Below are 83,138 nucleotides of genomic sequence, written 5' to 3'. Positions count from 1 at the left end.
TCCGGTTGCCCAGCGCCTCGCCTCCGGCGGGCGCTGACGGTGGTTCATACCACCGAAAGCCGTTGCTACGCAACGTCTTTCGGTTCGCGGTAACGTCCATTTGGGATAGTCGTTGTAGACAGTGCGCCGAAACACGTTGCTACGCAACGAGTTTCTTCACAGTAGCGACTGTCTAAAAAGGAACCCTTGCTACGCAAGGGAAACAGGCTAAGCGCTCCGCGCTTATATCATACCCCGGAAACATACCTGCACCGGGTCACCTGGTCGCTCCGCTCCCCAACACCCAAACTACCGAACCACCAGACACACAAACAACCAACACCCCAACTCGCCAACTCCGAAACCACGGGCCCGCGCAGACACCCCACGCCTCCGGCGTGGGACGGATCCCCCGCGAGAAACAACCCCCCGCCGGAGAACCGACACCCCAGACGCGATCACGCCAGCTGGACCGCGGGCAGCGCGCGCTGCCCGGCGGTGCGGTCAGCTGACCAAGACCGCGCCGAGGTCGCCGACACCTGCTAGCCCCCAAACCGCTCGCCGGCCGCCAGCTCGGCGGCACGGGGGTCACGGGCGTGCGGGGCCCGTGTGCCCGGCTACGTCCTCGCTTGCCGCACGGCGACCCAGATGGAACGACCACAGCGGACGAGCCAGAAGCGCGGGCGTTCACGACGCCCGCACTCCCCACCCACAACAGCAGTCAGCTTCATACAACGCCCCTACTCGTCCACCAGCGCGGCAGGAAGCCATCCCAACGTCAACCTGCCCGAGCGGCTCGGAGAGGTCCCTGGGATCGTCGCTCCTCGGGACCTCACGTCCTACCTGCGCGCCGGGGTCCGGCCAACCTCCGGTCAGGCCGTAAGGCTGGCTTCGGAGTCCCAGACCGCATCCCCTGCGGCGACACTGCGCAGGATCTTTTCGGCCGTCGCCAGCCCCCGCAGATCCAGGTCAGGGTCGGTTTCCGCCTGCCGTCGCGCCGCCTCCACCGCAGCTAGGGCTGCAGCCACCTCATCGGGCTGCACGAAAGCCACGGCTAGAGTCTCCTCACCAGGGAGCACGAACTGTCGACGCCGGCGCGGCTTCAGAAGCCGCGCGCGCTGATACCGCTTTTCGACGAGCGCTTTCGCCACGTCGGCGTAAGCAGCCGGCAGACCACCGGGATAGTCGTAGTCGAACTCGCCGAGGCGCTTGAAGATCACGGTCAGCAACGCCTTCAGGAAGACGGTGTTGTCCGGAATCGAGGTCCCTTCAAACAGTGCGTGAAGTGCGCTTCGCCCACGGGCTTCCCGCGGCGCCTCGCTGCGGAGTTCCTGTTCCAGCCGGCGCAGCGATAGGCCGGACCTCGCTTTCAGCGCCCGCAGCTGGTCCATGAACTGCGCCTCCGACGAGATGGCACAAACCTGTGGCGGAAGCACCGCTTCGTCCTGTTTCGGCTTAGTCGTCGTCACGGCCACCTCGGCGCGCTGCCCGCTGGTGACGGCAGCGCGGTCCGCTTCTTCCTTCTGGGCGGCCAGGTACATCGCGTGAATCCGCTGCCGCTGGTTCGACGAACAGTCCAGCGCATCCACGATCCCCTCGTAGACCTGCCAGGCCAGGAGCTTGGGGGTGCGGACGTCGCGCGCAGCCGTGAAGAATCGCCAGTCCGGATCGACCTTCGGTTCGCCATTCGCCTCGCGGGCCGGCTCGCCTTCATTCCGGATCCCGGCAGTGTCCAGCCACCACTCGGGCTTTTCCTTGATCAGCATGTCGATGGCGCTGTGCAGCCGGGGCAGCCACCTGCCCGAGACCGTCGACGTCATACCTCGATCACCTGCCCGGCGAGGCCGCCTGTTTTCCCGCTCGCCGGCGGAATCAGGCCCAGGACGACGACACTGAACAGTGCGATCGCCGCGAACATCGCGGCCTGCAATGCAGTGCCGAGCAGGACCAGCGTGATGATGAACGTGCCCAGCTCGGCCAGCGTGAGGACGTGCAGATACGTGATCGTCACGCACCTTCGCCTCGGCAGCACGAGCACACGGGTGTTGCCCATGAGAACTCCAAGAGGTAGCGAGGGGCGCCAGCAGCGTCGCTGACGCCCCCATTTCGAGCCCGGGTGGCGGATGCGCATCCGGTGGAGCGAGTCATGCGACCGTCCGCAGCTTGCGGTGGTTGCAGCCACCACCACGGCCAGGTCACGATTTGTCCCGTCCACACAAAGAGCACCACAAAACGGTAGGTTCACAAAGGAGTTCCAGCGTCCAGCTTTGTCCGTCCGCGGAAAAGCCCAGTTCAGCGTCTCAAGAAACTGCCATCAGTGTGACTTGAACCACACGCCCGCGTGGGAGACCGCTCGCGGTTTGAACACCATTCAACAAGGTAGTAGGCGAATCTGGTTGAGCCGACTCGGGAAGCTGGAACCGTCCGGAGTTGTCCGGCGGGGGTTGTGTTTCCCCCGCCGGAAGGGGGTAATGCTTGTAGCGCAGCTCGGCGGGCCCTCCAGGGTCAGCCCGAGGCTGCGGACGTGGAGGAGAGCGAAACCCAACTCGAGCCCGGGTGGCGTCGATCCCCATGTAGAGGCCCGGAGGAGCTTCCGTTGCAGCGGAAGCCCTACTCCGGGCCTCGTCATTTCCGCTCCACCTCTCTGCGGTCGAGGCCAATCCCGGTCACGTGTGGCGGGCTTGCTCCAACTGGTCGCGGGTGAGGATGGTGCCCGGAGCCCACTTCTGCGTGAACAACGCCACCAGCCCTCGGGGAGCGTCGTCGCTGATACTCGCGGCCTGGGCGTTGATGTCCTCGAGCAGCACGTTGACGACGGCCGCAAGGGTGCTGGGGCCGTTGCCGTTATAGCCCCAGCTCAGGCCGGCGTAGTGGTCGTTGGGCGCTGGGAAAAGGGTGCCGTCCGCGGTGCGGATCCACACCATCTGATTTTCGTCCGTGTCCTCGTCGAGGATGAGCGTCGACAGTGGACTGGCCGCTGGCAGACGCTGCGGCGCGAGGCCGATGATGTCCGCGCTCTCGTCGGCGGGAAGCGCCACGGGCATGTCGGTGACCGGGTCGACCATGGCGGTGGCGGCGCGGCCGCGGTCGATCGCGTGGTAGATCGCGGTGCGATCGGCCGGCTGCAGCCGGGAGAGGAACTCCATCCCGGTTGCGGTGCGAGGAATGACCAACGGGTAGGACCAGGGAAAGATCGACGCGCCGTCCCACAGCACGATGGTGCGCACGCACTCTTCGGCGAGCCGGTCACGGCGGTGCAGGACCTCGCGCCACCCGGCGCGGGCGAGCGTCTGGTCCAGCTCCCACGGCAGGCTGTCCTCGTCACCGGGCACGGCGTCGGCGGCGAGCACGATGTCGTGGCTGGTGAGCCTGCCGTCCTCGAGTCGCTCGGCGAGGATGCTGAGGTCGGCGCAGCGGTGCGCGGCGCAGCGGTGGGTGATGACCTGCGCAGTGTGGATCAGCGCGCGGTGGGTGACGTGCTCGGGCGGGTAGAGCAGGGCCATCCGGACCAGTGGCTGGATGTCCAGGGGCAGCACGCCGACGTGCTGGACGAGTGGGTCGCCGGGGCGCCAGGCGAGGATGAGGTCCGGGTGGCGCAGGCGGCCGGGCCAGAAGGGCGCCGGGCGTCCTAGGACGCGCGCAAGATCAACCCAGTTGACCAGGACGCTGTGTGCGTTCAGCTGTGTGGGCGGCCAGGTGCGCAGGTCGGGGCCGCCACGCCCCCAGGCCCCGTCAACGACGAGCCGGGCGTCGGCGTGGGGTGCCCACTCGTTGAAGTCGTTGCGCTTGATCGTGCCGCGTCGGGTGTTCCACGCCACAACCACGTCTCCGGACATGGTGCGCCAGTGCTGCAGCACAGCCGTCGGCTCCTCGTCGGCGCGGCGGCGGATCAGTTCGGCGCCGAGGAATCGGGCAGGCTCGGCGCCGTCGACCCACCAGTCCAAGGTGAGATCCCGCGGCGCCCGGTAGCCGGTCTCGGCGATCCAGGCGCGGATCGCGGGGATGGACCACCAGGTGCCATCCTCGTCGGCTTCGTACCAGTCCGGCAGCGCGCGGCGCCGCGCCAGCTTCTGCAAGCCCCGCTCATCCACCTCAAGGAGAGCACAGAGCTCTTCCTGGCTGATCTTGTGCACGTACTGAGTGGTCCCCACAGCGCTGGCTCCCTCGGCGTCGGCCGGTACGACAACACCATGCATACGCGAAGGCACTGACAGTTTCGGCAGCAGGGTTCGTGCGCTCGCAGGCGACGGGTTAACGCTGGCTGGTCAGCGGATGAGCCAGTGGAAGAACTTGATCGCGGCGGCGAGCACACCCAGCCCGATCAGGACAGCCTCCGCGCCCCGGTGGCCGGCCAGGCAGGTGAGGACGGCCGCGCCGGTTCCGGCGAGGACCGACAGCAGGAACACGAGAGCGGTGCGCACGGTCAGCAGGGCGGCGGCCTGGTCGTCGTCGCGGTCGGGCATGGTGTTCTCCTGAACAAGGTCGTGCCGGGTTCAGCCCCGGACTCTGTCCGGGCTGTAGGCACAAACCTGCAGCTCAGGTAACGAAAATCTGAAGACCGAGCAGGTTTAAAAGATCTTGAAATAGCCCGTTACCTCGGCGCCCACCTGCTGCATACGAGGGGTCGTGTACGTGCGTTCCTCAGCGGACACGGCGCGGAGCGACGGAGGAGCGGAGGCCGTGGCCGAGGAGGGGCGCACGTGGACGAGCCCTGGGGACCAGGGGGCGTCCTACAGTTCAGGCGAAGGTGGAGGAGAGCGTGGTGGGTGACCCGGCCGGTGAGCAGCCGCCGCGTCCGGCTGCGCCCCTACAACCGGACGACCAGGTTTCGTTCGAGCCCATCGAGCACGCGCTGCTCGCTACGACGGCGCTGACCGGCACGACGGACGAGGACCGGGAGGAATCCGAGGCGGCCAGCAACCTCGCCCGGCTGACCGCCGAGCGGCACCGCATCAACAAGCTCCGGGCGGAGGGGTTCCAGGGATCGGACTTCGAGGTGTTCCAGGCGGATTTGGTCAGCTACGGCTACCCGGTGATCCGGTCCTGGATCCGCCGCCGCCTGATCTACGCCCTGTGCGCCGACAAGAACCGCCCAGTCACCTGCCCGGAAGACGTCCGCGACTTCCTCGCTGGTCCAGCGGGCGCCGAGGACCGTCAGGAACTGGCCTTGGAGACGGTGGCGCGAGCGCTGCGGCTGTTCCGTGAGCGAGCCCTGATTGGCGGCGAATGGGACCCGGATCGCGGAGCCTCGCTGTCCACCTACTTCGTCGGCGCCTGCCTACTGGTGTTCTCCGGCGTCTTTCGCCCCTGGCTCGCCCAGCACCAGCACTGGCACCAGGCCGGGCCGCACGGGCTCGACCCCACTCAGCAGCAGGACACGTCGCCCCGGCCGATCGACCTCCGCTTCGACGACGATCCGGCCGACATCGCGGTCGACTGGGAACAGTTCCGCACCGAGCTCGCTCCCCTGCCCGCGCGCCTCGCGTACGCCGTCGCCGCCGTGGCGATCTACAGCAAGCCCCATGCTGAGGTCGCAGCCGAGCTCGGCACCACCGAGGACGCGGTGAAACAGATGCTCTACCGGTACCGGAGGCAAGCACGCCGTCGCCAGACATCACGGGAGCGCACATGACCGCCGATACTCCCGACCGCCACGACTTGCTGGCCCGCCTCCGGCGCGCCAAGGCCGTGCTTGACGAGTTGCAGCGTCTGCACGCCGACGATGTCCGTCGGCGAGATCTGTTCGAACTCGGCACCTATATCCACGACTTGGCCAGCACGGGCGCCTCCGTCAATCCCAGCGCAAACCTGCAGGCCATCCTTGGCCACTTGGAGGAGATCGAACGCACGTCACTCGGGACATCCGAGGCGCAGAAGTTGCGTCGGGAGACTCCACCGGAGATCGCAGCGGACGCCATACGCCGCAGCCAGAATCCGCCATCGTCTGTTCAGGCCAACGAACGTCGCCAGCAATGGGTGGCCCGCTGGTTGCCTGATACGGACGAAGGCACCTCGGTGGCAGACCTTCCAGGCCTGGTGCAAATCCCAGGACAACAGATCGCCTCCGCTGACGACGGAACTGCGGTCAGATTTCCGGTTCTGACCGGGCGTGAGCAGCAGGTGTTCATCTTGGCAAGGGAAGGGTTGACGAACCGCGAGATTGGTGAACGGCTGACGCTGGAGGAGAGGACGGTCGAGAGCTACCTGTCGGGACTGCTCCGTAAGCTCGCCGCTGGGCCGGCGAGGCAAAGCCCGGCACAGGGACGCACTCTGCGCGGCGTCGTGGCGATCGATGGCGTGGCGATCGATGGTCCTGCTAGCAGCGAGAAGTTGTCGATCGCGAGCCGAGTCGCAACCAAAGTGAACGCCTGGTTTCTGGACTCTCACCTGTTGTATCGGATGGCGACCTTTGCTGTATTGCAGGCTGGCATCGACATCAACGATGAGCAGCAAATCTTTGAGATTGCGCATCGCGGCCGCCTATTTGCCGACGCTATTCGCGCAGTGCCTCCTGGCGGGTTTCCGGCGCACGAAGCCCTACTCGCATTGATCAACAGTCCTACCGTCTCTAAAGCGATGCCGACCGTCGCTGCTGAACCAGAAATCCGTCAGGTGTGTGTCCACAGACTGCGCCAGCTCATCGAAGAACGAACCACCGCTGGCGATGGGATCGTGGTTGCCGGACGCGACATCGGAACGGTCGTCGCACCCGAGTCTCCGCTCAAGATCAGGCTTGTAGGGAACAGTCTGCCGACTACCAGACGTCGCGACGTTAGGGATGCCGTCGATTTGGACATCGCTGAGCACTCGCTTGATGCCGCGGTCAGCCTTGTCGTAAGCCTCGCCGAACAACGAGGTCTACTCGGCGACGAGTTCGCACATTTGGCCATCGGCCAACCGCCGAACCGGTAAGAGCACGCAGCGCCGTCCGCAAGCCGCCTTTGCAGGCGCACCGTAGAGGCTCACTACTAGGTTCGGAGGTTCTACAGGGGCCGAAGGGGGGCCCAGTCCGACCAACACCCCAACTCCTAAACCCACGCTCTCGTCGGCAGACACCCGCCTCCTGTGGAGGGCACCCAGGACCCAGCACCGGCGCGCACCAGATCAGATGCGAGGCGCGGGACTCACCTCGGAGGTGCAGCGGCTTCGCCGGAGCCACCCCTAGCCGGATGAGGGGAGCTGAGCTGCCAGAACCTTCGGCAAACAAGTGCGGAGGGACGTTGCCGCCGTTCATCATGAACGGATGCGACGACCGTCGGTGAAGCGCCTGTTGGCTGATCCCACCAAGATCCAGGTCCGTATCCCCTACCGCGAACCAAGACACCTGAATCGCGACCTGCTGAAGGACGCAGCGGGCGCTCGAGTCCGCATCGAGTACGACGCAGGGGTGTTCCGGCTGGCGCGTGTCCACCTCAAGGACGTCATTGTCGCGTTGGCGCGCGAGTTCGGGGCGGTAGACGTCCTCTTGGAGTTCAACGAGACCGAGAAGTGCGACACCCGATGCCAGCAAGCCAACCCGGCCACGTTCTACGACTGCACCTGCTCATGCTTGGCTCGTAACCACGGTGGCGTCGGCGTCGGACCCCAGTGGATGCAGGTCGGCGACACTACCTTGATCAACCAGCAACTACGTCAGCACCAGTTCACAGTGACCCGGCAACAGGTAACCGCCACCTGACGACGGAGACACGAGTTGTCGCGGCGGTTGCCCAGCCAGACAGCTCACCTGCGCCGCTCACGCATGGACTGCGCCGAGCTGCTGATATCGCTGCTGGCAGGTTGGGCAAGAGGGCATGTCGACGTGGTCCTGCATGGGGACGAAGACAACTCCGCAGAGTGCGCGCACTGCGCTTCCGTTGTAGGTGCTTTCGGTCAAGCCACGGCGGTGCGTGTAATGGGCGTGCTGCCCGGGCTGTGATTGGGCAAGTTCTTGCTGCGCATTGAGCTGGTCGAGTTCTCGAACCCGGTGGACGTAGTCGCCCGGCTCTGCGATGGTGCTGAAGGTATTGCCGACCCGATCCCAGCTCTGTTCGGGTGGGTTCAGCACGCTCAGTGCCCTCAGGATGAATTGCCATTCGAGTCCACTGCCCGCCCAGCGGCTCGAGGTAAGGATCTCGAGGTCGATCTCATCGGCTTCGTAGTCATCGTCCCTAACGGGCGTCATGGTCAGCCGAACCTCAGCGAATGTTTGTTCACTGGGGGGAAGTCTGTCGGCGAGAGGATGCCGGATAACAGCGCGTGTGGTCCCACCATCTTGGACACTGTGAAGTTGCTCAGTGAGTGTGACCTGCGTGTCGAGGTCCCACTGCTGCATCGCAGCCGAGACTGCTTCGCGTTTGTGCAGACGGATGTCCTCGTCAGTCGGACGCAGGGCCGCGATGCCAGGTCCGTCGGCTTCAATCCGGGCGATTCGTTCGTAAAAGTCGTCATGGTCTTCGTGATCACCTTTTGCCAAGCCCGCGATGAGAAGCCAACACGTGCCGGCGTCGTCGATCCACACTCCGCCGCGCCATTGGCCGGCCTTGACTTCAAGCAGGGTGAGGCTGGAGCACGACTGGATCCGGCCGACGTAGTTGTCGTCAGCAGCCTCCTCGGGGAACGACGCCGCGGCCTTGGTGATAATCGGGTGCGGCAAGTCAGCGAGAGGGTGCAGTTCCTCATAGTTGCCGATCGAGAGCTGGCGCGGCGGGTACGGACTCTCCCAGCCGTTCGTCAGATCTTCTCGAAGCGTGCGCAAGGTGGGGCGGGCACGGCGGCTGAGCATTCGTCAATCATGCCGTGCCCACCACACGCACGGCTGCGCTGGTCAGAGCAAGTCGGCGAGCTCGTCAATCGCTGCAGCGCGTGTCTTGTCTCGCGCGGCGAAGCGCTCGGCGAGCTCACGGCGGTCCCGGTCGCGTGCTTGCTCGAACCGGGCGACGTCAGCGAGGTAGATACGGCGATCGCGGCCAACACGGTGGGAGGGAATGACGCCCGCATCGAGGAGCTTGCATAGGTGCGTGCGGCTCATACCGAGCTCTTTCGCAGCTTGATTGGGTGTCAGCGTGGCAGTCGGCGAGTGCGCAATGATGTCCTCGCCGGCGCGGAGGCAGTTGGCGAGGGTCTGCAGCAGCTCTTGCAGCTCGGGTCCGGGGGCTTGCTGGGCATAGGACTCGAGTGCGTCGAGCTGCTCGGCAGGCAGGGACTGGCTGGTCAGCTTCTGCATAATTTCATGGTACTCGGCGCATGACACAGATGCCACAGATGTCGCAGATGACACCTCGTCTCCTAATGCCCGCGCAATACATTGCACTGCGTGAATCTGGTTGCGAACTTCGCAATCAATGGCGCATACTGAATTACATGACGAAGCGTGACATGATCGATGACCTGGTCGACATCGTGTACCCGTGGCCGGACCCGCTGCCTGATGACGCGGACGAGGAGGCGCGGTGCGGGCTCGACGCGTGGCGCGACGAGGTGGCGGAGCAGCGGCGCGAGTTCGAGCAGAACCTGCGGCTCACCGCAGAGCACGCCGAGGAGTACTTCGACCCGCTGCTGGCCGAGATCGGCACGGCTCGACAGGAGATGCGTGAGGCCGAGGCGCGGATGCGGCTGCTGGTGGCCTACGCCCGCGAATTCGTGCGGCCCCAGCCTTACCAGCTCAAGGACCTGGCCGCCGCGACCGGGATGTCGATCTCCGGGACCCGTACCGCCTACGACGACGACGAGATCGAGGACGTCGCCCGGCGCCTGGGCCGCCCACCGCGCCGCAAGAACCCGACCAGCGCGGTGACCGCGACCGAACACGACACCACCGAAGCGGAGAACTGAGCATGGGCAAGGGGAACCGCTCCCGTACCGGCCGCGCCGACAAGCTCCGCCGCCGCGCGGCCCGCGCGGCCAAGCGCCAGCACGATCGTGGCGGCCACCGTCACGTCGACCTCGACCTCGTCAGCGTCTCGCCGGTCCCGGCCGGGCTCGACCTCGCCGGCTGGCACTACCTCGGCCCCGGAGACGACTTCGACGACGTCGAGGATCTGGACTTCACCGGGCCGGACGAAGCGCTGCTCGACACGAGCGGATGCCCGGTGGCCGAGACGTGCGCGGGCTGCGGTGACGTCTCCGGTCTGCGCCCGGTGGTCGCCGCGTTCAGCCGGCCCGGCGGCTACGACGTCGCGTGCACGACGCTGTGCCACGACTGCGATGGCCGCTCGTTCCTGCAACTACTCGGCCCGGCCGCGCTCGAGGCCGCGTTCCACCGACACGCCAGCCAAGCTCGGTCGGCATCCCCCGCCACGGCCGAGCACGCCTAGCTCCGGGTTCGCACTTCCCGGGCGAGCGCGGGACGATCGGGGACTACAGCTGTCGTACGGGCTGCCGTGCAGGTCGGAAGGGTAGGCGCGCTCATGGGCATCACCGCCGCAGGGCTCGCGGTGCGGCCGCTGGAGGCCGCTGACCATCACGCTGTGCTCGAGCTGGTCAACGCGGACAGGCTTCCCGGCCAGCCGGTCGCCACAGCCGAGATGCTCGGCGAGGCTATCGCCGGCCGCTCGCCGGTCGACTCGTCGTGGTGGGAGGAGCTGGCCGCGCCGCGCACGGCTGTGGCCACGACCAGCGACGGCGAGGTCGTGGGGGTGGTGTCGTTCTCCACGCGGTCCCGGGATGGCGCGGGGGTGCTGCTGTGGCTGCACGCGCGGGAAGACCGCACCACGATCGACGTTCTGCTGCAGCACGTCCTGGCTGAGCTACGTGAGCACCGGGTGGTGGAAGCGTTCAGCTTTGCCACCGCCCTCGGGCTCGGTCTGGAGGCGCTGCCCGTGCGGCACCGGCCGGTGACCGCGGCGGCCCTGGTCGAGGCCGGATTCGTCGGCACCAACCTGTGGCGGTACATGGGCCGCCGGCTGCCCGCCGACGACTTGTCACGGCTTCCCGAGGTGCGGATCGAGGCCCCAGAGCCGGACGTCCGCGAGCTGACCGTGGTCGAACGAGACCAGGCGCTCGCGCAGGCCACCGTCGGGGTGCCGGTGTTCGGGATCGGCGTGCTGTGGTGGATCAGCAGCGAGCCCGAGGCCCGCGGGCGTGGGTACGGGCGGGCGCTGCTCGGCTCGGCGCTGCAGCTGCTGACCGAGCTCGGCGCCTCCGAAGTGATCTTGTTCGTCGACGATGACGAGCCTGGCGGTGAGCGGGATCGGACGGCGGCCAACCGGCTCTACGACGCCAGCGGGTTCATCGAGTACGACCGGCTGCACTCCTACCGGCTGGAGCGCTGAGCTTCGGTACCCGGAATCTCGGCCCCGGCCTGGAGCGCACCGGCCAGCCACGACTCGACCGCGAGCACGTTCATCCGCACTGCGGTGTCCAGCTCGCCGGCGAGTGCTGCGGGATCCAGCAGACCGGCGGCGACCGCGAACGGCGCCTGCACAGGTCCGGACACCGCCGCGGTGAGCGCGTGACGGTAGTACTGCTTGCGCGGCGGGAGCACCGCCCGCGCCGCCGGCGGGAGCAAGCCGACAACTGCGGCTTTGCAACGCTGATAGGCCGTGGGCAGACGCGGGTCGTAGCGGTCGGTCAGCGGCGTCGCCAGCGCGGCCGCCACGAGGGCCGGGTGCAGAAACGGGGAGGCCTCGGGCACCGAGCCGTTGGGCGGTAGGTAGCTGCGCGGCCAGAACGCGTCGTGCGCGTCGGCCGCCGCCCAGCTGCGGCGCGTGCGGGCGTGCTCGGCGAGGGTGCCGGTGATCCATTCCTGGGCGCGGGTCAGCGCCGGCGCTCTCCACAATTCAGCGACCACCGGAGAGATGGCCGGTTGGCACCATTCGGGCCAGTTCGCCGCCCAGTACCAGCGGGCCCGCCGCTCGGCGGGCAAGAGGCCGGCTGCGGTGGCGAGCAGTTCACCGGTCCAGCCCGGACCGGAACGCCGGGAGTCGCCCAGATAGCGGCAGGCGGCCAGCAGCCGCCCCGAACGCAGCAGCAGCGGGGTGAGATAGCGCGGCACGGCGAGCAATTCATCGGCCCCGTTGCCCGACAGCACCACACCCGCGCCACGCTCAGCAGCGAGATGGGCGATCGTGGCGTTGGCGCCCGGTAAGGCATCCAGCCGCGGCCCGTGCGGCGACCAGGCCGGTTCCGCGCCGCAGTCGGTGGGGTCGAGCACCACGAGCTCGACCCCGAGCGCCAGATCCCGGATCAGACGCGCGACCACGTCGGCGGCCGCCAGGCCGTGGTCGTCGACGAGGTCGGTGCAGTAGGCGAGCACCCGGCGCCGGGGCCGCAGCGCCGCGACCTGCAGCAGCACCGCAAGCGAGTCCAGGCCGCCCGACACGGTGACCGCCACCGTGTCCACGCCCTCACACAACTCGGCGACCACCTCGCCGAACACCTCACGCAGAGGGCGCGGCCGGTGAACAGGCGCGGGTGCCGGCCACACCGTCTCCACCCCGTGCCACGGCGCCACGCTGAACTCGCCCTGCAAGCCAGGGCCGGTGAACAGGAACGCCAGCGCTGCGAGGTCGACCCGCGGTCGCGAGCCAGCGGCATCCCACGGCGACGTGTGGAGGCACCCTGGCGCGCCACTGGAGCGGTATGCAGGGCGCAGGGTCACGGCACCCGCGCGGTGCTCACCGATGGCGCAGCGCGCGCAGCCCACGCACCAGGCTGCGCAAGACATCCCAAGACCTGTGGTGGTCCGATTCCGCCAGGCGCCCCTTCACACCACGACCATGGGACCCATCCCCCGGATGCGATTTCGCCGACATCCAACCCCCTCAAGATCAGCAAAACTGCCCACCCGATGATCACCGACCTCATGGCGCAGCACCATCCGCCGTGCTAGTGATGCTGTGTGCCTGCCTGGTGATCTATCTGCGATGCCGGCGTCCACCAGCGGCCTCCGGAGAGGTCACCTCCTAGGGCTCCGCGGTCCGTACGACCTCCCGGTGCCCCTTCGGGGAGCTCCGCTTCGCGACGGTCCACCCAGCCGGCCACACCGACGGCTTCACTGCGCCCTCCGCGACAGCGGCGCCGTCGAAGCTGGCCTCGCCGGCGAAGGTCGCGCCCCCGAACCAGGCATCACCGGTGAAGGCCGCGCCCTGGAACACGGCCTTGCCAGTGAAGGTCGCGCCCCCGAAGCGGGCCTCGCCGGTGAAGGCCGCGCCCTGGAACACGGCCTTGCCAGTGAAGGTCGCGCCTGCGAACCAGGCATCGCCGGTGAAGGTCGCGCCGCCGAACAAGGCATCGCCGGTGAAGGTCGCGCCTGCGAACCAGGCATCGCCGGTGAAGGTCGCGCGGTCGAACAAGGATGGGCCCGTAAAGGTCGCGCCCCAGAATGAAGCGGCGTTGCTGAAGATCGCCTTCCCGAACCAGGTATGGCCGGTGAAGGTCGCATCGTCGAACAAGGCATCACCAGTGAAGGTCGCGCCCTCGAACAAGGTAGGACCGGTGACGTGCGCGTACGCGAATCGGGCGCTTCGAACGCGGCATTGGCTTAGGTCGAGGTTGGTGAGGTGTGCGCCGGTGAGATCCAGGTCGATGTTGGGCCAGTACGTCAACGGCGGGGACTGGGGGTCTGGGCAGCGTAGGTGGTCCTGCAGGATTCGCTGGGCAGTGAGGCGGACCTCGTGTTCCTGCCGACGCTGCTCGTTGCCGTCAGGGCGCTGGGCTGCCGCGGCGCCAGCGATCCGGCGCGTGCGACGGGCCTGTCCACGCCCGTGGCCGGGGTGCGGCGGTGGGGTGTGGGGCATGCGCAGGTAGGCACACAGCACGTTGCTGATGGTTTGCCGCTGGCTGGGGTTGTCCTGCGCGAGGCGCTCGAGGGCGTAGAGCCCGCCGAGCCGCACCGCGGCCTTGTCAGAGCCCAGTTGGTCGACCGCACGCCCGTAGAGTTCGGTAACGCGCCGCTCAGTGGCGTCACGGATGGTGTGCGCCCCGGTGATCTCGCTGGTGTGTTGGCGGCGAAACGCCAGGAGCAGCGCGATCGCGCCACCGGTGCCTGCCGCGGTTGTCAACGCGGTCTTGACGATGTCGATCCGTGCGCTCGCCCCAGCATCCGGGCCGGCAACGCGGGTGGTGAGGACGTACACCAACCACGTCGCGGCCGTTACTAGCACCACGGCCGGCAGCAGCAGCCACCCCGAGATCGGCTTCAGCTCCTGCGGTCGATCTCGACCACGACGCCGCCACCGCGACAGTCCAGCTCTCACATCCCGCATATCGTTTCCCGGACGTGCCACGTCACAGCCAGGCGGATGGCGCCCGCCGCGGCGGACCCGGTGGCGTGATGCTCGCCACTGTCCGGTTGCGGATGCGTCCTGGGTGGCGCAGCTGCCGGTGTTCGTCGGGTGGTAGCGCCGATGCTCTGACCAGCACCGTTCCCTATCCGTCTAGTCCTATCCGTCTAGGCAATTTTGTCGAGTCCGTACGTAGGGCTATTCGATAACTTTATTAGTAGCGCGAGAAAGCCATTCATGGCGCCCTGCGGAAATGGTAGGCTTGTGAGCGCAAGAAGGCCCCCACTCGTGGCGTCCGAGTGGGGGCTCCGTCGTACCCGTCGCGTCACCGACGAGTACTCCGACGCCAGGAAGGAGGAAGGAAGTTGCCTAGACGCGTCTCCAAGCTGCCGGAATGGCTCACGCAGCTGCTGTGCCGCTTCGGTGCCCAGCTGCTCGTCGAGTTCTTCCGCGAGCACTTCCCTTCGTGGTTTCCCTGGCTGCATCTCTGATGCTACCAAGTTACTGCGGGTTTTAAAACCAGAAAAAACTAATCGGCAATCGTCAATCAGGAGGTGGTAGTTTCCGTGAGTCAGCGCGGAGCACGCGCGGGAGTTGCACGGAAGGTTAATCAACAGAGTTTCACGTCACCAGAAAACCCCTTCGCGGCATGCCGTGAAGGGGTTTTCTGCATCGTCGGAAACCTCGAAACTCGACCGGAAACCCGATGCCGGAAACCCTGCAGTCAGCTGCCGGAAGTTCCGCCCGCCGGACAGCTGGTCGTGAGCGGGCCTGCTGCGGCTCCAACCCTCGGACCAGCCTGTTTCCTGTTTTCCTGGTTGCCGGCGTGGACTGGCAACGCGAAACGTCTATCTGCCACGGCCCGGTGAGCGACAGCATGAGCCCATGACCAACAGCGACCTGATGGACCTGGACCGGTTCCTGCTGCCGGACGAGGAATCGTGGGGGCAGGGTTACGGCGACCGCGGCTACACGCCCGGCGAGCTGGACGAGATCGCGCGCAACGTCGCTGGAACCGTCCAGCCCGGCTACGGGTCGCGCCTCCACGCTTCCAGCCCCGGCTACCGTCCTGGCACACCAGACAGCCGGGCGACCATCCCGCCCGGGTTCGACGTCGACGGCCACCCCAACCGCGCGGCCGTCTACCCCGGGACCGTCGACCCGGACATCGCGACCGCCACGACCCTGCCGCAGCAGATCGACCCGGGGCTGCAGGACTACTGCCGAGCCCGCGGGTGGGTGCTGGACCAGCACGGACGTCCTCTGCACCCGCACCACGAGCAACTGCTCGCCGACGCCCGCATCGGGCTGTGCACGGGATTGGGCTACGGCTGGTGGTACGGCGAGACCGTCGTCGCCGACGCCGTGGTCACCACCCCCGCGGGGCGGGTCCTGATCGTGCCGAGGTCCACCGACGCCGGGACGATCCCCAGCTTGCCCGGCGGTTATGCCATTCCCGCCGACGTCGGCCGCACCGCGGCGCAGTGGCGGGTCGGCTACCGTCCGGTCACGCTCGACGGCATCGTCACCACGGCCGCCCGCAAGGCCGAGGCCGAGACGGGCCTGGTCATCCCGCGCGAGGTGGCCGCTCGGCTGGTCCGCGGCATCCGGCCAGTCAGCTCGCCCCACACCCTGCACGCCTGGACGGTCACCTACACCGTGCGCGTCCAGCTCCCCGCCCAAGGCCTGCCCGCGCTGGACGAGACGACCCAGGCACGGTGGGTTGACGTCGATGAGCTCTACGACGCGGTGCTCGAGCGGATGTGGCCCGACCACCAGCGCGCCGTCGCCGCCGCGATCGAGTAGCCGCCGGAGCTCCGCTTCACGGAGCAGTCGTGCCGTCGCCGGGATCGCGCTGCTCGCGATAGGAGCGGGCGCGTTCGTTGTGCCAGGCGATTCCGGCGTGGATCTGCTCGATGGTGAGCCCAGTCAGCTCGACCAGAACGGCATCGTCGACCCGCCGGCCGAGCGCGCCAGCCGCCGCCCGGAGAACCTTCCCGGCCCACAGCTACGGCGTCGACGAACGGTCGCCGCCGAAGCTGTTCGGTGAGTTCGTGCAAGTGCTCCGTGGTGCAGGCGCTGACCAGCCGTTGGCCCTCGAACGTCGGATCGTGGGCGTGGATGGCTGAGGAGTCCGGCACGAGCGCCTACAGCTCGGTCTCGTCGCTGACGACCGCGCCGCACAGGTCGCAGAGTTCGGGCTCGCCCTGTTCGGGCGTGCCGTGCTGCTCGCCCACGACCTTCGGTGTACGCCGACCACAGGCGGGACACAAGCACCGAAACCCCAGGACGGGCAGCGTGAGCTGTCGTCGACTACTTCACCAGGGCGGCCCGGCGCGCTGGCGGGCAATCAGCGCGTCACCTTGTCGAGCCGCACCTGGACGCCGTCCAGCACCCGGTCCACGGCGTAGTCGAACAGCTCGCCGAAGTAGTCGCGGTTCTTCTCCGGATCGGCGAGGCGCTCGTGGACCGATTCGCTGAGCGTGGCCAGGCCGGACAGGTCCGGATCCGCCGTCGGCTCGCCCCACCCGCTGGAGATCTGCGTCTTGGCCTTGTTGGCTGTGCGCTGGTCGTCCTCCAGCGAGATGAACAGGCAGGCCTGGCTGACCAGCAGGCGGCACACCATGGCGGCCTCGTCCTGCTCGAACCCAGCGCGCAAGAGCGTTCTCATCGCGCAGTCCACGGTGGGCCCGCCCGTCTCGATCGAGGGGCCGTTGAGCGCGACCCGCCGGGCTACGCCGGGGTAGCGGGTGAACACAACCCGGAGGTTGGTGAGGAACTGGCGCCACCAGGCTCGCCACTCCAGCTCGGCGGGCGGCAGCTCGTACATGGCGATGACGCGGTCGACGACCGCCATCACGATCGTGTCCCGGTCGCCGACGTGGTGGTAGATCACTGCCGGGTAGGCGTCGATGGCGCCGGCGAGCTGGCGCAGCGTCCACGATTCGGCTCCGTACCTGGCGGTCAACTCCAGGGCGGCGTCGATGATGCGTTCCGGGGTGACCGCGGGCAGCCCCGCCGTGTCACGGGACCGCGTGCGGCCGCCTCGCATGGGACTCTGCCGTTGTGCCATCGCGGACCTGGCCGACCGTTTGCGGGTCCTGCCGTCGTCACCAGCCACGTAGACCTCCTTCCTCCGGCCCGCCTTCGAGCGGAACGTACGGGCCGCCGGGTGCTGGACGCGGATGGGGCGGCCGCCAGGTCGCCCAACGCAGCAGCGCGGGGTCCGGCAACCGATCCTGGGCCATCCGGATCAGGCACGGCTCGCACGGCTGCCCGCGGGGCCCGTCCAGCAGTTCGGCGTGGTCTCGCCGGAACGCCACACCGCAGTAGGTGACCAGCTGATGCGGCACGCCGTACCAGAGGGGCACCCAGTGAGCGGTCAGCCCGGTGTGGCCCACGATCCGATCGCCGACGAAGACACCGAGCCGCAAACGCACGATCATGGCGCTGGACGGCGGCCCCGCGGGCAGTTGAATCGCGGGTTTGCTCAACGGCATGGCGGCCCCCGCGCTACTGCCCGGCCGCGGGGCCGAGAAGCTGGACGTGCGGCGGCGTGTTCGGCTGGATCAGGTGGATCAGGGTGTCCTCGCCGTCGCTCTCCACGATGACACGCCACTCGTGCTTCTCCTGCACGTCAAAGGCGGCGAGCACGAAGCGGCTGAGGACGCACTCCAGCCGGCCGCCGCGCAAGCCGAGCACGGCGCGGACGATGGCGATGTGGCGGTCGATCTCAGCGTCACCGCTGATGCCGCCTCGTGCTCGCGGCGGTTCGATTGCTGTCCCGGTCACCGCGCCGTCGGCCTGCACGCGGATGTCGAGGATCTGCACGCGCGGCCGCTCGTGCAGCTGAAACAGCAGCCAGTCCTTCTCCTTCAGCCAATCCGAGGCGAGACCGAACGGCGCCGCGGACTCCACGGCATCGCGCGCCCGGTTCCACACGCTGCTCGGCATGCGCAGAACCCCACCGGCGTCGCGCAGCAGGAGCAGCGCGATCGCCGAGGCCAGCTGGTAGTGGTCGATGGCGATCCACTGGCCATCGACTTCGGTGGCGAACGCCGCCTGCGGCTGCTGCCGCACGTGCTCGAAGCTCATGCCCGGCTGGTCCTCGTCGTCCCCGCCTGTCATCGCCAGCACCGCCGGTTCGCGAGCATGTCCAGGGCCATAGCTCCTCCTCATCGACCGCCTCGGCCAGGAGCCCCAGCAGGCCAGCGACCTCGTCGACGTCCTCGGCAAGGCAGTTCCCGCAATGCGGTCGGCCGGCCCAGGTGTTACGCCAGACCCCACTGCCCGGCGTCCACCGCGGCACTCCGCAGTTGCAGCAGTGCACGTCGGCGTCGGCCGCCACCTCTCGGCCGACGCCCGCCCGGCGCACATAGGTGATCGCGCACTCGTCCACTGCGCTGGGCTGCACGCAGTCGCGGATGAGGGCGCACAGCGACGCCGGGCAGGGCGTCGCACCGGTGCAGCAACGCACCGTCTGGACGTTGGGGTGCAGCTCAGTCGTCACGGCCTCTCCAGCGGCTCTGGTGGAGATCTCGCCACCAGGTCCGGGGCTCTGTCGGACAGTTGTTGACATTCGTTCAACTTTTCTACCTGCGTCTTTGCCCGACAGTCTAAGACCATAGTCTCTTAGAGACTTTTCTCCTAGTGAAGATCGTCTCTGGTTTGATGATCTTTAAGGCGATAGTCATTGCGGCCTATGCCCGATGATCAGCCAGACGACCACCCGTCCGACTTCACGCGCAAACTGGCTGACAACCTGCGTGCTGCTCGGGAAGCGAAGAACTGGAGCCAGGAACGCCTCGCCCGCAAGGCGCTGGTCCACTGGACCTACGTCTCTCAGATCGAACGAGGCCTGCGAAACCCGACGCTGCTCATCCTGGCGCGGCTCGCGAAAGCCCTTGAGGTGCCGCTGGCCAGCCTGATTCAGGACTTGCCGGACCCGCCGCCCGCCAAGGACCCCTACGCCGACGAGTAACCGCGTCGATGACTGGCCAACCCCCGGCAGCGAAGGCACCGGGGCACAGCCCGGCTCAGACACCCGCTTCCCCAGCCCGCCCTGCCCGCTGCCTGCGTGCGCGCAGCCTCCCTGTCACTGTGGAGGCAGCCGTGATCCGTGATCGGCACGGAGGAAGGACCAGGAGCGATCACGTCGAAGTCGTGGCGCATCCGCAAGAAGCCCACCGCGCCCGAGCGGGGCAAATTCTGGTGTCACTTCTGCGGAAAGAGCCGGGACCAGGTCAACAGGCTTGTCGCCGCCGACAGCGGTGTCTGCATCTGCGACGAGTGCGTCATGCTGTCCCTGGAGATCATCCTCGAAGGCGAACCCGGCGACGTACCCGGCATCGAGAACATCACCGGTGGGGGCTCGATCGGAACCGCCTGCGCAGCAAGCTCGACGAGCTCGAAACCCTCGTGCGGGACCTCCGCCGCGACCTGGGGTAGAAGAAGAGCAGCCCGCGGGACACCTCAGTAGGCTGTCGCCCGTGGCGCCGCGGTCGGAGGACCTGGAAGCGCTTCGCCATGCCACCATTTCCAGCGTCAACGCGATGTGCGAGGCCCTCACCGACCTGCGCGAGCGCCTCGAGACCGGGTTTTCCGAGATTCGTGGCAAGCTCGATGCCGCCGTGGCCGACCAGGAGCGGATCGTCGGCCTGCTGGACCAGCTCATCGCCCGGCAAGGCGGACAGTCCGACACGCCGTAGGGCTGGGCGCGTCCTGTCCTTGCAGGTCAGGGCTGCACCGAGACCGTAGGGTTTCGCCATGGAAGCCACGTGTGGCCACTGGATGCGGGCCGCAGGGATGCCGTGCGGACGTCCGGCCGGACACGAGCCACCGCACCGACCGGCACCCGCACCGGCCAAGCAGAGCCGGCGAGGGCCACGACGGTTGACGGCCCAGGATCTCGCGTATCGGGATCAGCTCGGAGTCGCTGGGGGTGCGCCGCTGCCGGCCGCGGCGGGCGCAACCCACGTCGGCGCAGGGGAAACACCGTCACCGCGACGACGCATGCGCCGCAAGCGCAATCCGAACACGGCTTCCAACGCGGCATCCGAGTCGGCCCAGAAGTCGATGCGCACACCGGGAAGCGGCGCCAACGCCGCAGCCGCGCGCGGGAAGCTGCTGGCCCGGTCGCCCGGGACCTGCCAGGGGTGCGGCGAGCCCTATCCGAAGGGCGCCGCGCTGGGCCGGATCGGCGAAGGCTGGGGACACGAGGCCTGCGCCAAGATCATGGCCGAGACGGAGAAGATCCGCTCCGGCGCGACCTTCCGGAGCCAGCGGACGTCGACCTGGCGACGAGGCGCGGGGCCAGGAAAAACCCGCGACCGCTTCTGACCCTCGCCCCAGGCTCTACGACCGGTCGGTGCGCACTTCGGCGCGGCCGTCCTCGATCCGGAGGACGTCGCCGTGGACGTCTCCGACGATCCGGGCCACGGCGTCGCGGCATCCCTCCGGGTCGATCCAGGGCTCGCGCCACAGGACGGCGCAGTCCAGGCACCACAGCACGCCGCTCGCGGTGACCACCAGGCCGACGGTCACGCTGCAGAACGGACAGAACGCAATGACCTGACGACCGGTGACCGGATGCAACCCAGTGATCGGACCCCCGGCTCGAACACCCGGCACCTTGGACCGCACCGCACGCATGGCCCGGAGCAGGGGCCGGTCGCCGCGCACGTTCTTGGTGAGGAAACCGGCCTCGATGACGGCCCGGTCTTCCGCCCCGCTCGGCTCACACCCGACCTCACGAAGCCGCCGCCTCGCCCGCGCGACGTCGCGGTGGCCGCCATCACGGATGTCGAAGTCGAAGGTGTCGTTCTCGTTGAACGCCTCGACCAGCAGCGCGCCGTCATAGTCGTCCCAGAGCCGCTCCAGCTCATCCCGCGTCGGTGCCAGCCGGAGCCCCTCGCGCCACACCGGAGTCAGCAAGCCCATGCCGGTCACGATATCGGTCGGGAGCCGATCGGCACCTCGTGCTGCGTCAGCACACCTGGTAGCCGGTGATCCAGTACCCGGTTTGCCCGGGCGGGGCGGCGACGGTCAGCCGGCCCAGCTGAGGCCCGGGTGGCGGCTGCGGTCCGTCGGCGATGAGCATCGACCACCGCAAGCTGCACGCGTCCACGGCGACGCTGCCATCCGTGGCCGCCGGCGAGGCCTTCGCCCCACCGAGCACACGCCGGTAGCGGTCCCGATCGACGATGCGCGCCCGGAATGCGGTCACCGCGGCCGGGCAGTCCGGCGTGGCGTAGACCTCGGCGAACTCGCCGGCTCCCTCGGGGGAGAACAGCCGGCACACGGTGGCCGGGTCGCCGGTGCCGGCCAGCTCGTCGACCAGGACGTCGGCGACATCGCCCGGGTCGGTGGGCAGCGGCCCGGTCCGCGGTCCGGGCTCCGGTGGGCACGGGGTGTACCAGTCGATGATCATGCCGCCGCTCGGCGGCCGGACCCGATGCAGGTGCAGCTGCCCCAGCCGCGGGCCCGGATCGCTCCCACCGGTCGTGCCCTCGATCCAGCCACCCTCGAAGCTGACCGCGCACCCGTTGACCCACCCCCCGACATCGCCCTCCAGGCCCTGCTCCCCCTCGGGCACCCGGACGTCGGCGTAGGCGGGCCCGTCGAGCACCTGGCCCCGCAGCCCGGCCAGCGCGGCCTCACACGTGGGCGCGCCGTAGTCCCGCGCGACCTGCGCCTGCACCGCGATGTCGAAGAGCCCACAGGCCCGGTCCGGCCGATTCTGGGCAATCATCGAGTGCAGCGTCCGCAGCGCCTCTTCCGGTGTCGTGGGCAGGATCCGCGACAAGTTCTCCTGGTGCTGCTGAGCCGCCCACAGCGCTTCCTGCGCCGCCCGCGCCCGGGCATCGACGATCCACCCGACCCCGCCCGCGACAACCATCGCCCCGGCCACCGCGCCCGCAGTGATCGCCTGCCAGCCGCCGGCCGGAAGCCGGCGGACCGCGACCAGGCCGGCCACCGCCACCAGGCCCAGGATCCCTACCGCGAGCAGCCACCCCCACCACGGCACCGCCGACAGCCACAGCACGTCCGCGACCGCCACCCCGACCGCCGCCGTCCGGACCGGACCCAGGCGCTTGCGCGCGCCGAGCACCGCCAGCACCAGCACCACACCCAGCGCGTAGACCCACGGCCACGGATCCCCCGACGCCACGTAGGCCACCAACGCCACCCCGAACACGGTGACCGACGGCCCCCACCGCCACAGCCACGCCCGCCACGAAACCGCCACGCTCTTACCGGCCTGCTTCCCCCTCGTGACCATGACCCCAAATTAGGCGATCAACGCAGGTCAGCGCATCAGCTCTGCCTTCAGCGGACGGCAAGGCCCGGGCGGTGAGACCGGGATGCCGCCCACCGCTGCAACGCACACCACGACAGCAGGGCCGGCGGATCCGGCTCGGCGACGATCTCGCGCCGCCACTCGCGCAGCAGCATCCCGAGATCACGCACCTCGTGCACGCCACCGACGTCGTTCATGCTGACTTGATCGTCCGCCGACAGCGCCGCGCTACAGCGCGTCCGGCTCGATCAGGACGGCCACCGGCAGGTGATCGGTGCAGCCGCGGGCGCGGCTGCTGTCGTCGACCTGGTGGTCGACCACGGCACCGGCGGGCAGGTGGTAGGTGGCGTACCAGCGATCGATGCGCCGCGGCGGGTGGGCATCGGCCGGCCAGTGCCCGGCGGTGGCCTGCCAGGGCGCGCGGATCAGGCGCGCGCAGCCCGCATCCGGCCCGGGCCTTCCAGCCGCCGGGCGACACGGCGGTCGAGGTGGCCGTGTTCATCGAGCTGGTAGGCGTGATCGGGATGCCAGGGGACTTCGGGGTAGGGGTTGGGGTCGTAGTCGGCATCGCCGCCGATCCCATTGACATCCCCGCCGACCAGGCCGGGGATGTCGTCGCTGTTCATGGCGCGCATGATCTGCGCAGCGTCGGAGAAGCCCCACGCCTGATCGAACGGCGAGAACTGTACGGACCCCACCCGCAGCCGCGGGCCGCCGAGGTCGAACACCGCAGCCACCATCGAGTGCCACAGGCCGTCCGGGACGCGTTCGAACCGGCGCACGCTGCCCGGTACGACGTCCAGTCCGGGGCGCCACAGCAGCGCGGTGTGGTGGATCCCGCCACCCAACGCCAGCACCGGCTGACCATCGGCCTCGCAGCACAGCCCGACGGCGTCGGCCAGGCGCCGCACGTTCCGCTCGGCGAGCACGCGCTGGACCGGCTCGCCCGCCTCTTCCGGCCGGGGCACGGTCGCCGCGCCGCGACTGGCGATCGACCCCCACGACCCAGTGAAATGGCCGAGATTGGATGGTCAGGGGCCCAGTAACACCCTCTCCGCAGCCCAGTTCCTTCAAGATCATCCGGCAGCCGGGAGCGGAGCTTGCATGGCTATCGCATGGTCATGGCATCGGGACTTCCAGGCTCTCTCAGTTAAACCCGCTGACACGTCGTATGCGCTACGCCATGCCGGATGCAACTTCATCGCGGCGTGTCGCATACTTGGTCCATGAACGAGCAGGTCGTCGTGGAGTCTCCCGCCAACGAGGAGGAGACCCGGGCTGCGCTGCTCGCACGCCAGAAGCGGGACTTCGCGCCGATCAACAAGCTCTTCGTACAGCGAGCCCGGGGCAGCAAGTCGCGGCACGGACCGCTCTCTGAGTTCGTGAAGCACCGGGACCTGCGCGGCCTCCAGGCCATGCTGCTCATCATCGCCGCGAGCAGCAGCGACTCCGCCGGCGACTACGGCACCACGCTCCCCGCCGCGGTATGGGCGCGAGCGTTCGGCACCACCCGCACCGCGACATCCGCCTCCGCGACCACGGCGGTATCCAAGATCCTGACACGGCTGGAGCAGCGGAACCTGATCCGCCGCCAGCGCGTGGGCAACAAGCGGGCCATCAAGGTCATTCCGCTGCGAGAGGACGGCTCTGGGGCCGACTACACCCGTCCTGGACGGGGCAACACTGACCGTTTCCTCAAGCTGCCCCACGCCTACTGGCTGGACGGATGGGTCGATCGCCTCGACCTGCCCGCGACCGCGATGCTGCTCGTCGCGCTGCACGAAAAGCCCGGCTTCCAGCTACCGACCGAGATGGTCCCGGACTGGTACGGGTGGTCTGCCGACACGGCTGAACGCGGATTCCGACAGCTCCGTGAGCTCGGTCTTCTGCGAGCCGTCACCCGCCTCAAGAAGGCGCCGCTGAGCCCCACCGGACTGGTGAAGGTCAACGAGTACCACCTGCTCGGCCCGTTCAACCGGCTCCCGGCCTACACCACGCTCGACCTCACCGTGACACCCACAGCCGACCCTGTGACCCCGACATAGGTCCAGACCCCGGTCCCCGACCAGAAAGCAGACCCCCTATGACCACCCCTACCGCCGGCGGCCCAGCCGGCCCTGTCCCCGCACCCGCTGGTGTGCCGCGGATGTTCTACGTCGACGACTCCGGCGCCGAGGACACCGGATACATCGTCTACAGCTGGGTGGAGTGCACCTTCGCGACCTGGAACGAGGGTATGAAGGCATGGCTCGATCTCCGCAGGGACCTCTACGCGAACTACGGAATTCCACCCTCTGCCGAACTGCACGCCACGAAGTTCATCGCCGGCCGCGGACTTCCCTCGATCAACCCGGGTGTGAACATGTCGAAGCAGGCACGATCGAAGGTCGCCGAGCTGACCCTGGCCGCGATCGGGCAGTGTGCACACCTCGCCGTCGGCACCGTCTACCGGAAGACCTCGGCACGCCGCAGCGCGTACGGCGCGGAACGCAACACGGTTTACGGCAAGCTCGTCGACCACCTCGATGCCCGCCTCGCGGGGGACGGCGACCACGGCATGATCGTGATGGACGGCAACGGCACGGCCACGGGCTACTACAACGCCCACCGCAACTTGAAGCTCAGCTCGCGGAACATCATCGAAGACCCGATGTTCGTTCCCGCACACCGCTCCGGCTGGGTCCAGATGGCTGACTTCATCGCGTGGACCGCCTACCAGGGACTGATGCGCCATCCCGGCAAGCAGTTCGCGTGGAACTGGTACGACCAGCACCTCCGCGGGTGCGACGTGAACGGAGGTCCCATACCGGTCTGATCGTTCTAACCCCAGAAAAAAGCTAGACCTGCCGATCCACATGTGTGGGGCAGGTCCGCGCACACAGAATAACACAGAATTATGCAGAGTCGCATCGAACGCGCGACCGAGTGCGACTCAGCGCCACACACTGCGATGACCTGCACCAACGTGCCCACCATGTTGCCGCCTCAGCGGGTCTCCCCCAGACGGTTGAGCACCCCTGCGCGCACACGTCGCCCGACTGACGATGAAGGCGTGCCGCTGCCGGACCCTCCGCTCAAGCTCGCCGAGGCCGAGAAGGCCACAGTGCTGCCGGCCGGACCGGACTGGCGGTTCGAGCCGAAGCTCGACGGCTTCCGCGGGGCGATTCACGTGCCCGCCGGCGTCCTGCACTCCCGCAACGGGGCCGACCTGACCCGCCGCTATCCCAGGCTGGTCGAGGCCGCGGCCGAGCTGGGTGAGGTCGTGCTCGACGGCGAGATCGTGGCCTACTCCCCCGGCGGGGGCCTGGACTACGACGCGCTGATGTGGGGACCGAAGCGGCGCCGCGACGCCGGGATCACGGTGGTGTTCGTGGCGTTCGACCTACTCGCCGAGCAGGTGCGCGACGCGCGCGGCCGCCGACGTGCCGTCGACCTCCGGGACCGGCCCTACGACGAGCGGCGCGCCCGCCTCGACGAGTTGGCGGCCGGGCACCGGGGCGCGGTCCAGCTCATCCCGTCGACCAGCGACCGAGCCCGCGGCGAGGCATGGGTCAGCGAGCAGCAGGCCGCGGTCGGGATCGAGGGCTGCCTCGCGAAGGCCGGCCCCGGCCGGTACCCGAAGCACGGCGGCCGCGCCCGCTGGCTGAAGGTCAAGTTCTGGGACGACCGCGACGCCGTCATCATCGGCGTGCTCGGCGCGCTCAACTCCCCCACAGCGCTCGTGCTGGCAGTGGCCGACGACGACGGCCACTTGCGGACCGGGCTGTCGGCGACGCTGTCCAGCCGGGTGCTCGCCACGCTACGAGGCCGATTGCGGCCAGCGGGCCGCCTTGCGGTGTCGGCGCCGGCCGGGCTGGGCGAGCAGATCAGCTACCTGCCGGTCCGACCGGACGTCGTGGTGGAGTGCCGGGTCGACGCGGCACGCTTCGCAGGGGGCTTTCGGCATCGGCTTCCCGTGCAACGCGTGAAGCCACGGTGACGGCGGTTAGAAGGGCGCTTCCGGCGACCACCGGGGCCGAGGTCGGGGGTGTTGAATCGGCACGACGATCCGCGGAGGAAGCTCGACATGAGGTGCCCGCGGCACGTACCCGATCCTAATCTGCTCGTTCGCCAAGAGGTCCCCCTCGCGATAAGGCAGGTACCCATGCGCGCTTCTCTCCGCGCATTCGTCGCACACCTCGCCCGCGCGCAGAACCGGGGCGTGCTGGCAGAGCTGGCACACCAGGTTGCGGCAGTGGTAGCAGGTCCACCACGCGCTGTCGTGGTCCAGGTCGATGATCTTCACGTTGATGGACTCGCAGGTGCCGATGGGCCAGCAGCGCGGGTACCGGTCGAGGCCGGCTCGCGGGTCACTCCGGTCGACGACGCGGGCGGCTTCGTTGAAGGGCATTCCGGTCTTGAACATGTGCACCTTGATGGCCCGGATCCGGGCGCGGTTCCTGTTCGCCACAGCAGCTCCCCCGCGGCACGCCCACGCTCGCGCCGCTGGAGGTGTCCAGGGGCGTTACAGGTCTGGTGAGCCGCTGGGTCTGTGACACCTTGGCCTCTCCGGGGCGCGTGGGCTGTCCCGGGGGCATCTGGCGGGGCGGGGCCGCCTCCTGCCATAACCCTATCGGACGCGAAGCGACCGGGCGTTCAGAACGTCACTGGCCCGGCTACTCCGTCGCTCTCAGCACCGCTGAGCTCTGATGTTCCCAGCCCCGGGGCGGTCAAGTGTTTGTGTCGCCGGAGCTGGCTTGGTCGTTCGGGCGCTGCTTGATCCTCTTCCATGCCAGGTCGATCTCACGCTGTCGTTGCGCAACGACGCCGAGAACTCGTTCGACCTCCCTGGCCGAAAAGCCTTCCATCGTTTCGACCTGGCCCTCAGACCCAAACGTGACCTTCTTGCCCTGATGCCGGCCGAGGAACTTGGTGATCGCAACGGTCACGGCGCCGCCGCCAGTGAGGGAGACAGCGAGGACATCGAGCCATCCCCCGGCGGAGAACTCCATGACGTTGCTGACACGCAGCCCCTCACTTTCGAGGCACTCGCGCAGCTCTTCGACGTGCTCAGGCGAAACTCGAACGTCCAGTTCGGCTTGCCCGGGATGGCCCGGACCGATCTGCAGGGTGACGTTTGAACTGGCGGGCGGTTCCGGTCTGTGGGCCATCCCGTGATTCTGCATGAGCAGAACCGCCCACCGTGTCAGGCGTGCCAGCGATGATCGGTCTCAGGGACCGTCAGCCATGTCGGACGCCGAACCGCAAACCCGAAGATTCAAGCACGTGCACGCTCAGAGTTGGAGGTTGACGCCGTCGAGGTACTCGGAGATGCCGAGGGTTTCTTCAAGGCCGTCTTCGTAGCCGCAGATGATGGTGTCGGAGAACGCTTCGGCGGCGCCGTCGAGGACGTTGTTGTGGAGGTCTCGGACGCATTGCGCGAGGTAGCCGCCGTTGCGGGCGCCCACGGTGACGGTGCCGACTCCTCGAGTTCCTTCGGCGCGGCCGGTGGCCTTGTAATAGACCTCGACTCGTCCGGCGTCGATCGCGGTGGCATAGCGGAGGATTTCGGCGACGACGTGCGCCACGCCGAGGGACATGGCGGCTTGGATGATCTCGGTTGTTCGGCCGCGGGGATAGGCGGGGGACATCCAACGGCGGGCGGTACGAGGTGCAATGCCGGCGGTGTCGGAGAGCCAGCTGGTGGAGCCGCGGCCGTGGACGGCGCGGATCGCGTCCTGGGCGGACCGCGCGGTGGCGTAGCGGGTGAGCGAGTCCAGGACTTCGGAGAACTGCATCACTGGCCTTTCTCGGCGTCACGGATGCGCCGCTGGATCAGTCCTGCCCGGTCATCGGCGTGGGCTTGCGCGATGCCTTCGGTGACGGTGACGGCACGTGCGACGCGCCACTTGCCGGGCTGCCGGAAGCTGGCGGGCTGCTGTTCGGGGAGGTCGGCGTAGGTCAGCCCGGCAGGGCGCGCTGGTGCGGTGCCAGCCGGGGACACCAGCCAGAAAGCGTCTTTCAGCGAGCCGAGTAGTCGGGTTCCTTCGCCGAGACCGGCACGGATTGCCTTATCCCAGGCGCGCCAAGCGTTGCAGTTGGCCTGGGCGATCACCATGTCGCGCCAGTCTGGCCGCAGGGTGCCGCGGTCGTTGTGCTCGGTGCTGGCGAGCATCCCGCCGAGGAAGCTTGCGTACATGGCCTTGAGTACGGCCAGCGCGGCGCCGGCGCCGGGGGTCTTCTCGTCGCGGGCCTGCTCGAGCGTGAGGCGGGCGTTGTTGACGTGCGCTGTCCAGACCTTGAGCCGCTGGCCGCGTCGGTCTTTGGGCCAGATCACCGCTTGAGCGGGAGCGAGGTCGATGCCGTGGTCCTTGTGCAGGTACTTGACCAGCGGGATCGGTAGCCACCATTCGGCATCGACGCGGGCCAGGGCGTGTCGGGCGTGTGTGGGCAGAGCGTCGAGGTTGGGTCGCTTGGCGAGCTGGACGTAGCCCGGTCGTTTGATGAGGTCGGCCATATGCGCGCGGAGTGTGTCGGGGTCGGTGATCAGGTCGGGTTCGCCGTCGCCGCACTCGGTCGAGGCTGCCGCTGCGAGGTACTGGCCAGTCACGTCCAGCTCGGTCAGGTCTTCGCCGGGCTGGGGCTTGGCGGCGGGGTCGGTGAACGACCAGGTCCGCACGGTGCTGCTGCCGCGGTGGATTTCCCACACCAGCTCCGATTGGAGGGGTTCGGGCTGGACCATGGCGCCGTTTGCGGCGGCGAGCAGGTCGTAGAGCAGCACGCCGCTGTAGCTGTCGCTGGAGGCGAACCGGAATGGCCGGCCCAGGACTTGCAGCGCGTTGTGCCACGCATCAAGTGCGGCGGCGCATTCCTCGTCGCTGGCCTGCTCGAATCCTTCCATCGAGCGGACGGCCCGGGCGAACGCAGCGGTCTCGGCGACCGGGTCGGGCTCGTACTCCCCCTCGGGATGGTTGCTGGCCGATGCTTGGGCGCGCGCGGTTTTGCGGCGCTGCCAGCCCGCGGGCTTTTCTTGGGCCGTGGCCTGCTGGGTGTCCTGTGCTGCCTGTTCCTCGGTGCGGTTCGCGGCCTGGTCCGAGTCGGCCGGGATGGAAGCGGGTGTCGAGTTTGGGGCATCGACCGGGCTTCCGGCGCGGTACCAGCACGCGTGGTGCCATGGGCGGTTGTAGACGCGCACGATGGTGTCGCCGCCACAACCAAGACATGGCCGCGGTTCACTGGTGTCGCTTGGCGGTGCGGTGGTGCCGGCTTCGAGGGCGGCCACGACACCAAGGGCGTCCTGCAGCATCCGGCGCACCTCGTGCCAGCGCTGGGCGGTGCCGCCGGCGGCGGCGTCGGTGTGGTAGCTGGAGGCGACGCGGTAAGCGGCATCGAGCAGTCCGTGAGGGCCGATCAGGTCGTGGAGCCGGGATGGCAGGTCGTCTGGTGTGGTCACTGGGGTGTCCAGTCTGGCCAGTAGCGGGCGAGGATGTCCCGGCCGGATTCGGTGAGGGTGGCCGGGACGGTTTCGATGGGGTCGGTGGGCACGTAGCCGGTCTGGATCCAGCCGAGTTCGAGCGCGGCGCGGAGTTGGCTGAGGTCGCTTCCGCGTGCGGGTTGGGAGCAGACGGCCCAGCCTGCGCCGGTGCGCTTGACGCGCCCGTTGGCGACCTCGGCGAGCACGCGGAGCCGGTTCTCCGACGGCTTGCGCATCAGGTTCCCCTTTCGACGAGAACCAGGCTAGCAGCTAACTTACAGAGTTACAAGATTCGGAAGTTGGGCATTCAGTCTTCTGATTGCGCTGCCTGTCGGGCAGCGTTGGCCTCGTCGACCAGCTTGGTCACCGAGGCGACGAGTTCTGCCTCGGTGTCGCCCTGAAGCCGATCCCCAGCCGCCATGAGTAGGTCGACGGCCACCCGGAGCAGGGTGTTGTCGGTGATGCGCTCGCTCTTGTCCACGCGGTCAGACATGATCTCTCGCCGCTTGCGGGTCAGATACTCGACCTGGTCTGGCCACAACCGCGCCTCGCTGCGGAGGAGCTGCTCGTACTTGGGTTTTCCCTCGCTGCCGGCGCGGGGGGAGCGAGCCGGCTGCGGCACCGCGGAGCCCTGCTCGGCTTTCACTTTCGGGACAGCCTGACCAGTGGTCTTAGCCTTGGAGGCGCCCCGGGTGGGACGGCGTCGCGGAGGCTTATCGCCCGTGGTTTCGCTCCTAACGCTCATCACTGCTACCTCCGTGATCAATCGGGGGCTCGGCGATCGTTCCGAGCAGTTCACCGCGTGCTTCAGGACCCATCCGACTCTGGCTCTCCCTATACGACACGAGCCCCAGAGTCCGATAACTCCGTAGTCTGTCATTTCGCTGGTGAACGTGGCACAGTGCGCTCGCGCGTCCGCGTGTCGCGGCCTTGGCCGCTGCGGGCGGGCTCACACCGGCCTCCGGAACCCAGAACCTCGCCGCTTCGCCGCTGTGAGCCAAGGCCTACCGGAGGGGGCATCCGCCACCGGGCGAGCACCGCGTTGACATCGCGCTCGTAGGTGTTCGGGTCCCATTCACCGGCTCAGCGGCCTCGGCGGCCTCCCGGCGGCCGCGATCGGTTCGTCCCCGCACACGGCGAACACGCTCCGCCGCGCTGGGGGCTGAGAGCTCCGCCCAGTGGGCGCCACACGACCGGCAGGTGCAGGCCGCCACAGGAGCCGAACCATTCGCCGCCCCACATACCGGAACAAGGACATGTCATCGTCACCCCCACGTGCAGGCCGGGAGGGCGCCTGGGGTGCCGGCCTGCACGTGCTCCCAGAACTCGCCGTGCTCGTTCTGTCCGAGCAGGACCCAGGAGGTGCCCATCTGGCCGACGACAGGGCAGCCCTGGTACTTGGCGAGCATCCGCGTGGCCAGGGCAATGTCGTGGGTGCCGATGATCACGACGTCGCCGTCCTCGGTACTCCACAGCTGCAGCCTGACGGTGGGGCTGGGCACGGTTGCGTTCTCGTGGTCTTGGGACACTCGGGCCTCCGGTGACTTTCGGGTTACTGGAAACCCGGTCCGGACTGAGGGGCTTGGACGGATCGGGCGGGGTGCGCTCAACTACCTCGACGATGGCCAGCGTCGCTTGCAGTGCCGCGGTTGCGGGTCACGCTTGGTCTCGTTGTTGCTCGAGGTGGTCCTGGATCTCGCGTTTTGGAAAGCAGGCGGGAAGGTGGCCCCGACCCTGCTGTTGATGTGGCCAGACCCACCGTGATCTACCAGCTCGGTGGCCAGAGCTACCCGGCGTCGCTCCCCGAACAAGTCGCCCGGCCACCTCGCATCCGGTCAGCATCGCCGCAGTACCCCGGCGAGGGCCTGCCGCTCGGCGGTGTCGACGGACAGGGCGTAGCGGCTTTTCACCTCGACCCAGCGGGCCGCGTAGTCGCACTGGCCCTGCGCGGGAATCCACTTGGCGGGGTCCTGGTCGCCCTTCGCACGGTTGCTCGACGCGGACGCGGCGACCAGGACGGACGGGTCGTTGGCGTAGCGCTCGCGGTCCGCGCGGGACCACAAGCGAGGCCCGACGCGGCGGCCGTTCTCGATCGCTCCCGAGCGGGCGACCTCCGCGAGCGGCACGATGTGGTCGACGTCGAATTTGCCCGGGTCGGTGACGGTGACGCCGTCGTAGGGGCTGGTCCATTCGCCGGTGAGCTTGCACTTGCCGTCGTTGGACACGTGCACGTTGCGACCCTGGGCGATTAGCACGGCGTCGCGCACGTCGCAGCCGCGGCCGGCCTGCGGGGCGTTGTCCCAGTGGGGCCAGTCCTCGCGGCGGTAGTGGTAGCCGGTGTCCGCCGGGGCGACCGGCAGGGTGTCGAGGGTGCGCAACGCGGCCGCCGCGTCGGGGGCCGGGGTGGCGCCGCTGGTGGCGCCCGTGGGCGGGAGCTGGCATGCGGTGGCCAGGGTGCCAGCGGCGAGCAGGGCGGCGATGATGGCGCGGTTCATCGCGGATCCTCCTCGATGAACAGGACGACCCGGCTCAGCGGTTCGTCCTCGATGTCGTGGGTGGGCAGGACGTCGAACAACTGGGTCTGGTCAGGGGCAACGTGGGGGATCTGCTCGACCTCGAGCTCGTGGCCGCACACGTCGTCGATGCAGGCCTGGTACCGGTCCTGGACGTGCTGCACGGTGCCGCATCCTGGGCATGTGACCTCGTAGCAGCGGCGCGGCTCGTGACAGACCAAACCCGGGACGATCGCGAAGGCCCCGGCGACGGTGAGGCCCCAGCCGTGGTCTTCGCGAACCTGGTCGGCGTGAACGGTCTCGGCCTCCTCCCGGGTGAGGTGGTGGGTGATCATCCCGTCGTCGTTGCGGTCGATCCACCAGCACGGGGCGGGCAGGGCAACCGCTGGCGGCGCGGCCGAGGCGAGGTCGAGGTGGTTCACCGGGCACTCCCGGCGAGCAGCGTGGTGATGATCGCGCCGAGTGGGACCTGCAGACCCTTGTGGCCGGCCTGGTCCATCAACGCCCGCCCGTTGATGCCGCCGGTGTTGAGGTCGTGGAACCCGAGCTTGCCGGTCTTGTCCGCGAAGCGACGCAGCAAGCGGCCGTCGTCGATGATGGCGTGGACCGCGGTTTCGACGGCGAACCCGGCGAGCTGCGCGCGAACCGGCACCCGGAGGCCGGCGGCCCGGTAGGCGGCGGCTTTCGTAGCTGCCTGGGTGAGGCCGTAGGTGAAGGCGTGGCGGGCGAGGGCGCGGCGCCCCTCGGGGGTGCGCTGCTGCTTGTGCTGAGCATCGTGGTCGCTCTGCACGAGGTAGTCCCCGGTTTCGTGGCCGGCGTGCCCGGCGAGCCAGGTCACGGCGAGCACCACGGCGCGGTTATTGAAGAACTTCATCGGGTTGTCCTCCCAGGTGAGGTCAGGCGGCCACGGCGGCGGGGGCCGGGTAGCCGGTGGTGTCAGCGCAGTCGTCGCAGCGCCAAGTGGACGTGGGCAGCCAGCGGCCGGTGTCGCGGCCGCAGTCACGACAGGTGCGGTGCGCCCGGCACATCGCCTCGACGGAGGCGGCGACGGCCGGGGTGTAGCGGCGGGCCGGGACGGCGAGGTCGACGCGATAGAGGTCGGCGAAGCGGCGGCCACCGCGCCAAGCGAGCAGGCCGTACACCTCCTGGCCGCGTGCCGCGCGGAGCCGCTGCTCGCGCAGCTGGCGCGGGGTGACAAGCCCGGCCGGGGCTTCGCCGAACTTCCAGACGGGCAGACCGCCGTGGAAGCCGCGGCACCAGGTGATCCGGCCGTCCCACAGCTCGACGTCGGCGAGTGCGCCGAACTGCACGTGTTCGCGGGCGGGCACTGGGTTTCACCGGCCGATAGAGATCAGCAGGAGAACCACGGCGCCGGTGAGCGCGGCAGCCAGGCCGAGCCCACCACCGTCGACCACGCCGATGACGATGCTGACGGCGGCCACGGCCGCGCCGATAGTGCGCACGGCGGTGCGGCCACGCGTGGACAGGTGAGACACTGCAGGCACCTCGATTCGATTCGTGTCGGGTTGGAGGTGGCGGCCCCGGGGTCGTGCTGTCCAGGCGGGAACCCGGGGTCGCGCTCTGTCCGGCTACTCAGCCGGTTTGGCGATCATGGCGCGAGAGCTTGCTCACGCACCGCGTTCAGTCCTAGCGGCTAACTGCGGACTGAGCCGGGCGCACAAGCTCGTAGTAGAACGCCTTCCAATCGCTCGCCGGGTGGCAGGCAGTCAGCAGGGCACCCCGGTGTGCTTGTTGCGCACCACATCGCCCTCCCGGAACGCGGGCGGCTGCGGCCTGGCGGAGTGGGTCAGTTCCGGCATTTCGTTCTCCTTCGCGGCTTCACGAAACCTGCACTAGAAGCAGAGTGGGTTTGAGCCCTTCAAAAAGGCACTTTAGCAGGAAACTTACAGAGTTACAAGCTACGCAAGTGACGACGTGGGAGGCGAGGCCTCCTCGTCGGACAGTAAAAAGGCCTGGCTCCTCCCCTGCTGGGGAAGGAGCCAGGCCCCACTGCCGTAAGTGGGCACGGATCAGGCGGACGACGGATTTCGGTATGCCCGAGCGCGTTGCTGCACCACGTCAGCGAAGTCGCCGAAGGCGACGATCGCTGTTTCCAGCCCCGGCGTTCGGGCGGCGCGCCAGAGGTTGGCTTGCTCGCGCATCGCGATCACGACGATGGTCAGTTCCTCCGCGAGCAGATCACGCACCTGGAGGGGAAGGCCGGCTGTGAGCGGGCGCCCCAGCTCGGCCAGGTGGCGGCTCACCGCGCCTGGCACGGGTTGTGCTCGTCGAGCCGTCGGGTGACCCGTTGGTGAGGCCGGCCGCGCAGCGCGAGCAGAGACAGCACACTCCACGCCGCGGCGATCAGCCCTACCACGACAGGGCGATGGCTAGGCGTGTCCGTGCCCATCCACGCCAAAGCCGCGGTGGCGGCGCCGTAGAGCGGCCACAACAGCTGGGCTCCGAGGTGGCGGTAGCTGGCAGCCAGGAACAGCGCCGTGCCGGTCAGTCCCCAGATCCAGGATGCGGTCTGGGTGGAGAGGGGCAGGCCGGCTGTGTGGGTGGTCATCCAGTGACCGATCGCGTCGGTCACGATGCGGACGGCGGGCAGGGCGCGCTGAATATCGTGGAGGGCGTGTCCGGAGACGGCCCATTGCAGGACGGCCGCGAAGAGGCCGACGGCGAGCACGACTGTCAGGACGGCGCCGGCCGCGGCGCCGAGCAGCGACGCGGCCCCGGCCGGGTCAGTCTCGACGAAGCGGCGGGCGGTGTTCGCGGACTGCCGAAGCCATGCCAGCGCATGGACTGCCCATCGGGGCCAGCCTGGCTTCTCGTCGGGCTGGCTGGGGTTCTCGGTGTCGTCGGTGATGGAGCGGATGTTCGTGGTGTGCATGGTTTCCCGTTCTGTGGTGGCGTTTCGAAGGGTGGGCCGAGTCAGTCGTCCTTGCCGAGCAGGCGGGAGATCTGTCGGATCTTCTTGCCGGATCCGCCGCATCGTCCGCAGTCGCGCCAGTTCTTCCCGGTGGGCGAGGCGTGTTTGCCGGCCTTGCAGGCATTGCAGGCGGTGTACGGCCAGAGGAGGCCCGACAGGGCGTACAGGCCGGCGAGAAGGGCCAGGACGACGATGAGGCGGGCGGTGGGGTCGAGCGCAGCGAACATGCGACTCCTTCCGAGCAACTGCGTGGGACGCCCCGTTGCGACGAGGGCGGGCTCTCCCCCGTCGGAGTGGCCCGCCCTCGGTGGACGCTGTGGGTTATCGCGTGCTGTCTGAACTGGGGTCGGGCAGCTCGACGGTGATGAGAGGCTGAGCGACGACGGCGCCACAGGCCGGCAACCTCGTGAGCGTGGACGCGGGGCCACAGTCGAGCCATCGGTCAGCGATCTGGACGTGTCGTGGTCCTTCGAGCGACCACGACCAGCCGTCGGGCACGCGTTCGACCCGAATGGTGCAGATCGCGCACTTGCGGTCCCTGCTGCTGTTGGTCGAGACGAACTGGTGACGCCGCCCCGTCATCGGGTTCATCGGCCCTCCTCGTCGATGCGGGGCAGTTCCTGTGTGGGCCAATCCTCCGGCGGTGCACCTCGGAATTGGGCGCGTTCCTGAAGAAGCTGGCCGGGCGAGTAGTGCGGTTGAATCGGCGTTCGAGCCTGCCGATCTGCGGTCCGGATGCGCGCCAGGAGCGTCAAGGCGAGAGCGACCAGCAGCCAGCCGATCACCGCGACCACGATCCAAATCACCATCGCTGACCTCCGTCTCCGTCTGCTTGGTGCGCCAGGCGACCGCGTAGGGCGGCCATGGCTTTGTGGCGGGCGACCCGGATCGAGACCGGCGAGCTGCTCCAGCGGCGAGCGATCTCGCGATCGTTCTCCCCGAGGACATGGCACAGCAGCGCTTCACGGCGGCGCGGCACCATCGTCTGCAACACTCTGCTGATCTGCTGCTGTTGCCAGCGCCGTTCCACCACGTCGGCCGCTCCATCGGTGACCAGCGGCAGTGCTTGCAGGTCGTCGTGGTTCAGGATCACCGGCCGCTTCGCGGCGCCGCGCTGAACGTCGGCAATCCGCCGCGTGGTGATGGTGTGTACCCATGCCAGAAACGGCACGTCGCCTCGGACTTCATACCGGTCGAGACCGGTTTGGACGCTGAGCCACACGTCCTGGACGACGTCGTCGGTGCTGCTGCCGGCCGCGCGCAGCGCATACCGGTGCGGGCGGCAGTAGCCACTGATCACTGACAAGAGCTGGGCGGCCAGGGTTTCGAGGGCCGCCCGGTTGCCAGCCTGCGCTTGCGAAACCCAGATCGGCCACTGGTGCTTCACATCCCCTCCTCGTCCCACTGCGCTGCAATGCGGTGAGTTGAGGACCTGAGCTTCCCTGGGGCTGAGCGTGGTGATCGTGTCGGTCATGCAAGGCCTCCTTGAGCAGCGGGTTGCGGGCAAGGCAACGTCGCCAGCGGGGACATGGCCGCTGGCCCGGTCGAGAAGCTCGACCGGGCCAGCGTGGGCGGGCTGGCTGTGGCTCCGACGACGTCAGGCCGCCTGCGTTCGTCGGGCCCGGGATAGTGCCGACCGGATGCTGGCGGGCTGGACCTTGAATCGCTGCGCGATGGAGGCCACGGTGTCGCCGCTGTCGAGAAGCTTCTGGATCTCATCAACGGGCGGGAGCAGCTTTCGCCGGTTGGTCGGCAGGTTCGTGACGCCCTGCGGGCGGGCATCAGGGTGGTCAATGGCGTCGTCGTCCCACGCCGCCGGTGGCACCCATCCATTAGCGCGGGCCTGGTTGCGTGCTTTGGACGCCGCGGTGCGTTCGTTCCGCGTCGACTCGGGGGGATGCTGGTCCCACAGCTCGTCGTACAAGGCACGGACCTTGCTGGCGGTGGCGGCGGTGACCTTGGCTTGGTGCATCATCGTGCCGAAGTTGGCGCGGCTGAGGCCGAGCCGTTCAGCGAGGCGGGTTTGGTTCCAGCCGATCGCGACGAGCGCCTGCAGCCGCCGATGGGTGCCGGTGGCAGCGATGTGGACCTTGCCCGCGACATTCTCGCGCCGGGGGCGGACGGCGAGGATCTTGCGCGCTGTGTCGGGGCGGACACCTTTCGACGGGCCCATGCCGCGTGCCGGGCATCCGGTCAGGAGTTTCGAGATCGTGTTTTCGCTGACCCCGCTGAGGGCGGCGAGCTGGCGGCGGCCGATGCCGGCGGCGCGGAGCGCGAGCACGTGCTGGCGGACGGGTTCGGCGTCGACGTACGGCTTCCGGCCGTAGGCGCGCTGTCGGCGACGGTTGTTCTCGTAGGCACGGTGGGCTGCTCTGCACCGGAGGCAGCGGCATTTCTCGACGACGAATTTCACGCGCGTGCCGTGCGGACGATGGGTGGCAGGTTTCGGCGCCTCCTGGAGGCGGGGTGCGTTCACCCGGGTCTCCTTCGACGGTTGAGAAGTGGGGCTGGAACTGGGCAGAGATCCAGCCGGTGGACGAGGCTTCAAGCTGTGGCGAGCAAGGACCGTGGTGGTCCGGTCTACAGCCGTTCAAGGGTGGTGGTCTGGTTCTGGTCGGAAGAGGGGGCGGCCCAGTAGCCGCGCAGGTCTTCCGGTACGTCCTTGAGCAGCAGAGCGCCGGTGCCGTTGCCCAGGTCGGTGTATTCGGCGACGGTGCCGTCGACGCAGACGTTGCGGGCCCCGGTGCGGTTCTTGTCGTGAAAGACGCGGACCAGCCGGACTCGGTCCCCGGGCACGATTCGATTCATCTAGGAGCTCCTTCCTGTCGGTGGTGTCGGCGCAACAGAAAAGGGCCGGGTCTCCCTTGTGGAGACCCGGCCCTTTCGGGGTGGTTCTGGTCAGCGGTTGCGGCGTTGGTGTTCGACTTCTTCGGCGTAGAGCGCGGCCATCGCCGAGAGCGCCATCGCTTGGATGGCCTGCATCTCCTCGGACGAGCCGTTCTTGGTTCTGCGGTACGCATTGTCGGCGCGCTTGTACCAGTCCCAGGCGTCACTGGCGATGTCGTCCGGCTCCTGTTTGGCCACCCCTCAAACCTCCTGCTCACTGCGCGTCGTAGGTCGAGGGTAGCGGTGATCAGTGACAGATGGGCTGAGCTGCCCGCCCCAGCACCCGGGCCGCGGGCGGCCGGATACTGGGATGGCCGCTCAGACCTTGGCCATGTAGCGGCCGTCCTCCATCCGCACGGCGTGGCCCTTCTTAGCCAGCTTCTGCAGGTGTCGTCCGGCGACCTGGCTGGTCATGTCGAGAGCCCGCCCGAGGGTCGTGGGGGTTTGCGGTGTCTCGATGAGGACGTCCATGACCCGCTGCTCGGCCGGCGTCAGGGACTCGACCTCCCCGGTAGGGGCATCCTCCTCCCCCGGTTCGCGCTGGCCGGCCTCAGTGGCGTGGCTGCCGAACGGGAACCGCACGACCTTGTTCTCGTTCGCGCCGCTGGTGTCGTCTCCTTCCTCGTCGTCGGGTTCATCGGCGACCAGGGCGGCGGCCGCGACGCCCTGAGCGGTGTGCTCGTCGAGCACGCCGGGGTCGAAACTGGTCATCCACTCCTCGGGCTCGCGGTCGGAGGCGTCGAGGTTCGGGCCCCGCCACAGGGCGTCCGGGCGGTCGCCGAACGGGGAGAACCCGTAGCCCTTCGGGGGCAGGGTGTCCAGCGCCGGGCAGCTGGCGGGCAGCATGCCGATGCGGGACTTGTCGGGCAGCCGCATCGCGGCGAAGTTGTTGCCCGCGAGCAGCGCGGAGCGCAGGCGGGCGGAACCGCCGAAGGTGGCGGTCAGGTCGAAGTCCTGGCTGGCGGTCAGGATTCCGACGCCCAGCTTGCGGGTCTGCTGGCCGTACTGCCCGAACACCTCGCCGTAGGTGCCCAGCTTCTGCTTGCCGGCCATGCGGGGCATGCAGAACACCTCGTGCCCTTCCTCGAGGATCACGATGACCGGGGGCCGGTTCGGGTCGTAGGTGTAGCGGTTCTTCAGCTCGCGACGTTCGCGCAGTTCTGCGTTGCGGGCGCGCATGATGGCCGAGACCGTCGCGGACAGCTCCCGGACGCCGTTCTCGGTGAACGGGAAGGTCTCGTCGGCGTGGTCGTTGAGCGCTGCGCTGGATGCGCCGCCCTGCCCGTCGATGTAGAGGATGTGCACGCCGAGGAACCGCAGACCGATCGCGATGGTCTCCATCAGCTTGGTCTTGCCGGAGCCGGTGCCGCCGAGCACGAACATCGAGTTGACGCTGCCCGCGTCGATCACCCGGTAGGCGGTGTAGCCGCGGCCGTCGAGGTAGTGGCCGTAGACGATGTCCACCGCAGCGCCGGGGGTGATCTCCCAGCGGGAATGGACCGGCTTGCCATCGCACAGCACGATCGGCCCGTCATAGGTGAACGAGGGTTCGGTGATCAGCTGGCGCATGATCACGCGCGCGGGGTGCTTGGTGAACTCGAACGACAGCTTGTCCTCGAGCACTCCGATCGCAAGGGCGATCCGGCGGTGCACCTGTGGCTGCTTCAGCTGGTCGCGGGTGACTGCGCCGTCCTGGTCCAGCAGGATCTCGTACTCGTCGACGCTGTCGTTGGATCCGAGGTAGGTCAGGGTGGCGCCGGCGACGGGACCACGCTCGCGGCCGATGCGGGCGTGCCAGGCCTGCACGATGCCACGGACGCGCTGGGTGAGGGCGTCCTGCTTCTCGGCTTCGGTCGCCTCCTGGATCTCCACGACGTTGAGTTCGGCGATGTCGTCGGGCAGCGGGATCGGGTGGTCGTGTTCGCGCCACCAGGGCAGTCCCATCCAGGCCGCGCCGCCGGCGAGCGCGAGCCACATGCCGGCCTGACCGGTGCCGTGCACCAGCGGCATCGCGGTGGTCCAGCCGCACAACATGGCCAGGGACGCCTTGAGCCGCTCGGTGAACTTCGCCGGTGTCTTGGCCTGCAACTTCTTGCGCCAGGCGATCAGGGACGCGCCGGCGGTGGTCGCCGCGCACAGGGCGCTGATGCCGATCGGTGATCCAGATCCGTATTCGGCCAGGAGGTAGGCGGCTTCGCCGACCGCGGCATAGGGGGTGGCGATCTTCCACGGGGCGAGCTGGGCGCGGTTGCGATGCACCGCGGACTTGACGTCGGCGTAGACGCTGGTGACCGTCTCCGTCGCCACGGTCTTGGCGCGCTGCCGGATCTGCTCGCGCCGCACCTGGACGGTGGCCTCCCGGCGGGCCTGCTTCCACAGCACGGCGTCGGTGGTGCGTTCGGTTGGCGGCTTGCGCAGCTCGGCGTGCGCCAGCTCGGTGAACAGGGTCTGGGCCAGGGTGTCGATCTTCTGGGCGCGGACGGCGGCCACGTCCACCGCGGTGTCGTCGATGGTGGCGTCCGGGGCCTGCGGGATCGGGGTGGACACGGCGAAGCTCCTCTCCAGGGTCGTCGTGGGGGTGGCGAGGTGGGGCTGAGCAGCCCAGAGGCCACACCAGCCGGTGGGGTTGGTGTGGCCGAGTGCGGCTCAGGCGTTGGCGTAGAACCCGGTGTTGTCGGCGACGGAGGACTGGGACTGCACCTGCTCGGCGATCCCGAGCTGCGAGGTGAACACGGCCTCGGCGGCGTTGAGGTCGCCAGTGGCCGAGCCCAGCGCGTCGTCGGTCGTGGCCAGCAGGGCCTCGACCTGCTTCAGGTTGTTGATCAGCGTCGTGAAGTGCTCGTGGATCCGGGCGATGGGGCCAGTCACCGTGCCGTCGAAGCCCTGGCCGGCGAGCGTGGACTGCGCGGTCTCCAGCGCGGCGAGCTGGGCCTGCAGGTCGTTGACACTCGCGGTGGCCTGCGCCTTCGTGGTTTCGAACGTGCTGGAGATCTGCGCGCAGTAGTTCGAGGTGGCCGTCACGTAGGCCAGGGCGCTGGGCAGGTCGGTGATCTCACCCGAGTGCGTCGGTGTGGTCATGGCGGTGGGGGTTCCTTCCGTGCTATCGGTGTTGTCGCGGTCCGTCGGGGTGCTGTTGTCGGCGTTCGCGTCGTCCTCCTCGGTGTTGTCGCCGTTCCCGTGGGGTTCCGGCATGGTGGTCGTCGAGTCGGTGTCCGGCTCGGAGGCACGGTTGCGGAAAGGCAGGACGGTGGCGTTGTTGAAGGACTCCAGCCCGAGGGCGTCCTCGAACGGCCGGTTGAGCAGGCGGTCCATCTCGTCCACGTTGCGGATCACCCCGGCCTTGCGGGCATTCACAGCCCATGCCGCCAGCTCGCCGTGCATGTATTCAGGCATGCCAGCGGTGGCCGCGAGTTCGGTATAGCCGCGCTGGTACAGCTGGTCGCGGATCGCAAGCCGCTCCGGACCCGATAGCTTGTCGTAGTCCTGTTCTGCGGCCCAGAACAGCTCGTTGTTGTCCATGGCCCGGGCACGGTCAGCGGGGTTCATGGCAGCAAGCCGCGCAGCGCGTTCTTGCGGCGTCTCACCCTCGGGGGCAAGGATGATGCCCGCGGAACCAGAGGCACGGCTGCGCTCGAAGGCGCGGTCATTCGCCGTGCCCCCCTCATCGTCGTAGTTGCCGGGACTGGCGGAGGGGGCGCCGTCGGTGGAGTCCTCGTACTCGGCGTAGCGCAGCTGGTTGTCGACCGGGTCGGCCGTGCGTTTCTCGTTCTCCTTCCAGGCACGGGCCTCGGTGCGGCGTTCCTTCACGCCCTCAGCCCAGATCTTCGCGGCCTCCCAGGAGGTGTTACCCATGCCGGCGACGGTGGCGCCGATCTTGTCCCACCGCTGGGCGCGGCGCTGCAGCTTCGCCTTCTCGCGGGCCACGTTCTGGGGGCCGTTGTCGCGCAGGAATTCCATGCGGGCGGCGTGCTTCTGGGCGGCCTTGGCGTTGTGGTGCTCGACGGCGTTGCGCCAGCGTCGCCGCCACGGGCCGGTCTCGCGTTCGGGGGCCTCGCCGCGCGCGGCGCGCTCCTTCTGGCGCTGACGCCATTTCTCCAGGCTGGGCGGCGTCTGCCCCTTGGCCTGGGCAATGGTGTCGGTGACCGCGGAGGCGACGGTGCGTGTGACCAGGACCGAGAGGATGCCGGCCAGGATCAGAGCGGAGAAGGGGTCCATCAGTTGTGCACCTCTTCCGGCTCGTAGATGGCCACGGAGGTGGCCGGGGCCAGCGGCCACACCCACCCCGGCTGCTCGGCGGTGGTGACGAACACGATGGCGTCGCCGTGCCCCTGGTCGGCGTGGGTGACCGTCTCACCGCCCGACAGGGCGCTGACCTCGGCGAGGCGATCGCCGGGGATGAGCTCGTCAGCCCGCACTGTCGTGACGGGCGGACGAGGTCGCCGCAGCAGTTTCATCGCGGTGGTTCTCCTTCCTGCTCGGTTCGTTGGTGCTGGTGGGCGTGCCCGCGCCGGGAATCGAACCCGGCCACCCGTGAGCCCGGCGCCGTGGCAGGTGGCGCCGGGGGTGCACCGTGCGGGCTGTGGTGGAGCGAGGGTGAGAGGGCATCAGGAGATGCTGGCGATCACGGTGGGCCCGACGTTGCCGACGAGGTGGGTGAACTCGAGGACCTGCGCGGCGAGCGGGCCGCCGGCGACCAGGGCGAGAACGGGCGCGGTGTAGATCGCGATCTTCGCCCAGGAATCCGGCTTCTTGTCCTTGACGACGTCCCAGATGCCGAGGCCAGCCACAATCACCAGAAGCACGGCGGCCACGACCGCCGAGCCGGTTCCCAGCAGCTGGCCGACCAGGCCGAAGATCCAGGACGTGATGTAGGCGGCGACGCCGCCGAGGGTCCCCCAGCCGAAGGGCAGCGGGGCGAGGATGAGCGCCCACGTGCCCAGCGCGAGCAGGACCACGTTGAAGATCCAGCCCACGCGCTTGAGCTTCTGGGTCTTCCAACGGATGACAAAAAACAGCAAGGCAGCAAGCCACAGCATGAGACCTCCAGAACGACGGGTGTGGCGAGTGAAGGGGGTGCGCGGAGCCGCGCGAGGTGAACGGGCTGAGCAACCCAGAGGCGGCGCCCGCCTTGGTGCAGCGCGGGCGCCGTCGAGTGCAGCTCAGAACCGCGGGTGGTTCAGTCAAGCTGCTGCTGAACCCAGGCGACCGGGTACAGCAGCCACGCGATCAGCTGGCGGGTGGGCGGGAACACCAGTGCCAGGCCGAGCAGGAGCAAAAAGACGGCGAACCGGGCCTGGTGGTCCACGATCCACTCCCACGTGCGCACCGCCGCCTTGTTCGCGGCGGCCACGTAGCCGTGGGCGATGCTGATCTTGCGCAGCGGTCCGTCCGCGGCCAGCTGCCGTCCATGCTTGGCGCGTCGGATGGCCTCGGCGATCGAGGGCGGCCGGTCGGTGTAGAGGCCGGCCTCCGGGGTGAACACGGTCCGCAGCCACGCAACCCGCTCGGTCAATGTGCCGCCAGTGGCGTCGCTGTCCGAGTCCTGCCCGGGCACCGCGGGAACCTCGATGGTGTCCTCGGTGGGATGGACCGGGTACAGGTGGCGAGGCTGGTCGAACCGCTCGGCTGCCGAAGTGGCGGCCGGATCCGTTGGCTTACCGGTGTGATCGGGCAGCGCAGACACGGCTACCTCCTTCGTGAATGGGGCTGGGGCTGATCGATGCAGGGCTGAGCAGCCCAGGGGCGGCACCGGCTGTTGACGGTGCCGCCGAGTGCGGCTCAGCGGGGCCGGGTCAGGCGGAGTGGCGGGTGTCGTTCTGCTGGCGGCGCACCGCGGCGCGGCCCTCGCGTACCAGCAGGGCGGTGCGCTTACGCTTGGCCCGATGCTGTTCTGCTGCGGCGCGGCGGGTGCGTTTCGCTGACGGCGACAGCGGTTCGCCTGTCATGAAGATCCGGTCCCCCGCTGCGATCAGCGCGTCCACCGCCGCCGCCAGCTCACCAGAAACCTGGTACTTCGCCGCGGCGCTGCGCACGTATTCGCGAGCGATGTCCAGCTGCCGCAAGGGGTCGCTGGTGCCTGCCAGTCTGGCGTTGATCACGGTGCGGGCGCCCAGGTGTTGTTTGCGGCGCTTGGCCTTCTCAACTTCACCGGGCGGGAGGTGCTGGCGGATCTTGCGCGTCTTGCCGCTGGCGGTGCGGCGAGCTTTGCCGGTGTCGATCGACCTGACGTGGCCGGCCAAACGCGGTCACCTCCGGGAGTGTGCACTGAGGCGTCAGATGAATACTTCGAGGTCGGGGTCGTCGCCCGGCTCCGGTCGCTGCGAGGTCCACTTCAGCGAGAGCACCGAGCCATCCGCGGACTTCCAGTCCAACTCCACGTAGGGGCCGATCTGGGCGTTGGCCCACTCGGTGGCTTCGCTGGGCGACAGTGACGCCGCCCTCGCGATCACCTCGGGGTCCTCTCCCGGGACGAACTCGGTGAGCTTCCACTCGACGAGGGCCAGACTCTCCGCGCCCTCCAGGACGTAGCTGATCACGGTTTACCTCCAGGTATGAGCAGTCCGACTCCCACACCGAGTGGGTGCTGGCCACCGAATCGACTAGCGTTCAACAAAGGGGGGCCCCGTCGCGGCACTCCAGGATGTAGCCGCGTTCCTCGGCAACCCATCGGGCGGGCTTGAAGTGAAGAACGTGCCCGCACCATTCACACTGACCGTTGCCAATGACACGGCCAGTCGCCAGGTCGCGCCACAGTTCCAGCGGGTTGCGTGAGGCACTACGCGGGCCGGTGTCCGTCTGTTTCATGTCTGCTCCCTCATGAGACCAAGCCCCTGAGCCGGGTCCTGGGCGGTGTGTACGGGCGGATCGATCAGTCGGTCGTTTTCACCTCGGCGAGCCAGTTCCGCACCGCGCGGTCGGTGGGCAGCGGTCGGCCTGTGGACTCGAAGTGGTGCAGGACCTCGCCCGAGTTCGGCAGTTCGTCCTGCTGGAGTGCCCAGGCCAGCACCTCCTCGCGTGTGATCTTGTTGCCGCTCGGCTTCTTCGCCGCAGGCCGCGACTTGGCCGGACCGGGCGTCGTCCGCGAGGACGCGCGTGGTGTGGGCGGTGGCGGTGTGGCGGGCTGCTCGGGCTTACGTCGCTGCAGCTCCTGCTCCTTCTCGATGCGCGCCTGCTGCTGGCGGGCCCGCTCGATCTCGGCCTGTTGCTTGGCCTCGAGCTCGGCGATGGCCTTGTCGTACTTCTTCTTTTCGGCGAGGTACTCGGTGCCCTCGCCGAAGCCGTGCACGACGTGCAGGAGGAAGCCGAGGAAGGCGATGCCTCCGAAGATGATCGCCATGCTGGGGTTTTTGGCCCACCAGTGAGTCAGGTTCATCCCGGACGCTGCCGCCGCGGCGGCGAATGCGATGAGCAGGAACGGCACCCACTGCGGCTTTCGGCGTCCCTTGGCGCGCAGATCCAGCGCGGTGTCGCCTGAGGAGACCATGACGGTTTCTGCGGTGGTGGCGATGATGGTGGCGGCGAGGTAGCCGGCCCACCCGAGGTGGAACAGGTCGCCGAAGAAGATCACCTGGCCGATGGCGCCGGTGAGGATGGCGATCCAGTAGACGGCGACCAGCCCGCGCTGTCCCCAGTACTCCGGAGCGGTCGGCGCCTGTGGTAGCCGCGGGCGGGGCTGTGGCAGCGGCGCGGGCGGCGCGATCTGCACCGGGACTGGAACGGCGGCGTGCGCGGGGGTGGGTGCTGGTCCCGCCGTCCGCTCCTGGTCTGCGTTCGGCGCGGGAGCGGGCGGCGGAGTTGTGGGCGGGTGTGCCGGGTGGTGGGCCGGCGCCTCCGGGGCGGTCGCGGCCCGCTCGATCTCGGCGCTGTCGAGGCCGGCCACGATCTGGTGGAACTGCTCGTCGGGTCCGGGGGCGTGCGCGCCGATGGCGTCCACGACGGTGCCTCCTTCCAAGGCGGGTGTGCAGGAGTGTGAGGGGGCCGGTGATCTCGGCCGATGTGCAAGGGCTGCTGATCCGGTGGCCTGGGAAACACACGCGGGTGGGGAGGTCGCGCCGGGCTGGGGGTCCCCCGGGCGGTCCCGCGTGTGCTCCCCCGGTGCCGGAGCACCAGGTCATGGGAGTTGGTTACAGCTGTTGGGCGTTGGCGAGCGCGTCCCAGAGGCTGCGCTCGTGCTCCTCGATCGCGGCCAGCCGGGCGGTGTTGATCTCCGGGGCGATCCCGTTCGCGATTTCGCGGCGGCACCGTCGCTCGAAGATCTCGTCTGCCTCCAGTTGGGCTCGTAGCGTGAGCCGGAGGTCATGTCCAAGGTCGCCGGTGACGGTCACCATCGCGGCCGCCCTTCCCGCTCCTCGAGTTCCGGGAGCTGGACCGTGCCGTCTTGGCCGACGACCGTGGCCGGTTCCGGGACGTAGACGACCTTGGTCGCCGGGCGGGGCCGCATCAGGTTGGCGGCCTGCCGGGTGATCCAGAGCAGGCCGATCACGACCGCGGCCGCGAGCAGCATTCCCACCGTGGTGGTGACGATCGGGTTGTGGGCCAGATCCGGCACGGTGACGCCGGTGAGGACACCGGCGCCGGCCAGGCCGGTGATGGTGGCGGCGGCCGTGGTCAGGGCGGTTGCGCGGCGCGCTCGGCGGGACAGCAGCAGGGCCGCCACCGGGGCGGTAGCCGCGCCGGTCCCGCCGGTCGCGAGCAGGGTGGTGAGCACGGACATTTCAGCGCTTCTCCTTCGTTCCGGACAGGATGGGTGGATCGGCGGGGACCGTGATCGGGCGACCGTTGATGTCGGTCTGTGTCGGTTTGGACGGCGAGGTCGGCGCAGACTTGCTCATCACGCCGCCCTCGTCTTGGCCCGGCGGAGTGCCCGGCGCTCTTCGGCGGTCAGGCCGCCCCAGATGCCGTCGTCGAGACCGTCGTTGAGCGCCTCGGCCAGGCAGTCACTGCGTACCGGGCAGTGGTCGCAGACCTGCTTGGCCAGCTCCTCGGTGTAGGGGTTGGAGGGTTCGAAGAACGCCTCGGCCAGTTCCACGGCTGGGATTCGGATATGCGGGTTGAGTCCGCTTGGCGTGGGACGGCAGGCGGCGTGGTCTCGCCAGCTCATGCCGCCCTCCCCAGCTCAACGTCCTCGGGAATCGACTCGCCGGGCTGCGGCATGTTGGCTCGCAGCAGCATCAGCTCGCGGTGCCGCTGTTCGTAGGCCGAGAGCGTGTTCGCCGACGCGATTCGGGCGTCGATGTCGTCGTCCTCGAGCTCCTTGGCGGCCCATGCCTCGACGGCCAGTAGGTCGGCGACGGTGGGCTCGTACTCGGGCAGCTCCCAGGCGGGCAGGTCCGACGGCGGGATGGTGATCGCGTCCGGGGCGAGCAGGGCGTTGAACTCGCGGTTCCGGTCGACCGGCTCGGCGAGCGCGTCGTCGAACCGGTCGGCCGCGTCGACGAAGGTGGCGTCGCCGAAGACGTCGAAGCAGTCGGTGATGGTCATTGCCGTACGGCTCCCTTCCGAAGTGGACGAATGGAAGGGCCCGTCCCGGTGTGCCAAAGCACCGGGACGGGCCGGGTGGTGGTGGTTCCCCGGCACGCCCTCACCCGGCGCTACTCGGCGAGCAGCGGATCAGGTGAGAGCGACCGGCAAACCCCACTTGAACTGGGTGTTTGCGTTGAGCGTGTGCGGTCCTTGGTTGACTCCGTTCCGCGCGGGGCGGGGCTCCTGGGGGAGCAGGACCGGAAAGACATCTCCCACGTCGGCTGGACAAACGTGAGGGCGGCCGCTTCGGGGCTGTTGCGTGGTGCCGTACGCCGCTCAACCCGACTTCCCAAGCCCGTGAGGGCCGACCAGAAGCGGCGGAGACAAGTCAATCCGTCCAGCTTCGCCTGCATTTGCCAGGTTCCCCTGGCCGCGGTGGGTGCTCTATCGGGTCTTGCAGGCCACTCGTAGCTCCCAGCGCAACGCGGGCCGCAATCCCATCCGCTCGCCTCATGTCCCAGGTCGAGGTCTGCGGATCTCACTATGTAGTTCTCTGCAGTTCCCTCGGGCACGTGCCGATGGGGTGGGGCAGCCACACGGGTGCAGGCCCGCCGCTCCCGACGCCGGGGGCGCCGACTGTCGGAACAACAACCCCGGATAAGACCTTTAAGGGGGGGTTGAATCTTCAGTTTGCAAGTCCCCCTCTGCGCTTCAAGGGGGGGTTGTATCGCCAATCTAGACAGTCCCCCTTGAGGCCGTCAAGCCCCCCTGAGAGGATTGGCGAAGATTGATGCCGTGGAACAGGACGGACCGCCGGATGGATCAACTGAAAGACCTGGTCAAGGCTGATCTCGAGCGGCTCGCGGGCACGCCAGCTGAGGCGCGCGCGAAGCAAGCGATCGAGGCATTGGCCCTTCACCAGGAGTGGGTCAACGAGTACAGCCGCGTCCGCCGCGAAGCGTTGGGCGAGCTGATCGGCGAGGGCAAGACCCCCAATGAGCTGGCCAAGATGCTCGGCATGACCCGGTCTCGTGTTGACCAGCTACTCACCTCTGGCCCCAAGCCGGAGCGCGCCTTGTTCGGCACGGCAGCACTGACTGTCGCGATCGGGGGCAAATGGGAAACCCGCGCCGGCGGTACCGGAGGGCCAAACGTCGAGCCATCCGCTGTGCTGTCCGAACAGTCCTTGGCTGCGTTCAACCTGATCGCCGAAACTGTCAGCGACTACGGACTAAAGGCCAGTTACCAGGTCGTTCCTCCACCTGGCCTAGTCCAGCTGAACCGGTCGAACCTCATCGTCATCACCAGTCCTCGGCTTTTGCCAATCGTGGGCCAGGTGCTCGAGGCTGACGAACATCTCGGCTTCGCGGTCAACGGGAGGGGCTGGTACCTGGTGGACAAGACCACCGACACCAGGTTCCGCTCCCCCATTGACGAGGGCGTGCCCGCGGACTACGGCTATATCGGCCGGCTTCCGCGGCCGGACGGCAAAGGCACGTTTCTCTATCTGGCTGGCATTCATGCGATGGGGACCCTCGGCGCTGCGCACTACCTCACCAGCCACGTTCATGAGCTCTACCAGCAGGTGAAGACGAAGCGGTGGTCAGCGCTGGTCAAGTGCACCTTTGATCCAGAGACTCGCGAGGTTGAATCAACCGAACTGGCCACACCGGTCTACACCGACAAGTAGGGAGGCCACCGAATGATCTTCGCAGGGACCACTGTCCCCGGCGGTGCTGGCGAGAACGAAGACTGGTTGGCCGCTACTCCAGATCTGGTCGTGGTGCTCGACGGCGCCACCGTGCGGACCGAGACCGGCTGCCATCACGGCCCCGCCTGGTACACGCGCAAACTTGGGGCCGCCATCATCGCGGCAGCAGCGGATCGACAACTGACACTCGGTGAGATCCTCTCGACCGCCATTGCCGAGGTCACCCAGCTTCACCCAGAGTGCGATCTCACCCGTCCAGGTGCCCCATCGGCCGGAGTTGCCATAGTGCGAGATGAAGGCACTGTGCTGCGATACCTAGTCCTTGGCGACATCACGATCGCCGCCGACGTTGCGGCCGGCATTAAGGTGATCAGCGACGATCGAGTGAGCAGCACCGCGTTGGCTGAGCGCGCCGCTGCGGACCGACACCTCATCGGTACACCGGAGAAGGCTGCGGCACTGATCAAGATGAAGGAGATCGAGCTCGCCGCCCAGAACCACGACGGTGGGTACTGGATTGCCTCAGCTGATCCCACGGTCGTCGACCATGCAATCGCCGGGGAGTTCCGGACGGACGACCTCCGACAGTTCGCACTGCTAAGCGACGGGGCAGCGCGCCTAGTCACGGGCTTCGGCTTCATCAGCTGGGACCAGGCGCTCGACCTACTCGCCACAGCAGGCCCAGCCGAGCTCATCAACCGCACCCGAGCAGCCGAAGAGGCCGACCCGCTCGGCGAGCGGTATCCCCGCAACAAGAAGTCCGACGATGCCACGGTCGTCTACGCGAGGATCTAAATCCTGGGTGGCGAGGGTGGGTGACCAGCAGATGCGCTGGTCACCCACCCTTTCACACGCCTGTTCCACTATGGATTTCTCAAGGACCCGATGACTTGATGTTGCTTCGGGTCCTAGGTCTCTCGGCAGTGTCAATCTAGGGACACTCCACCGTGTCACCACTTTGTCACCTGCGAAAACCACGCCCGATGACGCAACTTGGATGGCATGAGCCTCGCGCACCTGGAAGATGAAGACATGAGTGAACCTGGCCGGATCGAATGGGGCGATCGGATCCGCCGTGAGCGCGAACGCCGACGCTGGTCTCAGTCGGAGGCCGTCCGCCAACTGCGCGAAAGCGCCCGTGTGCACCACGACGTTGAGCTCGCTGATCCCGAAAACCTGTTGCGCTCATGGAAGCGTTGGGAATCGGGCAGAACCGGCATTCGCCCGGATCATCAGCGCTACCTCGCCACGCTCTTCGACACGGTTCCTGGAGCTTTGTTTCCCCTGGCGCGCCCAACGCTCACGGTGCCAACAGGCGACGTAGGCGAGTTGCTTCAACAGCTCCAGGCTTCAAGTGTCGATGACGCGAGCCTGCACGGCATTGCGCTCACGGTCGACAAGTTGTGCTCGGAGTATCCCTACGTCCCAGCTGGTCAACTTCTGACGGAAAGCCGGGCGTGGCTGGGGCGCGTCGTCCAACTGACCCGTCAGTCCATGACGTTGGCTCAACGACAGGAAGTCCAGGTCCAGGCTGGATGGCTTGCGTTGCTACTCGCCTGCGTGCAGTACGACATCGGTGACACCGCCTCCGCAAGTGTCACGCGTGGCCATGCCCTCAGCCTCGGCAAAGAGGCCGGGCATTCCGAGATCCAGGGATGGGCCTACGAGATCGAGGCCTGGCAGGCATTGACCAGCGGCAACTATCGCGGAGTACTTGCCGCCGCGGAAGCTGGCGCCGCGGTTGCTGGTAACTCACGCGTCGCCGTGCAGCTCGCGGGGCAAGAGGCCAAAGCGCTCGTCCGGATGGCACGTCCCGACGACGCACGCCGTGCCCTTGAACGAGGCCGTCGGCTACTCGAGCCCATGCCGTACCCCACGAATCTCAGCCATCACTTCGTGGTCGATCCTGCAAAGTTCGACTTCTACCGCATGGATGTCCACCGCATCGCCGGCGACGACGACGCAGCTGAGCAGCTCGCGCACGAGGTTCTCACGGCTGGAACCTCCCCAGACGGCACCGAGCACTCCGTGATGCGGAACGCCGAGGCACGCGTGACCCTCGGGACTGTTGCTGCGCGTAAGGGCGACGTTGACGGTGCCGTCGAATACGGGATACGCGCACTCTCGGCCGACCGTCGATCTATCCCGTCTCTGTTGATGGTCGCTCAGGACCTCACTGCTGCGATCACCGCCAGCGCGCCAGACGCAGCGCCAACACGCGCCTACCTTGAACAACTCAACGAACTACGGCGACGCCCATAGTGGCCTGCCCCTCACGCCAAGGATCGTTAGCCTCCATAGCGCGTTCCGACACGCCGAAACTTGCAGGTCAGCCCGGAAACCCTAGAGTTTCGCTAACTTCAGCTGGACCTCTCGCCTTCTTTGGAGGAGCCGCGATGACCACGATGACCGCCGAACGCGTCAGCAAGAACCCCGCTGACCTTCGACGCGCCCTCATCGCTGTCGACGAGCTGATCTTGACTTTCCATGGCAAGCCCTACGCCCACGTGATGACCCCTGGCAGGGCCGAGCGGGAGCGCGCCGAACTGAAGCGCCTCCGCTCCGAAGTTGAGGATTTGCGCGCCCAGCTTAAGTTGCGCGCCGAGAAGCTGGAGGTGTCACCGACCTAAGCCTGACCTTTCGCGTTCGCCCGAGACGGTGCCGAACCACCACCGTCTTACGAACACCCCCAGACAGGCGAAAACCCTCCGCTCTTCCTTTGGCCGGGAACGCGGAGGGCTTCCGTAACGCGTGGAGTACCACTTCACCGCCATGTGGAGAACCACCACCACATGGAGCCCCTCGCCCTACAGCGTGGAGCGGACGGCTTTGCGAGATGTTACCGCACCCAGCTGTCAAACTTCGACGTTTCGGGGCGGTCGTCACGGCGACGTGGTGCTTCGGCATGATCATGAAGGATCTTCGTGGCACTTGCAGTGATGGACTGGGCAACCGAGGATGCCCCAGTCGCGAACGTCTATGAACGTCTGATCTTGGTGCTCCTGGCCGATCGGGCCAACCTCGACGGCACTGACGCATACCCCAGCGTTCGCCGGCTTGCGCGCGCGGCCATGTGCAGCGAACGCACCGTGCAGACCTACCTGCGGAGCATGGTCGAGCGCGGGCTGATCGCCCGCGGAAACCAGGATGCCGCCCGGCACATCGACAAGCGCTACCGACCGACGGTCTATGACGTGCTGATGCCCTACTCCGCCTACGGCACGGAGAAGTGGAAGCGGGCGAACCGCGAGCGGGCAGAGAAGGGGCTCAAGCCGCTCTCCCCCGAGGATCGCCCAGACATCGCGCCGCCACCGCAGACCGGCCGCGCGCAGCGGTCTGACAAGGGCAAGCCGAACCCCAAGCGGTCCCGGAAGAAGGGAACCGATTCCAGCGTCAGTGCCACCGGGACCATGCCGGTGACCAGCGGAAATGTTCAGGGGTGCACGCTATTCACCCCTGACGACAGCACCGCGGATGCCGCATCAGGGGTGAATGACATTCAGGGCTCAGGGGTGAATAAGAAACACAGCTCAGGGGTGCACACCATTCACCCAAACCTGTCCTTATCCCTACGGGAACCGGTCCAGCCTCAACCGGTCCCTGAACCCTCACTTCGTTCGGGTTCTGGTGGTGACGATCCGTCCGTCCGTCCGTGTGGTGACGCCCGCGGGCGCGAGGCCGCGGCTGCCGCCGCCGAAGCCCGCAGCGCGGACGGACGGACGGACTCTCCGTCCGAGGAATCCAACCAGCCGTCGGCTGCGGCCCTGGCGGTCGCTGAGCAACTCCTGGCCGAGCGTGAGATCGAGGCTGGACTACGGCGGCTGGACTGCAGGACGACCCAGCGCAGGACGCTCAGGCGCCGAGTAGCCGCTGCCATTGCGGCTGGTCATGAAGTTGAACGCGTGCGCGGCTACCTGTTGGCCAAGTTCCGTGAGACTACGGGTCGGAAGATCACCTTCGTGATCCGTGCCTTCGACCCCGAGCACGCCCCGGACCTCGTCGACGCCCAGGCCGTCGAGCACGCCGATGCACGTGCCGCGCGCTGCCGTGCACCGCAAAGTCCCACCCCAGCGACTCTGGAACGACCGGCTACCAGCCCCGTGGACTGGCTTGATGACGCCCAGTTCGCCGCGCTCGGTCCCGCGGACCGAGCGACCCTCGTCGCCCATGGCCACCGCCCCCTCGCCGAGCTGCCAAAGGGAGTCCAGGCGCGCCTACACCGCATCCGAGCGCTCACCGCAGCGTGATCAAGTCGCGCTGAGAGGCCCCGAAATGCCCTCTCAGTTCGCCGCTGACGCCCGGACAGCCATTCGGCTGTGTCCTTGCACCCCTGGACCGGCAGAAGCGATCTCAGGGCGCACATCGACCAGATGTCGGCCGGCTCGGATACGGGAGGGCGGCGGAAGAGGGTTCGTCGCAGGGTGGGAGGTGATCTTCGTTCGCATCCGACAGCGAAGGTCAGCGCCGACGAGCGCTGCTGGCCGAGGCTCGCCAGAACCAGTCCTCCCTCGGGGTCGCCAGCCTCACCGCGGGTGCCCGGGCTCGAGCAAGCTGGCGGACGGAACAAGAGCCGCGCATCAGGCACGCAGCCCACGCTGAAGCGGCGCCGGATCACCCGCTGTAACCGAAGGCGCATGCGTGAACCCGCGTCCCCGCGCCGGCGAGCGCAGGCACTCGGAGCGCGGGCCTAAGCGGCGCGTCGCGCGCGCGTATACGCGTGCGAGGCAAAGCCCCAGGTCGTGGGGTTCATGAACCTCGATTGAACCGTGGCCTTGAACCTTCTGAACCTTCTACGGAGAGTGATCGAGGCTGCGTTCCGGGATACGGGGTTGCTCGCCGTCGCGTCAGTGGGGCGAAGCGGCAGCAGAGATCCCATGACGTTGAGGCATCCGTCGGCGGGGAGGTGCGCGTGATGCAGCTGTTCGTGCCCGGCTCGTGCTGCCGACGGGGTTGCGACGAGTCAGCCGGTTCCGGTGCCGCGTCGCCTCGGGGTGGCGTCGGATGGGGGCCGCGGAACCGTCAATCCTGGCGGAACCTGCGGCCGCCGTCAGACGGAACTGGCTCGGCGCCTGGTCCGGGACCATGGCGGAACGGCCGGTCCTCGTCCAGAACGAGTACGAGCTGTACGGCCGGAACGAATGAGTGGAACGGCCGCCGGAAAACGGCTGCTGACCTGCGGAGTTCCGGTGTTCGTTCCGTCTCGTTCCGAGAGGCGTTCCGCCTTCGCTGCAGGAACCGTTCCGCTGCCGGTTCCGCTGGTCTCGTCCGAGAGGCCCTCTGGCTCGTTCCGGTTCCTGGGCGTGGATCTCGGAAGGGATATCGTTCCGTCGCCGCCGATCTTCCCTTCCGCCGCCGACGTGAGCCGTCATCCGCACCTATTCCGGAAACACTGTTACGGAATCCGGAGGATGTGAGGCGTTTCCGTCGGAAACGCCGACGTGTGTCTGCAGGGCTACAGGCCGACCGTCCTATGCTGGGCGCGCTCCCGAAGCAAGATCCCCCGGGACGTACACCGTCAGCGGCCCGCGCGGCAGCCACGCGAGCCCCGGGGCCGGGAGCTCTCCACGTACCGCCTCCACGACTCGAAGGGTGTACGAATGCCCCGCAATTCAGGCCGGAACCGTACGGGTGGAGCCGGGGCTGCGACGGCGACCCCGCCGCCAGTTGCTCCAGTGCCCGCTCCCCTACCCGTCCCCGTAGTCGCTAGCGAGGACGAGAAGCCGAAGTCGCGGAGCGGTGGGCTGGGGTCATACGGGATAGCCCGCCTTGAGCGGGAAGTCGCCGAGTTCCCCGATCGCTTCCGCATCATCGACATCCCGCTGGACGACATCGTCGAAAGCCCGTACAACCCCACGCATCGGCAGGAGCCCAACGAGGAGGAACTCGCGGACATCCTGCCGAGCGTTCGCGAGTTCGGCGTCATGTCCGCCGTCCTGGTCTGCGAGCGGGCCGCGCTGGTGCGCAACTCCCCCAAGCTCGACCAGCTGACCAAGCGTGGTCAGTACGTCATGGTGGCAGGTCATCGCCGGAAGGCGGCCAGTCGGCTCGCCGGCCGCGACACCGTCCCCGCCGTCGTTCGCAACGAATTCGCCACGGCTCGTGCGCTCAACCAGATACGTCTGGCCGAGAACGGCGGCCGACTTCAGCTCACCCCGCTGGAAGAAGCCGAGGGCTACCAGCTCCTGGTGGACGACGGCATGTCCTATCAGCAGATCGTGGACACCGTCGGCGGTGCGGTCAGGAGCAAGGGGCAGGTCGCCAAGCGGCTCAAGCTGCTCCAGCTCACGCCGCTAGGCCGCGACCTTCTCAATCGGCAGGAGATCACCGTCGACGGCGCCCTTACCTTGCTGTCCAAGTTGCCGGAAGCCGGCAGTCAGGATCGAGCCCTGAAGGCTGCCACCGCCGGACCGCCGGGGGAGCGGCTGTCGCTGAAGGCGGCGATCGAGCAGGAGAGCCGGCGCCTTGAACTCGAGGGTGCCGTGGCATCCGCCCGCCAGCAGATCGCCGAAATGGGCCTCGAGGAAATCGACCCGACGGGGCGCTGGGGCGACGCAGCATGGTTGCACCGGCTGGCGACCGAGAACGAGGTCGAGATCGCGCGCGCGGCCGGTGATCTGGCCGGCGCGGCCGTCGTCGACGGTCGGATCCAGTACTTCCGCAAGAGCGCATCCCCGACCGCCTCCGGTGCGAAGGCGGAGAAGGTGAAGAGCTCCACAGCGACCGATACCCCCGCCGATCTGGAAGCCGCCCGTCTGGCGCATGAGCAGCGTCAGGCGCACTACGACGCGTCCGCCGCTCGCAAAGACGCCTGTCGCCGGATGGTGAACGAGTTCTCCGAATTCCGCGACAGCCGGCGCCAGGCCCTGATCGAGATTCTGGCGGAAGCTGTGCTCACAGGCAGCACCGACAAGGCGGTTCTCCGCCGGCCTGAGGTTGCGGAGTGGACAGGAACCCAGATCGCGACCGAGTACGACCTTGGCGAGGTGATCCGCGATAACCGTGCCGAGGCGAATAGGCTCGCCTTCGCCACCGCCCTGGCCGTGCTGGAGGCCCAAGCTGCCGACGACAAGTACCTTGGCGACCGCCCGTGGCCGCCCGCGGTTCAGCGCTACGTTCGCCGCCTGGCCGAGCTCGGTTACCACTCCCTCACTGCCTACGAAGAGAAGAAGCTGGCCTGACAGCCACCGTTTCCGTCGGAAACGCCGCCATGCAGCCTGGCCGTTTCCGACGGAAACGCTCCTCCCCTCACCGTCACCGTTTCCGTCGGAAACGTCTATCCCTGAAGGGCACCCCATGCCGGAGATCAGCCCGCGCCACGAGAGCGGCCTCGAGCGGCTCAACCGCGCAGTAACGGCCTACCTAGAGCAGTCCGCGCCGACGACAACGCACGAACTGGGGTCTGTGGGAGAGGCTGGGTCGGCGGGCAAGACCACCACTCTCGTGACCTTCGCCGCCCTGCTCGCCCAACTCGGGTTCGAGGTAGAGATCGTTGACCTCGACGGCCAGGGCAACGCCTCGAAGCACCTTGGCATCGGGTCAAGCCCGTACGAGGAGGATCGGCTCGTCGAGCCTGGCGGCGCGTACCCGGTGCCCCTGATGCTCGGCGACGCACTGCTCCGTCGGAAGGCCAAGTTCCCGGGCGAAGATGCGCCACGCGAGATCACCTTGGACGACATCCGCCGTTGTGCCTACAACGAGCACGGCATCCCCGGATACGGAGTGATCAACGACGACCCGGACACCATCGCGTGGCTCAAGCGCATCCACGTGTACCCGAATGGACCGTCGTACGTGACGGGGGAGAAGATCGACTTCTATCAGGACGAGGCAGAGCTGTCGAAGGATCCCTTCGCGGGCATGGTGCTCAGCCGTCTGATGAACAAGGTCACCACGCGACCACACTTCCGCTTGTACGACCTGCACGGCACCAAGTCACTGTCGATGATGTCCGCCCTGGTCAGAATGAAGCGCGTCTTCAACTGCGTTCAGCTGGATGACAAGACCACCGGTCCCGACCTCGACCACCTCAAGACCACCATCGAGGAGGTCCGCGAGTACAACCCGGACCTCCAGCTGGCCATGATCCTGCCGTGCCGAGTCAAAGCCGAGCGACAGCGCGGGAACCACGGACGCGAGATGCTGAAGCGCCTGCACGCGCGCCACGGCTCGCTGGTGGCTGATGTCGAAATTCGCGAAGCAGTCACAGTCAACGAGGCGTACACCAACCGCGAACCGCTACCACTGTGGGTGCCCAAAGACCCAGTGACCGATGACTACCGGCGTGCTCTGGCCTGGGCGTTCGAGCACGGCGTGTTCAGCTGAGCGTTTCCGACGGAAACGCTCAGGCACCCAACCAGGCTTACCTACTCGCGTTGCTGCCGCTGCCTTGCGGCCGTCAGCTGCGCCACGACGTGTCCCTCCGGCGCCGGTCGCTCGTTCTCCGCGGCGTGGATCCGCCTGCTGCCGGCCTGCCACCTGTACAACAACACGGGCAGGAGCATCAGCGCATGCTGGTCTGTGGCGAGCAGCAGGGGAGCGTTCAGTGTCCTACAAGAGCTGGGCCGGGTTCACAATCGATGACAGCCGCTACGACAACGCCACCTTCGTCAACGGGCTCGGGCACGAGCCACCAGGCACCTATTACACGATCGGTGGCCCGCGCTCCGGGCCGCGCCGGCCACCAGAAGACCGTCCTGTCGTTGCCCCGGACCGCGACAGCTGGTCGGTGGAGCTCCCGGTCATCCTCTGGATGCTTGATCAAGTCGAACGCGGAAGCCTGACGTCGGCGCGGATGCGCGAGCTGCTGGTCGAGGCCACCGCTCCGGTCAGCGGGTGCTGCTATGCCTGCGACGAGGTGAGGGAACCGGAGGACGAGCTCCTTGCACGCCTCGCTCGGGAACGGCAGGAGTGGATTGCATGGTGGAACTCGCTCACCGGGGAGTCCCATCCCTACGTGCTGTCCAGCAACAAGATCCATCGCTGGGACTGCCGAGCGGTGGGCGAACAACCTCAACCGCCGCCGCAGTATCACTCGAAGCACGAGTACGTCACCCGAGGCTGCCTGGAGCCAGAGATCTGGACCCATCACAAGCGGGTGACGGTCGACGAAGCGCGCAAGTGGCTGTACCAGTTCCGCCGTCGCACGTACGCGCCTCGTTGCAAGGTCTGCGCGCCTGAGCTGCCAGGTGCCTGGCGGGGCGAAACCTCGGATGTGGCCAGCACCCGCTAACTGGGGCGTGCCGTCACAGCCAGAAGTGGAAACGCCGTTACCAGCCCGCGCGACGTGAGCTCGGTCCCGTCAGCGTCTCGGGCGGGCGGCACGAGGGGAACGGTTGATGGACGAACTGAAGGTCTTCCGGGATGCGCAGCCGGAGCTCGAGCGGTGGCGGCTGCGTCAGCTGCGTCTTGAGGAACCTGAACGGGGCAGCGAGCTCGCCGATGACGACAAGGCGTTCGAGTTTCACCGAATCAGCCAGGTGGTGCGCGTCAGCCTCATCTTGGCCGGCGAGCACTTGCGGCTGGTCTGGGACGGCCTGCAACGCGGCAACCTGTACACATCAGCGCAACACACCGCGGTCCGCGGCGGCTTGGTCGGCGCGGCACAGGCTGTCTGGATCACCGCGCCGGATGATCACGTCACGCGGCGCCGACGCGGCCACGCTGTGATTGCGGAGTCGTACGAACAGCTGCGCAAGTATCACCAGCGAACGCTCGATCTCTCAACGGAACTAGGGTTCACGGCAGAGGACGAGCAGCAGGTGCGGGAGCAGATCGAGTGGATCAAGACCCGCCAGTACGCCCTGGCGGTGGTTGAGCCGGCACCGATCCGAGTGAACCTCGCGGACGCCCTGCGTGACATCGCCCCGGTTGTGTTTCCGGACGATCCGCTGCGACAGGGTGGTCTGCGTATTGCGTGGAACGTGCTGTCCTCAGACGCCCACGCGCTCATGGGGAGCGTCGCTGCGAGAGCCGTTTTCGCTCCAGCTCGGTCGGCCGGACGAAACGGGGGCCTATCGATCGGTGTCGCTGGTGGGCAACTCGGCGAGCTTGCCGGCTGGTACGACCTGGCCGTGCACTGCCTCAGACGAGGTTGGCGGCTGTTCGACCGGCGGTGCGAGGGGGAGTGAGCGCCCAAGATCGCCCTTGGCTGGCCCCGCCTGTAAGTAGATCAAGATCAGCACAAGTTGTGCAGCGATCATTGCGGCGTTGCGCAGCAACTATTACGTCCTGAAGGTAATTAGTGCTGCGCACTACTGTAAGCAACGTTGCATATCGGGTAGGATCGTGGTCATGGAGATGCGCGCGGCTTTGGAGCTGCTCGGCAGCTTCACTGCCGAGCAGTGGGGGATGGTCACGTCCAAGCAAGCCCGGACTGTCGGCATAGACGCTGTCACCTTGTTTCGTCTGAAAGAGGCCGGCTTCCTCGAGACCGTCCGGCACGGGGTCTACGCCGCAACCACTGCCGTAGTCACCGCCGCCCGTGAGGAGCAGGCCGCATGGCTCTCTATCCGGCCTGCGGTGCCTGGGTGGGAACGACAGCCCCTCCACCGGGATGATGCGGTGCTGTCTCACGGCACCGCCGCGCGCTTGCACGGCCTCGGCGAGCTCACAAACAGCGAGATCGCCATGACCGCGCCGCGTCGACGAACCAGCCGCGATACCGATCTGTGGTTCAAGATCGCTCAGCTAGAGGCAGAAGATGTCACTCTGATCGATGGGCTCCCGGTGACCACGGTCCTGCGAACCGTGTGCGACCTGCTTGACCAGCACATTGACGCCAGTCACATCGCCACGATCATTCGCCAGGCCGTCCTCGCCGACGAGATCCGTCTCGATGAGCTGACCGAGCGCATCGCGCCCTACGCCCGACGCTACCGCGTCCGCCCTAATGATGGCGGTGCGCTGCTGGAGCATCTGCTCGAACAAATCGGCGTGACCGCGGCGGACCTGGTCACCCGACCTGCGCCGGCGCAGCTCCAGGTCACCGCGGCCAGCAACGCTCTCCAGCACCTTGCCCTGGGTAGCGGCACCGGCAAGACCTACGCCAGTGGCCAGTTGATCAACGAGCTGGCGAAGCAGTCCAGCCTCACTCCAGCTCTGACAGAGACTCTGCGTCAGATCCAGCAGCAGCTGGGTACTTCCGCCCTCAGCACGCACTTCAGCGGACTCGCCGACCAGTACCGCAATCTGGTCGCCACACCGGCATTGAGCCGTCTGGTGGCAGACCTCGCGCCTCGCTTCACACTGCCGGAGGACGTCACGCGAGCGATCCTCGGAAGCCGCTTGCCACCCGACATCCCCCAAGCCCTCGCCAGTCGCCTGGCCAGCGGAGAACTCATGCGTGCCGCTCTAGACCACTCCGGCCGCGGTGAGGGAGCCGACGAGCGTGACGAAAGTGCGCCCGGAGACGATTAGCTGATCATGGCACCTGAACGGCTGTGGACCCCAAGGTCTTACAGGAGCTCGCTGAAGAACCGGGCGGAGAACGCCTCCAAGCAGACCGGCATCCCGGCCAGCGAGCTCGTCGATCTGCACTACCACCGCCGCCTGCTTGCGCGGGTGTTCCACAGCGACCCTGACCGGTGGGTGCTCAAGGGTGGCCAAGCCCTGCTGATGCGGTGGCCGACTGCGCGCTACTCCACCGACATCGATCTGCTGAGCGCCCAAAACACCACCGACGCCGCGGTCGAGGACCTGATCAAGGCGGCGTCGTTGGAGCTTGACGACCACCTTCGGTTTGCGCATCACGACACGACCGAGCAGACACACGTCGACCGGCCGACAAGGTCGGTGCGATTCCGCGCGATGTTCGGCAACGTCGTACTCAAATGGGTGAGCGTCGACGTCGTTGTCTCCGACTACATGCCCCGCGGCGACATCGCCACCGAGCCGCTCGAGGCACCCTTCACGACTGAGTGCGAGACGTGGCCAGAGGTGCGGATCTTCCCGCTCGAGGATCACGTCGCCGAGAAGCTGTGCGCGATGTACGAGCGGTACCGGGCCGATGGGAACCCTTCCAGCCGCTACAAGGACTTGGTGGACCTGGTACTCATTGCCTTGAAATCGCCGATCAACGGCCCCCGGATGCACGCCACCCTGCAGGACGAGATCGAACGCCGGCGCAATCGGGGAATGGTGCTGACGTTCCCCGAAGCGTTCGAGGTCCCGGACAAGTCGTGGACCGCCGGCTATCGCAGTGTGGCCAGTGGAGTCCGTGAGCTCCCCGCGGACCTCCGCACTTTGGCTGGCGTCCAGGAGCTCGCGGACGCGTTCATCACTCCTCTGCTGGCGGCCAAAGCTCCCGTCGGCAGCTGGAATCCGGACACCCGTGGGTGGCGATGAGAACCTGATCTCGCTCGGAATCAGCGCGTGACGGCGCGAACAACGTCCCCGCCGAGCAGCGGTTTGTCCGCTGGCCCCTTGAGGTAGGGACCACGGTAGATGACCTTGTGGCTGTTCAGGCTCGGGTACCACTGGCGGACCTTGTGCATCCGGACCACCCAACGGTGCTGCCAGTCCCTTCCCTGTGGCCGGACCGGCGGCCGCACCGTCCGGTCTGCTGGCGGCGCGGACCTGCACGACGCGGACCTCAGGGGGCGCGCCGATCTGATGCGCGGCGACCCGCGCGCTGTGCGTCATCGGGGCTTCATCCTGCTCTGCAATGCGCTGGTCGCACAGTCGCCAGAACGCAGCGAGGAATCGCAGGGTGAACGTGTCGTCAGCGTCGTCGATGGTGCTGCCTGGCTCGTACTCACCGACGACTTCCTCGGCCTCATCCTCCGGTCGGCCATCCAGAGCGCGCAGCCGCTCGCCATGCTCGCGGGCCGCGGCCGCCTGGCGCTCCAACATGCCGGGGTTGTTCTCGTTGGGATCGCCCCGGAACACGAAGGTGCGGACCGAATCCAGCAGCAGCGGTGGCAGCGGGGTGCCCGAGCGCGCGGGCGTAGTCCTGTAGCTCGCGGAACCGTGCGGGCTGGACGGGACCGTGGGTGGCGTGGTAGCGCGACACCCGCGCCGCGGGGTACTCCAGGACGCGCTGCTGCTTGCGGGAGCCGTGAAACGCCGATGCCGGTGTGGTCCAGGTGAAGGCGCGTAGATCGCTGAGGTTGCTGTCAACCGACCGGGTGAGGATCGGTTCGGGCAGCATGATCAGGCCGGTGGGGGTGGGCAGGTCCGTCTCGTTGATCAGGTAGAGGTCGTCGATCGTCAGCGACTGCGCCGCGGCAATGACGACGTCGCACATCTGCGGGCTCAGCACGTATAGCTGGGCCTGGGCAAGATTGCGCGTCTCGTCAGCCAGCACCATCTCTGCAGCGCTGCGCCAGTCGCTGGGGGAGCGGGGGTAGCCCATTCCTCCGAACAGGGACAGCATCGCCGAGAACTGGTTGCCGCCGAAGGCCTGTAGCTTCACCTGGTAAGCCCTGGCCAGGTTGCCCACCTGCACCTTCACAGCGATCTCGCTGTCGGCCAGGTACTTCACAGTGGCGACTCGGGCGTCGCGGGCGGCGCGCGCCGCTCCGGCCATCGTCCACTGCTTGACGCGCTTCTTCGCCCCCACCGGAATCTCCCCTCGAACTCCGCTCACCTCGACGGTAACGAACAACCGTGGAGGCGCGTGGATACGAAACGCGAAGTCTCAGCCCCCAATCGCACTCGGATCAGCTCCGCGGACATGCAGGAAGGCGTAGAGGGCGATGAGGGTGCCGGCGCCGAGGAGCTGTCCCGTTCGGGTCATCTCCGGTACCCGGGTGACTGGAATCCACGACAAAGTGCCGGCCTCATCGGGATCGCTGGGATCTTGGACGCGCTCGAACCGGCGCCACAGGTAGAGCGAGGTCTCGGCAGTGATCATCCCGGGTAGGGGTTCGTAGGTCGCGAGGTGCTCAGGCTCGCCAAGCACGCGGTATCCGCTCTCCTCGAGCGCCTCCCGAGCCGCCGCGGCGGCAGGGTCCTCGTCTGGTTCGACCAGGCCGCCGAGCAGCTCGTAGCCCCACTTATCGACGGCGAAGCGGTGCCGTCGCAGCATGAGCGCCTCGTCGCGCTCGTTGACCAGCAGTGCGATGGCGATCCGCTGCAGTCGTGCGACGGCATGCTCAAACCTATCCCCGCTGGGAGAGCGGATATCTGCGAGATCCACCTGAATCCAGGGGCTGCGATAGACCGTGCGCGTGCCGTAGAGCGTCCACCCGTATTGCTCCATGATCACTGCATACACCCGGCCATCTGCGGCGCTCCGCCCCGCGTCGCATTCCCAACAGGCTGTGACTGCGTCGGGTTCCAGACTTCACCGGCCGTGCCGGCGTCGAATCGAGATCAGCTCCAGGAGTTGCCAGACCTGGTCAGGTACGTCGCCTTCGTGGTCGGGAAGGCCGCACACCAAGCACACCGCGGCCCACGAGCCTGTGGCCTGGTTCCGCGCGAACAGCGGGACGTCTTCGGGGTGGCACGCCATCGCCGGAGCTTCCCCGAACGCCTTCCGAATCGCTTCCCGCACGGTTCGGACCTTACGTGGCGTAGTGGTTGGCGACAGCTCATGAGCCAGGCATCGATGGTGCACTTGCGGGTGGTGGCCGTGCCTTGGCGCGAGGTTCTTGCCGCGATGCAGCGCAGGCCACGAACCGGACGTCGGCCAGCCGGCGCGAGCTCCTCAGTCAGGGGGAGCGGTGGGTCGCGCGATAGAGCGCGAGGAGCTCGGCTTCGCCGGCGGTCTCCAGCAGCAGCTCGACCGTGGGGTCCAGGGTGGGCAACGGCTCGGCGTTGAGCGCGGCGGCGATGGCGTACACGGCCTGCTCGGGCATGGCGGTGGCGGCCAGGCGGCGCGCGAAGTCTGGGTAGCGAGCAGCCGCGGCCGCAGTGAGGGGCACTTCGCGCCCGGGGTCGGCGGGCGTGGTTGGCGGGCCGCCGGCGTGGTCAGAGACAGGCAGCGGATGGCCAAAGATCTCGCGGATGGCGGCCAAGGCGGTGCGCCCGATGTTGTTGATGGCCAGCAGCGCGTCATCGGGACAGGCGGCGACTTCCTCGCCGAAGCTGAACCCGAACCGGTCGAGCTGGTTGTAGCCGCGGAGCGAACCCCGCTGGGGTGCCGCTTCGGTCGCAGCGGCGAGGTAATGGTGCAACGGCGTACGGGTCTTGGGGAGCGGCTGCAACTGCCAGCCGGCGACGGCGCCCTCGGTGAACAGGCGGCGCAACTCCTCGGCCATCTCGCTATCGCCCACCACGTGTAACACGCGGCGGCGCTGCACCCGGCACACCTGCGCGCTGCCCCACGGCCCTCCGGGCTCACCAGCCTGTTGCCACCGGGGTCCGCGGCCGGTGCCGAGCAGGTCGGCGACGCGGCGGGCTTCCCGCTCTGGGGTTCCTTCTTGCAGCCGGGGGTTCTGGCTCACCATGCGCAGCGGTTCCCTCAGGGAGAAGGCGTCAGCCAACGGCATCGACCTCGATCTTGAAGGTGAAGGAGGCTTCGTGCTCGGGTGGGGCCGTTTCGACCCGCACCCGGAAGTAGGCGCGGTGTCCCTCGAACTCGACGGCCGAGGTGATGATGCGCACGTCGCGGCCCTTGAAGGACCTCTGGAATTCGTGGTCGCCAAAAGCGGCCTGGAGCACAGATCCGGGATCGAAGAAGAACGGCTCCATGGCCGTCGGGGTCTCATCGGCGCTGGCCATGATCGAAGCGTATCCGTGTCCTTGCCTCGACGTGGGCAAACACGCCTCGCCGTCATCCGGGCGAGCTTGTCGATGAACGGTCATGTTCGGCTCGGCTAGTCACTCGCACGTCGAGCGGTTGCGCTCGGACGCGTCTCAGTGCGGCTACCCACCGTACCGAAATAATCGTAAAAGCGATTAATCGAAAAGCCCTATTGAGCTGCCGTCAGCCGTCCGGCAAGCCGCGCTGCGACCTTGATCGGGATGACTAGTGCTCGGCCTCCTACGTGCGCTGATGTAACGAGGGTCGTAACGCTTACATGGTCGGTTACGCCGAAGTGGTGCGTACCGCTGGTCGCGGAGGTGGCACCGTTCGTCGCCGAAATATGAACAACCGCCGAGTAACCGACAGTATGACGAGAGTGCCCCAGTACCCCAGCTGGGCGAAGGGTTTGGGTCACTGAGAGGAAGGTGCGCGGGTCTCCTGCAGGCACAGGAGACCCGCGCCGTGTGTGTTCTGCCCACCGGATTCGCGCGAACGAACGGAGACGAGAACGATGACGACACTACCCACACGACGACCGCGAGCAAGGCGGTCGCAGCTCTCGCGCCGTGGGCGGTCAGCCGATGCGGTGAGCGTGCAGTACTTGCTTGCTCGAGCACGCCACCCGTGGCCGGCACAGCCGCGGCGTCATCGCAAGCCCACAGTCGAGCCCGGGTTCGGTTTGATCGGGGTGGTGGTGCTGTCCGGCTGGTCGGCCACGCTGCGGTTGGTGGTGCTGTTGTCAGGCCCGGTTGCGACCCTGGCCATCGTGTCCCCAGAAGCGGCCGGCGCGGCAGTGCTGCCTTTCGCGGGGAGCCTCGCCTGGCTGGCCCGCCCGCAGGCGGGTCGAGCCTGGGCCCGCTCCTAGGTGGCCTTAGCGGCGGTGGGACCCGGACCTCGTGCCGGCTCCCACCGCCCCGGCCATTGCGCGGGGGCGGAGTTGATCGTCGGGGCTCCATGCCAGCGCTGGCCCCGGGCGGGCAGCCGAAGGCTTCGAAGCCTGCTCCAAGTGTGAAGATCAGCAGCCTCGTCATTGGCCACACCGCTCAGGAAGGTCGGCTCACCAGCTCAATTCTCCACGTCGACGCAGTAGGGCGACGCGCCGTCGGGCTGCCGGAGTTCCCCGTGCTCAGGGCGGTGTGGGCAGTGAGGGTTCGAGGCGTTCGGCGAGGGTTTTGGCGTTGTGGCAGGTCTGGTCCTGCGGCGAGTTGATCATTGAGGCGATGACGAGGACCCGGGATTGTTCGGTGATCTCGATGGCCAGGGCGCAGAGCTGGAAGCCGGTGTCGTAGATGTAGAGGCCTTGGCGGTGGTTGATGCGGATCTGGGCTGCGCCGGGGTTGTTCTCGCGGAAGTCGGCCAGGCCTTGTACCGGGTCGAGGGCGAGGGAGTAGCCGCCGTATTCGGACTTGCTGGCGGTGCACTCGTTGCGGGCGCTCTTGTTCTCGCCGGGGCGGAACCCTTGCCCGGTGAGGAGTTGGTCCAGTACGCGGCAGGCGTTCATTCCCGCGAAGACGTCGGTGCCGGGGCTGAGGCCTGATGCCGGACCGGGGATGCCGACGGTGGCTGTGGTGCAACCGGCTGCGGCGAGTGCGCCGCAGAGGGCGGTGGCGATGATCGGCACGATGCGGCGACGGGTCAACGGTGTCCTCATGCTGTGCGGGTGGGCGGCAGGTCTGCGGCCCCGGCGGGGCCGGGTCTCCTCGGTCTCGGCGACCGTGACGGCGCGGCTACGGGAAGGTCGAGTCCGCGAGTTGCTGACGGACGACGTAGCCGAGGGCGACGCGGGCTGCTTGGCAGGCGGAGTTGCCCGGCCTTCGGTCCGGCCCGGTGGTCAGCTGGAACACCTTGCCGCCGGTGTACTCGAGGCTGGCGGTGCACCGGGCGGGTTCCTGTTCCAGGCGCAGCGTGTAGGAGGTGCCGAAGCGGCTGGTGGTGACCTTCGCGCCGGCGACCGGGGGAACTCCGGCGAGGCCGGGTGTGCCGGTGGTCAGCAGGAAGGTCGCGGTGTTTGCTTGCCCTTCGACGGTGCAGGTGGTGCCCAGTGCGGTGCTGCCGCGCTGCCGCGCTTCCTCGCGGTAGGGGACGTTGAGGTGGTAGACGGCCGCTGCGGCGAGGTCGCACGCCGATGTCGCATCCAGCGCGCCGGGGGGCAGGTCCTGGATGGCGTCGCGGGCAGGTGTTCCGCCGGCCAGCGGCACGTAACGCCGGGCGAGCAGCTCCATCCCTTGCCGGGCGAGCGCGCACATGGCCTGCTGGTTGCCGTTGTTGTCGCGGGCGAACGCGTCGACGGCGGGCACGGCGATGGATCGACCGGCCAGCTGCGCGGTGCAGAGGCCGCGGGGGTCATCGGCGGGGACGAAGGAGTACATCCGGCCGGGGAGGCCGGCGAAGGTCGCGGCCTCGAGCACGCTGGTGTACTGGTTGATCGCGTAGAAGGGGCCGTCGTTGCGGACCTGGATGACGTTGCCGTCGGCGAGTCTGAACGAGCAGCCGGGGCCGCCCTCGACGCTGCCATCACTGGTGCGGACCACGCCGCCGCCGAGGCGGCCGAATGCTTCGGTCATCTCGGGCATCCAGGAACACAGGTTCGCCCCGACCGGCAGCGGGATGGGCTGGTCCCAGGCAGCGGTGTCGTAGCCGGACCCGTCGGCCGGCGCCTGGTACTCGGTGATCGCCGCGGCCGCCGGTGGCGCGCTGGGGCGCAGGGTGATCACGAGCGTCGCGGCGATCGCGGCGACGGCGACCAGCGCGATGCAGGCGGCGATGATCGCGCCGCGCCGACGCCGGGGCGGCCGAGCAGGCGGCTGGGGATAGGCCACCGGCCGGTAGGGCTGCTGATACACCGGCGGCGGATACGGACCGGGGTGCGGCGGATTCCCGTGCGGGCGCGGCTGTCCAGGCCATTGTGGATGGTTCATGTTCTCCCCCTCGTGCGATCGACATCGTAACCAGCGCAGCGGCCTGAGCAGCACAGATAGCCGTATTCGGTACGTCGACGCGCGTCTGCCGCCGCGGTCTGCCGGCCCGGATCGCTGGTGTTCGTGCACGATCACCCGTGCAGGGATGGGTGGTGCCGCTATCGTGACGCTGGGGAGTTGATCGACGTTTTCGCGTGAGGGGGCAGCGTGGTGAACGCGCTGGGCGATTCTGGGGTGGGCCGGTCATGACCAGCAGCAACGGCGGCACGCCGCAGGCCCCATGCCCGAACTGCGGCCGCCCGGTGTGGCAGTCGCGGACGCATCCGGGTGCCTGGGTTGACGAGCGCGGCGCCGCGTACTGCCGCCCCGGGACCGCCCACATCGCTCCCGGTCCGGTCCCACCACCGGCCTGGCAGCACCAGCCTGCCGCAGCGAGTGGCTCGCGGAACCCAAATCGGACAACCTGGGTGATCGTCGCGGTGATCACCGTGGTGGCAGTGCTCGGGGCGGTGGCCGTGGCGATCTCGGCGAGCAGGGACGACTCGCCCAGGCCCACCGCGGCAGGGCCAGCATCCAGCCTGGCGCCTGCATCCACCTCGGCCACGCCCCGTTTCACAGTCGTACCGGGAGGTCCGGCGCCCTGCGATCCGGCCAGGCCGGACCTGTTCTACTGCTTCGACCCGGCACTGACCTCGGACGCGCTACGGTCTCACATCCTGCAGCGCCTGCCCTGGTGGAAGTGTTACGGGCACCGCGACCCCACGGCACCGCCGGACCTTGATGTCAAGGGGTACCTCGGCATTTGTCAGGGAGTAGCCCGCGCGGATCGTTACTTGTGGACGCAGGAGATCAAGTGGACAAACACCGGGTACCACCCGGAGGCCCCGTTGGAGGAGGTCACTGCCTCCGCCAGCGTGATCGTGTTCCCCGGACGGGGTGAGCACGTCGAAGACGCCGAGATGAATCAGAAGTCGGACGGGGCGCTGCAGCTCGCTCTGGCTTCGCTCTGGCCCGACGATCACGCAATGGGACAGGCGATCTACGACGTCTACAAGCCGCTGAAAGCCGAATGCGACCGCGGCTTCGACCACCCGTACCCGGCAATGACCCCCACCGGCTACAAGGTCGGCTGCATGGGAACTACCCGTGTCACCACCACTAACCGCAGCGGCGAAGAGGTCATCATCCGGTCGGCGTCTGCCCAGCTGAGCTGCCCCATGACCGAAGAAGAGGCCCTGGAAAGCCACCAGCTGAGCAACTCACCGCCAGCACCGACGCAGTAGGACAGCAGGGACGCCACAGACTGGGCCGTGCGGTCCCGACAGCCGTCGAGCTGACGCTCAGCGCAGCGAGTCAAGCGGCCGGGGTCGACCAGTAGTTGGCCTGCTCGGCTTTCAGGCGCGCCAGGCAGTCTGGGCAGAGCACGCCGCCAGGCCCCGCTGGCTTCTCACCAGCGCCGACCTCGACGCCAGCGACACCGGGCCCGCCCGGCGTGTCGCTCACGCTCACCGCAGGGTTCGTTCGCTACATTCTGGCGTGGCGGACGTGCCGCCTGTCTCCGGTGTTCCGGGTTCCCACGCAGCCTGGTTCCTGCTGGACAAGGGTCTCGGACCCACACGGATCTGTTGGCGTACCCGCGGTTTGTGCCGTGCCTCTGTTGAAAGCGCGTGGGGCTTCAGGAGGAACAGCCATGTCCAACAAGCGCAACCGCAACATTCGTGCCCGGATGGCGCGCACCGGCGAGTCCTTCACCGAGGCCGCGCGTGCGGTCGACGGCGACGACCTGATGTATCACCGTCGCGACTGGGCTCACTCCGGGTGGGCGCGTCTGCTGCCTTCCTCGGCGCACATACTCGAGACGATCGTGGCCACGGCCACCATGGAGAACGTGGACGGCAATCTCCGGCACCTGTTCAAGGACCGCGCCGCGCGGCTCCGCTTCCCGCAGGGAGTTGCCACCGCGGTGAGCTGGGTCGAGGACCATATCGACGACAAAACCCGCGCCCTGAGCGAAGAAGCCGAGGCGGCGTTCCGCGCCGCTCTGGCCGCGGCGGGGCGCCCGGTGCCGGGCACGATCGGCGAGCTCGCCGTCCTCCTGGCCGAGCTCGGCGTCTACCAGCACTCCATCCTGCCGTCGGGGAAGGAGCAGTGGCGCGCCGGCCCTGACCTTCCGGCCCCGGAGGACGTCCTGGCGCTGCCGGCGTCGTGGCTGGCGCGCGAGGAAGAACGGCGGTGGCGGCTGGTCACCGGGCGGCCGGCGCTGGCGCTCGCCAGGCATCTTCGCAACCAGGGCCTGAAGGCTGACCTGAGCACCACGATCCTGCGCCTGGCCCAGGACTCCGGACTGGCCGCGGACGAGGTCCGGCGCGGCCTGGAAGGCATGGCCTACCGCGGCTGGATGACGGCGCACCGACACGATGCGCAGCTGCGACACGCCGACCTCCGCGAGCTCGATGAGCACGCCAGGTTCACCCTGCGACCGGACCTCGAGGCGATGGCCGCCGAACTCACACCCGAGGACCCGGATGACAGCGACGACACCGCGGACGCCGTGATCGATTGGAACGCCAGCCCATGGAAGGTCTACCGCAGCGCTGAGCAGGACCACGACCTCAGCAGCGAATCACTGGCCGTGCTGGCAAGCCTGCCCTTCCCGATCGAACACCCCGGCGGGTCAGCAGGCATGCTCTCGTTGCGCGACCTCGCCGAGGCCCAAGGCATGTCGGTCGAAGCCACCGTGCGCGCGTTGTACGAACTTGAGGGAGTGGGCGCTCTGAAGTGGGACGACGAGCGCCGTCGCGCCCTGACCGCGGGCAGCGTTCCCTTCGCCATCTGAAACAGGAGTGGACGCCTGTCCCGGCCGACAACGCCTCGGCAGGGACAGGCGTCCATTCCCGCTACGGGGGCCAGCCTGCTCACGGCTTCCAGTCCGTGCTCCGTCCGCGCGGCTTGCGCGGCCCAGGGGCCGGAGCCGGAGGCCGCGACCTCGTCCCGGTGGGCATGGCTGGCGGCCGACCGGGTACCAGCTCGGACGTGACCTTGCTCGACCGGCAGCCCGATGTCGGCTCCCCCGTGCACTACCTGGAGGTCGACGGCGGCCCGTGCGAGCCGGGCATGGTGGTCGCGGTTCGCGAGCCCGCCTCGCTGCCGACCGGCGGCATCGTGGACCTGGTCGTCGGCGAACAGCTGCACCTGGCGGTTCCGCGCGTGCTCGCCGAGCACGCGCTGGCCGGCACCTGGCACTGGCCCGACGAACATCCCGCGTCCAGCCCGCCGCGCCCGCTACCTGCTGCCCCACGCCTGCGCAGGCTCTGACCCCGGCAAGCCCCGCCTGCTGCTCATCCCGGCACGGCTCGGGACTCACGGGATGCACGGTCATCGGCAGGTGATCGAGGCGGTCGAGGCGCGGGCTGATGACCCCGTTGGCGAGCGAGCCGCTCGAGGCCCGCTCGGGACCAGCCACCAGGTACCCAGCCGACGTAGAAGGCCATGCCGCTGATCACCAACATCAGCACCGTGTCCTCTGCGCGATCACAGCGCTCTCGCTCGCGACCTGCTCATGGCGCCACCTAGCCGAGCAGTTCGATGATCAAGCGGATCACCTCCCCGACCAGGGGGATGATCAGTGCGAGCCACCGCGTCTGATCGCCATCATGACGCTTCTTCTTCTCCATGTTTTCGTCCTCTCCGCACGCGCCGGGCTCACCACCAGGCCGCGCTCTCGTCGTAGGTCCGCGATCTCCTTCTCGAAGTCCTCTGCCGAGGAGAAAGAGCGGTAGACGCTGCCGAACCGGAGGTGAGGGTCCAGCGCAGAGCCGAGTTGCGGCTGAGCAGCGGTAACGGATCGGGAACACGGGTAACGGGCAGGCAGGTGAGATCGACATCCCACCGGGAAATCCTGAGAGGGGAACCATGCGCACTCATGCCCACGCTGCGGCCGACCCGGGAACGAGGCGCGGCGCAGCTGGACGCGTCAGTGTTGCGGTAGCGATCGGGTGTGCTGCTGGTCTGCTGATTCTGGGATGCAGCGCTGGCCCCGGCCAGGCGACGACGACTGCACCCACGTCGTCGAGCGCGGCCCCGGCCTCCACCAGCATGCGGTCGATCTTCTCCAGCACCACCGCCGCCGCACCCCGCCCAACGGGGCCGCGCGGCAACCTGATCAAGAAGGTGGGCGAGGTGATCTACTGGGGCGGCCCCACCGCGCAGCCCTCGGATCCGGAGTTCACCGTCACCAAGATCGCCAAGCAGAGGTCCCAGTACGGGGGCCAGCAGGTGATGGTCGTGACCTTCCATGTCCAGACCCGCTCCGACGCCGCCCTGGCGCAGGAGCTCTCCCTCGCGCTGACCCCGGTCGTCTACGTCACCGACCCCGACAGCGGGGAGAGCAAATCCCCTGGCGGAGCCATGGAGATCGGGGACCGGCCCGAGATCTTCGGCACCAACAAGACCTACGACTTCGGCTACGAGTTCGACCTCGCCGACGTCTACGACCACGGCTGGCTCACCATCAACAGCAATGGCGGCCCCGGCGGCGGCGTCGACATCCAGTACGACCTGCGCTAACAGGGGGAACATGCAGGAACCGAGCCCAGTGCCGACGCGGCCGGCGGCAGACACGACGCCACCCGAACTCGCCGAGCTGGCGACCTGGTCGTCATGGCTGCCCTTCGACCAGGCCCTTACCCAAGCCCCGCGGCAACCCGGGGTGTACTTGGCCCGCTCGGCTGGCGTCATCGTCTACGTCGGCATGGCCGGCGAGCGGAAAGGCCTGGGCATCCGCGGCAGGCTCGCGATCTACACCTCAGGCAAGGGGGCGGTCAGCGGCCTCGGCGAGGCCGCGTTCAACCGCGCCTTGGCCGATCCGTCCTGGGTCCGGTCCCAGCTCACCGCGCTCGAGGCCGGCCAGGCCCGAGCGGCGAAGGAGTGGGCGCGGGCCGCGCTCGACCACGCGGCGCTCGACCTGGCGTGGGCCACCACACCCGACCGCACGGCCGCGCTACGACTGGAAGCGCAGGTCATCGCGCTCCTGCATCCCCACGGCACGCTCTGGAACGCGCGGATCTAGCTGCCGCGGCGGTTGGGTCGTGCCGGGCACGTTCCTCGTCAACGATGGCTGTCTGGGTAGGGCTTGGCCTCCTTGTTCGGGATCCACCGCCACAGCGTCCGCCCGGCGCGTGCGACACCGCGGCCAACCCAGCGCACCGCGCCAGCCGCCCAGCGGGCGGCGGCCGATGGTTCGGGCTGAACCGTGAGCGTGGCGTCGTGCACCCCTGAGTACGGCTCGACGTCGGCCACGCGGTGCCTCGGGAAAGCACGAGCGGCGTGTCGCTGGGACCGAGCCCGAACGATGTAACGGGGGGTGTCCTGTCCAGGCAGGGCTGTGAGCGTCACGCGGTACCGCCGAAGATCGCCGTGAACCATGCGGCAGACGGTAGCCATCTCACCGCGATGGCGGGAGTCAGCCTCGACTCCAGTGCGCTCGCCACGCACCAGCACCGGCCGCCGACACAGCAGGCCCGTCATAACCCTCATGGGTGAAAGTTGCCGTGTTTGCCTGTAAGTAGCACCCGGCATTCGGTGAGTTGATCACCGGACACAGTACCTGCGGTTTTCGATCATCACTGCGCCGTTCTGCGGGCGCTGGCCTGGTCCACCGTTGCCAATTCACCAGTTGAACGTGGTTATACGCGGAGCTTCTCGAACGATCACGCAACGGACACCAGCGCCATAACGCGCTGGTAGATCTCCGGACAGTAATGAAAGAGACCAAAGCGATGACTTCAAACCCCATGCCGGCGGCGCCAGCGCCTCAGCCCACCACCCCTGCCAAGCCCGCGAAGTTCGCAGGACTGGCCTGGGCTGCCCTCATCCTCGGGATCGTCGGTGTGGTCGGTTCGCCGATCATCTTCCTGAACAACGTCACTGCGGTGATCGCCGGAGTGGGTTTCATCCTCGGGATCATCGCGCTGTTCGGCACCCGCAAGGTCCTCGCCGGCATCGGTGTCGTTGTCTGCGTCGCTGCGATCGTGTTCACCGTTCTGAAGCAGAACGCCGACGTCGAAGCACTCAACGATGCACTGGACGGCGGCACCTCGATCTCCGACGGCGACAGCAGCACGTCAACCCCCATCACCCTGTCGGTCGGCGAAACCCACCGCGCCACGGATGTTGACACCACTGTCGCCAACCCGCGTGCCGTCACCACCTCCGCGTTTGCCGCGCCGAAGCAGAAGGCCTCGGCGATCGCCTTTGACGTCACTCTGGTCAACCACTCGAACAAGCCGCTTTCGACCGCGCTATTGCTGTTCCAGGCGACCATCGGTCAGCAGCAGGCCGAGCAGGTGTTCGACTCGGCCAACAACCTTGGCGGCACGCCGACCACCGACGTGCTTCCTGGCCAGACCGCGAAGTTCACCATCGGCTTCGTCGATCCCGGCTCCGGTGACGTCACGGTCCAGATCAGCAGCATGAGCGGCGACAAGATCTACTTCGTGCACAAGCGATAACGAACCCCGGCAGTCCGACGCCGTCCAGTTCCTTGAGACGGAGATGAACAGCGGCCCGTACAAGGCCGCATGACCGAAGATGCCTGCTGCCGCTGGCGGGGCTGAGGCTCGGAGTCGGGGGCGGGGGCCTGTTCGCCCTCTACCTGACGTGGCGCTGGCAGCGAGCCGCCGAAGTCCCACGCTAGCAAGTCAGACCGCTCGACCCGTGCGTCAGCCGGTAGCCAGCTCACCGCGATCGCGCGGGGTTAGCGAAAGTCGCGGGATGCGTGCTGGATGGTCATCGGTAGGTGTTCGAGGCGGTCGGCGCGGAGGCTGATGACGCCTTCGGGGGAGCGTTGGACGATGCCGCGCACGATCATGGCCGGGCTGGCGCGGGCGATGGTCTGGAACGCGGCCCAGGTGCCGCGTTCGACGACGACGTTGAGCATGCCGGTTTCGTCTTCGAGGTTGAGGAAGGTGATCCCGCTGGCCGTCGCTGGGCGCTGGCGGTGGGTGACGGCGCCGCCGACCCGGATGCGGGTGCCGTCGGCGATGTTGGCGATGTCGACGACGCGGAGCGCGCCGAGTTCGGTGAGGCGGTCGCGGACGAACTGGATGGGGTGGGTGCCGGGGGTGACGCCGGTGGCCCAGGCGTCCGCGGCGGCCAGTTCGAGCTTGGTCATGCCGGGCAGCGGCGGGGCGTCCAGGCCAGGTGCGAGGCCGGGCAGGTGATCGGGGCGGTGTCGGGCGGCCGCGCCGGCTGCCCACAGGGCCTGGCGGCGGTCCTGTCCCCAGCTCGACAGCGCGCCCGCGGTCGCCAGCGCCTCCAGCGCCGGGGTGTCCAGCCGGACCCGGCGCCCGAGATCGGCCTGGTCGACGAACGGGCCGCCGGCCTGGCGGGCGTCGACGATCGCGGCGGCGGCGTCGCGGCCGAGGTTGCGCACGGTCCCGAGGCCGAGCCGGACCGCCAGGCCGCCGGTGCTGTCGGCGTGGGGTTCGAGCGTGGCGTCGACCCCGCTGGCGTTGATGTCGGGGCCGAGGGTGATCACCCCGTGCCGGCGGCCGTCCTCGACCAGCGACTGCGGGGAGTAGAAGCCCATGGGCTGGGCCTTGAGCAGCCCGGCGAGGAACGCCGCCGGGTGGTAGCACTTGAACCAGGCGGAGGCGTAGACCAGCAGCGCGAATGAGTGCGAGTGCGACTCGGGGAAGCCGTAGTCGGAGAAGGCGTAGATCTGCTGGAAGATCTGCTCGGCGAGCTCGCCGGTGATGCCGCGCTCGGCGGCGCCGTCGAAGAACCGCTTCGCCAGGCGGGCCATCTTCTTCCCGGAGCGCTTGGAGCCCATGGCGCGGCGGAGCTGGTCGGCCTCGGAGGCGTCGAACCCGGCGCAGTCGATGGCCATCTGCATGACCTGTTCCTGGAACAGCGGCACCCCGTACGTCCTGTCGAGCGCGTTCGCGAGCAGCGGGTGGGCATGCTGCCACGGCTCGCCCTGGCGGCGGCGGATGAGCGGGTGCACCGACCCGCCTTGGATCGGGCCGGGCCGGATCAGCGCCACCTCGATGACCAGGTCGAAGAACTCGCGCGGCCGCAGCCGGGGCAGGGTGGCCAGCTGGGCGCGGGACTCGACCTGGAACACCCCGACGGCGTCCGCGCGGCAGAGCATGTCGTAGACCTTGGGGTCGGCGAGGTCGAGCTGGGCGAGGTCGATCTCCTCGCCTTCGAACTCGCGGACGAAGTCGATCATGTAGTGGATCGCGGAGAGCATCCCGAGGCCGAGCAGGTCGAACTTCACCAGCCCAACGGCGGCGCAGTCGTCCTTGTCCCACTGCAGCACGCTGCGGCCCTCCATCGCGGCCCACTCGATCGGCACGACCTCGGTGACCGGCCGGTCGCAGATCACCATGCCGCCGGAGTGAATCCCGAGGTGGCGGGGGAAGCCCTCCAGGGCGGCGGCGATGTCGAGCACCGGCTGCGGAACCCCGGTCTCCTCCGGCGTGGCGGAGTCGATGCCGGACCAGCGGTCGAGGTGCTTGGACCAGGCATCCTGCTGACCGGGCGAGAAGCCCAAGGCCTTGGCCGCGTCCCGGACGGCGGACTTCGCGCGGTAGGTGATGACGTTGGCGACCTGGGCGGCGCGGTGACGGCCGTGGCGGGTGTAGACGTACTGGATCGCCTCTTCGCGCCGGTCGGACTCGATGTCGACGTCGATGTCCGGGGGCCCGTCCCGCTCCGGGGCGAGGAACCGCTCGAACAGCAAGTTCCAGCGGATCGGGTCGGCGTTGGTGATGCCCAGTACGTAGCAGACCGCGGAGTTCGCCGCGGAGCCGCGGCCCTGGGCGAGGATGTTGTGGCTGCGGCAGAACTCGATGATGTCCCACACGATGAGGAAGTAGCCCGGGAAGTCCAGCTTCTCGATCACGTCGAGCTCGTGCTCCAGCTGCGCGTAGGCCTCCGGGTTGGCCTCGCGCGGGCCGTAGCGGCGGGCGGCGCCCTCCCAGGTCAGGTGCCGCAGGTAGGCGGCCTCGCTGCCGCCGAAGGCCTCCGGTACCGGGAACGGGGGCAGCTTCGGTGCCACCAGCTCCAGCTCGAAGGCGCACTCCACGCCGAGCACTGCGGCGCGCTGCGCCGCGCCGGGCCAGCGGGCGAAGGTCCGGGCCATCTCCGCACCGGAGCGCAGGAACTGCATCGGGGCCGGCGGCAGCCACCCGGCGATGTCGTCCAGGCTGCGCTGGGCCCGCACCGCGGCCACCACCGCCGAGAGCCGGCCCGCGCTGGGCTGGGCGTAGTGGACGTTCCCGGTGGCGATAGTGGGCAGGCCGAGCTCGGCCGCGAGGCCGGCCAGGACGTCGTTGCGCACGCTGTCTTCCGGATACCCGAGGTCGAGCAGTTCGACGGCGACGTGGCCCCGGCCGAACCGGTCGACGAGACCGCGCAGCGCGTCGGCGGCCGCGGCCGGGCCGTCCTCGACCAGGGCGCGGCGGACGGCGCCCTTGCGGCAGCCGGTGAGCACCACGACCTGGCCGCGCAGCTCGTCGATGAGCTGGTCGTGGTCGTAGACCGGGCGGCCCTTCTCCTTGCCGCGCAGCTGGGCGTCGGCGATCACCGACGACAGCCGCCGGTAGCCGTCCAGCCCGCGCGCGAGGACCAGCAGGTGCTCGCCCTCCGGGTCCGGGACGCCGTTCTGCCGCATCGACAGCCCCAGCGACAGCTCCGAGCCGTAGACGGTGCGCACCCCGAGCTCGGCGGCCGCCTCGCTGAACCGGACCGCGCCGTACATGCCGTCGTGGTCGGTCAGCGCGATCGCGTCCAGCCCCAGCCGCGCGCCCTCCTCGACCAGCTCCTCCGGGTGGCTCGCGCCGTCGAGGAAGCTGAAGTTGGAGTGCACGTGCAGCTCGGCGTACGGGACACGCTCACGCAGCGCATCGTCGGCCCGGCGGCCGCGCAGATCCTCCGGCGCACCGCGGTAGCCCTCCCGCTTCCGCGACCAGGCCGGCGAATCGCTGCCGTCCCCGCCCTCCGGGACCAGGCGGCCATCCAGCTGCCGTTCCAGCTCCCGCCACGGCTGCTGCGGGTTGTTGAAGCCCATCCCCACTCCACGACGTCACGAACCCACGCCCGCGGGGAAGACGAGCATCGAACATACGTTTGGATTCTCCGTCCGCGGGCTTCAAGATCGCAAGTGAGGGTGGGTCACTCGGCGGGGGCGTGCGGCCCGGTCTCGATGGGAGGACGACTCAGAACCACCATCCGGACAGTGATCGGCCCGGCGACGCTGACGAACGCTGCGAGCATGATCACGAGCAGGTCGAATCCGGAGTGCTGCCATGCCCCGAGGCCGGCGAATACGCCGACGGTCACGACGACCACGACGAACAACCGCCGAGCGAGGTGTTCATGGACGCGGCGGAACATCACCGACGACACGATCGCCGTGACGTGGAGGGCGATAGGCCAGACGAACCCACCGACGACGTCATAGAACGTGCCACCGATCGCGGTGAAGGCCCAGCGGAACTGGGCCACGGTCAGTACCAATGATGCAGCCTCGACCGCGATTGCCAGGATGGTCATGACTAGGCCCAGGACTCGAGTACTGCGCCGGGCAGGTTGGGTATCCACACAGTGATCTTCGGCAGTGGTCAGAGATGGTGAAGCCGCCGTTGGAGTGGCGGCGGCCGCAGCGGTGACGTGGCCGACAATGCTCAAGCCACAGGCCGCCCGCGAGCGGACGCATGCACGGCCAGCGCGCCTTCTATTTGAGAACTACTACATGAAAGAACTACATGGGTGCTGAGAAAAGGGGTTCTGACCTGCGAAAATGCCGAAGTCGATCGCGTCGGGATGCGTACGCGTCGCGTCCGGATGCGTGGCCTCCTGGGGAAACACGCGACGCCCATCGCGTCGGGATGCGCGCCGATGGCGGCTTACAACGAGAGCTATCCACAGCAGATCTGGTCAGATCGCGTCGGGATGCGTGGACAACTCGCTTCCGCTGGGCGGGCGTCGCGTCCGGATGCGTGGACAAATACATGTTGTCAATCAAGCATCGCGCTGGGATGCGTGGACAACTCGCCAGCCGACGGGGGAGGGGCGCTTGTCGAGCGCATTGGAGCTTTGGGCGATCGCGTCGGGATGCGTGCTCATCGTGGGTTCTTGTGAGCGTGCAACCCGACAAGCTCCAGATCGCGTCGGGATGCGTGGACAACTCGCGGCCTGCGTTTCGGTCTGGAGCTCAGGTCGATCGGGGTTGAGCTTCAAGTTGCGGCATGCGGACGCCGCGGCAGCCGTCTCGGGGCGCCACACTGATCGCGCTGGGATGCGTAACGGTCCGTCACGAACTTTGACAGAAAGTGGCGTCGCGTTGGGATGCGTGCTCATGAGCTGCTGCGACACACCCAGAGCGCTGACAGCGTTCACCTCCGCCCGCATCTACGCTGTGCGGGGTGACGACACAGGCCGATCTTGCCTTCGCGCGGGACGCCGCGCAGGTGAGCATCCTGGACCGCGAACAGCAGGAACTTGGGTTCGTGACGCGGGTGTTTGCCTCGACGTCACTGCCCTACAAGGAACCGCCGCCGACCACCGAGGTGTGGTGGCGCCGCAACGGGAAGCTGCTGCTGACGGTCACTCCCGGCAAGACTGTTGACGAAGATGGCACCGTCCAGAATCTGGGGTTCCCGTTCGGGGCGATTCCGCGCCTGCTGCTCGCCTGGTTGTCCACGGCGGCCGTACAGACGCGAGAGCCGCTGCTGCAGCTGCCCGACTCGATGGGCGAGTTCATGCGGGACCTCGGCATTGGCGCGGCGACCGGCGGTAAGAAGGGCAGCATCAGCCGGTTTCGCAACCAGACCAACCGGCTACTCGAGTGCAACCTCACCGTGAAGCAGGAGGGCGACCCGAGCCTCGACAAGGGCGGAAAGCTCAACATCGCCAGCGCCTGGCAGCTGTGGTGGAGCGAGAACAAGACGCCTGGGCCGTCGTGGATCCGGCTCTCCGAAGAGTTCTTCCAACTGATCCTCAGCGCCCCAGTGCCCATCAGCCTGCACGCTCTGCGGGTTTTCCAGAAGTACCCGGTGCAGATGGATCTGTACTGGTGGCTGACCTACCGCCTGTGCTTTCTGCAGAAACCAGTGCTCGTAACCTGGGAACAGCTCTCCGAGCAATTTGGCTTTCAGCTGGCCCCAACCCCGCGCGGCCTGTTCACCTTCAAGAAGGCGATCGTCGACAACTTGAAGAAGGTGCTGGCCGTCTACCAGCAGGCCAATGTGGAGGTCACCAAGCACGGACTGCTGCTCAAGCCGAGCCAACCGCACGTGCCGTTCAAGGGGCTGCGCGCGCTCGAAGTCGGATGATCCGGCGGCGGAAGGGCGCCTGGCGCCCAGCTGTAGCGCTCGCGGCTGTTCCAGCCGTGCTGAGCACCGCCAGCGCCGCCTATCAGCGGCTCGCCGAGCGGCGGGACGCACGCCGCTTCCCGCCGCCCGGCGAACTGGTCGACATCGGTGGGCGGCGGCTGCACGTCTTCCGGTCCGGCAGCAGCGCGCCAGCGGTGATTGTGTTGCCTGCGATGGGGACCCCGGCCATCGAATGGATCCGGGTGCACCGTGCCGTCGCCGAGCGCACGGACGCGCAGGTCGTGTTGGTCGATCGGGCGGGCATCGGCTGGAGCGAAGCAGACCACGGCCCGCGCAGCATCAGCACCATGGCCGACGAGGTCCACACCCTGCTCACCGCGCTCGAGCTCCACGACCCGGTGATCCTGGTCGGCCACTCCGTCGGCGGGCTGATCGCGAGGTTGTTCGCGGCACGCCATCCGCAGCGTGTGGCACGCGTGATCCTTGTCGACTCCAGCCACGAGGACATGTACGAGCGGCTGCACCGAGTCGATCGCACAGTTCGCGCGAGCGAGCTGTGGAAGGACGCCATCCGTTGGCAGCTGCGGGTGCTGGGCTGGCGAAGGCTGCGGTTTGCGCTCGGGGGACTTCGCGAGCTGCGGAAGGCCGCGGCGCGCGAAGCGCCCGCTGATCTCGTCAACGCCCACCTCGCCCGACAGCTGACGGGCAACTACCGCCGCGCCGCCGTCCAAGAGTTCCTAGGCCTCCTCTGCGGCCGGCAAGCCCTGCGTCGCGAGGCACGAGAACTCGGAGACGTGCCGATCACGGTGGTGACCGCCGGTCCGGCCGGGCGCGAAACCTGGTATCCCGCCTGGCTTGACCTCCAGAGCGACTTCCTGACCATGTCGAACAACCACAGCCAAACCTTTGCTCATCACGCTGGACACCACATCAACCACGACGACCCCGATTTTCTCGCCGCGGTGATCCTTGATGCCGTCAGGGCAGCTGAGACCAGGTGATCCATCCGTCCGTGATTGCCACGCGTCGGTGAGCCCGCGCGGCCAGCGCGATGTCAGCCGTGGCCCCTACGATGCGCCACGGGAACCCCTGGCGAGAACGGCCAGGCAGAAGGGGGAATTGTCATGACCAACGGGGACGCTGATCCATTTAGGCTGGCGCAGCTGTTCGAGGACCACTTCCGCGACTCGCTGCGTGGGGATCCGCCGCCGGCGGGGTACCAGCACTGGGCCTACAAGCTCGTGCGCAGTGACCACAGCGCGGGCGGCAGCTTGAGCTGGCCGACCGAGGCCGGCGCGCTTGTCGAACCCGGTGACCACACCGACGGTCACGCCCATGGCTGCACCGCCCCAGGCACCCTCGCAGTTGTGACCGACATTCGTCACCTCGCCCGCAGCAGTGCGGTGGGTGGCAGCGCGGTGTTGACTCTCGCCTTCGGTGACGAGGACGTGGTGACCTGGAACGACTCTGGGCTTGTGCTGCTGCGTCGGGCGTATCTGGCCGATACTGACCCCGCCCACCTCAACCTCGGGCACCACTTCTCCGACCCCACGTACCGGGCCCTGAACTCCATCGACGTCTCCAGCCTCCGAGCCCGTGAACGCGCCTCATTCCTCGGACCGGAGCCCCTGCAGCCTCCCGGGCTCGACGTGCGTCGACGGGTTGCTAGCCCCGTGCCGCCTGGGGACTGGTTCCGGACCGCACTGGCCTGCTACCGCCAGCCTCCCAACGACGTCTTCGACGTGGCGGCCGCGCTCGCCGCGATCGCCGGCACCAAGACCTGCGCCGACGAACTGAGCACGTTATCCCTGCACGTCGGGATCTTGCGGAACGCGCTGACGTGGGACCGCCAGGTCGCAATTCAGCGCCGCATCGACGGCTACCTGCATGAGCATTTCGGGCGTGCTGACCCGCGCACGGAGGATCCCGAGCGGCCGATGTCCCGGATCGAACAGTGGCTGCACCTCTACCCATACGCACCCCAGTTGCTCAATCTCGCCGAAACGCTGATCGAACTCGACCTGATCATCGAGGATCTTGGCGACGATCCAGCCGAGTTCCTTCAGGAGATCCTCCCGGACCTGCGCCGACTGCGCCGCGCATCCGAACGCGACGCCCACGCCGACACTGAATCCGGACTGGGGCCGATGCTGGACGAGGGCCCCGCCTTCCAGATCCTGCCCGGCACTGAAGACGCCATTCCGCGCTACACCACAGTCACAGCCCTCTACCTGACCCCCTCAGGCCTGGCCAAACTGGTCTCCCTCGAGGACGCCGACGCCCCCGGCGCGCTGCGCATCCGCCAAGCCATGCTCGGTAAGCCCCTCCGTACCGTCGCCCTAGGGTCGAACGCCGAGCTGGTCTGCTCGGCGAATGCCGACGACCTCCCTCACAACGTGCTCGCCAATCGGCTACTAGAAGCTTGCTACCCCGACGTAGACGAGCTCGTCGGCGGAAACGTGATCATCGTCGGTCATCGCGAGGGCCACGAGGCAGACGTCCCGGCCTCCCTGCTAGAGCAGCTTGCGGGCCTCGGCGTAGTCCCGGACCAGGAAATTCTTGAGCATCAGAGCTGAGTCCAACCAATCTCGGTGGTGGCCGGCTCGACCCGCACCGAGTCGTCAATCCACGTCCGCTCCTGGCCTGTCCCGGCTGCGGCGGCCGGGACCACGCCAAGGTCGGGCCCGGCACCCGTAAAGCTGCGGTACTTCGCCCACGACGGAACTCCGGACGCGCTCTGCCCCGGCTGGGG

General features: G+C 68.1%; 92 protein-coding genes and 1 pseudogene. 36 read left to right on the top strand and 57 right to left on the bottom strand.

Annotated elements, in window-relative coordinates:
* Positions 1-851: 851 nt before the first annotated feature.
* The 4 genes from AMY39116_RS0329365 to AMY39116_RS43810 all read right to left on the bottom strand — a co-directional run bounded on the left by AMY39116_RS0329365 (position 852) and on the right by AMY39116_RS43810 (position 4,442).
* A complete protein-coding gene (locus AMY39116_RS0329365) occupies positions 852-1,799 on the bottom strand; it encodes a hypothetical protein (RefSeq protein WP_020421182.1) in 948 nt (315 codons plus the stop codon).
* Positions 1,796-2,032, bottom strand: a complete 237-nt coding sequence (locus AMY39116_RS0329360; RefSeq protein ID WP_020421181.1) for a hypothetical protein — start codon at positions 2,030-2,032, stop codon at positions 1,796-1,798. Before AMY39116_RS0329360 ends, AMY39116_RS0329365 begins: the two co-directional genes overlap by 4 nt.
* 613 nt (positions 2,033-2,645) lie before the next feature.
* Positions 2,646-4,130, bottom strand: coding sequence for a hypothetical protein (locus AMY39116_RS0329355; protein ID WP_235716244.1), 1,485 nt, complete (start codon positions 4,128-4,130; stop codon positions 2,646-2,648).
* Between the two features lie 114 nt (positions 4,131-4,244).
* Complete coding sequence (locus tag AMY39116_RS43810; protein ID WP_020421179.1) at positions 4,245-4,442, bottom strand: hypothetical protein; 198 nt, start codon at positions 4,440-4,442, stop codon at positions 4,245-4,247.
* A gap of 299 nt (positions 4,443-4,741) precedes the next feature.
* Between AMY39116_RS43810 and AMY39116_RS44835 the strand changes: the two genes are divergently transcribed.
* The 3 genes from AMY39116_RS44835 to AMY39116_RS43800 all read left to right on the top strand — a co-directional run bounded on the left by AMY39116_RS44835 (position 4,742) and on the right by AMY39116_RS43800 (position 7,657).
* Positions 4,742-5,611, top strand: coding sequence for a sigma factor-like helix-turn-helix DNA-binding protein (locus AMY39116_RS44835; RefSeq protein ID WP_020421178.1), 870 nt, complete (start codon positions 4,742-4,744; stop codon positions 5,609-5,611).
* Positions 5,608-6,891 carry a (d)CMP kinase gene (locus tag AMY39116_RS0329340; protein WP_020421177.1) on the top strand — a complete coding sequence of 428 codons (1,284 nt, stop codon included), beginning with the start codon at positions 5,608-5,610 and terminating at the stop codon, positions 6,889-6,891. Before AMY39116_RS44835 ends, AMY39116_RS0329340 begins: the two co-directional genes overlap by 4 nt.
* A 331-nt stretch (positions 6,892-7,222) precedes the next feature.
* Complete coding sequence (locus AMY39116_RS43800) at positions 7,223-7,657, top strand: hypothetical protein (RefSeq protein WP_157358735.1); 435 nt, start codon at positions 7,223-7,225, stop codon at positions 7,655-7,657.
* Between the two features lie 57 nt (positions 7,658-7,714).
* Here AMY39116_RS43800 and AMY39116_RS44830 read toward each other — a convergent pair whose 3' ends face one another.
* Positions 7,715-8,743 carry a DUF3039 domain-containing protein gene (locus tag AMY39116_RS44830; RefSeq protein ID WP_020421175.1) on the bottom strand — a complete coding sequence of 343 codons (1,029 nt, stop codon included), beginning with the start codon at positions 8,741-8,743 and terminating at the stop codon, positions 7,715-7,717.
* A gap of 42 nt (positions 8,744-8,785) precedes the next feature.
* Positions 8,786-9,184, bottom strand: coding sequence for an excisionase family DNA-binding protein (locus tag AMY39116_RS0329325; RefSeq protein ID WP_020421174.1), 399 nt, complete (start codon positions 9,182-9,184; stop codon positions 8,786-8,788).
* Positions 9,185-9,321: 137 nt separating this feature from the next.
* On the opposite strand from AMY39116_RS0329325, the gene AMY39116_RS43790 reads away from it, so the two are divergent.
* The 3 genes from AMY39116_RS43790 to AMY39116_RS0329310 all read left to right on the top strand — a co-directional run bounded on the left by AMY39116_RS43790 (position 9,322) and on the right by AMY39116_RS0329310 (position 11,231).
* A complete protein-coding gene (locus AMY39116_RS43790; protein WP_193354400.1) occupies positions 9,322-9,792 on the top strand; it encodes a hypothetical protein in 471 nt (156 codons plus the stop codon).
* A 2-nt stretch (positions 9,793-9,794) separates the two neighbouring features.
* On the top strand, positions 9,795-10,274 hold the full coding sequence (locus tag AMY39116_RS47005) for a hypothetical protein (protein ID WP_020421172.1): 480 nt from the start codon (positions 9,795-9,797) through the stop codon (positions 10,272-10,274).
* A 153-nt stretch (positions 10,275-10,427) separates the two neighbouring features.
* Positions 10,428-11,231 carry a GNAT family N-acetyltransferase gene (locus AMY39116_RS0329310; RefSeq protein ID WP_202961469.1) on the top strand — a complete coding sequence of 268 codons (804 nt, stop codon included), beginning with the start codon at positions 10,428-10,430 and terminating at the stop codon, positions 11,229-11,231.
* On the opposite strand, the gene AMY39116_RS0329305 is transcribed toward AMY39116_RS0329310, so the two are convergent.
* The gene (locus tag AMY39116_RS0329305; RefSeq protein WP_020421170.1) at positions 11,213-12,337 is read right to left on the bottom strand and encodes an asparagine synthase-related protein; all 1,125 of its coding nucleotides are present in this window, start codon (positions 12,335-12,337) and stop codon (positions 11,213-11,215) included. The two genes, AMY39116_RS0329310 and AMY39116_RS0329305, sit on opposite strands and share 19 nt — an antisense overlap.
* A 526-nt stretch (positions 12,338-12,863) precedes the next feature.
* The gene (locus AMY39116_RS43780; protein WP_162146056.1) at positions 12,864-14,036 is read right to left on the bottom strand and encodes a pentapeptide repeat-containing protein; all 1,173 of its coding nucleotides are present in this window, start codon (positions 14,034-14,036) and stop codon (positions 12,864-12,866) included.
* Between the two features lie 512 nt (positions 14,037-14,548).
* Here AMY39116_RS43780 and AMY39116_RS47935 point away from each other — a divergent pair.
* From AMY39116_RS47935 to AMY39116_RS46385, 3 genes are all read left to right on the top strand, one after another.
* On the top strand, positions 14,549-14,674 hold the full coding sequence (locus AMY39116_RS47935) for a hypothetical protein (protein ID WP_020421168.1): 126 nt from the start codon (positions 14,549-14,551) through the stop codon (positions 14,672-14,674).
* Between the two features lie 394 nt (positions 14,675-15,068).
* Entirely contained in the window at positions 15,069-15,989 is a 921-nt protein-coding gene (locus AMY39116_RS0329290) for an NUDIX hydrolase (RefSeq protein WP_020421167.1), read from the top strand.
* Positions 15,990-16,086: 97 nt separating this feature from the next.
* Positions 16,087-16,233, top strand: a complete 147-nt coding sequence (locus tag AMY39116_RS46385) for a hypothetical protein (protein ID WP_157358734.1) — start codon at positions 16,087-16,089, stop codon at positions 16,231-16,233.
* 300 nt (positions 16,234-16,533) lie between these two features.
* Here AMY39116_RS46385 and AMY39116_RS0329280 read toward each other — a convergent pair whose 3' ends face one another.
* The 3 genes from AMY39116_RS0329280 to AMY39116_RS0329270 are packed head-to-tail and all read right to left on the bottom strand — an operon-like array spanning position 16,534 to position 18,311.
* Positions 16,534-17,235 (bottom strand): TetR/AcrR family transcriptional regulator, encoded by a 702-nt coding sequence (locus AMY39116_RS0329280; protein ID WP_020421165.1) that lies wholly within the window; start codon positions 17,233-17,235, stop codon positions 16,534-16,536.
* Positions 17,236-17,293: 58 nt separating this feature from the next.
* On the bottom strand, positions 17,294-17,683 hold the full coding sequence (locus tag AMY39116_RS43775; protein ID WP_157358733.1) for a hypothetical protein: 390 nt from the start codon (positions 17,681-17,683) through the stop codon (positions 17,294-17,296).
* 13 nt (positions 17,684-17,696) lie between these two features.
* Positions 17,697-18,311, bottom strand: a complete 615-nt coding sequence (locus AMY39116_RS0329270; protein ID WP_157358732.1) for a hypothetical protein — start codon at positions 18,309-18,311, stop codon at positions 17,697-17,699.
* Between the two features lie 574 nt (positions 18,312-18,885).
* Here AMY39116_RS0329270 and AMY39116_RS43770 point away from each other — a divergent pair.
* From AMY39116_RS43770 to AMY39116_RS0329250, 4 genes are all read left to right on the top strand, one after another.
* Positions 18,886-19,164, top strand: coding sequence for a helix-turn-helix domain-containing protein (locus tag AMY39116_RS43770; protein WP_020421162.1), 279 nt, complete (start codon positions 18,886-18,888; stop codon positions 19,162-19,164).
* 138 nt (positions 19,165-19,302) lie between these two features.
* Positions 19,303-19,662 carry a ClpX C4-type zinc finger protein gene (locus AMY39116_RS45715; protein WP_235716243.1) on the top strand — a complete coding sequence of 120 codons (360 nt, stop codon included), beginning with the start codon at positions 19,303-19,305 and terminating at the stop codon, positions 19,660-19,662.
* Between the two features lie 10 nt (positions 19,663-19,672).
* The gene (locus AMY39116_RS43765) at positions 19,673-19,891 is read left to right on the top strand and encodes a hypothetical protein (protein WP_020421160.1); all 219 of its coding nucleotides are present in this window, start codon (positions 19,673-19,675) and stop codon (positions 19,889-19,891) included.
* A gap of 304 nt (positions 19,892-20,195) precedes the next feature.
* Positions 20,196-20,522, top strand: a complete 327-nt coding sequence (locus AMY39116_RS0329250) for a hypothetical protein (RefSeq protein ID WP_020421159.1) — start codon at positions 20,196-20,198, stop codon at positions 20,520-20,522.
* Between the two features lie 15 nt (positions 20,523-20,537).
* On the opposite strand, the gene AMY39116_RS0329245 is transcribed toward AMY39116_RS0329250, so the two are convergent.
* The 4 genes from AMY39116_RS0329245 to AMY39116_RS0329225 form a co-directional block, all read right to left on the bottom strand.
* Positions 20,538-21,131, bottom strand: a complete 594-nt coding sequence (locus tag AMY39116_RS0329245; protein ID WP_157358731.1) for a hypothetical protein — start codon at positions 21,129-21,131, stop codon at positions 20,538-20,540.
* Positions 21,132-21,168: 37 nt separating this feature from the next.
* Positions 21,169-22,464, bottom strand: a complete 1,296-nt coding sequence (locus AMY39116_RS0329240) for a hypothetical protein (RefSeq protein WP_157358730.1) — start codon at positions 22,462-22,464, stop codon at positions 21,169-21,171.
* Between the two features lie 47 nt (positions 22,465-22,511).
* Positions 22,512-22,679, bottom strand: coding sequence for a hypothetical protein (locus AMY39116_RS46380; RefSeq protein WP_020421156.1), 168 nt, complete (start codon positions 22,677-22,679; stop codon positions 22,512-22,514).
* Between the two features lie 228 nt (positions 22,680-22,907).
* A complete protein-coding gene (locus tag AMY39116_RS0329225) occupies positions 22,908-23,411 on the bottom strand; it encodes a hypothetical protein (protein WP_157358729.1) in 504 nt (167 codons plus the stop codon).
* A 297-nt stretch (positions 23,412-23,708) separates the two neighbouring features.
* Here AMY39116_RS0329225 and AMY39116_RS43760 point away from each other — a divergent pair, with 297 nt between their 5' ends.
* From AMY39116_RS43760 to AMY39116_RS43755, 3 genes are all read left to right on the top strand, one after another.
* Positions 23,709-24,527 (top strand): hypothetical protein, encoded by an 819-nt coding sequence (locus tag AMY39116_RS43760; RefSeq protein WP_020421153.1) that lies wholly within the window; start codon positions 23,709-23,711, stop codon positions 24,525-24,527.
* A gap of 38 nt (positions 24,528-24,565) precedes the next feature.
* Positions 24,566-25,297, top strand: coding sequence for a DUF3800 domain-containing protein (locus AMY39116_RS0329215; RefSeq protein WP_157358728.1), 732 nt, complete (start codon positions 24,566-24,568; stop codon positions 25,295-25,297).
* Positions 25,298-25,534: 237 nt separating this feature from the next.
* On the top strand, positions 25,535-26,461 hold the full coding sequence (locus AMY39116_RS43755) for a hypothetical protein (RefSeq protein ID WP_020421151.1): 927 nt from the start codon (positions 25,535-25,537) through the stop codon (positions 26,459-26,461).
* A gap of 6 nt (positions 26,462-26,467) precedes the next feature.
* Here the strand turns inward: AMY39116_RS43755 and AMY39116_RS0329205 are convergent, their stop codons facing one another.
* The 32 genes from AMY39116_RS0329205 to AMY39116_RS46365 form a co-directional block, all read right to left on the bottom strand.
* Positions 26,468-26,887 carry a hypothetical protein gene (locus AMY39116_RS0329205; RefSeq protein ID WP_157358727.1) on the bottom strand — a complete coding sequence of 140 codons (420 nt, stop codon included), beginning with the start codon at positions 26,885-26,887 and terminating at the stop codon, positions 26,468-26,470.
* 304 nt (positions 26,888-27,191) lie between these two features.
* Complete coding sequence (locus tag AMY39116_RS46375; protein WP_157358726.1) at positions 27,192-27,632, bottom strand: hypothetical protein; 441 nt, start codon at positions 27,630-27,632, stop codon at positions 27,192-27,194.
* 123 nt (positions 27,633-27,755) lie between these two features.
* Entirely contained in the window at positions 27,756-28,259 is a 504-nt protein-coding gene (locus AMY39116_RS0329195; protein ID WP_157358725.1) for a hypothetical protein, read from the bottom strand.
* Positions 28,259-29,914 (bottom strand): hypothetical protein, encoded by a 1,656-nt coding sequence (locus AMY39116_RS0329190; RefSeq protein ID WP_020421147.1) that lies wholly within the window; start codon positions 29,912-29,914, stop codon positions 28,259-28,261. Before AMY39116_RS0329190 ends, AMY39116_RS0329195 begins: the two co-directional genes overlap by 1 nt.
* Positions 29,911-30,171, bottom strand: a complete 261-nt coding sequence (locus AMY39116_RS0329185; protein WP_020421146.1) for a hypothetical protein — start codon at positions 30,169-30,171, stop codon at positions 29,911-29,913. The genes AMY39116_RS0329190 and AMY39116_RS0329185 overlap by 4 nt, the downstream gene beginning before the upstream one ends.
* A 71-nt stretch (positions 30,172-30,242) precedes the next feature.
* Positions 30,243-30,581: a hypothetical protein gene (locus tag AMY39116_RS43745; protein ID WP_020421145.1), complete on the bottom strand. Its 339-nt coding sequence runs from the start codon at positions 30,579-30,581 to the stop codon at positions 30,243-30,245.
* Between the two features lie 619 nt (positions 30,582-31,200).
* Positions 31,201-31,437 (bottom strand): hypothetical protein, encoded by a 237-nt coding sequence (locus AMY39116_RS0329170; protein WP_157358724.1) that lies wholly within the window; start codon positions 31,435-31,437, stop codon positions 31,201-31,203.
* Between the two features lie 333 nt (positions 31,438-31,770).
* Positions 31,771-32,430 carry an HNH endonuclease family protein gene (locus AMY39116_RS0329165; RefSeq protein ID WP_020421143.1) on the bottom strand — a complete coding sequence of 220 codons (660 nt, stop codon included), beginning with the start codon at positions 32,428-32,430 and terminating at the stop codon, positions 31,771-31,773.
* Entirely contained in the window at positions 32,427-32,870 is a 444-nt protein-coding gene (locus tag AMY39116_RS0329160) for a hypothetical protein (RefSeq protein ID WP_020421142.1), read from the bottom strand. The genes AMY39116_RS0329165 and AMY39116_RS0329160 overlap by 4 nt, the downstream gene beginning before the upstream one ends.
* The gene (locus AMY39116_RS0329155; RefSeq protein WP_020421141.1) at positions 32,867-33,322 is read right to left on the bottom strand and encodes a hypothetical protein; all 456 of its coding nucleotides are present in this window, start codon (positions 33,320-33,322) and stop codon (positions 32,867-32,869) included. The genes AMY39116_RS0329160 and AMY39116_RS0329155 overlap by 4 nt, the downstream gene beginning before the upstream one ends.
* A gap of 22 nt (positions 33,323-33,344) precedes the next feature.
* Positions 33,345-33,776 carry an RRQRL motif-containing zinc-binding protein gene (locus AMY39116_RS43740; RefSeq protein WP_020421140.1) on the bottom strand — a complete coding sequence of 144 codons (432 nt, stop codon included), beginning with the start codon at positions 33,774-33,776 and terminating at the stop codon, positions 33,345-33,347.
* 6 nt (positions 33,777-33,782) lie between these two features.
* Positions 33,783-33,944, bottom strand: coding sequence for a hypothetical protein (locus AMY39116_RS46370; protein ID WP_020421139.1), 162 nt, complete (start codon positions 33,942-33,944; stop codon positions 33,783-33,785).
* 534 nt (positions 33,945-34,478) lie between these two features.
* Complete coding sequence (locus AMY39116_RS0329135) at positions 34,479-34,712, bottom strand: hypothetical protein (protein WP_157358723.1); 234 nt, start codon at positions 34,710-34,712, stop codon at positions 34,479-34,481.
* A complete protein-coding gene (locus AMY39116_RS44825; RefSeq protein ID WP_020421136.1) occupies positions 34,709-35,341 on the bottom strand; it encodes a hypothetical protein in 633 nt (210 codons plus the stop codon). Before AMY39116_RS44825 ends, AMY39116_RS0329135 begins: the two co-directional genes overlap by 4 nt.
* A gap of 41 nt (positions 35,342-35,382) precedes the next feature.
* Entirely contained in the window at positions 35,383-35,607 is a 225-nt protein-coding gene (locus AMY39116_RS43730; protein WP_020421135.1) for a hypothetical protein, read from the bottom strand.
* Between the two features lie 360 nt (positions 35,608-35,967).
* On the bottom strand, positions 35,968-36,189 hold the full coding sequence (locus AMY39116_RS0329115; protein ID WP_020421133.1) for a hypothetical protein: 222 nt from the start codon (positions 36,187-36,189) through the stop codon (positions 35,968-35,970).
* Positions 36,183-36,854, bottom strand: coding sequence for an RNA polymerase sigma factor (locus tag AMY39116_RS0329110; RefSeq protein ID WP_084506179.1), 672 nt, complete (start codon positions 36,852-36,854; stop codon positions 36,183-36,185). Before AMY39116_RS0329110 ends, AMY39116_RS0329115 begins: the two co-directional genes overlap by 7 nt.
* A gap of 123 nt (positions 36,855-36,977) precedes the next feature.
* Positions 36,978-37,856 carry a helix-turn-helix transcriptional regulator gene (locus tag AMY39116_RS43725; RefSeq protein WP_157358722.1) on the bottom strand — a complete coding sequence of 293 codons (879 nt, stop codon included), beginning with the start codon at positions 37,854-37,856 and terminating at the stop codon, positions 36,978-36,980.
* Between the two features lie 104 nt (positions 37,857-37,960).
* Positions 37,961-38,188, bottom strand: coding sequence for a hypothetical protein (locus tag AMY39116_RS0329100; RefSeq protein WP_027936313.1), 228 nt, complete (start codon positions 38,186-38,188; stop codon positions 37,961-37,963).
* A gap of 90 nt (positions 38,189-38,278) precedes the next feature.
* Positions 38,279-38,464 (bottom strand): hypothetical protein, encoded by a 186-nt coding sequence (locus AMY39116_RS0329095; protein WP_020421129.1) that lies wholly within the window; start codon positions 38,462-38,464, stop codon positions 38,279-38,281.
* 120 nt (positions 38,465-38,584) lie between these two features.
* Positions 38,585-40,813, bottom strand: a complete 2,229-nt coding sequence (locus AMY39116_RS0329090; protein WP_020421128.1) for a hypothetical protein — start codon at positions 40,811-40,813, stop codon at positions 38,585-38,587.
* A 99-nt stretch (positions 40,814-40,912) separates the two neighbouring features.
* On the bottom strand, positions 40,913-42,481 hold the full coding sequence (locus AMY39116_RS0329085) for a hypothetical protein (RefSeq protein WP_020421127.1): 1,569 nt from the start codon (positions 42,479-42,481) through the stop codon (positions 40,913-40,915).
* On the bottom strand, positions 42,481-42,720 hold the full coding sequence (locus tag AMY39116_RS0329080) for a hypothetical protein (protein WP_157358721.1): 240 nt from the start codon (positions 42,718-42,720) through the stop codon (positions 42,481-42,483). The genes AMY39116_RS0329085 and AMY39116_RS0329080 overlap by 1 nt, the downstream gene beginning before the upstream one ends.
* 150 nt (positions 42,721-42,870) lie before the next feature.
* On the bottom strand, positions 42,871-43,302 hold the full coding sequence (locus AMY39116_RS0329075; RefSeq protein WP_157358720.1) for a hypothetical protein: 432 nt from the start codon (positions 43,300-43,302) through the stop codon (positions 42,871-42,873).
* A gap of 140 nt (positions 43,303-43,442) precedes the next feature.
* Positions 43,443-43,949, bottom strand: a complete 507-nt coding sequence (locus AMY39116_RS0329070; protein ID WP_020421124.1) for a hypothetical protein — start codon at positions 43,947-43,949, stop codon at positions 43,443-43,445.
* 109 nt (positions 43,950-44,058) lie between these two features.
* On the bottom strand, positions 44,059-44,505 hold the full coding sequence (locus AMY39116_RS0329065) for a hypothetical protein (protein WP_020421123.1): 447 nt from the start codon (positions 44,503-44,505) through the stop codon (positions 44,059-44,061).
* 33 nt (positions 44,506-44,538) lie between these two features.
* Positions 44,539-44,802 carry a hypothetical protein gene (locus AMY39116_RS0329060; RefSeq protein ID WP_020421122.1) on the bottom strand — a complete coding sequence of 88 codons (264 nt, stop codon included), beginning with the start codon at positions 44,800-44,802 and terminating at the stop codon, positions 44,539-44,541.
* A 332-nt stretch (positions 44,803-45,134) separates the two neighbouring features.
* Positions 45,135-46,199, bottom strand: coding sequence for a hypothetical protein (locus AMY39116_RS0329055; RefSeq protein WP_027936312.1), 1,065 nt, complete (start codon positions 46,197-46,199; stop codon positions 45,135-45,137).
* Positions 46,200-46,389: 190 nt separating this feature from the next.
* A complete protein-coding gene (locus tag AMY39116_RS0329050) occupies positions 46,390-46,593 on the bottom strand; it encodes a hypothetical protein (RefSeq protein WP_020421121.1) in 204 nt (67 codons plus the stop codon).
* Positions 46,587-46,979: a hypothetical protein gene (locus tag AMY39116_RS0329045; RefSeq protein WP_020421120.1), complete on the bottom strand. Its 393-nt coding sequence runs from the start codon at positions 46,977-46,979 to the stop codon at positions 46,587-46,589. Before AMY39116_RS0329045 ends, AMY39116_RS0329050 begins: the two co-directional genes overlap by 7 nt.
* 117 nt (positions 46,980-47,096) lie before the next feature.
* On the bottom strand, positions 47,097-47,366 hold the full coding sequence (locus AMY39116_RS43720; protein ID WP_084506178.1) for a WhiB family transcriptional regulator: 270 nt from the start codon (positions 47,364-47,366) through the stop codon (positions 47,097-47,099).
* Positions 47,363-47,746: a hypothetical protein gene (locus tag AMY39116_RS46365; protein ID WP_020421118.1), complete on the bottom strand. Its 384-nt coding sequence runs from the start codon at positions 47,744-47,746 to the stop codon at positions 47,363-47,365. The genes AMY39116_RS43720 and AMY39116_RS46365 overlap by 4 nt, the downstream gene beginning before the upstream one ends.
* Before the next feature lie 799 nt (positions 47,747-48,545).
* Between AMY39116_RS46365 and AMY39116_RS0329030 the strand changes: the two genes are divergently transcribed.
* The 7 genes from AMY39116_RS0329030 (at position 48,546) to AMY39116_RS0328995 (ending at position 57,761) form a co-directional block, all read left to right on the top strand.
* Positions 48,546-49,418, top strand: coding sequence for a hypothetical protein (locus tag AMY39116_RS0329030; protein WP_027936311.1), 873 nt, complete (start codon positions 48,546-48,548; stop codon positions 49,416-49,418).
* A 12-nt stretch (positions 49,419-49,430) separates the two neighbouring features.
* Positions 49,431-50,234, top strand: a complete 804-nt coding sequence (locus AMY39116_RS0329025; RefSeq protein ID WP_027936310.1) for a hypothetical protein — start codon at positions 49,431-49,433, stop codon at positions 50,232-50,234.
* Positions 50,235-50,441: 207 nt separating this feature from the next.
* Positions 50,442-51,701 carry a hypothetical protein gene (locus AMY39116_RS43715; RefSeq protein WP_202961468.1) on the top strand — a complete coding sequence of 420 codons (1,260 nt, stop codon included), beginning with the start codon at positions 50,442-50,444 and terminating at the stop codon, positions 51,699-51,701.
* A gap of 134 nt (positions 51,702-51,835) precedes the next feature.
* Positions 51,836-52,069, top strand: coding sequence for a hypothetical protein (locus AMY39116_RS0329015; RefSeq protein WP_020421114.1), 234 nt, complete (start codon positions 51,836-51,838; stop codon positions 52,067-52,069).
* Between the two features lie 294 nt (positions 52,070-52,363).
* Positions 52,364-53,686, top strand: a complete 1,323-nt coding sequence (locus tag AMY39116_RS44820) for a helix-turn-helix domain-containing protein (RefSeq protein ID WP_157358719.1) — start codon at positions 52,364-52,366, stop codon at positions 53,684-53,686.
* Positions 53,687-55,111: 1,425 nt separating this feature from the next.
* Complete coding sequence (locus AMY39116_RS0329000; RefSeq protein ID WP_020421111.1) at positions 55,112-56,617, top strand: ParB/RepB/Spo0J family partition protein; 1,506 nt, start codon at positions 55,112-55,114, stop codon at positions 56,615-56,617.
* 115 nt (positions 56,618-56,732) lie between these two features.
* Entirely contained in the window at positions 56,733-57,761 is a 1,029-nt protein-coding gene (locus AMY39116_RS0328995; RefSeq protein ID WP_084506176.1) for a ParA family protein, read from the top strand.
* 41 nt (positions 57,762-57,802) lie between these two features.
* On the opposite strand, the gene AMY39116_RS47930 is transcribed toward AMY39116_RS0328995, so the two are convergent.
* Complete coding sequence (locus tag AMY39116_RS47930; RefSeq protein ID WP_020421109.1) at positions 57,803-57,928, bottom strand: hypothetical protein; 126 nt, start codon at positions 57,926-57,928, stop codon at positions 57,803-57,805.
* 53 nt (positions 57,929-57,981) lie between these two features.
* Here AMY39116_RS47930 and AMY39116_RS0328985 point away from each other — a divergent pair, with 53 nt between their 5' ends.
* From AMY39116_RS0328985 to AMY39116_RS0328970, 4 genes are all read left to right on the top strand, one after another.
* Positions 57,982-58,668, top strand: a complete 687-nt coding sequence (locus tag AMY39116_RS0328985) for a hypothetical protein (protein ID WP_020421108.1) — start codon at positions 57,982-57,984, stop codon at positions 58,666-58,668.
* Between the two features lie 106 nt (positions 58,669-58,774).
* Entirely contained in the window at positions 58,775-59,566 is a 792-nt protein-coding gene (locus AMY39116_RS0328980) for a hypothetical protein (RefSeq protein WP_020421107.1), read from the top strand.
* A gap of 163 nt (positions 59,567-59,729) precedes the next feature.
* A complete protein-coding gene (locus AMY39116_RS43705) occupies positions 59,730-60,854 on the top strand; it encodes a type IV toxin-antitoxin system AbiEi family antitoxin domain-containing protein (RefSeq protein WP_020421106.1) in 1,125 nt (374 codons plus the stop codon).
* Between the two features lie 6 nt (positions 60,855-60,860).
* Positions 60,861-61,781: a nucleotidyl transferase AbiEii/AbiGii toxin family protein gene (locus tag AMY39116_RS0328970; RefSeq protein WP_020421105.1), complete on the top strand. Its 921-nt coding sequence runs from the start codon at positions 60,861-60,863 to the stop codon at positions 61,779-61,781.
* 430 nt (positions 61,782-62,211) lie between these two features.
* Here the strand turns inward: AMY39116_RS0328970 and AMY39116_RS0328960 are convergent, their stop codons facing one another.
* From AMY39116_RS0328960 to AMY39116_RS0328925, 6 genes are all read right to left on the bottom strand, one after another.
* Positions 62,212-62,997: a hypothetical protein gene (locus AMY39116_RS0328960; protein ID WP_020421103.1), complete on the bottom strand. Its 786-nt coding sequence runs from the start codon at positions 62,995-62,997 to the stop codon at positions 62,212-62,214.
* Between the two features lie 78 nt (positions 62,998-63,075).
* Positions 63,076-63,645: an NUDIX domain-containing protein gene (locus AMY39116_RS0328955; protein ID WP_020421102.1), complete on the bottom strand. Its 570-nt coding sequence runs from the start codon at positions 63,643-63,645 to the stop codon at positions 63,076-63,078.
* A 445-nt stretch (positions 63,646-64,090) separates the two neighbouring features.
* Positions 64,091-64,870, bottom strand: coding sequence for a hypothetical protein (locus tag AMY39116_RS0328945; protein WP_020421100.1), 780 nt, complete (start codon positions 64,868-64,870; stop codon positions 64,091-64,093).
* Positions 64,857-65,102, bottom strand: coding sequence for a hypothetical protein (locus tag AMY39116_RS0328940; RefSeq protein WP_020421099.1), 246 nt, complete (start codon positions 65,100-65,102; stop codon positions 64,857-64,859). The genes AMY39116_RS0328945 and AMY39116_RS0328940 overlap by 14 nt, the downstream gene beginning before the upstream one ends.
* 1,151 nt (positions 65,103-66,253) lie before the next feature.
* Entirely contained in the window at positions 66,254-66,778 is a 525-nt protein-coding gene (locus AMY39116_RS0328930; protein WP_063710188.1) for a hypothetical protein, read from the bottom strand.
* 76 nt (positions 66,779-66,854) lie between these two features.
* Complete coding sequence (locus AMY39116_RS0328925) at positions 66,855-67,970, bottom strand: hypothetical protein (protein ID WP_020421096.1); 1,116 nt, start codon at positions 67,968-67,970, stop codon at positions 66,855-66,857.
* Positions 67,971-68,512: 542 nt separating this feature from the next.
* Here AMY39116_RS0328925 and AMY39116_RS0328920 point away from each other — a divergent pair.
* From AMY39116_RS0328920 to AMY39116_RS0328910, 3 genes are all read left to right on the top strand, one after another.
* Positions 68,513-69,328, top strand: coding sequence for a hypothetical protein (locus AMY39116_RS0328920; protein WP_020421095.1), 816 nt, complete (start codon positions 68,513-68,515; stop codon positions 69,326-69,328).
* Positions 69,329-69,735: 407 nt separating this feature from the next.
* Complete coding sequence (locus AMY39116_RS0328915) at positions 69,736-70,881, top strand: DUF6042 family protein (protein WP_020421094.1); 1,146 nt, start codon at positions 69,736-69,738, stop codon at positions 70,879-70,881.
* Between the two features lie 197 nt (positions 70,882-71,078).
* Complete coding sequence (locus AMY39116_RS0328910) at positions 71,079-71,360, top strand: hypothetical protein (RefSeq protein ID WP_020421093.1); 282 nt, start codon at positions 71,079-71,081, stop codon at positions 71,358-71,360.
* Between the two features lie 409 nt (positions 71,361-71,769).
* Here AMY39116_RS0328910 and AMY39116_RS47645 read toward each other — a convergent pair.
* Positions 71,770-71,844 (bottom strand): annotated as a pseudogene (locus tag AMY39116_RS47645) (transcriptional regulator NrdR); the annotation flags it as partial.
* A gap of 296 nt (positions 71,845-72,140) precedes the next feature.
* Between AMY39116_RS47645 and AMY39116_RS0328900 the strand changes: the two are divergent.
* From AMY39116_RS0328900 to AMY39116_RS0328890, 3 genes are all read left to right on the top strand, one after another.
* Complete coding sequence (locus AMY39116_RS0328900) at positions 72,141-72,611, top strand: hypothetical protein (protein WP_020421091.1); 471 nt, start codon at positions 72,141-72,143, stop codon at positions 72,609-72,611.
* Between the two features lie 10 nt (positions 72,612-72,621).
* Positions 72,622-73,113 (top strand): hypothetical protein, encoded by a 492-nt coding sequence (locus AMY39116_RS0328895; protein WP_063710187.1) that lies wholly within the window; start codon positions 72,622-72,624, stop codon positions 73,111-73,113.
* A 691-nt stretch (positions 73,114-73,804) separates the two neighbouring features.
* The gene (locus tag AMY39116_RS0328890; protein WP_157358718.1) at positions 73,805-74,554 is read left to right on the top strand and encodes a hypothetical protein; all 750 of its coding nucleotides are present in this window, start codon (positions 73,805-73,807) and stop codon (positions 74,552-74,554) included.
* Positions 74,555-74,799: 245 nt separating this feature from the next.
* Here AMY39116_RS0328890 and AMY39116_RS0328885 read toward each other — a convergent pair whose 3' ends face one another.
* The gene (locus AMY39116_RS0328885; protein ID WP_020421088.1) at positions 74,800-78,120 is read right to left on the bottom strand and encodes an error-prone DNA polymerase; all 3,321 of its coding nucleotides are present in this window, start codon (positions 78,118-78,120) and stop codon (positions 74,800-74,802) included.
* A 104-nt stretch (positions 78,121-78,224) separates the two neighbouring features.
* Positions 78,225-78,605 carry a hypothetical protein gene (locus tag AMY39116_RS0328880; RefSeq protein WP_020421087.1) on the bottom strand — a complete coding sequence of 127 codons (381 nt, stop codon included), beginning with the start codon at positions 78,603-78,605 and terminating at the stop codon, positions 78,225-78,227.
* Positions 78,606-79,477: 872 nt separating this feature from the next.
* On the opposite strand from AMY39116_RS0328880, the gene AMY39116_RS0328875 reads away from it, so the two are divergent.
* The 3 genes from AMY39116_RS0328875 to AMY39116_RS0328865 all read left to right on the top strand — a co-directional run bounded on the left by AMY39116_RS0328875 (position 79,478) and on the right by AMY39116_RS0328865 (position 82,962).
* Complete coding sequence (locus AMY39116_RS0328875) at positions 79,478-80,386, top strand: replication protein RepA (RefSeq protein WP_027936308.1); 909 nt, start codon at positions 79,478-79,480, stop codon at positions 80,384-80,386.
* Positions 80,387-80,442: 56 nt separating this feature from the next.
* Complete coding sequence (locus tag AMY39116_RS44815) at positions 80,443-81,387, top strand: alpha/beta fold hydrolase (RefSeq protein ID WP_020421085.1); 945 nt, start codon at positions 80,443-80,445, stop codon at positions 81,385-81,387.
* Positions 81,388-81,510: 123 nt separating this feature from the next.
* Entirely contained in the window at positions 81,511-82,962 is a 1,452-nt protein-coding gene (locus AMY39116_RS0328865) for a hypothetical protein (RefSeq protein WP_020421084.1), read from the top strand.
* Positions 82,963-83,138: the final 176 nt, after the last annotated feature.

Source organism: Amycolatopsis sp. ATCC 39116 (genome assembly GCF_000231075.2).
GTDB classification, from domain to species: domain Bacteria; phylum Actinomycetota; class Actinomycetes; order Mycobacteriales; family Pseudonocardiaceae; genus Amycolatopsis_E; species Amycolatopsis_E tucumanensis.
Note: the sequence above shows the minus strand (reverse complement) of the source record. Positions and strands in the feature narration are given on the sequence as shown.

Coding starts and splice junctions, on each gene's coding strand:
- AMY39116_RS0329365 (WP_020421182.1), bottom strand. CDS start 1,799: ATGACGTCGACGGTCTCGGGCAGGTGGCTGCCCCGGCTGCACAGCGCC.
- AMY39116_RS0329360 (WP_020421181.1), bottom strand. CDS start 2,032: ATGGGCAACACCCGTGTGCTCGTGCTGCCGAGGCGAAGGTGCGTGACG.
- AMY39116_RS43810 (WP_020421179.1), bottom strand. CDS start 4,442: ATGCCCGACCGCGACGACGACCAGGCCGCCGCCCTGCTGACCGTGCGC.
- AMY39116_RS0329340 (WP_020421177.1), top strand. CDS start 5,608: ATGACCGCCGATACTCCCGACCGCCACGACTTGCTGGCCCGCCTCCGG.
- AMY39116_RS43800 (WP_157358735.1), top strand. CDS start 7,223: ATGCGACGACCGTCGGTGAAGCGCCTGTTGGCTGATCCCACCAAGATC.
- AMY39116_RS44830 (WP_020421175.1), bottom strand. CDS start 8,743: ATGCTCAGCCGCCGTGCCCGCCCCACCTTGCGCACGCTTCGAGAAGAT.
- AMY39116_RS0329325 (WP_020421174.1), bottom strand. CDS start 9,184: ATGCAGAAGCTGACCAGCCAGTCCCTGCCTGCCGAGCAGCTCGACGCA.
- AMY39116_RS43790 (WP_193354400.1), top strand. CDS start 9,322: ATGACGAAGCGTGACATGATCGATGACCTGGTCGACATCGTGTACCCG.
- AMY39116_RS47005 (WP_020421172.1), top strand. CDS start 9,795: ATGGGCAAGGGGAACCGCTCCCGTACCGGCCGCGCCGACAAGCTCCGC.
- AMY39116_RS0329290 (WP_020421167.1), top strand. CDS start 15,069: ATGACCAACAGCGACCTGATGGACCTGGACCGGTTCCTGCTGCCGGAC.
- AMY39116_RS0329280 (WP_020421165.1), bottom strand. CDS start 17,235: ATGCGAGGCGGCCGCACGCGGTCCCGTGACACGGCGGGGCTGCCCGCG.
- AMY39116_RS43775 (WP_157358733.1), bottom strand. CDS start 17,683: ATGCCGTTGAGCAAACCCGCGATTCAACTGCCCGCGGGGCCGCCGTCC.
- AMY39116_RS0329270 (WP_157358732.1), bottom strand. CDS start 18,311: ATGACAGGCGGGGACGACGAGGACCAGCCGGGCATGAGCTTCGAGCAC.
- AMY39116_RS43770 (WP_020421162.1), top strand. CDS start 18,886: ATGCCCGATGATCAGCCAGACGACCACCCGTCCGACTTCACGCGCAAA.
- AMY39116_RS0329250 (WP_020421159.1), top strand. CDS start 20,196: ATGCGCCGCAAGCGCAATCCGAACACGGCTTCCAACGCGGCATCCGAG.
- AMY39116_RS0329240 (WP_157358730.1), bottom strand. CDS start 22,464: ATGGTCACGAGGGGGAAGCAGGCCGGTAAGAGCGTGGCGGTTTCGTGG.
- AMY39116_RS46380 (WP_020421156.1), bottom strand. CDS start 22,679: ATGAACGACGTCGGTGGCGTGCACGAGGTGCGTGATCTCGGGATGCTG.
- AMY39116_RS43760 (WP_020421153.1), top strand. CDS start 23,709: ATGAACGAGCAGGTCGTCGTGGAGTCTCCCGCCAACGAGGAGGAGACC.
- AMY39116_RS0329215 (WP_157358728.1), top strand. CDS start 24,566: ATGACCACCCCTACCGCCGGCGGCCCAGCCGGCCCTGTCCCCGCACCC.
- AMY39116_RS0329205 (WP_157358727.1), bottom strand. CDS start 26,887: ATGTTCAAGACCGGAATGCCCTTCAACGAAGCCGCCCGCGTCGTCGAC.
- AMY39116_RS46375 (WP_157358726.1), bottom strand. CDS start 27,632: ATGGCCCACAGACCGGAACCGCCCGCCAGTTCAAACGTCACCCTGCAG.
- AMY39116_RS0329195 (WP_157358725.1), bottom strand. CDS start 28,259: ATGCAGTTCTCCGAAGTCCTGGACTCGCTCACCCGCTACGCCACCGCG.
- AMY39116_RS0329185 (WP_020421146.1), bottom strand. CDS start 30,171: ATGCGCAAGCCGTCGGAGAACCGGCTCCGCGTGCTCGCCGAGGTCGCC.
- AMY39116_RS0329165 (WP_020421143.1), bottom strand. CDS start 32,430: ATGAACCGCGCCATCATCGCCGCCCTGCTCGCCGCTGGCACCCTGGCC.
- AMY39116_RS0329155 (WP_020421141.1), bottom strand. CDS start 33,322: ATGAAGTTCTTCAATAACCGCGCCGTGGTGCTCGCCGTGACCTGGCTC.
- AMY39116_RS44825 (WP_020421136.1), bottom strand. CDS start 35,341: ATGCACACCACGAACATCCGCTCCATCACCGACGACACCGAGAACCCC.
- AMY39116_RS43730 (WP_020421135.1), bottom strand. CDS start 35,607: ATGTTCGCTGCGCTCGACCCCACCGCCCGCCTCATCGTCGTCCTGGCC.
- AMY39116_RS0329115 (WP_020421133.1), bottom strand. CDS start 36,189: ATGGTGATTTGGATCGTGGTCGCGGTGATCGGCTGGCTGCTGGTCGCT.
- AMY39116_RS0329110 (WP_084506179.1), bottom strand. CDS start 36,854: ATGACCGACACGATCACCACGCTCAGCCCCAGGGAAGCTCAGGTCCTC.
- AMY39116_RS0329100 (WP_027936313.1), bottom strand. CDS start 38,188: ATGAATCGAATCGTGCCCGGGGACCGAGTCCGGCTGGTCCGCGTCTTT.
- AMY39116_RS0329085 (WP_020421127.1), bottom strand. CDS start 42,481: ATGGACCCCTTCTCCGCTCTGATCCTGGCCGGCATCCTCTCGGTCCTG.
- AMY39116_RS0329080 (WP_157358721.1), bottom strand. CDS start 42,720: ATGAAACTGCTGCGGCGACCTCGTCCGCCCGTCACGACAGTGCGGGCT.
- AMY39116_RS0329075 (WP_157358720.1), bottom strand. CDS start 43,302: ATGCTGTGGCTTGCTGCCTTGCTGTTTTTTGTCATCCGTTGGAAGACC.
- AMY39116_RS0329050 (WP_020421121.1), bottom strand. CDS start 46,593: ATGGTGACCGTCACCGGCGACCTTGGACATGACCTCCGGCTCACGCTA.
- AMY39116_RS0329045 (WP_020421120.1), bottom strand. CDS start 46,979: ATGTCCGTGCTCACCACCCTGCTCGCGACCGGCGGGACCGGCGCGGCT.
- AMY39116_RS43720 (WP_084506178.1), bottom strand. CDS start 47,366: ATGAGCTGGCGAGACCACGCCGCCTGCCGTCCCACGCCAAGCGGACTC.
- AMY39116_RS46365 (WP_020421118.1), bottom strand. CDS start 47,746: ATGACCATCACCGACTGCTTCGACGTCTTCGGCGACGCCACCTTCGTC.
- AMY39116_RS0329030 (WP_027936311.1), top strand. CDS start 48,546: ATGGATCAACTGAAAGACCTGGTCAAGGCTGATCTCGAGCGGCTCGCG.
- AMY39116_RS0329025 (WP_027936310.1), top strand. CDS start 49,431: ATGATCTTCGCAGGGACCACTGTCCCCGGCGGTGCTGGCGAGAACGAA.
- AMY39116_RS43715 (WP_202961468.1), top strand. CDS start 50,442: ATGAGCCTCGCGCACCTGGAAGATGAAGACATGAGTGAACCTGGCCGG.
- AMY39116_RS0329015 (WP_020421114.1), top strand. CDS start 51,836: ATGACCACGATGACCGCCGAACGCGTCAGCAAGAACCCCGCTGACCTT.
- AMY39116_RS0328995 (WP_084506176.1), top strand. CDS start 56,733: ATGCCGGAGATCAGCCCGCGCCACGAGAGCGGCCTCGAGCGGCTCAAC.
- AMY39116_RS0328980 (WP_020421107.1), top strand. CDS start 58,775: ATGGACGAACTGAAGGTCTTCCGGGATGCGCAGCCGGAGCTCGAGCGG.
- AMY39116_RS43705 (WP_020421106.1), top strand. CDS start 59,730: ATGGAGATGCGCGCGGCTTTGGAGCTGCTCGGCAGCTTCACTGCCGAG.
- AMY39116_RS0328970 (WP_020421105.1), top strand. CDS start 60,861: ATGGCACCTGAACGGCTGTGGACCCCAAGGTCTTACAGGAGCTCGCTG.
- AMY39116_RS0328945 (WP_020421100.1), bottom strand. CDS start 64,870: ATGCCGTTGGCTGACGCCTTCTCCCTGAGGGAACCGCTGCGCATGGTG.
- AMY39116_RS0328940 (WP_020421099.1), bottom strand. CDS start 65,102: ATGGCCAGCGCCGATGAGACCCCGACGGCCATGGAGCCGTTCTTCTTC.
- AMY39116_RS0328930 (WP_063710188.1), bottom strand. CDS start 66,778: ATGAGGACACCGTTGACCCGTCGCCGCATCGTGCCGATCATCGCCACC.
- AMY39116_RS0328915 (WP_020421094.1), top strand. CDS start 69,736: ATGTCCAACAAGCGCAACCGCAACATTCGTGCCCGGATGGCGCGCACC.
- AMY39116_RS0328900 (WP_020421091.1), top strand. CDS start 72,141: ATGCGGTCGATCTTCTCCAGCACCACCGCCGCCGCACCCCGCCCAACG.
- AMY39116_RS0328895 (WP_063710187.1), top strand. CDS start 72,622: ATGCAGGAACCGAGCCCAGTGCCGACGCGGCCGGCGGCAGACACGACG.
- AMY39116_RS0328890 (WP_157358718.1), top strand. CDS start 73,805: ATGAAAGAGACCAAAGCGATGACTTCAAACCCCATGCCGGCGGCGCCA.
- AMY39116_RS0328885 (WP_020421088.1), bottom strand. CDS start 78,120: ATGGGCTTCAACAACCCGCAGCAGCCGTGGCGGGAGCTGGAACGGCAG.
- AMY39116_RS0328880 (WP_020421087.1), bottom strand. CDS start 78,605: ATGACCATCCTGGCAATCGCGGTCGAGGCTGCATCATTGGTACTGACC.
- AMY39116_RS0328865 (WP_020421084.1), top strand. CDS start 81,511: ATGACCAACGGGGACGCTGATCCATTTAGGCTGGCGCAGCTGTTCGAG.